Here is a 115343-nt window from a genome sequence, read left to right as displayed (position 1 = left end):
AGCGGCAGACCTTGGGCCGCCCATTCGCCCATGCCCCCGTTCAGGATCGACAGATGACTGACCCCCGAGGATTTGAGCGTCCAATAGACCCGCGCCGCCGATCCGAAATCGCTGTTGTCTTCGCCCTGATGGACGATGACGACCGGACGCTCAAGCGTTACGCCCAGTTCGCGCAGGGTGGCTTCCAGCTTGTCTTCGGGGACCAGAGCGCCGGGGTTTTCCGCGGGACCGCGGAAACTGTCATAAGGGGCGGAAATCGCGCCCGCGATATGGCCTTGGCCATAAGCCTCGCCCCGGATGTCCAGAACCAGCGGGGCATCCGCGCCCGAGGTCAGGGTCTGTAGCTGGGCCGGTTCAACCAGCGGGCCGAAATCGGCGGCCTGAGCCGTGCCGGAAATGCAGATCGCGGCCAAGGCGGAAAGGGCAAGCGTTCTCATACGCGCGTCTCCTGACTGTGTTTGCGCCCGATTTCAGGCGTCACAACACCGTTGGCAAGGGGCCGGGCGATATGCGGCAACGGGATGGCGCGAATGCTGTCCGCACCCCGACCAGACCTGCATATCATGCCATAGCCCCAGCCGGACACATTCAGAAGGATGTTCCGGCACCGCATCGTTTCGCGGAACCGGGGTTTTTTTCGCAATATCTCAGGCGCGGCGGCCCATGCCCAATAACTGATACAGCACCAGCGCCGCAAAGGTGGACGTGCCGATGCCACCCAGCGCGAATCCACCAATGTTCACAGTGAAATCGCCCGCGCCAAAGATCAGCGCCACGCCCACCGTGAACAGGTTGCGCGGGTCCGAGAAGTCAACGCGGTTGTCCACCCAAATCCGCGCCATGGCCGATGCGATCAGGCCAAAGACGCACACCGCCAGGCCCGCCAGAACCGAGGCCGGGATGGTTTGCAAGATCGCCCCGAATTTCGGCGAAAGGCCAAGGCAGATCGCGATGATGGCCGCGATGGGAAAGATCAGGGTCGAATATACGCGGGTCATCGCCATGACGCCGATATTTTCGGCATAGGTGGTGACCCCCGTGCCGCCACCGCTGCCCGCGATCATCGTGGCAATGCCGTCGCCCAGAAAGCCGCGCCCGATATAGCGGTCCATATCGCGCCCGGTGATGGAACCCAGCGCCTTGATATGCCCAAGGTTTTCCGCGACCAGCACGATGGCGACCGGCGCAATCAGCGAAATCGCGGTCCAGTCGAAAACCGGCGCGGTGAAGTTCGGCACTCCGAACCACGGCGCGGCCCCGACGGTTGCAAAGTTGATGCCCGGAACGATGCCCAGCCCATTGCCCAGCACCAGAACCAGCAGATAGCCAAAGCCAAGCGCGATCAGCACCGCGACCCGCCTTGTGGCCTGCCGGCCGTAGACCGACACCAGCGCCATGCAAAGCACCGTGGCCAGCGCAATGCCAAGATGGGCATGTGTGCCCTGCAACTGCTGGACCGCGACCGGGGCAAGATTCAGCCCGATGGCAACCCCGATGGCACCTGTGACTGCGGGTGGCATCAGCCGCTCGACCCAGCCCGAGCCAATGGCCATCACGATCAGCCCGATCAGCGCATAGATCAGACCTGCCGCGATGATGCCGCCAAGCGCCACACCGATATTCGGGTTCGGACCTCCGCCCGCAAAGCCGGTCGCTGCCATGATGACCGCGATGAATGCAAAGGACGAACCCAGATAGCTGGGAACCCGCCCGCCCGTGATGAAAAAGAACAGCAGCGTGCCGATGCCGGAAAAGAACACCGCGACATTCGGATCAAAGCCCATGATCAGCGGCGCAAGGATGGTCGAGCCGGACATGGCCAGCAAATGCTGCACGCTCATCGGCAGGGCAGCGGCCAGTGGCAGCTTTTCGTCTGGAAGCACCGTGGCGCCAGTGGCGCGGCGCCATTCGGGGAAATAGCCCATCGTGTTTTCTCGGATAACGGTCGTGTGACACCCCTCATGCGCGCATCGGCGCAGGATTTCCAGTGCCTGTCCCGCATCCTGGCCGGTATTGCGGCATCGCTGCCGCAATCCTTGTGGGTGTCGCGGGCGCCTACTTCTCGCGCTCGGTTTCCTTCAGCGTCTCTTTCTGGGTGATCAGCCGGGCCGAGTTCTGGCCTGACAGGAACACCCATAGCCAGCTCAGCGACACGAAAAGCCGCGACCGCGCGCCGATCAGGAAATAGATATGCGCGATGCCCCAGACCCACCACGCCAGCCAGCCGCGCATCTTGAAGCGGCCATATTCGATGACGGCCGCATTGCGCCCGATGGTCGCCAGATTGCCCATATGACGATAACGAAATGGCGCGGGCTTGGGCTGGCCGCGCAGCCGCGCGACGATCGTGCGCGCGGCATAGACGCCCTGCTGCTTGGCTGCGGGCGCAACGCCGGGCACGGGCTTGCCGTCGGAAATCACATGCGCGGTATCGCCCAGAACAAAGATATTGGGATCGCCCGGAACCGTCAGGTCGTCACCGACCATGACGCGGCCAGCGCGGTCGCCTTCCGCAGCCAGCCAGTCCTTGGCGCGCGATGCCTGCACGCCCGCCGCCCAGATCGTGGTGCGTGCCGGAATGATCTGTCCCGCGACCGTGATTCCGTCCCACGTGCATTCCGTCACCGGATGCCCGGTCATCACCTCGACCCCGCTTTTTTCCAGAGCCGCCTTGGCATAGCCCGAAAGTTCGTCGCTGAAGGCGGGCAGGATGCGCGGCCCCGCCTCGATCAGCAGGATGCGGGCCTTGCGCGTGTCGATGTGGCGGAATTCGCGCGGCAGGATGCGATGCGCCAATTCGGCAAGAATGCCGACCAGCTCGACCCCCGTCGGACCCGCGCCGATGACGGTGAACGTCAGCAAAGCCTGCCGTTCGGCCTCATCCTCGGTCAGCTCGGCGCGCTCAAAGGCCAGAAGCATCCGGCGACGGATGGTGGTCGCGTCCTCAAGCGTTTTCAGGCCCGGAGCGTCGGCTTCCCACGCATCCTTGCCGAAATAGGCGTGGCGCGCACCCGTGGCGATGACAAGCGTATCGAACGGCACGCGCGTGCCGCTGCGCAGCACGACTTCGCGGGCGGTGCGGTCCACGCCCTCGACCGTGCCCAGAAGCGTCGTCACGTCGTCGCGGTCATGCAGCAGCGCACGGATCGGCCATGCGATGTCCGATGTTGCAAGCAGCGTCGTTGCAACCTGATAAAGCAAAGGCTGGAACAGGTGGTGATTGCGTTGATCGATCAGCGTGATCTGGCAATCCGCCCCCTTCAGCCCAAGAACGGTTTGCAGCCCGGCAAAGCCCGCACCGATGACGACGACCCGATGCTTCATCGGAAATTCCCTTCAGAGTTCACGACCAGAGGAGCCTGCTCCTTTCACTGGCCGAACGCTAAAGCAAGCGGGACTTCCGTGGCAAACAACAACAAGCACGGCGCTGCGTCACTTGGCCGCAATGCCGTTGATGCGAAAATGGGCAGGCGCGCCGCCATCGCGGCACGCCTTGGTTTCCTTAGGCGACCAGCATCCCGTGCGGGTCCAGAACGAACTTCTTGGCCACACCTTGATCAAAGCTTTCATAGCCCGCGACGGCCTGATCCAGCGGAATGATCGTCGCGTTCACGATGTCGGCGATCGGCAGGCGGTCGTGCAGGATCGCCTGCATCAGTTGCCGGTTGTATTTCAGCACCGGGGTCTGGCCGGTATGCAGCGACTGCGCCTTGGCCCAGCCCAGACCGAAGCGCATCGACAGGCTGCCATGCTTGGCGGCGTCATCGACCGCGCCCGGATCTTCGGTCACGTAAAGGCCGGGGATGCCGATATTGCCGGCGGCGCGGGTGATCTGCATCATCTGGTTCAGCACGATCGCGGGCTGCTCGCCGCCCGAATGACCGCGCGCCTCAAAGCCCACGGCGTCGATGGCGGCATCCACCTCGGGGGATCCGGTGATCTCGGCGATCATCTCGGGCAGGTTGTCGCCCTTGGACAGGTCCACCGGTTCGAACCCGACCTTGCGGGCGTGTTCAAGACGTTCCTTGTTGAAATCCCCGATCATCACGACCGCCGCGCCCAGAATCCGGGCCGAGGCCGCAGCCGCCAGACCCACCGGGCCCGCACCCGCAACATAGACGATGGACCCCACGCCCACGCCCGCCTTCCATGCACCGTGAAAACCGGTCGGCAGGATGTCCGACAGCATGGTCAGGTCGCGGATTTTCGACATCGCGCGATCACGGTCAGGGAACTTCAGCAGGTTGAAATCGGCATAAGGCACCATGACATAGCGCGCCTGACCGCCGATCCAGCCGCCCATATCGACATAGCCGTAAGCACCGCCCGCCCGCGCCGGGTTCACCGTCAGGCAGACGCCCGTATCTCCTTCGCGGCAGCAGCGGCAGCGCCCGCAGGCGACGTTGAACGGAACCGAGACGATGTCGCCGATGTCCAGCATCTCGACATCGGCGCCCTTCTCGATCACCTCGCCGGTGATCTCATGGCCCAGCACCAGACCGGCTTCGGCAGTGGTCCGGCCGCGCACCATATGCTGGTCCGAGCCACAGATATTGGTCGAGACGACCTTAAGGATGACGCCATGCTCGATCTTGCGCCCGTCCGGCGCGTGCAGGCCGGGATCGGCAATGTTCTGCACTTCGACCTTGCCCGGCCCGATATAGACCACGCCTCTGTTGCTGCTCATACGATCTTCCCTCCTTGATCGTTGCCTGATGCGCCGCCTCCTGCCGCACGCATCGCGGGGCCGTCGCGACGGCCTTGCGCATGATCGGATGTTATCCAAGCGCGCAGACGCCGATGTGCCGTTTGCGACAGGGGCCGACCTGAATCAGACACGCAGCCCCCGCGCCGCGATCACGAAGCCTTGCGCACGATCTGTTGTGGCTGGCCCTGCCGGTATTCCAGAGGCGTCAGGCCGGTCCAACTGCGAAAGGCGCGTGAAAAGCTCGACTCGCTGCGATACCCCACCATATGGGCGACCCGCTTGATCGGCAGATCGCGGCGCAGCAGCAATTCCTGCGCCAGACGGGCACGCGCGCGGGATTTCAGCGCGATCAGCGATGTGCCCTCATCTTGCAGATGCCGCTGCAGGCTGCGTGGCGAAATTCCCAGTTCAGCGGCCAGCCTGCCCATATCCATTGATGATGCGTCCCGTTCAAACAGGCGCTGAATGCGCTGCGACAACAGCCGGTCCTGTCGGTATTGCCGTGCCATCAGCGGGATTGCCGCCTGCAGGCGCTGGCGCAAGGCCTGATCGTCGCGCAGCACCGGCAGCGCCAGATAGCCCGCGTCAAAAGCGATCTGCGCAAAGCCCGCGCCGAATGTGACCCGCCCGCCGAACATCCGGTCATAGGCGGCATGGTGGTCGGGCCGGGCGAAAGGGAAATCCGCCTGCTCGATGGGAATGCGCGAATCCGCCAGCCAGCAGGATATGCCGTGGACATTGCGCAGAACGCTGACCAGTGCGAATTCCTGCGCCTGCCCCAGATCGGTGGTCTGATGGATGCGGACATATGCCCGCCCCTTGTCCAAGCCGGTTTCGACGCGGATATCCTCGGTCAGCAGATTATGGTGACGACACCAGCGCCGCAGCGCGACCGACAGGTCCGGCGACGGCAATGACGCACGCAGCAGCATTCCGTAACTGCCCCAAGGCAAGCGACGCGAGAACCAGCCCGGCGCCTCGTCATCCAGATCGCGCATGGCGTATTCGGACAAATCCTCGAACGGTTGCAGCCCTACCCAACCGCCAGCCAGATCGGCAGGCTTTATCCCCGCATGATGCAAAGCGGGGCAGCAATCCAAGGCACGCACGGCATAGGCCCGCAGGATCGCATGGACAAAGGCGGCAGGGATTTCACGGCGATGCGGAGGGTGATCCATGAACGCTCCTTGGTGGCGCATTCTGCACAGTCTTTGGCGTGAATTGCAACCGGCCAGCGGCTAGGCTGGGGATCGGCGGAACCCCGGCACGGACCTGGGTCGTTTGGGTGATGCAACGCTGCACAGGGGAGAGAGAGCCATGTTCGACGCCGTGATGAACTTTGGTCTGGGCGAGGATGTCATAGCCATCCGCGATATGGTGCGTCGCTTCGCGTCCGAACGCATCGCACCGCACGCAGCCCGGATCGACCGCGACAACGAATTCCCCGCCGAGCTGTGGCGCGAATTCGGCGAGCTGGGCCTTTTGGGCATCACCGTCCCCGAGGAGGACGGCGGCGCAGGCATGGGCTACCTGGCGCATTGCGTGGCGATGGAGGAAATCTCGCGGGCATCGGCCTCGGTCGCGCTGTCATACGGCGCGCATTCGAACCTGTGCGTGAACCAGATGCGGCGTTGGGGCAATGCGGCGCAAAAGGCGAAATACCTGCCCAAGCTGATCTCGGGCGAGCATGTCGGCGCGCTGGCCATGTCCGAACCGGGGGCGGGATCGGATGTCGTGGGCATGAAACTGCGCGCCCGCCGCGATGGCGACCGATTTGTGCTGAACGGCAACAAGATGTGGATCACCAACGGCCCCGATGCGAATACGCTGATCGTCTATGCGAAGACCGATCCCGATGCCGGGCCGCGCGGCATCACGGCGTTCATCGTCGAACGCGGAATGCCCGGCTTTTCGACCGCGCAAAAGCTGGACAAGCTGGGGATGCGCGGATCAAACACCTGCGAGCTGGTGTTTCAGGATTGCGAAATTCCGGCTGAAAACGTGCTGGGCGAAATCGGCAAGGGCGTGAACGTGCTGATGTCGGGGCTGGATTACGAACGGGTGGTTCTGGCGGGCGGGCCCTTGGGCATCATGGCGGCGGCGATGGATATCGTCGTGCCCTATGTCCACCAGCGCGAACAGTTCGGCCAGCCCATCGGCATGTTCCAGTTGATGCAGGGCAAGCTGGCCGACATGTATACGACGATGAATGCCTGCCGCGCCTATGTCTATGCCGTGGCCTCTGCCTGCGACAGGGGCGAGACAACGCGCAAGGACAGCGCGGGCTGCATTCTTTATTCCGCCGAACGCGCCACGCAACTGGCGCTTGATGCGATCCAGTGCCTGGGCGGCAACGGTTATATCAACGAATTCGACACCGGACGCCTGCTGCGCGACGCGAAACTGTATGAAATCGGCGCGGGCACCTCGGAAATACGGCGGATGCTGATCGGGCGCGAAATCTTTGAGCAGACGAAATAGGTGCGGGGATGAGCAGGCTGACCAGCGGGCTTGCCCCGCAATCGCCGGAATTTACCGCCAACGCGCAGCGGATGGATGGGTTGATCCGGGAATTCGCCGAGCTGGCCGAAAAGACCATGCAGGGCGGTGATGAAAAATCCCGCGCCCGCCACGTCTCACGCGGGAAGCTTTTGCCGCGTGACCGGGTGGCGGCGCTGCTGGACCCCGGCAGTGCGTTTCTTGAACTGGGGCTGTTTGCAGCGCATGGCGTTTATGACAGCGACATTCCGGCGGCAGGCGTCATCGGGGGCATCGGGCGCGTGTCGGGCCGCGACTGCATGATCCTGTGCAACGACGCGACGGTCAAAGGCGGCACTTATTACCCCCTGACCGTCAAAAAGCACCTGCGCGCGCAGGAAATCGCCGAGGAAAACCGCCTGCCCTGCATCTATCTGGTCGATAGCGGCGGCGCGAACCTGCCCAATCAGGACGAGGTGTTTCCCGACCGCGACCATTTCGGGCGTATCTTTTACAATCAGGCAAGGATGAGCGCGAAGGGCATCACCCAGATCGCGGTCGTCATGGGGTCGTGCACCGCCGGCGGCGCCTATGTCCCGGCGATGAGCGATCAGACCATCATCGTCAAGGAACAGGGCACGATCTTTCTGGCCGGCCCGCCGCTGGTCAAGGCTGCCACGGGCGAGGTGGTGGACGCCGAAACCCTTGGTGGCGGCGATACGCATACGCGGCTGTCCGGCGTGGCCGACTATCTGGCGGAAAACGATGCCCATGCGCTGGCGCTGGCGCGGCAGATCGTGGCCAATCTGGGCCATGCCCCAGCCCCCGCGATCCCCCTGCGCGATGCCGTGCCCCCGCGACTGGACCCGGCGGAACTGCCCGGCATCATCCCGTCGGACGCCAAGAACCCCTTTGACATCCGCGAAATCATCGGCCGCATCGTCGATGGCTCGGATTTCGAGGAGTTCAAGGAACGCTTCGGCACGACGCTGGTCTGCGGCTTTGCGCATATCGACGGCATTCCCGTGGGCATCATCGGCAATAACGGCGTGCTGTTTTCCGAAAGCTCGCAAAAGGGGGCGCATTTCATCGAACTTTGCTGCCAGCGCAAGACGCCGCTGCTGTTTTTGCAAAACATCACGGGTTTCATGGTCGGCTCGAAATACGAGGCGGGCGGGATCGCGCGGGATGGAGCGAAGCTGGTCGCCGCCGTCTCGACCGCCGCGGTGCCCAAGGTCACGGTGATCGTCGGCGGATCGTTCGGGGCGGGGAATTACGGCATGTGCGGACGCGCCTTTGGCCCGCGCTTCCTGTGGATGTGGCCCAATGCCCGCATCTCGGTCATGGGCGGCGAGCAGGCGGCGAACGTGCTGGCCACCGTGCGCCGCAGCGCGATCGAGGGGCGCGGCGGCACGTGGGACAACGCTGAGGAAGCGGCCTTCAAGCAACCCGTTCTGGACCAGTTCGAGGCGCAGTCGCATCCGCTTTATTCCTCGGCCCGGCTATGGGACGACGGGATCATCGACCCGCGCAGCACCCGCGACGTGGTGGCGCTGTCGCTGCGGGCGGCACTGAATGCCCCGATCGAGGACACGCGCTTTGGCGTGTTCCGGATGTAAGGGGTGGCGCTGATGTTCACAAAAATCCTGATTGCCAATCGCGGCGAAATCGCCTGCCGCGTCATCGACACCGCCCGCCGCATGGGGATTGCCACGGTCGCTGTCTATTCCGACGCGGATGCCTGTGCCCGCCACCGCAACCTTGCCGATCAGGCTGTCCATATCGGTCCCGCCCCCGCCGCCGAAAGCTATCTGCAAGACGCGCGGATCATTGAGGCCGCATTGGCAACGGGCGCGCAGGCAATCCATCCGGGCTATGGTTTTCTGTCCGAGAACCCCGATTTCGTGCAGGCGGTCGAAGCGGCGGGACTGGTCTTCATCGGCCCCTCGGTCGCGTCGATCCGGGCCATGGGGCTGAAGGACGCGGCAAAGGCGCTGATGGCCGATGCTGGCGTTCCCGTGGTTCCCGGCTATCACGGCCCCCGGCAAGAGGCTGATTTTCTGGCCGCTGAGGCTGCGAAGATCGGCTATCCCGTGCTGATCAAGGCCCGCGCGGGCGGCGGCGGCAAGGGGATGCGGCTTGTCGAAGACCCCGCAGATTTCCTTGCCGCGCTGGAAGGGGCGCAGCGCGAAGGCCGCGCCAGCTTTGGCGACGGGGCCGTGCTGATCGAGAAATACATCACAACCCCCCGCCATATCGAGGTGCAGGTCTTTGGCGACCGGCATGGCAACGTCGTGCATCTTTACGAACGCGACTGTTCGCTGCAACGCCGTCATCAAAAGGTGATCGAGGAAGCGCCCGCCCCCGACATGCCCCCCGCCGTTCGCGCCGCGATGACCGATGCCGCGCTGAAGGCCGCGCGCGCGGTCGGTTATTACAATGCCGGGACGATTGAGTTCATCGCCGACGGCTCGGGCCCGCTGCGCCCGGACGGTTTCTGGTTCATGGAAATGAACACCCGGCTTCAGGTCGAACACCCCGTGACCGAGGCAGTGACGGGCCTTGATCTGGTCGAATGGCAATTGCGCGTCGCCGCAGGTCAGGCACTGCCGCTGACGCAGGATCAGATCGCGCTGAACGGTCATGCGTTCGAGGCGCGCATCTATGCCGAAGACCCGGCCAAGGGCTTCCTGCCTGCGCCCGGTCCGCTGCTGCACGTGGCCTTTGCCGCGTCGGCACGTGTGGATACGGGCGTACGCAGCGGCGACCAGATCAGCCCGCATTACGACCCGATGATCGCCAAGCTGACCAGCCACGCCGCGACCCGCGATCAGGCGCTGTCGCAGCTGCACAGGGCGCTTGGCCAGACCCATATCGCAGGCACGGCGACCAACCTGCGTTTCCTGCAGGCCCTGTGCATTGATGCCGATTTCGCCGCTGGCCGCATGGATACCGGACTGATCGCACGCAAACAGGACACGCTGACCCGATCCACCCCACCGGACGCAGCCGCGATCCTGTTCGCGGCACTGACGGCGCTGAACGTCGATCCTGCACAGCCGCGTCTGGGCTTTCGTCTTTGGGGCGCGGCGCGGCAGACGGTCGAGCTGATACATGCCGGTCAGACCATGACCCGCGGCCTTGAGCTCGTCCCCGGTCTTTTGACGCTGACAGATGGCACGTCCCGCGCGGAATTCGAGGCGGTCGCGCGGGCTGGCGATCGGATGCAGGCCCGTCATCAGGGCCGCAACCTGAATGCGCAGGTCGTGCGGGTGGGCGACACGATCTCGGTTCTGCTGGATGGGCGCAGCGATGATTTCACGCTGGTCGATCATCTGGAAATCGAACGCGCGGGCGCGGCGGCCGAAAACCGGATCACCGCACCGATGACGGGTCTGGTGCGTGCCGTGGCCGTGCAGCCGGGGGCGAAGGTCGGCAAGGGCGACCTGATCGTCGTGCTTGAGGCGATGAAGATGGAACACAGCCTGCGCGCCGCAGCAGATGGCATGATCGAGGCGGTGCATTGCGCTGCGGGCGACAACGTATCGGACGGCGCGCTGCTGGTCGAATTCACGCCGGACAACGCCGATGGCTGAACACGTGACCATCTACGAGGTCGGCCCCCGCGACGGCTTGCAGAACGAACCGGGCTTCGTCCCCACCCCGGTCAAGATCGAACTGATCGAGCTGCTGTCGCAAACCGGGCTGACCCGGATCGAGGCGGCAAGCTTTGTCTCGCCCAAATGGGTGCCGCAGATGGCGGATGCGGCGGATGTCATGGCAGGCATCCACCGGCACCCCGGCATCCGCTATGCCGCGCTGACACCCAACATGCAGGGCTTTGCCGCCGCCCAGACAGCCAAGGCCGATGAGGTGGCAATCTTTGCCTCTGCCTCGGAAGGATTCAGCCGCAAGAACATCAACTGCTCGATTGCCGAAAGTCTGGAACGCTTTGCCCTGGTCGCCATGGCCGCACGACAGGCGGGGATACATCTGCGCGGCTATGTCTCTTGCGTGGTCGAATGTCCCTATGACGGGCCGGTCGCGCCCGAGGCGGTGGCCCGGGTCGCCCAGGCCCTGCTGGATGCGGGCTGCTATGAGGTGTCGCTGGGCGACACCATCGGTCGCGCCAGACCCGAGGCCGTGGACCGCCTGCTGCGCCACCTGACCGCCAGCATCGCGCCTGCGCGTCTGGCCGGGCATTTCCATGACACCAACGGTCAGGCATTGGAAAACGTCGCCGTAGCCCTGACCCATGGACTGCGCAGCTTTGACAGCGCCATCGGCGGCTTGGGCGGCTGCCCCTATGCCCCCGGCGCGCGGGGCAATGTCTCGACATTGCCGCTGGTGCGGATGCTGATGGGCGCGGGCTGGGAAACCGGCCTTGATCTGGCCGCGTTGGAGCAGGCCGAGGCGTTCATGGCAACCCGCATCGCCCCCGCCCCCAAATCGGCAGGAGGGCCGAGATGACCGAAACCATCCTGATCCAGACCGATAACGACGGCATCGCCACGCTGACGCTGAACCGCCCTGACAAGCATCACGCCATGAACGCGCGCATGATCGCCGAACTGACCGAGGCGGCGGCGCAGCTGGGCGAGGATGGGAATGTTCGCGCAGTGATCCTGGCCTCGACCGGGCCAAGTTTCTGTGCTGGGGGGGATCTTGAATGGATGCGCGCCCAGCAGGCCGCCGACCGCGCCGGGAAAATGGCCGAAGCGGGGCGCCTGTCGGCCATGCTTGCGGCGTTGAACGCACTGCCAAAGCCCCTGATCGCCAAGGTGCAGGGCAACGCCTATGGCGGTGGGATCGGGCTGATCGCCGTCAGCGACATCGCCATCGCCGCCGAAGGGGTCAAGCTGGCGCTGACCGAAACGCGGCTGGGCCTGATCCCCGCCACCATCGGCCCGTTTGTCGTGGCCCGCATGGGACAGGGCATGGCGCGGCAGATCTTTTTCGCGGGCAACCCGATCACGCAGGATTTCGCCCTGCGCGCGGGCCTGCTGCATCAGGTCTGCGCGGCCGATCAGCTTGAGGGCGCGGTGCGCAGACAAGCCGATGCGGTGCTGAAAACTGCCCCCGCCGCCGTAGCTGCGGCCAAGGCATTGTGCCAGCGGTTGGGACAGGATCAGGCGGGCGACATCGCGGCATCCATCACCGCGCTTGCCGATTGCTGGGAAGGGGCCGAGGCGCAGGAACGCATCCGCGAATTTCTGTCCGGTGGTCGCTAAACCACCGGGTTGCCAGAAAAACAAAATTTATCAGGAATGAATTGCCGATTGTTTCTGTGGGTTATATGCTGCGCTCCAAACAAAGGTAAGGCCCGGCATGTTTCCCATCCGCTCGCATCGCAGCACCGGCACGCTTTCCAGCGCATCGGGGGCCGCATCCGCCATCCTGCGCGCCCGTGCCGCGGAATGGGAGGTCGAGCTGGCCGAAACGCCCGAAAGCCTGACCATGCATGTCTGGGGCAGCGAGCTATGCCTGATCCCCGAAGACGGCGCGGTGCGGATCGAATTGCGCGCGCCCGAACAGCGTATCATCGGCCTGCTGCAGGACAACGCGACCGAGCTGTTCGAAAGCCACGGCATGAGCATCAAATGGGACAACGTGAACGAAGGCGCGCTGACCTCGGGGCTGGCACTGATGCAGGTTGTCAGCGTCACGCAGCGCACATCCGGCTTTATCCGTATCCGCGTTCAGGGCGAAGAAGCTGCCCGGTTCGGTCAGGGTAGCCTGCATTTCCGCCTGCTGATCCCGCCGCAAGGGCGCGAAGCGAAATGGCCGCGCATTGCCGCGAATGGCCGCACCATCTGGCCCGAAGGCGAAGATGCGCTGCACCGCCCCGTCTATACGGTCGCGGATCAGGCGGGCGATTGGGTCGATTTCGACATCTATCGCCACACGGGCAGCCCGACCTGCGACTGGGCCGACCGCGTTCAACCCGGCGAGATCGTGGGCCTGCTTGGCCCCGGCGGCGGCTGGTGTTCCGAGGCGGCGACACTGCGCCTGTTCGGCGATGAAACCGCCCTGCCCGCCATTGCGCGGATGCTGGCCCTGACCAAGGGCGAAGCGCGGGTCTGGCTGCGCTGCGGCGCGCAGGATCTGGGGCATCTGGCCGATGATCCCCGCGTGACCCGCTGCGACGACCTGATGGCGGCCCTGCACACCGCCGATCTGGGCGAGGGCGAGGATCGCCACGTCTTTTTCGCCGGTCCCGCGCAGGCTGCACGGGACGCAAGGCGTCATCTGGTGGATCGCGGCCTGAACAAGCGGCAGTTCATCACCGCCGCCTATTGGGGTCAGCCCGACAGCCGGGCATAGACCCCGCCCTGCGCGACCAGCGCGCCATGTTCGCCCATTTCGACGATACGACCGTCCTGCATCACCGCGATGCGGTCTGCATGACGGATCGTGCCCAGCCGGTGCGCAATGACCAGCGTGGTGCGCCCGACCGACAGCGCGTCTAATGCGGTCTGGATCTCACGCTCGGTCTGGCTGTCCAATGCGCTGGTGGCTTCGTCCAGAATCAGGATCGGCGGGTTCTTCAGGAAGGCGCGGGCAATCGCCACGCGCTGCTTTTGCCCACCTGACAGCATCACGCCGCGTTCGCCCACGATGGTGTCCAGCCCCTCGGGCAGGTTCTCCAGTAGCGGACCAAGCTGCGCCTGACGCGCCGCCTGAACGATTTCGGCATCCGAGGCACCCAGCCGGCCATAGGCGATGTTTTCGCGCAAAGTGCCACCGAACAGAAACACGTCCTGACTGACCAGACCGATCTGGCGGCGCAGGCTGTGCAACTGCATCTGGTCCAGCGCAATGCCGTCCACCGTGATCCGCCCCGCGCTGGGTTCGTAAAAACGCGGCAGCAGAGCCAGCAGCGTCGTCTTGCCCGCCCCCGAGGGGCCGACGAAAGCCACCGTCTCACCTGCCTTGATCGTCAGATCGATGCCACGCAGAATCGGGCGGTCGTCATAGCCGAAGCTGACATTTTCGAACCGGATGTCACCGCGCAGCACAGGCGCAGGAATGGCATCCGGTGCATCGGCGATCTCGGGCTCGGTGGCCAGCAGTTCCTGGTAGCGGCGAAAACCCGCGATGCCGCGCGGATAGGTCTCGATCACGGCGGCGATCTTTTCCAGCGGGCGATAGAACACGCCGACCAGCAGCAGGAAACCCACGAAACCGCCGGTCGTCAGATCACCGGACAGCACAAAGCTGGCACCCACGACCATCACGACGACCTGCACCAGCCGCAGACCCATATATTGCAGCGCCGAGGATGCGGCCATCACCTTATAGGCTTCCAGCTTGGTCTTGCGGTAGTTCTGGTTGTCAGCGGCGAAAAGCTCACTCTCATGGGCCTCGTTGCCAAAGGCCTGGACCACGCGCACGCCGCCAAGCGCTTCTTCAAGGCGGACGTTGAAATCGCCGACGCGGGAATAGATCGCACGCCATGTCCGGGTCATGCGGCCACCGTAAAAGATGACCAGCACCAGCATGGCGGGCACGATCAGCGCCACGATCAGCGCAAGGCTGGGGTTGATCGTGAACATCAGGATGAATGCACCGATAAAGGTCATGATCGCGATGAACGCATCTTCGGGGCCGTGATGGGCGACCTCGCCTATCTCCTCAAGGTCGCGGGTCACGCGGGCGACCAGCTTGCCGGTACGCGAACGGTCATACCAGCGCCACGACAGCCGCGTCAGGTGATCAAAGGCGCGAGCCCGCATCTCGGTTTCGATATTGATGCCCAGCTTGTGGCCCCAATAGATCACGATGACCATCAGGCCCGAATTGATGGCGTAAAGCACCAAAAGGCCGATGGCTGCGGCGACCGTCAGGCTCCAATTGCCCTGTGGCAGCAGGTGGTCGATAAAGGCCGTTATCGCCAAAGGAAAGGCCAGCTCAAACAGGCCCGACAGCACCGCACAGCCGAAATCCAGCCAGAATAGCCCAAGCCACGGGCGGTAATAGCCGAAGAAATCGCGCAGCATTCCAAGTCCTTGTTTATTAAGCGGGAACGGCGACCTTGCCGCCATCCTCGCGCCGTAAGACCTGCATGGGCAGGCCGTAGACATGTTCCAGCGCCTCGGGGCGCATCAATTCGTCAGAGCTGCCCTGCATGGCAAGCCGCCCCGCCTTCATCGCCACCACGTGATCGCAGAATCGCGCGGCCATATTCACCTCGTGCAGCACGACGATGGCGGTGCGCCCCTGATCGTGACACATCCGGCGGACCAGCGACAGCACCTCGACCTGATGCGCGATGTCCAGCGCCGAGATCGGCTCATCCAGCAGCAGCGTTCCCGCCTGCTGCGCGACCATCATCGCAAGCCAGCAGCGCTGGCGTTCGCCGCCCGACAAGGTATCGACCAGCTGGTCGGCAAATTCCGTCACACCGCATTCGGACATCGCGCTGTCCACCGCCACATGATCGTCGGGCCCGAACCGTCCCAGCGCCCCGTGCCACGGGTAGCGGCCAAGGGCCACCAGTTCGCGCACCGTCATCCCTTCGGCGGGGGGTGTGGTTTGCGGCATGAATGCCAGCCCGCGCGCATAATCCTGCGGGCTGTAATCGGTGATCGGGCGACCGGCAAAACTGACGCCGCCGCTGGAATGCACGATCTGCCGCGCCAGCACCTTCAGCAGCGTCGATTTAGACGAGCCGTTATGCCCGATCAGCGCGATCACCTGCCCGCCGGGCAGTTCCAGATCCAGATCATGGATCAGCCTGCGCCCCGGCACATCGACGCAAAGGCCTTTGATCGTGAACAGCGGGTCGGTCATCGCCTCATCCTCATCATCAGCCATATGAGCCAAGGCGCGCCCAGAAGCGAGGCGAAAAGCCCCAGCGGCAGCTCATAGGGGAAACCGGCCATGCGTGCGCCGAAATCGGCGGCGATCATCAGGATCGCCCCGATCAGCGCCGCGCCCAGCACATGATCCTGCGCCCGCGCAAGGCCAATGCGCCGCGCCACATGCGGCGCCATCAATCCGACAAAGCTGACCGGCCCGACCAGAACGGTCGCGGCCCCGGTCGCAAGACCCGCCAGCCCGATCAGCGCCAGCCGCGCCCGGATCAGCGGCAAGCCGACGCCTGCCGCCACCTCGGGTCCCAAAGGCAGAACCTGCAACCAGCGCCGCGCATACCATGCCGTCGCCAGCACGACCGCCGCCAGCAGCGCCATGATCGTCGCCTGCACCGGCCCGACCGTGCTGGAGGATCCCGAAAGCCATGCCAGCACCTGCCAGCTTTGCTTGCTGCCCGTCGCCATGACCGCCGACAGCACCGCCGCCGCCATGGCCGAAACCGCGATCCCGGCCAGCAGCACACGTTCCGCAGGCATATCGCGCCGCCGGGCGTAATTCGCGACCAGCATCAACGCCAAGGCGCCGCCCAGCATGGTGCCCACGGTCAGCGGCCCCTGCCCCGGCGCTGTGAACATAAACAGCGTTGCGACGTAGCCGATGGACGCGCCACCCGACACGCCCAGCACCTCGGGCGAGGCCAATGGGTTCGCCGTCAGCCGTTGCAGCACCGCGCCCGCCAGCGCCAGCAGCGCACCCGCCGCACCCGCAGCGATCAGGCGCGGCAGCCGCAGCGGCAGGAATGCCCGGAAACTATCCCAATCCAGCACGGCCCAACCGCCCGGCACCCGACCGATCCAGACCAACACCAGGGCCAGCATCACCGCAGCGCAGGCCATGCCGCCAAGCACGCGCGTGGGTCGCGCAAGCCTTGTGCCCGGCCCCTCGCCCGCCTCGGTCCCCGGCGGGGTCGAGCCGCGCAGCCGGGGCAGCAGCCAGATCAGCAGCGGCCCGCCGATCAGCCCGGTCAGCGCGCCGGTGGGATACATCTCTCCGGTCGCGCCGGCCAGCGTCAGCACCACGCCGTCACAGACCGACAGGATCAGCGCCCCGATCAGCGGCGCGATGGCCAGCACCTGCCCCATGGTCCGCGCGCCCATGCTGCGGGCCAGTGCGGGCGCGGCCAGCCCGACAAAGCCTATCAGCCCCAGCTCGGCGGAAACCGCGGCCGCCAGCACCACCGCGACCACGACCACCGCAAAGCGCACAGCGGCGACATTCATGCCCAGCCCCTGCGCACCCGCCGCCCCCAGCGACAGAACGCGCAACGGCCGCGCCAGCAGCGCAGCAGCCACAGCGCCGAAACCCAGCACCAGCGCAAGGATACGCACCCCGCTCCAGTCCTGCTGGACCAGCGATCCGCCGTTCCAGATAACCAGAGACAGCAGGTATTCGCCCCGCGCCAGCGTCACCGCCGTCGCGATCGCGCTGGCGGTCATCGCGACCAGCATCCCGGCAATCACCATCGTCACCGGGGCGAATGCCCGCCGCGCACCGATGGACATGACCAGTGCCGCTGCCAGACCCGCGCCGATCACGGCGACAGGCCAGCGGCCATATTCCAGCAGCCCCGGCGCAAGGATCGTGGCCATGACCAGCGCAAGCTGCGCGCCGCCCGAAATCCCCAGCGTGGTCGGGTCGGCCACCGGGTTGCGCAGCACTGCCTGCAACAGTGCGCCCGACAGCCCCAGCGCCGCACCGGCGACCAGCGCGATCACGCCGCGCGGCATCAGCCCAAAGGTCAGCAGGATCTGGTCGAGGGTCATGCCCTGCGGATCGAACGGGAATGCAGGCCAGCCGCCCGGCAGCAAACGCATCGCCGCCATCACCCACAGCACAAGGCCAAGGCCCGCCGCAGCGAGCAGCCATATCATCGCTTTCACGTTCATATGGTGATCGGCCCCGTCTCGAATGCTTCGGCCAGCAGATTGGCAAACCGCAGCGCCGAAGGTATGCCGCCAAAAGCGTTGACGTTCGGCAGAACATAGATCCGTCCGTCGCGCACTGCGGGCAACGCTTGCCACAGGATGCTGCGCCGCAACCCGTCCAGCGCCTCGACCGGGATTTCGCCTGCGATGACGATACGCGCCTCGGGCGTCTCGGCCAGCCGTTCGATCGGCAGAGGCGCGCGGAAGCTGAACTGGGTGCGGTCGGTCCAGGCGTTCTGCAGGCCCAGCCGCCCCAGCACGTCCCCGAACATGCTGTCAAAGCCAAAGGCGCGCAGATGCCGCGCATCGCCGATGTCGATCAGGCTTACGGGCCGGTCGGCAAAGGGTGCAAGCCGCGCGGCCAGACCGTCCAATTGCACCATGGTTTCTGCTTGCGCCCGCGCGCCCGCATCCGGGTCGCCCGTCGCAGCAGCCAGATCGGCCATGGCCTGCATCGCCTTGGCAAAGGGCGGTGCGCCCGGAACATAAAACTCAAGCGACAGCACCGGCGCAACCGAGCGCAACCGCGCTTCGTGCTGGACATAGAACGGCGAGGTCAGAATCAGATCGGGCCGGATCAGTTGCAGCAATTCGTAATTCGGCGCACCGCGCAGGCCCAGATCGACCATGCCCGGCACCTCGGGGACCGAGGCTTCGCCGTGATAGCTGATCAGCTCGCAGGCTGCGACAGGGGCGTGACCGATGGCCGTGGCGGTCTCCAGCATGGCCCAGTCTATGGCGGCCAGCCGCATCGAACCGCTGCCCTGCGCAAAAACTGGCCCCGCCGCAGCCAAAGCCGCGGCGGAGATCAGGAAGCCTCGCCGACCCAACAAAGGGGCCGGTCCGCTTACCACTTGTAGGTCATCTTGGCTTGGATGGTGCGGCCTTCGCCATAGCTGCAATACGAGAATCCGCAGGCACCGACATAGACCTCATCGGTGAGGTTAGTGATATTCACCGAAGTCTCGATATTGTTGAAGGTATAGCTGCCGCCCAGATCGACCAGAGTGACGCTGTCCAGCTTGGCGGTGTTGGATGCGTTGATGAAACGCGAACCAAGATAGCGGACACCACCACCGACGCGCAGGCCATTGCCAAAATCGCGGTCAATCCACAGGCTTGCCAAATGGCGCGGCGCATCCGCGAGTTCCTTGCCGTCCAGCACATCGCCCGCCGGAGCCTTCTGTTCGGTCTTGTTATAGGCGTAGCCCCCGCGCACCTTCCAGCCTTCGGCCAGTTGGGCAGTCGCTTCCAGTTCGATGCCGCGCGACCGGACCTCGCCGATCTGGCGGATGCCGCTGCCCGGTTCGCCGTTGGGACGGTCCACTGTGCGGTTCACGTTGGTCTGCCGCAAGTCATAAAGAGCAACGCTGATCAGGCCATCAAAGGATTGCGGCTGATACTTGACGCCCAGTTCCCACTGCTCACCCTCGGTCGGACGCAAAACGTTGTCGTCGATGTCCAGCCCGGCCTGCGGATCGAACGAAGTCGAATAGCTGGCATAAGGCATTGCGCCATTTGCAAACAGGTAGCCCAGACCGACGCGGCCCGTGACCTTGTTGTCTTTGTACTCCGAGACCGAGCCGTAACGCTCACCCGTCTGCTCCACCCAGTCATAGCGCAGGCCTACCGAACCGCGCCAATTGCCGTATTCGATCTCGTCCTGCGCATAAATGCCGGCCTGACGCAGCGTGGAGGGCCCTGCATTCGCGGGTCCATATGGCGTGCGGCCACCTGCGTAGTAATCGGGATCTTCCCAGTTCAGATCCGACGCCGTAAAGAACTGGCTGCTTTCGGTTGCGTCATATTTGCGCACATCCGCGCCGAACAACAGCTTGTGGGTGATGCCGCCCGTAACGACTTCGCCGTTCAGACGGGTGTCAAGGCTGACGGTATCGCTGTCTTCCAGCTGCTCGCTGGAGCCACGGCTGAACGAGGTCGGACCGTTGACCGCCGATGCGTAGGTGGTGCGATAGTTCCAATCCAGCTTTTCGTAGCGGAAACCTTGGCTCAACTTCCAGCCATTGTCGAATTCATGGCTGAATTCGACGCCAAAGCTGATGGATTTGCGGTCACTGTCGTCCCAGTCCTTCTGGCCGGTATAAAGTTCGCGCAGATAATCGTCATGTCCCGTCCCGGTCAGCGCGAAGGGCACACCGGTCGGCGGCATCGGCTTGTCCTTGGTATAGGTCAGCAGAAAGTCGATCGTGGTCGCATCGGTGGGCGTCCAGCGAACCGCTCCGGCCAGATAACCGCCCTTGTTGGTCAGGTCCTCGATCTGGGTGCTGTCATCACGACCAATGCCGGTCACGCGCCACGACAGTTCCTCGCTGGGAGCGCGGTTGACATCAAAGAAGAACTGCTTGCTTTGGTTGCTGTCATACCCAATGCCCGCTTCACCGAAATCATAGTTCTGCGCGCGTTTCTGCACCATGTTGATGACGCCCAGCGGAGAGCCCGCACCATATAGCGTCGATGACGGACCACGCAGCACCTCGATCTGCTGCATACCGTAGATTTCCTGTTTGATCGCGCCAAAATAGCGGCCCTGACGCAAACCGTTCACGTATTGCGCGTTTTCAGCCTTGAAGCCCCGGACATAGGGTGTGTCAAAGCGCGGGTCTTTGCCAAAGGGTTCGGCCAGCACGCCAGCGGTGTAACCCAGCGCCTGACCAAGGTTTTCGGCGCCCTGATCACGGATTTGCTGATTGGTCACAACCGAAACCGACTGTTGCGTTTCCGCCAGAGGAACGTCCGATTTGGTCGCGATCTGGCTGTAACTCGCGACGTATCCGTCGGCGGCAGCCGTGGTGTCGGTTGTCGCGGTCAACACCACCTCGTCCAGCACGACGGACTGAGCCGTCGTTTCGGTCTGCGCCAATGCGGGCAGCGCCAACGTCAGAAGGCTGGTTCCCGCCAGCAGCAATACACGGGACGAGAGGGTCATGTCAGGCAACCTTTCACCTAGTGGATGCGCGACCGGAGTGAGTTAAGGCCGCGAACCTCGATTCGCTTTTCCTGAGAGTTTTAATACACAATTAACCGCGCCCCCAGATACCGTTGCACCGATACCGCCGCAGCGTGCTTTTCCTGCCGCAGTCGCGTGTCGCGTGTGCCGCAGTCTGGGCGATGATCATTGCGTATGCATTGCGGATCATCGTCGTTGATCAAATTCATCCTGCAATCGCCCTGCATCGTTGACAATGTATACACAATCCCCAATCCTTCATGTCGGAGGGGCCGCAGCGCCCTAGGGAGGAAAATGGATGAAACGCAGATCATTTCTGCCGCTGGTGGCGGCTGCGCTGACGTTGACGGCGGTGACGCCCGCGCTGGCGGAATATCCCGAACGCCCGATCGAAATGATCGTGCCTTGGGGCGCGGGCGGCGGCACGGATGCGGTGGGCCGCATCTTTGCGCAGATGCTTCAGCAGGAACTGGGCAAGCCCGTGAACGTGGTGAACCGCACCGGCGGCTCGGGCGTGGTGGGCCATACGGCGATTTCGCGCGCGCGGCCCGATGGCTACACGATCGGCGTCGTCACGATCGAGATCGACATGATGCATTGGCAGGGCCTGACCCAGCTGACGCATGAGGATTTCGACTTCCTCGCCATGGTCAATGCCGATCCGGGCGGGCTGATGGTGGCCGAGGACGCGCCTTGGAAAACCGCAGCCGAGCTGCGCGATGCGATGAAATCCGAAGCGCCCGGCACGCTCAAGGCATCGGGCACGGGTCAGGGCGGCATCTGGCACCTGAACATGCTGGGCTGGATGCTGTCCGAAGACATCCCGCTGCAAAACGTCGCCTGGGTGCCCAGCCAGGGCGCATCCGCCGGTCTGACCGATATGGTGGCGGGCGGCGTGCAGCTTGTGCCCTCGTCTTTGGCCGAGGGGCGGGCACTGATCGACGCAGGCCGCGTGCGCGCGCTGGCCAGCATGTCGGATGAACCGCAGGCAATGTTCCCCGACGCACCGCCGTTGAAAGAGGCCACCGGCTCGGACTGGAAATTGTCGGTCTGGCGCACCATCGCCGCCCCCAAGGGGATGCCCGATGACGTGCGCGCCAAGCTGACCGCCGCGATCCAGAAGGCCTATGAAAGCAAGGAATATCAGGACTTCATGACCGAACGCGGCTTCGGCCTGCGTTGGGCCGGCCCCGAAGATACCACCCGCATCGTTGCCGAAGACGACGCGACGCTGGGCGCGATCATGAAGGAAGCCGGTCTGGCGAAGTAACGAAAAAGGGCCGCGCCCGTCGCGGCCCCGTCCATCCAGAGGGGAGGCTGGCATGAGACTAGGAGACCGAGCATTGGGACTGCTGACACTGCTGGGGGGCGTGGCGCTGTTCCTTGCCTCGATGCAGTTCTCGCCGTTGCCGGGGCAGAAATACGGCGCCGAGACCCTGCCCGAGGTGGTGGCCGTCATGGCCATTGTGCTGGGGCTGGTGATGCTGGTGCAGGGCTTGCGCCACGAAAGCGGTATGGCATTGGTCGAAATCACCGATTGGGCACGCGACGGCGGCACATGGGCCAAGCTTGCTGCGGCGACCGTGCTGATCGCCGTCTATTGCGTCGTGCTGGATCGGGTGGGCTTTACCATCTCCAGCCTTGTTCTGGTGGCGATCATGCTTTGGCTGACGCGCACCCGCCCGATCCTGATCCTGCCCATCGCGGTGGTGACGGTGCTGGTGGTGCAATTCGCCTTTGGTCGAATGTTGCTGGTGCCGTTGCCACGCGGCGAACTTTTGTCCCTGCCGTGGTGATCCGCATATGAGCACGCTTTCCCAATCCTTTGCGCTGGTCTTTGACTGGCAGATCCTGATGGTCATGCTTCTGTCGGGGGCCTTCGGACTGTTCGTGGGCGCCATCCCCGGCCTGACCGCGACCATGGCGACCGCGCTTCTGGTCCCGATCACCTTTTTCATGGAGCCGATCGCGGCCATCGCGGCCATCGTCACGGCATCCGCCATGGCGATCTTTTCGGGCGACATTCCGGGCGCGCTGCTGCGCATTCCCGGCACGCCCGCCAGCGCCGCATATGTCGATGACAGCTATCAAATGACCCGCAGCGGGCGCGGACCCGAGGCGCTTGGCGCATTGCTGGTCTTCTCGGTCATCGGCGGCATCTTCGGCACCATCGTGCTGATCGTCGCCTCGCCCCTGCTGGCCGAGGTGGCGCTGAAATTCTCGTCCTTCGAATATTTCTGGCTGGTGCTGCTGGGCCTGTCGGCCGCAATCTTCGTGTCGCCCGGTTCGGTCACACGGGGACTGGTCGCGCTGGTGATCGGTCTGGTCGCGGCCTGCGTCGGCATGGACAACCCCACCGCCGAACCGCGTTTCACCTTCGGCAATGTCGATCTGCTGGGCGGGATTTCCTTTATCCCCGCGATGATCGGCCTGTTCGCCTTGGCCGAGGTCTTTCGCTACATGGTCCACGGCCACAAGCTGCCGCCGCCCCTGAAGCCGGAAACCAAAGGCATGATCCGCAGCCAGTGGGCGGTGCTGAAACGCTATCCCAAGCAGACCATGCGAGGAAACATCACCGGCACGCTGATCGGGGCGCTGCCCGGTGCCGGTGCCGATATCGCCGCGTGGATTTCCTATGCCATGTCCAAGCGCTTCTCGCGCGAGCCGGAAAAATTCGGCAAGGGCCATGTCGAAGGTCTGGTCGAGGCGGGCGCGTCCAACAACTCGGCCGTCAGCGGCGCGTGGATCCCGGCGCTGGTCTTCGGAATTCCGGGCGATTCCATCACCGCAATCGTCATCGGCGTGCTGTATATCAAGGGCATGAACCCCGGCCCCACGATCTTCATCGAGCAGGCGACGATGATCAACGCGCTGTTCATCGTCTTCCTGTTGGCAAACCTGCTGATGATCCCGCTGGGCTGGATCGCGATCCGCGCCTCGACCACGATCCTGGCCGTGCCGCAGCGCATCCTGATGCCGATCATTCTGCTGTTCTGCATCGTCGGCGCATTCGCGATCACCAACTCGGTCTTCGGCGTGATCCTGATGCTGTGCTTCGGCGTTCTGGGCTTCATCATGGAGGAAAACGACATCCCCATCGCTCCCGCAATTCTGGGACTTGTGCTGGGGCCCATGCTGGAACAGCATTTCATCACCTCGATGATCAAGTCGAACGGAAACCTGCTGGAGTTCTTCGGCAGACCCATCGCCGCCGGGCTGGGCATCATGACCATCGTGATATGGTGTCTGCCTTTGATCCTGCGTTTGTTCAGGGGGCGCAAACAGGCCATGGCCTGACTGGGAACATCGCCCCCCGTCACCGTGTTGATCCGCGGACAAGCCTTTGAAAACAGATCATCATGGATAAAGACGACTTCACGCTGGGCATCGAAGAAGAATATCTGCTTGTCGATGCCCAGACCGGAGCGCTGGCCGAGGCCCCCGATGCGCTGATGGCTGCCTGCAAGGCCGAGCTTGAGGATCAGGTCAGCCCCGAATTCCTGCGCTGCCAGATCGAGGTCGGAACCCCCGTCAGCCGCGACATCTCCGAGGCGCGCGACCATCTTGCGCGGCTGCGCCGGTCCATCGCGCGCCATGCGGGCGAATTCGGGCTGGCGCCCATCTCGGTCGCGTGCCATCCCTTTGCCGATTGGCGCGACCAGAACCGCACCGACAAAGACCGCTACATCCAACTTTCACGAGAGATGGGGGCAGTGTCGCGGCGGATGCTGATCTGCGGCATGCATGTCCATGTGGGCATCGCATCGGACGCGATGCGCATCGATCTGATGAACCAGCTGCCCTATTTCCTGCCGCATCTGCTGGCGGTGTCGGCCTCCAGCCCGTTCTGGCAGGCGGCGGATACCGGGCTTGCCTCATACCGCACGACGGTTTTTGGCAATTACCCCCGCACCGGCCTGCCCCCGCAATTCGCCAGTTGGGAAGAGTATCAGCGTGCCATTGCCACCCTGACCGATCTGGAGATCATCGAGGACAGTTCCAAGATCTGGTGGGATCTGCGCCCCTCGTCGCGGTTTCCGACGGTCGAAACCCGCATCTGCGATGCCTGCCCCCGCATCCGCGATACGCTGACCATGGCCGCGCTGATACAGGCGACCGCCCGGATGCTGGTGCGGCTGCACCGCAAGAACCTGCGCTGGCGGCAATACGACAATTTCCTGCTGGGCGAAAACCGCTGGCGGGCGCTGCGCTATGGCGTGTCCCAGGGGCTGATCGACTTTGGCACCCGCAGCATCCGCCCCCTGGACGAACTGGCCGAGGATTGGTTAGCAGTGATCGGCGAAGACGCCGATGCGCTGAACAGCCAGCCCGCAACGGCGCGGCTGCGCGATATGGCGCGCGAAACCTCGGCCGACCGTCAGCGTGCGGTGTTCACCGCATCGCTGGCCGCCGGGGCCGATCATGATGAGGCGATGCGCGCCGTGGTCATGCACCTGATCGAGGAGTTCCGGCTGGACCTTTAATCCTCCTCGTCGGCGCGAACCTCAAGATGGGCCACCAGCGCGAAAATCGCCGTGCCGCCGACGATATTGCCCAGCGTCACCGGGATCAGGAACGTGCCGATCGCTGCGCCCGGCGTCGTCTGGCCCAGCAGCAGCAGATAGACCACCTCGATCGCGCCGACGACGACATGCGGAAAATCCCCGATGGCGATCAGATATGTCGCCAGAAAGATCAGGGTCAGCTTGGACGCCTCAAGCCCATAGATCGCCCAGACCATGATCGCGATCAGCCAGCCCGAGACGATTCCGCCGGTGAACATCGCCGTGGGCGTCTTCTCCATCAGGTGCAGGCTGATCTCCAGAAGCTTTTCATCGACTTCGGGGGTGAAGATCGGCATCCAGACGAAGACCGCCGCCGCGATGGCGCAGCCGATGATATTGCCGACCAGCACCGTGCCCCACAGCCGCAGAAGCTGCCAGATATGCGCGCGGGACGGTTCGCGCAGGACCGGCACCACGGGCGTCACGGTGTTTTCGGTGAAAAGCTGCTGGCCCGCCGCAATGGCGAAGATGAAGCCGAAGGTATAGCCCGCCGCCTCGATCAGGTGGCCCAGCTCGATCTCGGGCAGGTTGGCGCTGATGATGCCGCGTGCGACCAGCGACAGGCTCATGGTGATGCCGCCCGCAAGGGCCGACCAGAACAGCGCAAAGACCTCGCGCGACAGTTCCCGCTCGCCCTCTCGGCGCAGCAGCTCATGGACGGTCGCGGCCTTGGAGGGCATGCGTTCGTCCAGATCGTCGGCGGGGATCGCCTTGGCCTCGTCCGGCGTCGCCTCGGTCTGGGGCAGTTTCCTGGTCGTCTCGTCACTCATGCCAGCCATCCCGCAATCATCTGGGGCATAAGCGTGGCGCGGCACCGGTCGTTCCCGGTGCCGCGAAATATTTTGCGCAGCGAATGGCTTAGGCCGTCTCGGCGGACAGGCGGGCAAAGATGCGCCCGATGCGCGGATCGCTTTCTTCGGGTGGCATTACCTCGACCGGGCGACCGGCGCGGGTTTCGCGCTTGACCCATTCGCAGATCGTCTCGGCGCTGGTGTGGTCCATGTAGCGCAGGCCTTGCCCGTCCAGCCGGACCTTGCGGCCTTCGGGCAGGTTTTCCAGCGTCGCCAGCATCGCGGGAACGCTGCGGCAGGTTGCGGCCCCGTCCAGACCCAGATGGATTTCGTCGCCCCGTTCGGTGCGCTGGATCGAAAAACGGCGCACCAGCCAGGGCAGCACCTCGACCAGCGACAAGGCCAAACCGATGCCAACACCGATCAGCAGGTCATGCGTCACCACCATCACCACCGTCGCGGCCCAGATGCCCACGGGGAAGAAGCCGTGATGGGTCAAAAGCTCGCGCACGTGATGGATGCCGATCAGGCGCCAGCCGGTGACCAGCAGCACCGCCGCCAAGGCCGTCAGCGGCACCAGCCCCAAAACACCCGGCAGCAGCGCGATCAGCGCCAGAATCCAGACCCCGTGCAGGATGGTCGAGGCGCGGGTCTTTGCCCCCGCCTGCACATTGGCCGAAGAACGCACGATCACCCCGGTGATCGGCAACCCGCCCAGCAGACCGCAAAGCCCGTTACCGACACCCTGCGCGAACAGCTCCTTGTTCAGTCTGGTGCGTTCGCCATCATGCATCCGGTCCACGGCCGCCGCCGACAACAGCGTTTCAGCACTGGCGATGATCGCGATGACAGCGGCGGCGATGATCAGCCCCGGCTCGGCCAGTCGCGCGAAACTGTCCGCCGTCGGCAGCGCGATATCGGCAAACAGCGATGCCGGAACCTCGACCCTCGGGATGGGCAGGTTCATCAGCGCGGTCAGCGTGGTGCCCGCACCCACGCCGATCAGCGCACCCGGCACCAGCGCCAGCGATTTCGGGCGCATCTTTTCCCAACCCAGCATCGCCAGCAGCGAGATCAGGCCGATCAGCAGCGCCAGCGCCTCGGTCGAAACCGTGTCGCCCAGCACGCGCGAGACGGTCTCATCCATCGCGGCGATATTGTCGGTCGCATGGGCCGCAGGGGCGCTGCCCATCAGCACATGGATCTGGCCCAGAATGATCAGGATCCCGATCCCCGTCAGCATCCCATGCACCACGGCCGGAGAGATCGAGCGGAACCACGACCCCATGCGCAGAAAACCGGCGGCGATCTGGATGATACCCGCCAGCACCAGCACCGGCCCCAGCATGGCGACGCCGTATTCCTGCACAAACCCAAAGACGATGACCGCAAGCCCCGCCGCCGGACCCGTCACCTGCAAGGGCGACCCGGCCAGAAAACCCACGACGATCCCGCCGATGACGCCCGAGATCAGCCCCATGGCCACCGGCACGCCCGAAGCAATGGCGATGCCAAGGCACAGCGGCATGGCCACAAGAAACACCACCAGCGAGGCAGCAAAGTCACGCGAGAATGAGGAGGCATATTTCTGCATGACGTTCACTCCGCCGCGATGGGGGTCTGCGCGGCAAGCTGCGGCTGAAGACGGCCCTTGATCGCGACGGGCAGATCATCGCCGTCGCGGGGCAGCACGAAGCCGCGCTTTTCGCCGTCATAGACCAGCACGCCGCCCGTCTCGATGTCGAAGAACCAGCCGTGCAGCGTGATTTCCCCCTGCGCCAGCTTGGCCGCGACGGATGGGTGCGTGCGCAGGTGATCCAGTTGCACCAGCACGTTTTCCAGCGCGACGGCACGGATCAGCTCGGGCTCGGTCAGGCCTTGGGGATAGGCTTGCGTGACGACCGAATGGGCCGCGTGGCTGTGGCGCAGCCACGCCGCGACATTGGGCATCGGCTCCAGCAGATGCGGGCAGCACAGCCCCTTCATCGCGCCGCATTCCGAATGGCCGCAAACGATGATGTCGCGGACCCCCAACGCCAGAACGGCATATTCGATGGCCGAGGACACGCCCCCGTTCATCGTCGAAAACGGTGGCACGATATTGCCGGCGTTGCGGCAGACGAACAGCTCGCCCGGACCGGATTGCGTGATCGCCTCGGGCATGACCCGGCTGTCGGCGCATGAGATCATCAGCGCCTGCGGGTTCTGTCCCTCATGCGCCAATTGGCGGTAAAGTGCGGCCTGTTGCGGGAAAACGTCCCCACGGAAACTGGTAATCCCCTTCATCAGATCAGGCATCGGGATCTTCCTTTTGCTGGTCGGAGCGCGTCTACCTTGCGCCCGAAGATGGGTCTTTGCCGCAGTCGCAAACCATTGCGCGACCTTTGGCAGCTCCATGATTGCCAAGTGCTTTCTGACGCTTCACTGACAACACCCGTCAGAATAACGTGAGCATTCCGCCGATCCGCCCGCGATTGCCGCAGCGCAGCAATCGCGCGTGCAGGTTCCTGCCAATGACCAGAAAAATATGTATAACCATATTGCGCGGTCTGGCGTCAGATGGCTGGGCGATGGCACTTGCAGGATACGACCCGACCTTGCGCTACGCTGGATTCCCGCTGATCGCGAATGCAATTTTGGCAAGAATCCGCGCATTTTTCACAACTATAGATATATACAGGCAATGCCTGCCTGCCGGGCAACCCGCGCACCCGAATCCGTGCGGGTAACGCGGATTGGACCGGATGGCGCCATATGTCGCATATGGCCGATTCTTCTGGTCGCAAAACCGTGATCCGGGCATCTGCGGCGATGCTGGCGCGTCGTTCCTGCGCCATTCGGAAAACACAACGCCAAACCATATCAATAGGTTAAAAAATCCACAGCGAAGGTTTGCGACGGCATATTGGGATAAATGCGCCACATGTCGGACACGACCCCTGCCGATTTCGATGTCGCGGCTAATCAGGATCACTGCCCGGAAAAACAGGGCCAAGATCAACAGGAGGTCGCAAATGCAGACAAAGGAAAGGCTGGGTCTGGACCCCGGCGTGTTCTGGCCCGCGCTGATTATCGCGGTGGGTTTCGTGGGCTGGGGCGTCTTTGCCCCCGCCAGCCTGACCGCCACGGCAGGCGCAGTGCTGGGCTGGATCATCCGCGTCTTCGGATGGAGCTTCATTATCTCGACCGCGTGCTTTCTGATGTTCTCGGTCTTTCTGGCGGTCAGCCGGTTCGGGCGCATCCGCTTGGGCCGCGATGACGAACGGCCGGAATTCTCGGACCGCTCATGGGTCTGCATGATGTTCAGCGTGGGCATGGGCATCGGCCTGATGTTCTGGGGCGTGGCCGAACCCATCAGCCATTTCTCGGCCCCGCCGCATGGGCTGGCCGAACCCGGCACGCGCGAAGCCGCGCTGCTGGCCATGCAATATTCGTTCTTTCACTGGGCGCTGCATCCTTGGGCGATCTATGCCGTCGTCGGTCTGGCGCTGGCCTATTTCAGCTATCGCCGCGACCTGCCTGTGCTGGTTTCCAGCGCGTTCCACCCGCTGCTGGGCGACCGCATCCACGGACCGATCGGGCGTCTGATCGACATTCTGGCAATCATCGCGACGCTGTTTGGCACCGCGACATCGCTGGGCCTTGGCGCACAGCAGATCGCCAGCGGCATGAACTTCCTGTGGCATACCGGTGAGACGAACACGCTGGAGCTGGTCATCATCGGCGTGCTGACGGTGCTTTTCATCGTCTCGGCGGTGTCGGGCGTGGGCAAGGGCATCCAGTTCCTTAGCAATATGAACATGGTGATCGCCCTGGTGCTGCTGGCCTTTATCGCGCTGGTCGGTCCCACCGTCTTCATCCTGGATACGCTGGTCGAGGCGCTGGGTTACTACGCAAGCGACCTTGTGATCATGTCCTTCAAGACCTCGGCATTCAACGACCCGGCATGGCTGTCCAGCTGGACGATCTTTTACTGGGCATGGTGGATCTCCTGGGCGCCCTTCGTGGGCGTGTTCATCGCCCGCATTTCGCGCGGGCGCACGATCCGGGAATTCGTGATCGGCGTGCTGCTGATCCCCAGCGCCGTGACCTTCGTGTGGTTCACCATCATGGGCGGCGCGGCGCTGCATTCCGAACTGGCCGGCCCCGGCGGGCTGGTCGAGGCGGTCAAGGAAATGGGCGCACCCGTTTCGCTGTTTGCGCTGCTTGAGCAATTCCCGATGGCTGCCGTGACCTCGTCGGTCGCGATGTTCCTTGTGGCCATCTTCTTCGTGTCGGGGGCCGATGCGGCCTCTGTCGTGATGGGAATGCTGTCATCGCGCGGCACGCCGCATCCGCGTCCGGGCATCGTCGTGCTGTGGGGGCTGCTGGCCGGGGCATCGGCATCGGTGCTGTTGGTCATGGGCGGGCTGGACGGCCTGCAAACCGCAGCGATCATCGCCGCCGCGCCGTTCCTGCTGGTGATGGTGGGCCTGTGCGTATCGCTGTGGAAGGGGCTATTCGACGACATCGAGGTGCATGGCCATTTCGAATTTCTCGACCCCCAGACCGGCAGCGTCAAGGAACGCGACTGACCCGCTGCCCGCGCGCCGCACCGGCTGCTGCGCGCGGGCGATGGAAGTTTCCTTGCGGACATGCGAAGCCTTGCAAGCCGTCTGCGACCGGATGGCCTGCAAGCAAGGGTGACACGGCATGGCTTTGGCGCATGAAATGGATGACCGGGGCATTGTGTCACGCATTCAGGCGCTTGGCGGCCAACTGACCGGCACCGAACAACTGCTGGTGGCCCGGCTTCTGGCCGCGCCGCGCGAAATCTCGCTGGGCACCTCAGCGGATTTCGCACAGCGCGCAGGCGCACATGAAGCGACGACATCGCGTTTCGTGCGCAAGCTGGGCTTTCGCAACTATGCCGCCTTTCGCGACGCGCTGCGGGCCGAGTTCCTGCACGGCGCCGAACCGGCCGAACGCATGTCGGCGACGCTGCAAATCAGTGGCGGCAACCTTCTGGACGGGCTGATCGGTCAGGAGATCGCGGCACTTTCGGCCATTCTGGACCACATCGACCAGACACGCATCGCCCGCGCCGCCGAACTGATCGACCGGCCCCGGCAGTTCATCTTTGCCCATGGCAACGCCACAGCCCTTGCCGTGATGGTCGAACGTCGGCTGCGGCGCATGGGCTTTCTGCCGGTGCTGTTGACAGGCGGGCCGCGCGATCTGGCCGAACAGGCGGTGGGCATCGGCGCGGGTGATGCAGTGATCCTGTTCGCGTTTCGCCGCCAACCCCGCAGCTATGCCACGCTTTTGCACGTCGCCCGCGAACAAGGCGCGGCGACGCTGGCAATCTCGGATGCGATTGGCCCTGCGCTGAGCCCCGCCCCCGATCTTTTGCTGGCCGCGCCGCGCGCAGGCGATGACGACAGCTTTCAGACGCTGAACGTGCCCATGCTGCTGTGCAATGCCCTGATCCTTGCGCTTGGCAACCGCCGCCAGCCCGATGGCCTGTCCGCGCTGACCCGTCTGGGCGAACTGATCCGGCGTTTCGATCTGCGGGACGAATAGCCTGCAATATTTCTTGCACGTCATACTTTTGTTGCAAGTTACCATTACATCGGCGGCATCCACCACGCCCAAAGGATTCGCCATGCGCGCCGCTTTCGCCTCTGCCCTTGCCCTTTTCGCCGCCCTGCCCGCTTTTGCGCAGGACAATCTTGATACGCTGGACAACGCAGCCCTGCTGCCCAAGGCGCAGGCCGAAGGCAAGGTGACGGTCTACGCCTTTACCAGCCGCATCGGCCGGGTCGAAACCGCGTTCGAGGCGGCCTATCCGGGCATCGACATGGTCAGCTTCGATATGTCCTCGACCGAACAGATCGCGCGCATCAAGTCCGAGGCGCAGGCGGGTCTGCCCGGCGCGGATGTGATCTATATCTCGGATGCGCCGGTCGTGATGACCGAATTGCTGGCAGGCGGGCTGATCGCGCCCTATGTGCCGCCCCGCGTTGCAGCCGATCTGCCCGACGCGATGAAATCCCCGCTTCTGGCGCAGCGCCTTTCGACCAAAGTTCTGATGTATAACGAAGAAAGCTATCCCCAAGGTGCGCCGGTCGATAACCTGTGGGATCTGACCACCCCGGAATGGAAGGGCAAGGTGGTCATGGTCGATCCCCTGCAACGCGGCGATTATCTGGACCTGATGACGGAAATCGTGCTGAAATCCGACATGATGGCCGAAGCCTATCAGGCGCAGTTCGGCAAGCCGATCCAGCTTGCTAGCGGCGTCGAGAACGCGGGCCAGCAATTCATCGCGGATCTGTTCGCCAATGACGTGGTGCTGATGGGCTCGACCGATGACGTCAACGCCGCGGTCGGGGCCAAGGGACAGTCTGCCGCGCCCATCGGTTTCACCAGCTATTCCGACCGCCGCGACAATGAGGATGAGGGCTGGGCCCTGCAGGTCGCCAATGACGTGATGCCCGCGAACGGCATCGTCTTTCCGGCGCTGCTGGCGGTGAACCCCAAGGCCGCGAACCCCGCAGCCGCGCGCCTTGCCGTGGATTTCCTGATGGGTGACGACAGCGAAACCGGGGGCGACGGCTTCAAGCCTTTTTATGTCGCGGGCGACTGGCCGACCCGCAGCGACATCGCGCCCCATCCCGATGCGATCCCGCTGGACCAGTTCAACGGCTGGATCATCGACCCGGCCCAGACCGCGCAGATCCGCGCCGAGGTGGCCGACCTGATCCTGACCCTGCAATAAGCCGCGCAAATCCGGGGGCGTGGTCAGCCGCGCCCCCCTGATGGACATGAAGATGATGGATTTCCTGCGCCGCCCCGGCCTTGTGCCGACGCTTGGCGTTCTTGCCGTTCTGGCAGCCCTCGTGCTGGCTCCCTTGCTGACGATCATGGGTCAGACGCTGGGCAGCGCGGCATGGGGCGACGTGCTTGCAAGCCGCCTTGCACCGAACCTGTTCTGGCGACCGCTGGCCAATACCATGCTGGTCGGCAGCGCAGTGGCCCTTGGCTGCGTGCTGATCGGCGGGTTTCTGGCATGGCTTGTCACCATGACCGACCTGCCCCTGCGCCGCGTCATCGGCTTTATGGCGACGCTGCCCTTTATGATCCCCAGCTTTGCGACCGCGCTGGCCTGGGGCACGCTGTTTCGCAACGACCGGACCGGAGGCGGCGCGGGTCTGCTGCAAGGTCTTGGCCTGCACATCCCCGACTGGCTGGCCTGGGGTATCGTGCCGACGGTGATCGTGCTGATCGCGCATTACTATGCGCTGGCATTCACCGTCATCGCCGCCGCGCTGGGTTCGGTCAATGGCGATCTGGTGCAGGCCGCCGCGATGACGGGGGCATCGCGCCGCCGCATCCTGTTCGGCATCGTTCTGCCCGTGGTGACACCCGCACTGCTGGCCGGCGGATCGCTGGCATTTGCGGGCGCGGTGTCGAATTTCGCCACACCCGCACTTCTGGGCCTGCCCGTGCGGATGCAGACACTTTCGACCCGGCTGTTCGGCATGATCGAGATCGGCCAGACCGAGCGGGGCTATGTGCTGGCCATCCTGCTGATCGCCGTCTCGGCGCTGTTTCTGGGCATCGGCAACAGGCTTCTGGCCGGACGGCGCAGTTTTGCGACCATTACGGGCAAAGGCGGGCGCGGCACGCGCATGGCGCTGGGGCGTGCGAAATGGCCACTTTGCGCGGTGGCGCTGGCGCTGTGCCTTGTCACAACGATCCTGCCCATCCTGCTTTTGCTGGCGGCCAGCCTTGCGCCGCAATCCTCGGCTTTGTTCAGCGGCTGGACGCTGCATTTCTGGACTGGGGCCGCCGATCCCGCTTTTGCCCGTGGACAGCCCGGCATCTTCCAGAACCCGCAATTGCTGACCGCAATCTGGGTCACGCTGGGCGTCGGCGCGGCGGTCGCGGTGGCCGCCAACGCGGTTGGTCTTTTGACCGCCATCGCCACCACGCGCTGGCGCATCCCCTTTCTGTCCGAGACGGCCAACCAGCTTGGCTTTCTGCCGATGCTTTTGCCCGGCATCGCCTTCGGAGCGGCCTATATCGCGCTTTACGGCGCCCCCATCGGCCCGTTTCCGGCACTTTACGGCACGCCTTTGCTGCTGGGGCTGGCGCTGACGGCGGCCACGCTGCCCTATGCCGTGCAAACGGGCCGCGCCACCATCGCCCAGATCTCGGGCGAGATCGACGAGGCGGCGCGCATGACCGGCGCGGGCTTTTTCCGCCGCATCGGCGCCATCACCCTGCCGCTGGCCAGCCGCGGGCTGATCGCAGGGCTGCTTTTGACCTTTGTCAGCGTGATCGGCGATCTGGCGATCGTGGTGCTGCTTTACGCACCGCAGACGCCGGTGTTGTCGGTCCTGTCTTACCGCTACGCCTCGGACGGGTTTCACCAGTTCGCCAATGCGGTGACGCTGCTGATCCTTGCCATATCCGTCATCGCGACCCTTGCGGCAAACATGCTGCGCGGTCGCAAGGAAAGTCCCGAATGATCCGCATCGACAATCTGACCAAAACCTATGGCACCGGGCCAGCCGCCGTGGACGGGCTGACCTTCGACGTGCCGCAGGGCGCTTTTCTGGTGCTGCTGGGCCCATCGGGCTGCGGCAAAAGCACGATGCTGCGGATGCTGGCGGGGCTGGAACAGCCAAGCGCGGGCCAGATCCGCTTTGGGGATACGCTGGTGGCCGATGGCGCGCGGGGCTACAGCATGGCCGCTGACAAGCGCGGCGCGGGGCTGGTGTTCCAATCCTATGCGCTATGGCCGCATATGACGGTCGCGGGCAATGTGGACTGGCCGCTGAAGGTCGCGGGGCTGGATGCCCCCACCCGCCGCACCCGCGTGACCAAAGCGCTGGAGACCGTGGGCATCGCCCCGCTTGCCGCGCGCTATCCGGCCGAGATCTCGGGCGGGCAGCAGCAGCGGGTGGCGTTGGCGCGGATGATCGCGCCGCGTCCCCGGATCATGCTGTTCGATGAACCGCTGTCGAACCTTGACGCTACCCTGCGGGTGGAGATGCGCCACGAACTGGCCCGCCTGCACCGCGCGACCGGCGCCACGGCGGTCTACGTCACCCACGATCAGGTCGAGGCGATGACGCTGGCCACCCATGTCGCCGTCATGCGCGCGGGGCGGATCGAGCAATTCGGCCCGCCCGCCGATCTGCTGGAGGCGCCGCAGACCGCTTTTGTTGCGGGCTTCGTGGGCACGCCCCCGGCCAATCTGGTGGCGATCCGCGACGGCGCGTGGTTCGGCCGCCTGCCCGATCCCGCATTGCGGGGTGCCACGGGTCACGCCATGGTCCGGGCGCAGGAATTTGGCCTGACCCAGACCCCCGGACCCCGCACCGTTCCCGCCGAACGGATCGAGGTGGTGCCCATGGCCGGTCGCCTGATCGTCACCGTGCAGGCCGAGGCGCAGCGCCTGACCGTCATCACCGATCCCGAAACGCCAGTGCCCGCCACCGCGCATCTGGAACTGCCTGCGGCCCCTGCCGCCCTTTTCGACCCGCAAGGAAACCTGATCCCGTGAAACGACTACTGATCGTCCGACATGGCGAAACCGAATGGAACGCCGTCCGCCGCCTGCAAGGCCAGACCGATATCGCCCTGAGCGACCGGGGCCGCGAACAGGCCCGCGCGCTGCGCCCGCTGATTGCTGCGCAGCGCCCCGATCTGGTCGTCAGTTCGGACCTGCGCCGCGCTGCGGAAACCGCAGCGCTGCTGGGCCATGCGGATGCGCGCCTGACGCCCGATCTGCGCGAACAGTGCCTTGGGGATTGGAGCGGTCGCGACATCGCCGATCTGCAAGCCGATGCCGCGCAGGACTATGCGGATTGGCGCGCGGGCCGCTTTACCCCGCCCGATGCCGAAGGCTGGGACAGCTTTCGCGACCGCGTGGCGGGGGCCATGCAGGACGCCGCCGCGCAGGCCGGACATACGGCGCTGGTCGTCTGTCATGGCGGCGTGATCCGCGCCGCGTTGCAGGCGCTGGTGGGTCTGCCCCCGTCCCGCGTCGTGCCCGTCGCGCCCGCCAGCCTGACGATCCTGCTGATGGACCCCAACGGCGCGCGGATCGAGGCGATGAACATCGCCCCCGGCGCGCTGCGGCTGGACGCGCCGGACTGACCCTTTAGGCCGCCAGCGCAGGCGGGGCCAGCCGCAACCACAGGCAAGTGGCCTGCGTCCGTTCCAGATATTGCAGCAGGTCGGGCGGGAATTCGTCCTGACCGGGCAGCACGATCAACAGCCCCGCCCCCTGCAAGGCCGCACGCATCACCGAAATCGCGATGCGGTCAGCATCCGACATCAGCCGCCCCCCTTCGGCGATGCGTGCATCCAGCCCGCCCAGCCGCTCCAGCGCATCGCATAGCCCCGCCTCGGACAGGCGCTGGCGCAATTCACCGTCACCGGGGCGGCGAAGGCTGCCCAGCGTCAGGTTGCGCCGAAGGCTGCCGCGCAGGACGGGGGGATCCTTGCGGATCACGGCCACGCTGCGGCGAAGACTGCCGCGCGACAAAAGCCCGATTGGTTGCTGCCCGATCGCGACCTCGCAGGCGTCATCGCGCTGCCGCCCGGCGATGATCAGCGCGGCGCGGCGCGGGTCGCCGACCGGCAGCGTCCCTGTCTGGCCGGGCCCAAGCCGGAACTCGCGTATCGGGCCAAGCGCGCCCGCTTCGTCACGCAGGTCGATTGCCAGTGGACGCCGCGCGACCCGCCGCGTGCCGCCGCCAAGATCGGCCACCGGACGGCCAAGGGCGCGGCGCAATTTGACATAGGCCGTGCGACAGGCGACCAGCCGGTCCGCCGCCTGCATCAGATCGCGCAGGGGCAGCATCAGCAGCCCCAGCGCCGCCAGCGCCGCCGCCAGATCGGCCGCCGTCAGCCCGCGCCGCGCCCCGTCCCAAAGAAAGGCGGCGGCGGCAAGCCCCGACAGTGCCTCGGGCAGGGCGCGCAGCATTTCGCCGCGCCCGATGCGCGACAGCGCACTTTTGCGCAGCATACCCGACAGGCGGTCGATCAACTGCATCTCGGCCCGCCTGCGGCCCATCAGCGCCAGTTCCGGCGCAATCGGCATCCGCTCGGCCAAGGCGGCGGCCACGCGGCCCCGATCGCGGCGCAGCGCATCATCGGCCCGCGCCAGGGGTTGCAGCGACAGCAGCAGCACCGCGACCGAGGCCAGCGCCAGCCCCCCCGCGACCAGACCAAAGCGCGGCGCGATCAGCGTCAGCACCAGCACCGCCGCAGGCACCATCGCGGCGGCCTGCACGATGGCGGGAATGCCCCGTGCCAGCCCCTCGCGCAGCGCAGTCATATCCCCCGAGATGCGCAGCACCAGATAGCCCCGCCTGCGCCCGGCAATCGCCTCGGGGGCGCTTTGCATGGAATGATCCAGCAGTGCGTGGCGCAGGTCGGCCACGTAATCCAGCGACATGCGTTCACCCACCAGCCGCAGCGCGGGACGGCTTAGCGCGATGACAAGCCCCGCCCCCGCGATCAGCCCCAAGGCGGTGGCCGGGACCGCGCCCAGCCGCTCCAGCCCCGCAAAGGCCATCCGCGTGCCGACCGCCCCCGCCGCCATCGCCAGCGCCTGCGCCAGCGCGATGACGACAAGCCCCGCAAGCCGCGCGCGTTGCCGCGACGTGGCAAAGGGCTGCGGCACGGCGATGCCCTGACCCTGTGCCATGCTCATGCCGCGCGAACCCCGCGCGTGGCTTGGCGGACCAGCGCGTCCGCGGCTTGCGGATCAAGCAACTGCGCGCGCGTCACGACACTCAGGCCCGTGGCACCTTCCGCCTCGCGCGACAGCATGGGAGAGCAGGACAAAAGCCCGGTCAGCGCCAGCGGGTGCAGGCCGTTGCGCGCCAGTTCCGCGACACCGCCCAAAGCGGCCACGCCGTCACCACAGGCAAACAGCACGCCGCTGAACCATGACCGCGTTTCCGCATCGGCCAGCAGCGCGGCGGTTTCCTGCTGAAACAGCCCGTCGGCGATTTCCATGACCATGATCTCGGCCCCCGCCTCGCGGGCGGCGGCGGCAAGGCTCAGGATGCCCGACTTGATGCGGGACAGCGGCTCAAGATAGGTCGTGACCATGCCCGCATCGGTGAAATCACCGACATAGCGCGCGCCGGTATCCAGATATTCGTTGAAATCGCCGAACGATCCCGTGCCCGTGGCCTTGACCGCTGCGACCTGCCAGCCCGCCAGCGTCAGCCCCTTGGTCAGCGCGACCGCCGCCGTGGTCTTGCCGGAATTCATCGCCGTGCCGACCACGGCGATCACCGGCAAAAGCGGTGCGTTTGCGCCCGCAGGCAGCGCGAAATCCGCAGTTGAAAGCACCCGGTCACCTGCACCCAGCAGACGACCCAAAGGCTGCACCCGCGTCGGTGTCTTCATCTTCTCGTGGCTGGCGATGGCGCGGCCCAGACAGCCGCCCCCGGCCAGCATGTCGCAGCTTTCCGGCCCGATTTCGGCCAGACCCTCGAACTGGTCGGGGGCATAGCGCGCACCGCAGGGCATGACGATCAGATCGCCGGGATAAAGCGTGGCGTGGCGACCGCTGGCAAGCTGGATGCGGCGATGCTGCCCCACCGATTGCACACGCCCCAGCACAAGCTGGCCTGCCACGGCGCGATGGGGCTGTTCGTCGATCCCCATGACCGCGCGCAGCGGGATGCGCCGCGCGGCGAATGACCATTTCGCGTGACGCTGCAGGTCGTTGATCAGATGTTTCATAGCGGTTTCCTCCGGGGGATGTCAGGACGCACAGACCAGCCGTGCCAGCCCGCCTTCGCGGGCGCATTCGGTGAAATCATGGCCGCAGCCGGGCAGCAGCGTCAGCGAAATATCGGGACGGATGCCCCGCTGACGCGCCGCATTCGCAAAGGCCAGCAGATAGTTCTGTGCCCGCTCGATCCGGGTGCGGCCCTGTATGGCGTCCAGCCTGCGGCCTTGGCGCAGGGCGGGTTCGCGGGCGTCGTCACGGGTGCCGACGTAAAGCCGGACCGGCAGGCGCAGGAATGCGTCAAGCTGCGCCAGCTTAAGATTGGCGATCGGCGCAACCGGGCCTTTGGCGCGGCCCAGCCCAGCGGGCCAGGCGACGGTCGGATCGGGCAGGCAATACCAGCCCGCCGCCGCGACATGCAGCGCAGCCACGCGGCCGGGATACAGCATCGCAAAACGATGGACGAACTGCGCGCCACCGGAATAGCCGAAAAGCGCGAATTTTCCGGTGTCAAAATCCCCGTGGCGACCTGCCTGCGCCAGCAATTCAAGCACGGCAAGATCGGGCCTTGCGCGGCCGATGCGCTGGAAATGCGGCCAGTGCTTGCGGCCAAAGCGCGGCGTGACCAGCACGCGGCCGCTGCCCAGCGTTTCCGCCAGAAACCCGCGCCGGATCGCATTCGCGTCACGCGAAATGCCATGCAGCGCCAGCAACGGTGCGCGCCGGGGCCGACCGTGCGGCAGATCGATACGCGCGGCCAGTCTTTCATGGGACAGCCGCAGAGCCAGCGGCTCGGCCTGTGCGTGCAGGACCAGCGGCAAATCGGTCTGTCTGTTCATCACCAGCATGGCAGTCGGAGCTCCTCCTGTTGTGCCTTTCACAGAGAAGACGGATACGCTCGGACTTTATTTCACGAAGATTTGGTGAATGTTTTCTGACAGATAGATGTGCCCGTGAAATCTCAATGCGATATGGCCCCCGGCCTGTTGAACCGGGGGCCATATCGGCAGGATTTTTTCCGCAAATGGGCCTAAGGCGTGCCGATTGTCGCGCAGGGATCGGCGGGAACGACAAGCCCGTGGCCAAAAATATCGTCCGGTCCCGACTCACCCAGATCACGGGCGGCGGCCTCCAGTCGGGCACGCACCTCGGCGGGGGGCAGGCCCGGTTGCTGCTGCATCAGCAGGGCGGCAGATGCGGTGACAAAGGGCGCGGCGAATGACGTGCCCGTCTTGGTCCGCGCCCCGCTGATCGAGGCGGCAGTCCAGATATCCACCCCCGGCGCGGCCAGATCGATATGCTGCCCCCGCCCGGCGCGGCGATAGACCTGTTCGCGCCGATCCACGGCGGTCACCGCGATCACCGGCTCATACGCCGCCGGATATGCGGGCTTGGCGCCGGGGCCGCCATTCCCCGCAGCCGCGACGATGACAATATCCTGCCGATGCATCGCATTGATCTGGCGCGCCAGCGTCGCGTTATGCGGCCCGGCCAGCGACAGGTTCACAATATCGACCTGCTGCGTGACCAGATAATCCAGCGCCTCGACCAGATCGAAGACATCGGCCCGTTCGTCGTCGCGCGCCTTGTAGAACGCATCCACCGCGATCAGCTCGGCCTGCGGCACCAGACCGGGCGAGCGGCTGTCCACCTTGCCCACCAGAAGCGCCGCGACCGAGGTGCCGTGCAGCTTGTCCGAAGGCGTCACCTTGCGATCCGCGCCGACGCGATGGACGGTCAGGCGGGCATCGCGGAAAACCTCGTGATCGGCATTCAGGCCGGTATCAACCATGCCGATGCGCGGCGGCGTGCCGCATCCGCCGGTATTGGCGGGCCATGCGATCATGTCGCGCGCCGGACATTCCGCCCCCTCGCAGGCGCTGGATTGTTCGGGGCGATAGAAGTGGTTGAAATCCGCGCCGCCCTCGGGGTTCAGCGCCCGCACCGCATCGCGCGCCTGCGGCATGGTCAGCCGATCGGGCTTGCGCAGCCTGATCAGCGTCTGACCGCTGGCAAGTTCGGTGCGGCGCAGCAGGCGAAAGCCGTCTGCGGTCAGACTGTCCAGATCATCCTGCGACAAGCCACGGGCGACGACTTCGTTCGGGGCAAAGACGGGCGGCGGCGCGACGCGCGCGCGCGGTGCCTGCTGGGGCACGGGACGGCGGCGGCGCGGGGCCGCATCGTCATCGTCGTCATCATCATCGTCGTCGTCGTCGTCATCCATTTCGAACAGGTCGTCGTCATCCGCCATCGCTGCGGAAATCTGCAACCCGTTGACGCTTGGGTTCAGGTCCACCGCCAGCATGGCGGACAGGGTGGCGATCATCAGCAGGATTCGCGTCATGGGCCGTCTCCTTTGGCGGGGCTTCTGGACATTCTACGCCCGTCACCATCTATTATTCCCCCAGATCGTCAATTTTCGAAGCCCGGAGGTTCCATGGATGCGGCTTTCAGCCAGACCCTGATCGCCCTTCTGCCGAACCTTCGCCGTTTCGCCCTGTCACTGGCGCGGCGCAAGGACGTGGCGGATGATCTGGTCCAGACCACGGTGGAACGCGCCATCGCCAATGCCGCCAGCTTCGATGCGGCGTCGCGGATGGAGCCGTGGCTGTTTCGCATCATGCGAAACGCATGGATCGACCAGACCCGGCGGCAGCGGACGCAGGGCACGCAGGTCGATGTCCACGACATCCCCGAGGCGCTTCCGACCGATCCCCGCCCCGGATTGGAAGCGCGCATCATGTTGAAATCCGTGCAGGAAACCATGCTGACCCTGCCCGAAGAACAGCGCGAAATCCTGCATCTCGTCTGTATCGAGGAGATGAGCTACGCCGAAACCGCCCAGACGCTGGGCATCCCCATCGGGACCGTCATGAGCCGCCTTTCGCGTGCCCGGCTCGCGCTTTCGGAAAAAATGGGATTAAAATGACCGGTGGTGCGTATGCCTTTCGCAACCCCCGCGCTTGACAGGACAGAGCCATGCAGATCGACGACGAAACCTTGATGGCGCTGGCCGATGGCGAACTTGATGCCGAACGCGCCGATGCGGTGCGCCGCGCTGTCGATGCGGACCCCGAATTGCAGGCCCGTCTGTTCCGCTTTACCGAAACGCGGCGCTTGCTGGGCGGCTTGCGCGAGGATCCGGGGCAAGATGCAGGCGAAGATCCGCTGGCGGCAATGATCCGCGCAGCGGCGGCCCCGGCCTCGGCCCCGGCCTCGGCCTCGGCAATGCCCCCCATGCCCGAACCTGCCAATACCAACCGCCGCCCTTGGCTGGCCGCTGCGGCATCCGTCGCAATTGCGGCCTTTGCCTTTGGCTGGTGGCAGAACGACAAGCCCGGCCCGCAGGCATTCGGGCAGCCCGAAATCGCGGCGCTGGACGAACTCCGCACGGGGCAGGTGCGCGGGCTGGACGATGGCACGCAGCTTAGCATGATCGCATCCTTCCGCGGGTCCGAGGGTCAGCTTTGCCGCGAATATGAGGCGGTGAACGCAGGCACGGTCCGCACCGTTCTGGCCTGCCGTGGCAGCGAAGGCTGGGTGCAGCGTTTCGCCGCCCTCGCCGCGACCGAAGAAGGCACCTTCCAGCCCGCATCCGGCGAAAGCTCGATCGACGCGGCGTTGCAGGCGGTGGGCGCAGGCGCGCCCCTAACCCCCGAGGAAGAGGCCGCAGCCCTTGGCGACAGCGCCGAAGGTCTGCCCCCCAGCTAGGGAATAGATCGGGCGCTGCGTCGTAATCCTGTCACATGACAGACAGGAGAGCACAATGACCGCCCAGAGTTTCGTGACCATTCCCCCGATCCCGCTGCCGTCGCGGCGCGGGCTTGTCGTGACCTTGCTGGCAGGCGCGATCCTTGGTTTCGGCTTCGGCCTGCCGGGCGCGCTGACTGCGGACGGGCGCTTTGCGCTGGTGGTTTCGGCGCTTGCGATCCTTGGCTGGGTCGGCACGCGCCTGCCGGAATCGCTGGTGGCGCTGGGGGCCGTTCTGGCGCTGGTGCTTGGCGGCGTGCTGACCGAGGCGCAGCTTTTCGCCGCTTTGGGCGCGGAACTGATCTGGCTGCTGCTGGCTGCCTTTGTCATCGCCGCCGTCGCAAAGGACGCGGGGCTGACCGAACGGCTGGTCGCCCCGCTTTTGCGGCGCGGGATGCGGCTGGCCCCGCTGGTTCTGGCGCTGACCCTGGCGATTGCGGCGACGGCCTTTGTGCTGCCTTCGACCTCGGGGCGGGCGGCGCTGCTGCTGCCGTTGTTCTCCGCCATCGCGACTGCCCTGCCCGATCCGCGACTGAAACGCCCGCTGGCGTTGCTGTTCCCAACCGTGATCCTGCTATCGGCCGGGGCATCGCTGATCGGGGCGGGGGCGCATCTGTTGGCGGCGCAGGCCATCCGCAACGCGACGGGGCTGCAACTGGGCTATCTGGACTGGGCCATGCTGGGGCTGCCGTTTTCGCTGCTGGCCAGCCTGATCGGGGCGGGCCTGATCCTGCTTCTGTTCGTGCCGCGCGACCTGCTGCTGACACCGATCGCGCCCATGCAGCCTGCCGCGCACAGTCCCGAACAACGCCGCCGTCAGCACCGCATCGGGCTGGTGCTGGCGGCGGTGGTCGGGTTGTGGCTGACCGCCGAATGGCACGGCATCGGCATGGCGCTGACCGCGCTTGGCGGGGCGCTGGTGCTGCTGACCCCGCCCTTTGGCACCCGCAAACCCAAAGAGACGTTCCGCGCCGTCGATGTCGAGCTGCTGCTTTACATGACGGCGACCGTCCTGATCGCGCAGTCGATGACGCAGACCGGCACGGACCGCTGGTTGGCGGCACATGCGCTGTCCGCCCTGCCCGCACATCTGGCCGGTCACGGGCTGGCGGTTGCGGTGTTTTTGTCGGTCATCGCCGTCATGGCGCATCTGGCCATCACCTCGCGTTCCGCACGCGCGGCGGTGCTGATCCCCGCTTTGGCGCTGCCCGTGGCGGGGCTTGGTCATGATCCGGCGCTGATGGTGCTGATCGCGGTCATGGGCACGGGGTTTTGCCAAAGCATGATGGCCTCGGCCAAGCCGGTCGCGATCTTTGGCAATGCCGAGGATGCAGGCTTTACCCAAAACGATCTGGCCCGGCTGGCCCTGCCGCTTGCGCCCGCCGTGACGGCGCTGCTGATCGGGTTCGCGCTGCTGGTCTGGCCCGCGCAACTGGCCGCGATGCGCGGTGACGCGCCGCAACCCCATGCGCTTGCGCCCGCGTCCCTGCCCGCGCAGGCCGTCGCACTGACCCCGCCCGCAGCAGCAGCCCCGCATATCGCCGCCGCCCGTCCTCAACCCCGGCCCAAGGGTCTGACCACGCCGGTCGCCCCGAGCCGCAGCACATATGTGCCCGCGCGCGATCTGCGCCGCATCGAACAACGCATCAACCGGGCGTTGCGACCGGCGGGATTGCATGTGGTGATCCGATAAGCCTCTGTAAGGTTTGTCAAAAGGCGGCCACGCGGCCGCCTTTTTCATGCCCGGCAGAAAAAATTCGCCACCGCCACGGAATAAGCCCGCAGGCCGCCCCGTAATCATATCAGACAACAGGAAGGATAAAGAAAATGTCGCTGACCGTTCTGATTGCGCCTTCGGGCTTCAAGGAATCCCTCTCGGTCAAGGATGTGACTTTGGCCATTTCCCGTGGCGTCCGCCGTGCCATGCCCGACGCAAAGATCCTGTCGGCGCCGATGGTCGATGGCGGCGAAGGCACGACCGAGGCGTTGATCGCCGCCACCAACGGCAAAATGCGCCGCGCCCGCGTCACCGGCCCCGTGGGCCAGCCCGTCGACAGCTTCTGGGGCGTGATGGGCGGCAAGGGCCCCCGCACCGCCGTGATCGAGATGGCGGCGGCAGCGGGTCTGTCGCTGGTCCCCCGCGACCGCCGCGACCCGACGCTGACCACCAGCCGCGGCGTGGGCGAACTGATCCTGCAGGCGCTGGATCACGGGGCCGAACGCATCCTGATCGGTTGCGGCGACAGCGGCGTCAACGACGGCGGCGCGGGCATGGCACGCGCGCTTGGCGCAAGGCTGCTGGATGCCCAGGGCCATGAGCTGCCCGAAGGCGGCGGCGCGTTGGAGCGTCTGGCCCATATCGACATCACCGGGCTTGACCCGCGTCTGCGCAAGACCCGCATCGACGCCGCCGTGAACTGGCACAACATGCTTTTGGGCGAAAAGGGCGTGGCCCGCGTCTTCGGCCCGCAAAAGGGCGCGACGCCCGAACAGGTCGAACAACTGGACCGTGGGATGCAGACCTATGCCGCCTGCATCCTTCGGGCGACCGACCGCGACGTGGCGCCCATGCAGGGTGCGGGCGCCTCGGGCGGGCTGGGGGCGGGGCTGATCGCCTTTGCCGGGGCGACGCTGCATCCGCGCTTTGAAATCATGCTGGACTATCTGGATTTCGACCGCCTGCTGGGCCGCGCCGATCTGGTCATCACCGCCGAAGGCGCACTGGACGGTCAAAGCCCCTACGGCAAAGTCCCCTGCGAGGTATCGCGCCGCGCCCGCGAACTGGGCATCCCCACCGTGGCGCTTGCTGGCACCATCGGCAAGGGCGCGCGCCAGACCTATGGCCACGGCATCGCGGCCTATGTCTCGATCGTCAAGCGGCCCTGTTCGCTGGACGAAGCCATCGGCAAGGGCGCGAAGCTGCTGCGCCGCGCCGCCGAGAATGCCATGCGCATGATGCTGGTCGGCCAACAACTGGCCGAACGACAGCACCGCGCCTGACATCCCCATCCGCGCCCGGCCAACCCGGCAGCCGGGGCGCGCGAACGGTCAGTCCCGTTCTCCACCACGCCGGAACATTCAACTGACGGAGAAACTCCATGGCTATCATCCGTGGCAATGACGACTCGAACCGGATCAACGGCACCAACGGGGCAGACAGCCTTTATGGCATGTCGGGCGACGACACGATCAACGGCAATGGCGGCAACGACTTCATCGACGGTGGTGAAGGCAATGACCGCATCAATGCCGGTCAGGGCAACAACCGCGTCAATGGCGGCGAAGGCAATGACGTGATCGACGCAGGCGCCGGCAATGACGTGATCAACGCAGGCGAAGGCAACGATGTGGTCCGCGCCGGAGACGGTCGCAACAACATCACGCTAGGCGAAGGCAACGACTCGGCCATTACCGGCTCGGGCTTTGACTTCATCAACGCAGGCGAAGGCAATGACACCGTGATCGCCGGTGCGGGCAACGACACCATCTGGGGCGGCGAAGGCGATGACCGGATGCTGGGTCAGGCGGGCAACGACCGCATCGTCGCACATGAAGGCAACGACACGCTGGATGGCGGGCTTGGTCACGACACCATGACCGGCGGCGAAGGCGCGGATACCTTTGTCTGGAACGGTGGGCGCGACGTCATCACCGATTTCGAAACCGATGACGACCGCATCAACCTGTCGCATTACGGCCGCTTTGACAGCTGGGCAGATGTGCGCGGCGCGGCCCGTCAGGTCGGCAGCGACGTCATCATCACCCACGGCGCCGACCGTCTGGTAATCGAAGACACCCGCCTGAACCAGTTGGGCGGCGACGACTTCATCTGGTAACCGCCGCGCAAGACGGGGGGCGCCGGGGCAGGTGCACACCATGACAGGCAGGAAACGCCGCCGCGCCGGGAAACTGGCGCGGCGGACCCTTTTCGGCCCCGCACATGGGCGAAAACCGGCAGGGTTTCGCGCTTTGCAGGTCAATTTCCGCAATTTGCTTGCCACAGCGGGCGCACACAAATAGCGATGGGAAAGACCCTCGGCATCGGGCTTTTCCGGTGTCGTTTCAATGCTGACCCGCTGACCGAACGGAGTTCCGATCTTGCGCTTCCGCAGACCCGCCGCCCTTTGCGCCGCAGCCCTTGCCCTGACGCTTGGCCAGCCGCTTCTGCCCGCCAGCTTTTTCGCCGCCATGGCGCAGGACGCGGCGGCACAGGCCGATGCCTTCCAGCCCGCATTCGGCCAGTCGCAGGAATTTACCTTCGACACGCTGGCCGCCAGCGCTAGGGAACTGGCCGCCAAACCCTTTGTCGCCCCTGTGGTCGAACAGCCCGAAGTGCTGGAAAAGATCGACTATGACGCGCATTGGAAGATCATGTTCCGGCCCGAGACGACCGTGAAGGTCGGCGATGTGCCGCTGCAGTTCTTCCATCTGGGCACTTATTTCCGCAACCCGGTCAAGATCAGCGTCGTGGAAAACGGCAAGGCGCGCGAGATCACCTATGATCCCCGCTTCTTTGACATGCCCGACGACAGCCCGGCCAAGCAATTGACCAAGGGCACGGGCTTTGCCGGTTTCCGCCTGATGGACGAAGACCTCAAGACCGACTGGATCAGCTTCCTTGGCGCGTCCTATTTCCGCACCTCGGGACCGCAGGGCCAATACGGCATGTCGGCGCGCGGCCTTGCGCTGAATTCCGGCATGTCCGAGCCCGAGGAATTCCCGCTGTTCAAGGAATTCTACATCGAAAAGCCCAAGGACGGCAGCGCGGACGTGACCATCTATGCGCTGATGGACAGCCCCTCGGTGTCCGGCGCCTATCGCATGGACATCACCAAGGGCACGCCCGGTCAGGGTCAGAAGATGGCGATTTCGTCAAAGCTGTTCTTCCGCAATTCGGTCGAACGGCTGGGCGTCGGGCCGCTGACCTCGATGTATTGGTATTCCGAAACCAACCGCGTGCTGGCCTTTGACTGGCGCCCGGAAGTGCATGATGCCGATGGGCTGATGATGGTCATGGGCAATGGCGAACAGATCTGGCGCCCGCTGATGAATCCGCCGCGCGTCGTCACCTCCAGCTTCGGGACCGAGAATCCGCAGGGCTTCGGCCTGATCCAGCGCGACCGCCGCTTTGAAAACTACGAAGACGATGGCGTGTTCTATGACAAGCGCGCCTCGGTCTGGATCGCGCCCAAGGACGGCTGGGGCAAGGGTCAGGTGCAGCTGGTCGAGATCCCGACCGATGACGAAATCTATGACAATATCGTCGCCTTCTGGAACCCCGAGCAAAAGCCGCAGGCGGGCCAGGAAATGGATTTCAACTATGATCTGACATGGATGAACGACGCGCCCGTTCCGCAACCGCTGGCCAAGACCGTCGCGACCCGCATCGGCGCGGGCGGCGTTCCCGGCCAGCCGCGACCCTTTGGCCATCTGAAAGTCGCCATCGACTTTGACGGCGGCGAGATCGGCAAGCTGGGCCAGCAGGACGGCGTGACGCCCATGGTCACGGTGCCAGAGGGCGTGGAAATCGTGCAGTCCTATGCGCTGCCGGTCGTCGGCACCTCGCGTTGGCGGCTGATCTTCGACATCGCCGCCGAAGGGGTCGAGACCGCAGACATCCGCGCCTACCTGTCGGGCAAGGACGGCGCGCCCCTGACCGAAACATGGCTGGGTCAGGTCCACCCGACCCAGTTCGACCGCATCCGTCCGGGCTATGACCCCGACAAGCCCGCGACTGAACAGGAAGCGGCGACCACCACGCCCTAAAAGATGAACCGCCGCTCAGGCTTCCTGAGCGGCGGCTTTCTGTGTCGCCCGCCGCGACCGCAGCAGCGTATAGACGCCGCTGCCCACGATGACCGCGCTGCCCAGCAGCGTCATCAGATCAGGCCGTTCGCCGAATATCAGCGCCGCAAGGATCAACGCGAAAACCAGCCGCGTATAGCGGAAGGGCGTGACCACCGCGACCTCGCCCAGCCGCATCGCCGCCGTCAGCGCGTAATAGGCCGCGGTGCCCACGACCGAGGCGACCGCGATCAGACCCAGCGCCGATCCGGGAGGCACCCCTGCCCCGCCGGTGAATGCCAGCAAAATCGCCCCGGTCGGCACCAGCGCCAGAAATCCGTAAACCCCCAGCACCATGTTCGACAGGCTTTTCGGTGCGCCCCGCGTCGCCAGATCGCGCAGCGCAAAGCCCAACATCCCCGCCAGCGCCGCCAAAGCACCCCAGCTGACATCAACACCCGGCCGCAGGACGATCAGCACACCGACAAAGCCCACGGCAATCGCGCTCCACCGTCGCCAGCCGACACGCTCGCCAAAGAACAGCGCCGCGCCCGCGACCACGACAAGCGGTGATGCCTGAAGCAGCGCGGACACCGTGGATAAAGGCGCCAGCGCCAGGGACAGCGTGAAAAACAGTCGCCCGCAGATTTCGGCGACAGCCTTGGCCCCCACGACCGGATGCAGCAGGTCGCGGCTGAACAGGCGGTCACCGCGCGACTTGGCAAGGATCGCGAACCAAACGGTCCCCAACCCGCCAAAGATGATCAGGATCAGCCCCACGGGGACCGTCTTCGAGGCGGTCTTCAGCAGCATGTCCTCGACCGCGAAACCGGCCATCGCAGCGACCATCAGCGCCGCGCCCTTTAGATTGGCACTCATCTGGCACCTCCTGCTCTTGCCCGTAACCCGCGGAAAATGGATTGCCAATCCCCGCCACGCATGACAAAAGGCGCGCGGCGGCGGTGACATCATCCTTGGCGCGATTCTCGCGTCGCATTCCCGTATCCACTTCCCAATTCTTCAAAATCGCAGGCATCCCGATGCGTGACCCCTTGTTCCGCATGGCCCTTGTGTTGGGCCTATTATCCGCCGTTGGTCCATTCGCGATCGACATGTATCTGCCCGCGCTGCCGCAAGTGGCCAGCGACCTTGGCACCACCGAATCCGGCGCGGCGCTGACGCTGACCGCTTATTTCATCGTCTTCGGCATCTCGCAGATGATCTATGGCCCCATGGCCGACGCCATCGGACGCAAGCGCCCGCTGATGATCGGCGTGGGCATTTTCACGCTGGCGACCGTCGCGGCCAGCCTTGCGCCCACCATCGGCTGGCTGATCACCGCCCGCGCCGTGCAGGGGCTGGGGGCCGCCGCGCTGATGGCAGTGCCCCGCGCGGTGATCCGCGACGTGGCGACCGGCCCGGCCGCCGCCCGCGTCATGGCGACGATCATGATCGTCATCTCGATCTCGCCCATGCTGGCGCCGCTGACCGGCTCGATCGTCATGGCATGGGGTGGCTGGCGCGAGATCTTCGCGATCCTTGCCGGGGCCGCGCTGATCAGCCTTGCGCTGATCGTCTTTGTCCTGCCCGAGACGCTGGCCCCCGAAAACCGCAAGCCGGTCCGCGCCGCCGCCATGGCGCAGGGCGCGCGACGGCTGCTGTCGGACCGCCGCTTTGTCGGTCTGACGATGATCGGCGGCTTTGGCATGGCCAGCTTTTTCGTCTTCATCGCCTCGGCCAGCTTCGTCTATACGCGGCAATACGGCCTTAGCCCGACCGGCTTTTCGCTGGCCTTCGCGGCCAATGCCATCGGCTTCTTCTCGGCCTCGCAGCTGGCTGCGAAATTCGCCGAGAAGTTCGGGATGGAGCGCGTGATCTCGCTTGCCATAACCGGCTTTGCGGGCATGGCCGTGCTGCTCAGCCTGATCGTCTGGGCGGGCATCGACGCGCTACCCGTGGTGATGATCGGGCTGTTTCTGGCCAATGCCTGCCTTGGGCTTGTCATGCCCACGGCCATGGTCATGTCGCTGGACCCGCATCCCGACATCGCGGGCCTTGCATCATCGCTGGGCGGCACGCTGCAAATGCTGACGGGCGGGCTGATGATCGCGCTGACCAGCCTGTTCATGAACAACACCGCCCAGACGATGGTGGCGGGGATCGCGCTTTGCGCCGCGCTGGCCTGGTCGGCGGCGGCGCTATCCCTGCCGCGTCTGCGACTGCGCTGATATAAGTTAAGGCCGCGGCGGAACCCCGACCGCCGCGGCCCCGTTTCTGTCCCGCCCTCCCCTTACGCGGTGACACATGCAAGATTTCCAGTTCCGCCCCGGCAAGAATTGCTGGCGCGTTGAAAAAGCCAGCTGCTACTCCTTCATCGTCGATGGTCAGGCCTATTTCCGCGCGCTGCGGGAATCGCTGCTGAAAGCTGAACGGCTGGCCCTGATGGTCGGCTGGGACTTCGATTTCGAAATCGAGATGCTGCCCGGCAAAAGCGACGACGAGGGCTTCGCCCCTGACGGCTTTCCGAACAAGGTCGGCCCCTTTCTGGATGCGCTGGCCGAGCGCCGCCCCGGCCTTGACATCTACCTGCTGAAATGGAGCGGCGGCGCCCTGATTGCGCCCGGCGGCATCCTGCCCGCCGCCCGCGTCAAGTTCATGTCGCCCGAACAGGTGCATCTGGCATTCGACGGCCGCCACCCCATCGGCGCCTGTCATCACCAAAAGATCGTCGTCATCGACGATTCGCTGGCCTTCTGCGGCGGCATCGACGTGACGGACGGGCGCTGGGACAGCCCCGACCATGCCCCGGATGACGACCTGCGCCGCCTGAAATCGGGCGAGATCGCGCAGCCTTGGCACGACGCCTCGGCGGTGATTTCGGGGCCCGCCGCCGCCGCGCTGAGCGAGCTGGCCCGCGACCGCTGGGAACGCGCCAACGACGCGCCCGTGGACGAAGATTTCCGCCCCGGTGCCGACCTGTGGCCCGACAGCATCCGGCCGATGCTGAACGATGTCGATCTTGCCATCGCCCGGACCGAGCCGCCGACCACCGACCACCCCACCGTCGCGGAAATCGAACAGCTTTATCTGGACAGCATCAATTCCGCCCGCGATGTGATCTATCTTGAATCGCAGTATTTCTGCTGCGACAGCATCACCCGCGCCATCAAAAGCCGCCTGATGCAGCCCGACGGACCCGAGGTCGTCATCATCCAGCCGCAGGCCGCGCAAAAGATGATCGAGGATCAGGCCATGCACGTCACCCGCTCGCGCATGGTGCGCGAACTCCGGGCACATGACTGGCATGGCCGTTTCCGCATCCTGTATCCCGTCAATGCGGCCCAAGAGCCGATCTATGTTCACGCCAAGATCAGCATTATCGACGACACGATGCTGCGCGTGGGATCGTCGAACATCGACCGCCGCTCGATGGGGTTCGACACCGAATGCGATGTGGCGCTGGCCGGGACCAAAGGCTCCAGCCGCCGCATGATCGCTGCCATGCGCGACCGCCTGCTGGCCGAACATCTGGACACCACGCCCGAAGCCGTAGCCGCCGCCGTGGTCGAACATGGCAGCCTGATCGCCGCGATCGAATCGCTGAACGATCACACCGGACGGGGTCTGCGCGAATTGCCCCTGCGCCGCGAAACGCCCTTGGGCTGCTTTCTGGCCGATACGCGGTTCTTTGATCCGCGTTACCGCGCCAGCGCTCGGGCGCGCATCGGCATCACCTCGCGGCATGTGATGATCGGGGCCGGGCTTTTCGCCGCTGGTGCCCTGTTTCTGCATCAGGTGCGACGCCCAAAGAACCGCAGGCCTGACTAGGGCGAAGTTATTTTAATCCGCAGAATCGACCCGTTTATGCGGCGCACTGCGGTGGCCACCCGTTCGGCCAGATGCGTCTGCACGTAGCTTGCATGAAAACGGGTGGGTGCCAGCAGCGTCATGCACCCCTCGTCGATGCCGGCCTCGGTCATTGCGGCGAACCAGCCGTCATATAATGCGCGGTCCTCTTGGGCCAATCTTCGCAGTGCGTCGGCCCAGACCCCCTGCCCCTCCGGCTGGGGGGCAATCGGCGTGCGATGCAGCGGCACGACATTGGTGATGGGCGTCTGGGTCAGACCGCCAAGCCGCTCAACGAAATCCGGGCCGATATTGGGCCATTCAGGTTTCGTATCCAGCAGGATACGTTCGATATTGACGCCCAGCACCGACACACGCCCCCTTGCGCCGGGCTGCTTGACCTCCAGCCAGCCAAGCGCGCGCAGCTTTGCCATGTCGCGTTTCACCGTCCGCTCATCGACACACCAAAGCCGTCCGATCTCGCGCTGACCCATCGTCAATTCGTCGCGCTGCCAGTTATAGCGGGTGGTGATCAATGCCATCAGACGCAGCACCAGCTTTTGCCGATGCTTGTCGCCCGCCATGGCATGGGCCATCATGGCGGATAGAATATCGTATTTCTTGGCCGCGGCATCACGCCCGACGGCTCGGATCACCTGCATGACTGCCCCTGCCCCGGCTTTGCCGGATGCTGCTTCGAATATCCCGGCTGCTACCCCGGATGCCTCTGGTAATGGCTTGGCGATCTACGCCGCCCAACGCTTTTCATCACCTTGCAGCTATTTGCGTCCTGAATTGCGATTCTGTCAAGCACTTAGCCCGAACCGCAGCAGAAGCGCCCCAAAACCATTTGAAAAATCGGTATATATGGTTATGGGGGACGTGTAGGATGTCACCAAATAGCGCCCGGATGTCCCCTATTAGGCCCCCGACGCCCTTTGTCCTGTCCCCCTATTTAGCGCGCCACTTCGCCCTAGATTGATTCGGACCCGACGACCGCTCCTTGCTGAATTCCCTATGGAAACGCTGGTTTGTGCGGAAATCTTCATTGATTGAAATCGGCTTTTGCCAAAAAGGCAAATCCGGCGTAAAAGCGGAACATATAATAATTAGCGTCCTTACATACAGGCAAAGATATGTTCACGCATGACGACCTCGCGAAGCTGCAGGCGCAGTCCCTGAAGATGCAGGGCTGGATCCGCCGCCAGACCTTCAGCCCGGCCAATGAAAAGACCCTGCGCCGCTTCTCCTCGTGGGAGGTGGCCGAGCTGATCTTCCGCATGAACCAGTCCACGTTCCGCGGCAAGCTGGCAGCCGACCCGAACCTTCCCCTCGGGGAAGTTGAGGAGGATGGCCGCCAGCGCTGGTTCTCGCTTGAAGAGGTGAACGAACTGCGCCGCCGCATCAAGGTCAACCGCAAGACCCTGATGCCGCCCCGCCCCGAAGGCAAGCGGGCCTTCCGCGCGGCTGTTGCCAACTTCAAAGGCGGCGCGGGCAAGTCGACCGTGGCGCTGCACTTTGCCCATGCGGCGGCGCTGGACGGTTATCGCATCCTGGTGGTGGATTTCGACCCGCAGGCCACGCTGTCCCATTCGATGGGCCTGACCGATGTGGGCGAGGATCACACCGTCTGGGGCATCATGGCACGCGATCTTGAGCGTGAGACCGACCGGATGAACGCCGCCACTTCGGGCGCGGAATCTGGCACTGCCCTGCCCCGGCGCAAGCTGCCCGCCTCGATCCGCGACATGGGACTTGGCACGCTGCGGCCTGCCGACTTTATCAAGCCGACCGCATGGCCGACGATCGACATCATCCCAAGCTGCGCCAACGCGGCCTTTGTCGAGTTCGCCAGCGCCCAGTATCGGCACCTGAACCCGGAATGGACCTTTTTCGGGGCAGTGTCGCGCTTTCTGGATAGCCTGGCTGATGACGCCTATGACCTTATCCTGTTCGATTGTCCGCCCGCCATCGGCTACCAGTCGATGAACGCGGTCTTTGCGGCCGACATGCTGTATATCCCCTCGGGGCCGGGCTATTGGGAATACGATTCCACCACCAGCTTTATCGGCCAGCTGTCCGAGGCGCTGGAGGATCTGTCGCATGGCTTTGAAAACTTCCCCACGGGGAAGATCAAGCTGCCAAAGGCATTCACCGACATCCGGTTCCTGATGACCCGATATGAGCCGTCGAACGAATTGCATCAGGCGATGATGGGCGCGTTCAAGCAGGTCTTTGGCGACCGCATGGCCGAACATCCGATCGAGCTGACCCGCGCGGTCGAACAGTCCGGGCGCTTCCTGTCATCAATCTACGAAATCGATTATCGTGAGATGACGCGCGGGACATGGCGCCGGGCGCGTGCGACATTCGACCAAGCCTATGAGGAGTTCCGCACCCATGCCATCGCCGCATGGATGAAGCTGGAGGATGAGGCATGAGCCGCAAGCGACGGATGTTCGATATAGATATGCCAGACGAGCAGCCCGTAACCTTCCCCGCGGGGAAGCCCGAGCCGCCCGAGCCAGAGCCTGCGCGCGAACAACGCCGCGGACCTATGGCGACCGCGATCAGCGAAGCCGCCGAGTCCAGCCGCGAGCGCGCCAAGCTTGAGGCGCAGATCCGGGCCGAGAATGACGCGCTGGCGCAGGAACACGTGCGACTGAAGCGCGCCGGGCTGATCACAGACCTGATCCCGCTGGACGCGATCGACACCCAAAAGCTGATCCGCGACCGCAAGCCCGGACCGGATTACGAGCTTGCCGAACTGGTCGAGTCGATCCGCGAGATCGGGCTGTCGAACCCGATCCGGGTCGAACCTGCGGGCGAGGGACGCTATGAGTTGATCCAGGGCTGGCGCAGGCTTTCCGCCTATCGCGCACTGCTGGAGGAGACGGGCGACACCGAGGCGTGGGGACGCATCCCGGCTGGCATTGCGGCACGAGGCGATGAGCTTGAGCGCCTGTATCGGCGCATGGTGGATGAGAATCTGGTCCGTAAGGACATCTCATTCGCCGAGATGGCGCAACTTGCGCTGCATTACGCCATGGACCCGCTGACCGAGGAGAACGACCCCGAGAAGGCGGTCGCGATCCTGTTCAAATCGGCGGGCTATCAGAAGCGCAGCTACATCCGCAGCTTCATCCGGCTGGTCGAGGCTTTGGGCGAGACGCTGCTTTATGCCGCCGAAGTGCCGCGCGCCCTTGGGCTGGCCTTGTCCCAGAAGCTGGATGAGGTTCCGGGTCTGGCGGCAGCGATCCGGGCCGAGTTCAAAGACTGGGACACCCGCAGCATCAAGGATGAACTGGATGTGCTGCGCCGCTTTGCGGGGCAGGGCGAAGAAGCGGCGAGCAACGCGGCGCCTGCAGTCAAGACAGCGCCGCCGCCGTCAGGCAAGGCACGTACGACGTTCCAGATCCAGCGCCCGCAAGGCAGTGCGAAATGCACTGCTGCGAATGGACGGCTGGAGATCAGGCTGCCGCGCGATTTTTCCGCCATCGACCGCCGTAAGCTGGAAGCCGCGGTCCGGGCAATGCTGGAGAACCTTGAGTAATCTTCCCCACGGGGAAGGTCGGGCCGCGCTATCGGGCGCGGCCTTTTCTTGTCCGCATAATCGTGTGTTATTACGGATAAAATGTGGCGGCTTAACGGATTAGGCTATCGCATTCTGTAAAAGGCGAATCGCCAAACCGATCGGTTCGGTTTAATCCTACCGTCAAGCTTCGAGATTAAGTAATCGCCCGGAAGTTTTTTGCATTCCGATCATGTGGTTAAGCGGCAACGCAGATCGTTCACGTAAGAACAATACCAGAACAAAAATCCTGCTGTGGTTGTGGATGCATGGGTCTGAAAACTAACGATATTTCCTCACGAAATTGTTAATGCTTGCCTATAACCCACGCAGAATGCGGACGAATTAGCTGCGACTGCTGGTGCAACTTTCATGGGCCGCGAACCAAAATCGAAGTTGACCGGGCAAAATTTCATTAACTATCCTTAACACAACTACAAGAAGAACGGGCCGCGAGCGGTCGCGACCTGGACCAATCAGCGCGTATTGTTAAGGGAATTGCGAAATGACCATTTCAAAGCTTATGCGTCCGGCCGCCACGACCTTGCTGGCCATCCTGCCGCTTGTGGCCTCGGCCCAGACGGCGACGGACACTTTTGACGTGCAGATCACCATCGCGGCGGAATGCGAGATTGTTTCGACCGAAACGCTGGATTTCGGCAGTGCCGGTGTGCTTAGCGGCGATGTCGATGCCTCGGCCGATCTTGAGGTGGCCTGCACGGAATCGACGCCTTTCGATATTGGGCTGAACGAAGGGACCGGGGCAGGGGGCACGACCGCGACGCGCCAGATGACCGGACCGGGGGCGACCACGATCGCCTATCAGATGTTCCAGAATGCCGGGCGCACCACGAACTGGGGCGATGCGGTGGGCACGGATACCGTCACCTCGACCGGGACGGGGACGACGCAAAGCTTTACCGTCTATGGCCGCGTCATTGCCCAGACCACGCCTGCGCCGGGCACCTATACCGATACGGTGACGGTCACGGTGACATACTGAAAACACGCGGGGAGGGATGGACATGCGCGATATGCTGCGACGCGGGGTTCTGGCGCTTGCGCTGGCGATAGCCTTGCCGGGGGTGGGCATGGCACAGGGCTTGCGGGTATCGCCCGTCACGCTGGAAGTGCCCGCACCGGGGGCCGCGACCACGCTGACGATCCGCAACGAAGGACGCGAGCCCGTGACCGTGCAGTCCCGCGCCTTTCGCTGGACGCAGTATGGCGGGCGCGAGGCGTTGCAGCGCACCAATGCCGTCGTCGTCAGCCCGCCCGCCGTGCGTCTGCCGCCGGGGGCAACGCAGATCATCCGCGTCGTGCGCACGTCGAAATCCGCCGTGCGCGGCGAGGAGGCGTATCGCGTCATCGTCAACGAGGTGCCGGATCAAAGCCGCAGGCGCAGCGGCTCGGTCGCATTTGCGTCCGAGCTGCGCATCCCGGTGTTCTTTGTCGGGCGGGGCGCGCGCAATCCCGATGTGTCCTTTGCGGTGCGCAATTCCGGCGGCGCAGCGTGGCTGGTTGCACAGAACCGGGGCGACACGCGGCTGCGGCTGGCCGATGTGCAATTGGGTCCGGTGCGCCAGCCCGGTCTGGTGGGCTATGTGCTGGGCGGATCGACGATGCAATGGCCGGTGGCCCCTGCGGGTCGGGTCGGCAATGGTGCGCGGCTGCGGGCGGCGACGAATTTCGGGGCGCTTGATGCGCGGGTCGGTCGATAGGCCGGGGCGCCGACGACGCCGCGCCGCTTGCGTGCTGTTAGCCGGGGCGCTGCTTGCCCCGTCCGTTCCCGCCATGGCGCAGGACATTCCGCCGCCGCCCGCGCTTGGTCCGGCGGAACTGGCCGCGATCCCGGTGGCCGGGGGGACGGCTTCCGCGGGACCAGAGGGCGGGCGCGACCTTTACCTTGAGGTATTCGTCAACGGTCGCCCGATGAACCTGATCACCCGCTTTACCGATCTGGGCGACGGTGTGCTGTCCGCCGACGCTCAGGAATTGCGCAATAGCGGCGTGCTGCCCGATGGGGCCGCGACCAGCGGCGAGGTGCGGCTGGATCAGATCCCCGGCCTTGGCTGGCGCCTGATCGAGCCCGAGCAGACCATCCGCTTCATCGTCCCCGATGAATTGCTGGCGCCGCATATGCTGGACGGGGCAGGGGGCGCGGATGGGATGCTGGACGAAGACGGCCAGCCCGTCGCGCCGCAAGTCGATCACGGCTACGGGCTGGTGCTGAACTACGGCCTTAGCTTTGAGGGGTATCGCGCCAGCGGCGGCGAGATCGAGCGGACCAATTCCGGCAGTTTCGATGCGCGTATCTTCATGCCATTGGGGGCGCTGACGCATGGGTTTCTGGTCTATCAGGATCAGGGGCGGGATTACCGATACCGGCGGCTGGACACCTATTGGCGCAGCGCGTTTCCGGGGCGGCGGATGCAGGTGCAGCTTGGCGACATCGCCACGCGCGGGCCGGGCTGGTCGCGTCCCGTCCGGCTGGGCGGCGTGATGGTCGAACGCAATTTCGGCCTGCGCCCCGATCTGGTCACGCTGCCCCTGCCGGGGTTCGAGGGGAGCGCCGCGCTGCCCTCAAGCGTCGAGGTCTATTCCAATTCCATCCGCACCTATGCCGGCGAGGTGCCCGAGGGGCCGTTTGCGATCAACGACCTGCCGTTTTCCACCGGCTCGGGTGTGGCGCGGGTGGTCGTGCGCGACGTGACCGGACGTGAGACGGTGATGAACCTGCCGTTTCTGGTGTCGGACGAACTGCTGCGGCCCGGCACGGTCGATTTCGCGCTGTCCGCCGGGCGGCCGCGGCTGGGGATCGGGTCCGACAGCGACCGCTATGCCCCGGATGTTTATGGTGTGGGCACGCTGCGCGTGGGCGTCACCAACCGCTTGACGCTGATGGCCCATGCCGAGGGGGGCAAGGATCTGACCATGGGCGGGCTGGGCGCGACATTCGGCGTGGGCCATTGGGGCACGGCCAGCCTGAGCTTTGCGCAAAGCCGGTCGGACCGGCATGGCGACGGGCGTCTGGTCGATGCCTCGACCCAGCTTAGCCTTGGGCGGACGCAATTCTCGGCGCGGGTGACGCAAAGCAGTGGGCGATTTGCCGATGTCGCCTCGGTCACGGCGGATGCGGAACTGGTCGAGGACGAACTGGACGAATTTCCCAAGCATATCGCGCAGATGTCATTTTCCATGCCGCTGGGACCGGGCTGGGGCAACAGCGCCAGCGTCTTCTGGTCCGATGCCAGCTATCGCGGCGCGCCGGATGAAACCAGTTTCGGCGCAGCCTATAGTCAGCAGATCTGGGGCGACAGCAGCCTGACGGTCACGGCCATGTCGCTGCGCGGCGAATATAGCGATACGGTGGTGGGTGCGCAGGTCTATGTCCCCTTGGGGCGGCGGCGCGATGTCAGCGTGCTGGCCGAACGGCGCGACGGGCGGTTGCGGCAATACGTCTCGGCCAGCGGGCGGTCCGAGGATCGTATCCCCGGCTGGGAATGGCGCGTGCAGGCCGATCATGGCGAGGGTGCGAACCTGCAGGGCAGCATCGCGCGCGACGGCACGCTGGGCCGGGTCGAGGTGGGCGCGCGTCTGTCGGATAAAAGCAGCAGCGCGGGGCTGCGGCTGGACGGCTCGGTCGTGGCAGCGGGGGGCGGGGTGTTCCTGTCGCGCCGGATCGACGATGCCTTCGCCGTGGTCGATGCCGGTGCGCCGGGGGTCGAGGTCATGGCTGAGAACCGCCCCATCGGCAAGACGGGCCGTTCGGGCAAGATGCTGGTGCCGGACCTGCGGGCCTATGACGCGAACACGATCGCGATCGACCCGATGAACCTGCCGCTGGATGCCGCCGTCGGCACGACCGAGGAAATCGTGCGCCCCGCCCATCACGCGGGCGCCAAGGTCGATTTCGGGGTCGAAGGCAGCGCGCAGGAAGGCGTCATCGAATTGCTGAACCCCGACGGCACGCCGCTGGAGGTGGGCGGGCGCGTGCTGGTTAACGGGGTGGACGAAAACACGCTGGTCGGGTTCGATGGCGAGGTCTTTGCGCTTGGTCTGCAACCCCGCAATCAGGTTGCGGTCAGCTATCCCGACGGGCGGGCCTGCACGGCGAATTTCGACTATGCCGACGAGCCGGGAACCATCACCGAAATTCGCGGAGTGATCTGCCAATGATCCTGAAATCCATGATGCGCCTTATCCTGACGCTGGGCTTGTTCGTCATGTTCTGGGGCGGCGAGGCGCGGGCGCAAAGCTGCACCTTCAGCGCGACGGGGGTGAACTTCGGCGCGGTCGATGTGCTGGGAAGCTCGCCCAAGGATGCGGCGGGCAATATCGCCATCAGTTGCACGGCGTTTCTGGACCTTTTGTCCAGCATCGACATGCGCATCCATCTGGGCGACGGATCTGGCGGGGTCAGCGGCAGTCTGCGGCGGATGACGGGCACTGCAACCGGGTTGAATTACGATCTGTATCAGAATGCCGGTCGCACCACGGTCTTTGGCGGCACTTACGGGACGCATGGCGGCAGTTCGCTGCAACTGACGGGCAGCGGCGTGCTGAGCCTTTTGACCACGACCGGGGTCAATGTGCCGATCTATGGCCGCGTGCCTGCCGGGCAGAACACGGCGCTGCCGGGGAATTATCTGTCAAGCTTTACGCGCAATCCGCTGGATGTGCGGGTCGATTACCGCACATGCAGCCTGCTGCTGATCTGCACCAACCGCACTGCAAGTTTCAGCTTCAACGTGCAGGCGTTGGTCTCGGCCAATTGCCGGGTCGTTGCGGACGATCTGAATTTCGGAACGACCGGCTTTCTGGATCAGGCGGTCAATGGCGCAAGCGCGATGCGCGTCACCTGCACCAGCGGGTCCAGCTATCAGGTCGGCATCGGATATGGCCTGCATGGGACCAATGTGAACGATCGCCATATGCAAAGCCTGACGGGCCGGCGCATCGCATATCAGCTTTACCGCAACTCGGGGCGCAGTCAGACATGGGGTCTGCTGGCGGATGGGTTGACGGCGGCGGGCACCGGGACAGGGGCCACGCAGAACTATACGATCTTTGGGCGCGTGCCTGCGCAGACCACGCCGCCGCCCGGAACCTATGCAGATACGGTGGTGGTCACCGTGACCTATTGAGCGGGCGAAGTATTTCCGCGTCTCCGGGATGCAAGGAGCGAGCATCGGCGCTAGGATCGCGCAATGAGCCAGACGATTCCCCCCGCCGATGCCTTTCGCCCGCTGGACGACGACGAAGGTTTTGCCCCGCCGATGCTGGGGCCGCAGGATTGGCTGGCCGCACAGCGCGACGCGGCGGGGCCGTTGGCGCGCGCGGCCGCCGCTGTGGGGCGGCTGGACGCAACGATCGCGGCGCTGGCCCCGGATGCGCGGGACGGCGCGACCCGGCGGCTGGCGCTGATCGAACTGGAGGCGATGCTTTGGGCCCAGGGCACGCCCCTGCGCCGCGAGGAGATCGGTCGAGACGTGATGGAGGGTCGCGCGGGCACCGATCTTGAGGCGATGCGGCTGGCACGCTGGGGCCTGCGGCGGCTGGAGGGGCAGGGGACGCTGTCGGATCTGCGCGGCTTTCTGGGGCTTTACCGCAGCGATGGTATCGGGCTGGCCGAGCCGCTGGCCGCGCGTCCTGTGGGCGAGGCTTTCGATGCCGGGGCTGCGGAATTTCACGCGGCGGCTGGCGCGCTTGCGGGCATCGAGCCCGCTGCGCGCGCCCCCGCGCTGCGCGCGGCCTGGCGCCTGTGCGATTTGTCGGCCCCCGAATGTCTGGTCGAGCCTGCCTGCTGGACCGCGCGCGATATGGCCGAGGGCTGCGAGGTGCTGCGCTTCGTGCCGCTGGGACGCCACGGGCGGTCGGTCTGGATCGACGGAGGGGCCGCGCTGCCTCGGGTTCAGCGGCAGTTGCAGGCGGTGGAGCAAGGCGCGACGGATGCGCGGCGCGAATTGCGCCGCATTGCCGATTGGGCGATCCGCGCGCGGGATGCAGTGGCCGGGATCAAGGGCGACAACCCCGCCCGCGTGATCGCGGCCCTGGCCGCCCATCCCCTGATGACCACCGCCATGGTAGAGGAGGCGACCGCCACCAGCCGCGACACCGCCGAACGTCTGCTGGCCCGGATGCAGTCGATGGGTCTGATCCGTGAAATCACCGGCGCAAGGCGTTTCCGCCTTTGGACGGCGGGCGGCTAGCGGCGGGCGGTGATCCGGCCTATGTCTGCGGGCAAAGTTAAGGGGCAAGCGATGCGGCAGGACGGAATGGCGGGAACGCTGTGCGGGGCAATCGATCTGGGCGGCACCAAGATCGAGGCGCGGCTGTTCGACGCTGCGATGGCGCCGCTGGACCTGCACCGTGTCGCGACCCCGCGCGAGGATTTCGCGGCTTTCATGGTGGCGCTGGTCGGGCAGGTGCGCTGGCTTGAGGCGCAGGCGGGTGCGGCAAACCTGCCGGTCGCCATCTCGATCGCCGGGCTGATCGATCCGGTGACGGGGATCGCCACCGCGTCGAATATCCCGGTCACCGGCCGCAATCTGGGGGCCGAGCTGACCGCCGCGCTGGGGCGCCCGTTGCCGATGGTCAATGATTGCACGGCCTTTGCCTGGTCCGAGGCGCATGGCGGCGCAGGTGACGGGGCGCGGTCCGTCATGGGTCTGGTCATGGGCACGGGGGTCGGCGCGGGCCTTGTGCTGGACGGGCGCGTTCCACCGCGTCATGCCGGCATCTCGGTCGAGATCGGGCATCTGGGGATGCCGGGCCGGGCGCTGGCGCGACATGGGCTGCCCTTGTGGCGCTGTGGCTGCGGGCGGGACGGATGCCATGAAAACTACGTCTCGGGGACGGGGCTGCGGCGGATCGCGGAATGGGCGGGCTTGTCCGACCCCGATCCGGGCCGGGTCGCCGCGCGCGCGGGCGAAGACGCCGGGGCCGCGCGGGTCATGGAGATCTGGGCCGATCTGGCCGGAGAGATGCTTTACGCGGCGCAGTTGATGCTGGACCCCGAGGTGATCGTGCTGGGCGGCGGGCTCTCCAACATCGCCTGTCTGCCCGAGCGGCTGTCGGCATCGCTGCAACGGCTGCGGCTGGGCGATGCGCGGCTGCCCGCCATTCGCCGCGCGGTGCATGGCGACAGTTCCGGTGCGCGCGGGGCCGCGCTGATGGCGCGGATGGGGCTGGCATGCTGATTGCGGCAGAGCGGGTCTGGACCGGCGGGCGGTTGGTTCAGGGGCTGGCGGTCGAGGTGACGGACCGCGTGGCCGCACTGCGTCCGCTGGGCGGCGACACGCCCGATCTGCGCGTGGCGCTGCTGATGCCGGGCTGCACGGATTTGCAGGTGAATGGCGGCGGGGGCGTCCTGTTCAACGCCGATCCGACGCCGGAGGGGATCGCTGCGATTGCGGCGGCGCATCTGGGCCTTGGGACGGCGGCCATCCTGCCCACCGTCATCACCGACGCCCCCGAGGTGATAGAGGCTGCCGCGGATGCCGTCATCGCCTGTCATGGCGTGCCGGGCATCGCGGGCATCCATATCGAAGGCCCGCATATCGCCGTTGAGCGGCGGGGCACGCATGAGGCGCGTCACATCCGCCCCCTTGACGCGCGGACCATGGCGGTGCTGGCGCGGCTGCGCGGCGCGGGCGTGCCGGTGCTGCTGACGCTGGCGCCCGAGCTGGCGGACCCCGCATTGCTGCGGCAGGCGGCGGGGCTGGGGGTGGTGATCTCGGCCGGGCACAGCATGGCGGATGCGGCGCAGACGCGGGCGGGGCTGGCGGATGGGGTCGGCATGTTCACGCATCTTTACAACGCGATGCCGCAGATGAATTCGCGCGCGCCGGGGATCGTCGCGGCGGCGATCCTGTCGGATGCGTGGTGCGGGCTGATCGCCGACGGCATCCATGTCGCGCCCGAGATGCTGGCAATCGCCATGGCCGCGCGCCCGGTGGCGGATCGGTGCTTTCTGGTGTCCGATGCCATGCCAACGGTGGGTGGGCCGGATCGGTTTTCGCTATATGGCATGGAGATTGCCGTAAAGGACGGCGCATTGGTCAATCCGCAGGGCGCGCTGGCCGGGGCGCATGTCGATCTGCTGGAGAGTATGCGGCGGCTGATCGCGATGACCGGCGTGCCGCTGGAACGCGCGATTGCCATGGTGACAGACCTGCCGCGTCAGGCGATGCGGTTGCCTCCGTTGCAGATCGCGCCGGGGATGGCCGCCCGCGACCTGCTGGCATTGGACGACGCGCTGGGGATCGTGCGGTGGTGACGCCGGTATTCCTGCTGACCGGGTTTCTGGGCGCGGGCAAGACGACGCTGCTGAACCGGATGCTGACGCCCGACACGGCGCTGGTCATCAACGAATTCGGGCTGGTCGCGGTGGACCACGATCTGGTGCTGAAGGGTCGGGAACAGGCGGTCGTCACCTCGACCGGGTGCATCTGCTGCGCGGTGGGGGCGGATCTGCGCGGGTCTTTGGATGGGCTGCTTCATCTGCGGGCGCAGGGCGCGCAGTTCAGCCGCGTCATCGTGGAGACGACCGGGTTGGCCGATCCCGCCCCGATCATCAACAGCCTGATCCCCGGCGGGATGCCCGCCATGGGCCTGCGCGACCACACCGTTGCGCGGGCGTTCCGGCTGGCGGGGGTCATCACGGTTGTCGATCTGGACGGGTTGCAGGCGGCGCTGGCCCGCCCCGAGGTGCTGCGCCAGATTGCCATGGCCGATCATCTGGTGCTGCGGGGTGCCTTGGGCAATTGGCCGCAGCGGTTGCGGGCGATCAATCCGGGGGTGCAGATCCATGATGCCGGGACAGTCGATCCGGCGCGGCTGCTGCAGCCCGCCAGCTATCAGGCATTCGGCAAGGGCGCGGATGTCGGCGACTGGCTTCGGGCGGAAACGCATCTGCACGATCTGTCGGCGCTGAACCGGCATGGCGACGTGGTAGCCGTGCCGCTGGTGGGGGGTGTGCTGCCGGATGCGGCGTTTCAGGCGTTTCTGGACGGGGTGGCGGCGCTGCCGGGGATGCTGCGGATCAAGGGGCTGATCGCGACAGATGGCGATCCGCGCCCTTTGGTCGTGCATGGGGTGGGGCACAAGCTTTACCCCGGCATCCGCGCGGATCACTGGCCGGACGGGCAGGCCGGGACGCGGCTGGTCGTCATCGGTGCGGGTCTGGATGAGGACGCGCTGCGCAGGCGTTTTGCTGCGCTGACCGGGCCGCTGCCAGGCCTTGGTGGTTAAGCCCTTGGTCGCAGAAGCCGCGTTTGGGCTTTGGAGATCGCGGCAACTCGGGTGACCTTCCCCGGTAGGGAGAAGGAAAATGTCACATCTGGAACAAGTTGATGCGCAGGCGGTGGCGCGTCTGGCGGCTGGCGTGGCGCAGGGCCTTGTCGGGCATGAACGACTGGCCGAACGGCTGGTGATCGCGTTGCTGGCCGGGGGGCATGTCCTGTTGGAAGGGCCGCCGGGCATCGCCAAGACCCGCGCCGTCAAGCGCCTTGCGGCCAGCCTGTCGGGCAGTCACGCGCGCATTCAGTCGACGCCGGATCTGCTGCCTTCGGACCTGACGGGGACGCAGGTGTTCCGCGCCGACAGCGGCGGGTTCGATTTCGTGCCGGGGCCGATCTTTCATTCGCTGGTGCTGGTCGATGAAATCAACCGCGCGCCGCCCAAGGTGCAATCCGCCCTGCTGGAGGCGATGGCCGAAAATCAGGTGACGACCGGCGGCACGACGCGCCCGCTGCCCGATCCCTTCATGGTCGTGGCCACCCAGAACCCCATCGAACACGAAGGCACCTTTCCGCTGCCCGAGGCGCAGATGGACCGCTTCCTGCTGCATCTGTCGCTGGACCTGCCCGATGCGACGGCGGAACGCGGCATCCTTGATTTGGTCGAGGCCGAGGCGCTTGCCCCGGTCGCAGCACCCATGGGGCTGGTCACGGATGCACAGATCCATGAGGCCAAGCGGCAGGTGGCAGGGGTGCATCTTGCGCCTGCGTTGAAGGATTTCATCGTGCGGCTGGTCATGGCCACGCGGGCGGGCGGCGCGGTGCATGAATGGGTGGAGCATCCGGTATCTCCGCGCGGGACGCTGGCCTTGGCGGCGGCGGTCCGGGCGCGGGCATGGATGGCGGGGCGCGACCACGGCCTGCCCGAAGATGCCGAGGAACTGGCCGAGGATGCACTGGCCCATCGTCTGATCCCAAGCTGGCAGGCGCAGGGCGAAGGCCGCACGGGTCGCAGCCTGATTGCCTACGCGCTGCGCGAGGTGCGGCCTTGGTGATCCTGCAGGCGTTGGATCAACCCGGCCTGCGCCTGACGGTGGCAGAGTTGATGGCGCTGCGCCCGCCCGCCCGGATGCAGCGCCAGCGGCCCGCCAGCCGTCGCCCCGGCGCTATTCCGGCGCGGGTGGCGGGGCAGGGGATGGACCTGCGCGAAATCCGGGCCTTTACCGAAGGCGATGACCTGCGCCGCATCGACCCTGCCGCCACCGCGCGGACCGGACAGTTGCATGTGCGCAGCTTCCACGAGGATCGTGACGACAGCACGCTGCTGATCGCCGATTTCCGCCACGCGATGCTGTGGGGCACGGGCGCGGCGCTGCGATCCGTTCGCGCCGCACGGCATCTGGCGATGCTGGGGTGGCGGGCGGTGGGCCGCGGCGGCTCGGTCGGGGTGCTGGTGGTGGGGGATGACGCGCCGCTTGCGCTGAATGCGGCGTCGGGCGCGGCGCAGATGCAGGCGATTGCGGTCGCCATGGCGCGCGGCCATGACGCGGCGCTGATGCGGCGTCGCGCGGTGGCGACGCTGGTCCCGGCATTGGCGCAGGCGGTACGGATGGTCCCGCCCGGCGGGCGCGTGCATCTGGCGACCGGACCCGAGGGGCTGACGGGTGCCGATGCCGCCCTGACGCGGCTGGCCCAGGGTCGAAGGCTTGAGGTGCATGTGCTGCTGGACCCCGCCGAGATCGCGCCGCCCGCCGCCGCATTGGCGGTCAGCGACGGCACGCATAGCCGTCATGGGCGGTTGTCGGCATTCGATCCGCAGCCCTTGCTGAGCCATCTGCGCATATTGGGCGCGCATCCCGATCTGGTGTCTGGCGATGACGCCGGATGAGCTGATGGCCGGGTTGGCCCCCAGTCGATTGCCGCCGACGATGCTGGCGCCCGGCTGGCCGGAATATCTGGCGCTGCTGGGACTGGGCCTGCTGGCCGGGGTGGTGCTGGTGGCGCTGATGCGGCCATTCCTGCGCCGCCGCCTGTCGCGGGCCGAACGGATCCGCCAGACGCGCGGCCTGCCTGCGCAGGAACGGATATTGGCCATCGCCCGCATCCTTGGCCGCCTGCCTGAATCCTTGCGCCCTGCCGCCTACGGCGCAGTCCCGCCACCGCCCGACGCCGAGATCGAGCGCATCGCAAGGCGGGGGCGCTGATGGGCTTCGCATTCCCGCTGGCCCTCCTGCTGCTGCCTTTGCCGCTGCTGATGCGGCTGCTGCCTCCGGCTGCGGCCAAGGGGGGGCTGGTCGTGCCGCCTCAGGTCTTTGGCGGGACGGTGGGCAGTGCGGGGCGCGGGGGCTGGGTGATCCCGGCTTTGGCTTGGGGGCTGTTGGTGCTGGCGCTTGCGGGGCCGCAGGTGGATCGGCAATCCGCGCTGCTGCCCGCATCGGGGCGCGACATCGTGCTGGCGATCGACCTGTCGGGCAGTATGGAGAAGCAGGATTTCAGTCTGGACGGTCAGCCCATCTCGCGGCTTGATGCGGTCAAGCGGGTGGCGGGCGCGTTCGTCGCGGCGCGCAAGGGCGACCGGATCGGGTTGGTGGTGTTTGGCGACCGCGCCTATTTCGCGCAGCCGGTGACGTTTGACGTGGCCGCCGTGGCGCGTGCCATTGATGAGGCGCAGATCGGCATCTCTGGCCGTGCCACCGCGATTTCCGACGGGCTGGGGCTGGCGATGCGGCGGTTGGTGAACAGCGATGCGCCGACGCGCGTGGTGGTGTTGCTGTCGGACGGCGTGCCGACATCTGGAAAGGTCGGCGCGGTTGATGCGGCGCGGTTGGCTGCGACGCATGGCATCCGGGTGCATACCATCGCGCTGGGTCCGGCGGATCTGGAGAACCAGCCGAAGACCCGCGATGCCGTGGATGCCAAGATGCTGCGCGAGGTGGCCGAGGCCTCGGGTGGGACCAGTTTCCGCGTGCGGGGCATGGCGGATTTGCAAGGGATGGCCGCGACGTTGGACGCGCTGGAGCCGAACCCCGGCGACCGTCCGCCTTTGCGGTTCTGGCAATCGCTTTGGGTCTGGCCCGCCGTGCTGGCGCTGGCCCTGCTGGCGTTGATGGGTTGGAGGCGCGGATGATCCTGCTGCGTCCATGGTGGCTTTTGGCGCTGCCCGTGCTGGCCCTTGCGGCTTGGGCGCTGTGGCGGCGGGGGCCGGATGCGGGCGGCTGGCAGGGGGTTCTATCACCCGCGATGCTGGCGGGGCTGGCCGCTTTGGGACAGGTCCGCGCCGCGCCGGGCTGGCTGCGGCTGCTGCCACTGGGCGGGGCTTTGGCGCTGGTCCTGGGCCTGTCGGGACCGGCATTGCCGCGTGGCGATGCGCCGGTTTTCGCGCAGAACGATGCGGTGGTGATCGCGCTGGACATGTCGGGATCGGTGGTGCGTGGCGGTCTGGCCGATGCGCAGGCGGGGGCCGCGCAGATCATGGCCGGATTGCCGGGGCGTCCGGTGGGCCTGATCCTTTATGCGGGCGAAGCCTATAGCGCGGCTGCCCCCACCGCCGATCCGCGCGTGCTGGAAAGCCTGCTGTCGGTTCTGGATGCCGAGACGATGCCGGACCGTTCCAGCAGTCCCTCGGCCGCGCTGGCGCTTGCGGGGCAGATGCTGACGGGGTTGCAGCGGGCTGATCTGGTCGTGATCTCGGACGGGGGCGGGGTCGATGCGGCGACCGTGGCCGAGGCGCAGCGGCTGCGTGATGCTGGCGTGCGCGTGCAGGCGCTAAGCGTGACGGGCGATCCGCCGGGGGACGCCGCGGCGCTGTCGCGCATTGCTGACCGCGTGGCCCCTGCGACCGCGCCGGGGCCGGTGGTGGCGGCGCTGTCGCGTTCGGCGGTGGACCGCGATCCGGCGATGGTAGCGTTGCAACATCGCGACCTCGGGCCTTGGATCGCGGCTTTTGCGCTGATCCCGCTGCTGTGGCAATTTCGGAGGCAGGCATGAAATGGCTGCTGGTCCTTGCCGCCCTGCTGCTGGCCTTGGCCGGGCCGCAGGCATGGGGGCGGGTGGCGCTTTGGGCGGGCTTGCCGGGGGTTGCGGGGCATCTGCTTTCGGACCCGGCAGAGCGCGGCGTGGCGCTGTATCGGACGGGCGATTATGCCGGGGCGGATGCGGAATTTGCAGCGGCGGGGCGGACGCAAACCTATAACCGCGGTCTGTCGTTGGCGGGGATGGGGCAATATCCGCTGTCGCGCGCCTATTTCGATGCGGTGCTGTTTGCCAACCCGACCGACGCGCAGGCGCGGGCGAACCGCGATGCGGTGAACGCGCTGATACCGCCCGACACGGGCGACAGCATCGTGCCGGGGCGCATCGCGGGCGCAGGTGGGCTTGGGCCTGCGGGTCCAACGCCGATGACCACATCGGGCGTTTTGATGATAAACTGGAAACGCGACGTCGAGGCGCGCGGCATTGCCGCCAGCGACGACTGGCTGGCCACCTTGTCCGACGATCCCGGCGAATTTCTGAAACTGCGACTGAAGGCCGAATATGACCGTCGGGCGGCGCTTGGGCTGATCCGGCCTGCGGAGGGCGAACCATGGTAAGGTTGCTGCTTTTGCTGATCTTTCTGGCCACGCCCGCTGCGGCGCAGGACAGTCTGCGGATCGTTCTGCCCGAAGGTGCCCGGCCCGTGGTGGGCGAGATGATCCGCATCAAAATACGCGGCGAATATACCGGCTTCGTCGCGCTGGAGGAGATGAAGTTTCCCGACTCACCCGCCTATGACTGGATGCAGCTTTTGCCCGACGACTGGCGACAGGAGCGCGTGAACGGCCTGTCGCGCCAGATCTTTGAGCGTGAGATCGCGGTCTTTCCGCGCCAGCCCGGCAATCTGGTGATCGGCCCGGTGACGCATCATCTGACCAAGGCCGACGGGGCCAAACGCAGCGAGGTGGCGGTGGCCGCCCCTTCGGTCGCGATACCGATCACGCCTTATCCAGCACCGGGACTGCCCTTGGCCGCGCGCAATCTGAAGGTCACGGATGAACTGTCTGGCGACCCCGCAAGGATCCGCGACAATGAAACGATCCAGCGCCGCATCACCATCACCGCCGAAAACACCATGGCCCATTTCCTGCCGCCGCGCCCCGATCTGCGGGAAAAATGGCTGATCAGCTTCACCTCGCCCGAGATTCGGGAAACGCGGCTGACGGAAAAGGGGCCGCTGGCCTATGTGCAATGGGAATGGAGCCTGCGGCCCATCACCGGCGAACAGGGCACGCTGCCTCCGATGCGGTTTGCGTGGTTCGATCTGGCCAAGCGCGAATTGCGCGGCGCGATCACGCCGCCCATCGTTTTCGGCTATGGGCATGTCGGCGCGAATGTGGGCGGTGCCGCGAAACTTCCGGGCAGCTGGCTGGGCATCGCAGCGGTGCTGATCGGGCTGGTCTTTGCCGTTGTGCTGGCGCTGCGCGGACAGGGCTTTGCAGGGCCGGACTGGCGGCGCTGGTTGCCCAATCCCCACGGCGCGGCGCTGCGCAGGGCGGCAGCCGGGACGGACCTGATGGCGCTGCGGCGCGCGGCGCAGGACTATGCCGGACATGCGCGGCGGGTGGGGCGGACCGTCGATCCGGTGGCCCTGCAGCGGCTGGACCGGGCGATCTTTTCGACCGAAGGCGGCGATCTGGACCGCCGCCTTTTCCTGCGCGATATGATGCGGGGCTAGGCCTTTGGCCTAATGCGCCGCATCCACCGCGATATGTTCGCCGTCGCGGTCGGCATAGCTGTAACCCTTGGGTGCCAGCAGATAGTAGAAGACCGCCCCAAGTCCCGCCGCAATGAACCACGAGAACTGCGACAGCGCGTGCAGTCCCGGCACAAAGGCGAATGCCAGCGAGATCAGCGCAGAGGGCACCAGCGCCTTGATCGCGACCGGGTTGATGCCGTTGACATAGTGATAGGGCCCCTTGGGGTCGTCGCTGTAAAGCGCGGGCACATCGACCTGCGCACGGCGGATCAGCCAGTAATCAGCCATGACGATGCCGAACAGCGGGCCAAGAAACGCACCCAGACCACCCAGGAAATAGACGATGACGATGGGCGAGTTGTAAAGGTTCCACGGCAGGATCACGAAGCCGATCACGGCGCTGACCACGGCGGCGCGACGAAAGTTCAGTCGCTGCGGCATCAGGTTCGCCAGTGCGAATGCGGGTGCCACGAAATTCGCCATCAGGTTCACGGCGATGGTCAGGATCAGCAGCGACAGGCTTGCCAGCACCAAAAGGAAGGTATTGGGGATTTTCTGGACCACATCGGTCGGCGAATGGATCAGCGTGCCGTCGATGGAAAGCTGCCCGCCGCATAAAACGACCGCGATGATGCCGAACAGCAGCATATTGATCGGGATGCCCCAGAAATTGCCGCGCACCACCGCCGCGCGGCAGGTCGCGCCGCGGGTAAAGTCGCAGAAGTTCAGAACGAACGTGCCATAGATCGCGACCCAAAGCGACGCGGCGCCCAGAATCTGCGCCCACATCGCCCCTCCGGTCAACGGCTCGGGCGCGGTCCATGTGATGCGCCCGCCAGCCGAGAACCAGACCCATGACGCGATGGCGATGAAGCTGACAAGGATCACCGGGCCGGCAAACACCTCGTATTTGCGGATGCTTTCCATGCCGTAGCAGGCGATGACGACCTGCACGATCCACAGGATGGAAAAGCTGATCCAGCCCAGATGCGACAGACCCAGCAGCTGGGTGTCCGCCAAAGGCGCAAAGCCCGGATGCAGCGCGATCAGCAGCACGTCCAGCACCATAGACGCCAGATAGGTCTGGATGCCGAACCATACGATGGCGACGCCGCCCCGGATCAGGGCGGGGATCTGTGCGCCGCGCGTGCCAAAGCTGATGCGGCTCATGACCGGGAAGGGGACGCCCGTCTTGATGCCCATAAAGCCCGAAAGCGTCAGCAGCACGAACAGGAACACCGCGCCGAACATCAGCGCCAGCAGGATCTGCCACGCGCCAAGCCCAAGCGCGAACAGCCCGATCACAAAGGAATAGTTGCCAAGGCTGTGCACGTCATTGGCCCACAGCGCGAAGATGGAATAGGCGTTCCACGTCCGGCCCTTTTGCCGCGTGGGCGCAAGGTCGCGGTTGTAAAGGCCGGGCGCGCAGTCATGCGGCAGCCGCTCCTCCAACGCGATGGAACCCGTCTGGGCGTCGGTCATCATTGGCCGCCCCCTTGTCTGTCGAAAGTCATGGTGAACCCTCCCGTTTCCATGCTTGCGACCGGCGGACCCTCCATCCGGCGGCCTTGGCCCTTGCCTGGGCTTGTGCGTAAAATGTTAGATGACATATTTTCTACGGGTCTATCTATTATCTCAGATATGAGCCTTCGGGATTTCTTGAAAATCACCCGCGCAAGCTGTGACACTGTGCCCAAGGCACGAAAGGGGGGCGCATGATCGAGGAAGGCACGCTGAACCGGCGGGCGCTTGCAGCGCTGGCCCATGCGCTGCGGCAAGGCGAATTGCGGGCGGGGCAGTTTTTGTCCATGCCGCAACTGGTCGATCTGCTGAAGCTGCCGCTGGCCCCTGTGCGGGACGCGGCGCGGCACGCTGCGGCCTCGGGGTGGCTGGAGATCATCCCCAAACGCGGCGTGCAGGTGATGGAGGCGACGCCCGACATTATCCGCGACAGTCTGGACCTGCGCATGGTGCTGGATCAGGAAGGCGCGCGGCGGCGCATCGCGGGCGGGCTGGAGGGGCTGGCCGCATTGCGACAGACGCATCAGGCGATGCTGGACGAAGCCTTGGGTGTGGGTGTTCCGGGCCTTTCGCTGCGCGCGATGGGCGTCGATGGCAGCCTGCACCAGTATCTGGCGGATGGGCTGGGTAATGCTCTTCTGCGCGAGACATATGCCGCAAACCGCATCCGCATCGACATCATCCAGCGCGTTCGCCCCTTTGTGCAGGAACGTGTGCGGTCCGCGATGGAGGAGCATCTGGCGATCATCGCGGCGCTTGAGGCACGCGACGCCGATGCCGCAGTCGCCGCGTTGTCGCTGCATTGTGCAAGAACGCGGCACTGGTGGGGCCTGCCCGACTGATCCACCCTTTGATGGAATATTCCAGAAAGAACTTGCATGATTTGACAGAATGCTTTCACGTCAGGGGCGGGAGGTATCAGCGGTATGGCAGGTCGCTCGACGATAGATGACGTGGCTCGCGCGGCGGGCGTCAGTGTGGCGACCGTGGATCGGGTGCTGAACGGGCGTGCCAAGGTGCGCGAGGAAACGGCGCGCAAAGTCTCGGAAGCGGCCGAGGCGGTGGGTTATCATGCAGCCACCGCAATTCGCGCCCGCGCGCTGGCACATATCCCGGAATTGCATCTGGGCATCGTGCTGCAAAAGGAACGTCACGCCTTTTATCAGGACTTTGCCGCCCGGCTTGAGGAAGCGGCGCGACACGATCCCCTGCATCGCTGGCGGCTGACGATCCGCTTTTCCCCCGGCCAAAGTCATCAGGATTTCGCCGACACCATCGCGGGCCTTGCGGGCAAGGTGCAGGCCGTGGCCGCGACCGGCGTGGATCACCATGATGTCACGGCGGTAGTATCCATGCTGCGCAGCCGCGGGACGCCGGTTTTTGCGTTACTGTCCGACTTTGCCGCCGGAATTCGCGAGAATTATCTGGGCACTAACAATCTTAAAACCGGCAGAACCGCCGCCTGGCTGATGCACAGGATCATGACGCATCAGGGCAAGATCGCATTGTTCATCGGCGGCCACCGCTTTCATGGGCATGATCTGCGCGAGGCAGGCTTTCGCGCTTATTTCCGCGAATACGCTCCGGGCTACACATTTCTGGACACGATGCCGAACCTTGAAACCCGGCAACTGACCTATGAAACCACGCTGGCGATATTGGCACGCAATCCCGACCTTAGCGGCATCTATTGCGCGGGCGGCGGTATGGAGGGCGCGATCTCGGCTTTGCAGGAGGCGCGGCTTGGCGACCGCGTGGCGCTGATCGTGCATGAGCTGACACCGGAATCACGGCAGGGGTTATTGCAGGGCAATGTCTCGGTCGTGCTGGCGACGCCGCTGCAACCCTTGGCGCAAGAATTGCTGAGTTCGGTCGCGCATGTGCTGGAACATGGCATGGCCGAAAACCCCCGACAGCGTTTCATCGCGCCTTTGGTTGTCACGCCTGAGAGTATCTGACCTCATTTGATGGTTTTCCATCATGTGCATGAAAGTATCTTTCATTCATGATGGAAAGCAGCATCTCATTTCAATTGACCGGAATCGGTTTCTGCTGAAATTCTCTCATTAGGTTCGCCATGAGGAGAGGCTGACCACCCGCAGGACAATGACACGGACAACGCCCGAAAATGGCTTCGGAGCGATTGGTGGCGGCTGTCTTGTCGCGGGTTATGGCCTGGATGTGCCTGACATCCATAGGGGAGGGAACGAATGAAGAAATTCCTGCTGACGGGCGCCTGCGCCGTCACGATTGCCGCAAGCGCCGGTTCGGCCATGGCCGAAAACATCGGTGTCAGCATGGCGCTGTTCGACGACAACTTCCTGACCGTCCTGCGTAACGGGATGCAGGAACACGCAGCCACGCTGGAGGGCGTGACGCTGCAGGTCGATGACGCGCAAAACGACGTGGGCAAGCAGCTGAACCAGATCGAGAACTTCGTTGCGGCTGGCGTCGATGCAATCATCGTGAACCCGGTCGATACCGATGCCACGGCGGCAATGACGGCTGCGGCGCAGAATGCGGGCATCCCGCTGGTCTTCGTGAACCGCCAGCCTGCGAACCTTGACAGCCTGCCGCCGAACCAGGCCTTTGTCGCATCCGACGAAAAGGAATCCGGCACGCTTGAGACGCAAGAGGTCTGCCGCCTGCTGAAAGAACAGGGCAAGACCGAGGCGAAGGCGGTCGTTCTGATGGGCGAATTGTCGAACCAGGCGGCGCGGATGCGCACGCAGGACATCAAGGACGTCATCGCCACGCCCGATTGCAGCTTCATCACCATCGCTCAGGAACAGACCGCCAACTGGTCGCGCACCCAAGGCGCCGACCTGATGAGCAACTGGCTTTCGGCGGGCACGGAATTCGATGCCGTCATCTCGAACAACGACGAAATGGCGATCGGGGCCATTCAGGCGCTGAAGGCGTCGGGCCGTGACATGGGCTCGGTCATCGTGGGCGGGATCGACGCGACGCAGGATGCGCTGGCCGCGATGAAGGCGGGCGATCTGGACGTGACGGTGTTCCAGGACGCCGCAGGGCAGGGCAAGGGCGCGGTCGATACCGCGCTGAAACTGGCGCGTGGCGAGACGGCCGAGCAAAGGGTCTTCGTGCCCTTCCAGCTGGTGACGCCTGCGAACGTGGACGAATTCCTGTCCAAGAACTGATCGGCAGTGGCGGGGTTACGGCCCCGCCCCACCCAGACAAAGGGGAAGACGAATGCTTGACCAGACCCGCGCCTATCAGGGCGAATACATTCTTGAAGTCGATAGCATCACCAAGGAGTTTCCGGGCGTCAAGGCGCTGGACGGCGTGCAGCTTAAGATACGGCCCGGCACGGTCCATGCGCTGATGGGTGAAAACGGTGCGGGCAAGTCCACGCTGATGAAGATCATCGCGGGCGTCTATACCCCCGATGGCGGCGAAGTGCGTTTCGCGGGTGTGCCGCTGAACATCAAGACGCCGCTGGACGCGCTGAATTCGGGCATCGCCATGATCCATCAGGAACTGAACCTGATGAACTGGATGACCGTCGCTGAAAATATCTGGATCCGCCGCGAGCCGCTGAACCGGCTGGGCTTTGTCGATCATGCCCGTATGCGCCAGATGACCGCCGATCTGCTGGGGCGGCTGAACATCAAGCTGAACCCCGGCCAGCAGGTCAGCGAACTGACCGTCGCGCAAAAGCAGATGGTCGAAATCGCCAAGGCCGTCAGCTACAATTCCGACGTGCTGATCATGGACGAGCCGACCAGCGCGATCACCGAATCCGAGGTCGAACACCTGTTCGCCATCATCCGCGACCTGAAGGCGCGCGGTATCGGCATCGTCTATATCACCCATAAGATGAACGAGCTTTTCGAGATCGCGGACGAATTCACCGTGTTCCGCGACGGGAAATATGTTGGCACCCATCCCAGCAGCAGCGTGACCCGCGACGACATCATCCGCATGATGGTGGGCCGCGAAATCACCAACATGTTCCCCAAAGTGGACTGCCCCATCGGCGACACCGTGCTGGAGGTGCGCAACCTGACCCTGCCCGGCGTGTTCGAGGACATCAGCTTCAACGTCCGCGCCGGTGAGATTCTGGGCATTGCTGGGCTGGTGGGCTCCAAGCGCTCGAACGTGGCCGAAGCGATTTTTGGGGTCCATCCCGCGCCCATCGGGGACATCCTGATCGACAACCGCAACGTCAACATCACCTGCCCGTCGGATGCGATGGCGCATGGCATGGCGTTTCTGACCGAGGATCGCAAGGAAACCGGCTGTTTCCTGATCCTGAACTGTCTGGAAAACATCCAGTCCGCGCTGATCACGCGCGGGCATGTGAAAAACGGCTTCATCGAGCAAAAGGCGCTGGTCGCCAAAGCCGAGGAAATGGCCCAGATGCTGCGCGTCAAGACGCCCAGCCTTTACGAGACGGTCGAAAACCTGTCGGGCGGCAACCAGCAAAAGCTGCTGATCGCGCGCTGGCTTTTGACCCAGCCCCGTATCCTGATCCTGGACGAACCCACGCGCGGCATCGATGTCGGCGCCAAGTCCGAGATCCACCGTCTGATCACCAATCTGGCTGCGCAGGGCGTGGCCGTCATCATGATTTCCTCGGAAATGCCCGAGGTTCTGGGAATGAGCGACCGCATCATGGTCATGCACGAAGGTCACGTATCGGGCTTTCTGGACCGGGCCGAGGCCGATCAGGTCAAGATCATGTCGCTGGCTGCCAAGTAAGGAATGAAATCCATGTCCGAGACTAGCATGGCGGCGCCTGTCCGCCGCCACCGCCCGATGATGGCAGAACTGAACATCCTGCTGGTGCTGTTCGGGATCTGCGCCGTCTTTGAAATTCTGGGTTGGATCGTGCAGGGCCAGTCCTTTCTGGGCAATACCCAACGCCTGTCCATCATGATCCTGCAGGTCTCGGTCATCGGGATCATCGCCATCGGGGTGACGCAGGTCATCATCTCTGGCGGGATCGACCTGTCTTCCGGCTCGATCGTGGGCGCAACAGCGATGATTTCGATGAGCCTTGCGCAGGCGGCGGGATATGAACGCGCGGTCTATCCCGATCTGACGGGGCTGCCGTTCATCATCCCTGTCGCGGTCGGTCTGATCTTCGGCCTGCTTTGCGGGGTCGTGAACGGGGCGCTGATCGCCTATACCAAAATCCCGCCTTTCATCGCCACGCTGGGCATGATGGTGACGGCACGCGGCTTTGCGAAATGGTATACCAAGGGCCAACCGATCAGTTTCCCCTCGGATGGTTTCGCGGCCATCGGCAAGGGCATGATGCCGGTCTTTATCTTTCTGGTCGTCGCGCTGATCTTCCACGTCGCCCTGCGTTATACCCGCTATGGCAAGTTCACCTATGCCATCGGGGCGAACCCGCAGGCGGCACGCGTGTCCGGCATCAATGTAGAACGCCAGTTGGTCAGGATCTATGCGATTGCCGGGCTGCTTTCGGCGCTGGCCGGGATCGTGGTCGCGGCGCGCGGTCTGACGGCGCAGGCGGGCATGGGCACGATGTATGAACTGGACGCCATCGCCATGGCCGTGATCGGGGGCGTGTCGCTGACCGGGGGCCGGGGTTCGATCTTCGGGACGATGATCGGGATGGTCATTTTTGGCGTCATCATCTCGGGTTTCACGTTCCTGCGGCTGGATGCCTATTACCAGGAAATGATCAAGGGCGTGATCATCGTCGCCGCCGTCGTGGCCGATGTCTATCGCCAGAAGAAACGCAAGAAAGCCTAGAGGTCTGTCATGAAAGCATTGACTGCACTGGCCCTGATCATGGGGCTTGCCAGCCCCGCCATGGCCGAAGGAACCCGTATCGGGGTTGCGATGACCAGCTTTGACAACCCGTTCCTGACAATCTTGCTGAACGGCATCAAGTCCGAGGCCGCCAAGGATGGCAGCGAGCTGATCCTTGAGGATGCGCAGCTTGACGTGGCGCGTCAGCAAAATCAGGTCCAGAACTTTATCGCCAACGGCGTGGACGCGATCATCGTCAATGCCGTCGATGGGGCCGCAACGCCTGCGATGACGCAGATGGCCGTGCAGGCGGGTGTGCCGCTGGTCTATGTGAACCACCCGCCGATCAATCACGAAGAACTGCCCGACGGGACCAGCTTCATCGGCTCGGACGAGGTGGAAAGCGGCACGATGCAGACCAAGGAGGTCTGCAAGATGTTGGGCGGCAAGGGCAATGTGCTGGTCCTGATGGGGCCGCTGGAAAATGAGGCCTCGGCCGTGCGGACCAAGGACATCGAGGACGTGATCGCGACCCCCGAATGTTCCGGCATGAAGATCGTCGATCGTCAGGTCGGCAACTGGAACCGCACCCAAGGGGCGGACATCACGACGAACTGGCTTAGCTCGGGCGTGGCGTTCGATGCCATCATCTCGAACAACGACGAAATGGCGATCGGCGCGATCCAGTCTTTGAAGGGCGCGGGGCATGACATGGCCAAGGTCGTCGTCGCGGGCATCGATGCGACGCCGGACGGTCTGGCCGCGATGAAGGCGGGTGAACTGGACGTGACCGTCTATCAGAACGCCACCAAGCAAGGCGAGGTCGCGGTCCAGACCGCCATCGCATTGGCAAAGGGCGAAAAGCCCGAGCACAATATCTGGGTGCCGTTCGAGCCGGTTACCCCGGAAAACCTGTCCCAATACGAGTGAAGCAATGAGCAATGCTGAAAAAGCCCTCGGAGTCGCACTGATCGGCACCGGGTTCATGGGAAAGTGCCACGCGATGGCCTGGCGCAACGTCGCAACCGCATTCGGCGGGCTGCCCCCCCGGCTTGAGGTTCTGGCCGACATGCCTGCGGACAAGGCGCACAGCCTCGCCTCATCTTTCGGGTTTGCGCGTGGCACGGCGGATTGGCGCGAGGCGGTGAATGATCCGGCCGTGGATGTGGTGTCCATCACCACGCCGAACGGTCTGCACCGGGAAATGGCCGAAGCGGCGCTGGCGGCGGGCAAGCATGTCTGGCTGGAAAAGCCCATGGCGCTGAGCGTCGAGGATGCCCAGGCAATGGAGGCCGCGGCGCGCGCCTCGGATCGTCGCACGATCATCGGCTACAACTATACCCGTTCGCCCGCCTTCCGGGCTGCGGTCGATCTGATCGCCGAAGGCGCGATTGGCCGCCCGATCCATTTCCGCGGCATGTATGACGAAGATTACATGGCCGACCCCGACCTGCCATGGAGCTGGCGGCTGACCCGCAAGGATGGTGGACTGGGCGCGCTGGGGGATCTGGGCTGCCATCTGGTCAGCGTGATGGTGTCGCTGATGGGTCCGGTCGCGCGGGTCTATGCGCAGGCGGACACCGTGATCACGGATCGCCCGCACCAAGGCGGAACCGCGCGGGTCGAGAATGAGGATCAGGCGCAGGCGCTGATCCGCTTTGCCAGCGGCACCTCGGGCGAGTTTTCCTGTTCGCGGGTGGCGCGGGGTTATCGCTGCCGCCTGGCATGGGAAGTGCAGGGGACCGAAGGCACGCTGCGTTTCGATCAGGAACGCATGAACGAGCTTTGGCTTTACCAGCCGGGCCGCCCGGAAATCGATGGTTTCCGCCGTATCCTGACTGGCCCCGCACAACCCGGCTTTGCGGCGTTCTGCCCCGGTGGCGGCCATAATTTCGGCTTCAACGAACAAAAGGTCGTCGAGGCCGAGATGCTGCGACAGGCCATCGCCGGACGCGGCAAGGCATGGCCCGACTTTACCGACGGCCTGACGATCGAGCGTGTGATCCACGGCATGGCCACATCCGCCCAGACCGGCCAGCCCGTCAATTTCTGAGGAATGATATGAAGATCGCAATCGACCCCTTCATGCACCGTCATCTGCCGCTGGAGCAGATCCCGGCCAAGGTCAAGGAGCTTGGCTATGACTGGATCGAGCTTTCTCCGCGCGGGGATTTTCTGGAATGGTTCAAGGCGCCCCGCGTCTTTCCCGACCGCATCAAGTCGCTGAAAAAGGCGCTGAAGGCCGCGGATGTGGGCATTGCCAGCCTGCTGCCGATGTATCGCTGGGCCAGCAATGACGAAATCGAGCGTCAGGCCGCCGTAAAGCACTGGAAACGCGCCATCGAAATCGCGGTGGAACTGGGCGTTGACACCATGAACAGCGAATTCGGTCGCGGGCCACATCCCGACAAGGGCAGCTGCTATTGCTGCCACACCGGCAGCATGATCGAAGCCTGCGAGGATGCGTGGTGGCGCAGCATGGACGAACTGGTCCCGATCCTTGAACGCGAAGGCATCCAGCTGAACGTCGAGCCCCACCCCGAGGATTGGTGCGAAACGCTGCAACCCGCGCTGGACATCATCCGCACGGTGAACAGCAAATCCGTCAAGTTCCTGTATTGCGCGCCGCACACCTTCTATTTCGGCGATGATACCAAGGCGATGCTGCGCGAATCCGCCGACGTGCTGGCGCATGTGCATGTGGGCGATACCTTCAACCACAAGGCCAGTTCCGGCCTGCGCTATATCCTGAACCCGCCGGGCACGCAGGCGCGTGTCCACCAGCATCTGAACATCGGCCAGGGCGAGGTGCCTTGGGACGATTTCTTCGGCACGCTGGCCGAGATCGGTTTTGACGGCATCATGACAACCTGCGTCTTCGCCTGGGAAGACCGCGCCGATCATTCCGGAAAATTCATGCGCAACGAAATACAGCGCTACATCGACACCTACTGGAGCAAATGAAGATGACCTTGAAAATCGGAGTGATCGGCACCGGCGCGATCGGGCAGGACCATACCCGCCGCATCAATCAGGTGCTGGCAGGCGCCAAGGTCACCGCGCTGAACGACGTGAACCGCGCCAATGCTGAGAGCTGTCAGCGCGATTACGCCCCCGATGCGCAGATCTTCGACGACGCCCATGCCCTGATCGCCAGCGATGTCGATGCGGTGCTGGTCTGTTCCTGGGGGCAGACGCACGAAGAATACGTGCTGGCGGCCATCGCGGCGGGCAAGCCGTGCTTTTGCGAAAAGCCCTTGGCCACCACGGCGGAAGGCGCGCGGCGCATCATTGCCGCCGAACAGGCGGTGGGCAAACGGCTGGTGCAGGTGGGCTTCATGCGCCGCTATGATCCCGGCTATGTCGCGCTGAAAAAGGCGGTCAAGGATGTGACCGGCGCGCCGCTGATGATCCATGCCGCGCACAGGAACCCGCGCGTGGGTGAAAACTATGTCACGCCCATGGCGATCCACGACACGCTGATCCATGAAATCGACGTGCTGCGCTGGCTGCTGGATGATGACTATGTCAGCGCGCAGGTCTTCTTTCCCCGCAAGTCGCCCCGCGCGCATGAAAAGCTGCGCGATCCGCAGATCGTGGTTCTGGAGACCGCCAAGGGCGTCGTCATCGATGTCGAGGTCTTCGTGAACTGCCATTACGGCTATGACATCCAGTGCGAGATCGTGGGCGAAGACGGCATCGCGAAACTGCCCGAACCCATGGCGATCCAGACCCGTTCCGGCGCGGTTCTGGGCCAGCAGATCCTGACCGACTGGAAGGATCGCTTCATCGACAGCTACGATTACGAGCTGGCCGATTTCCTGAAAGCCGCCGCGCGTGGCACGGCTGCCGGACCGACGGCATGGGACGGCTATGTCGCTGCCGTTACCGCCGATGCCTGCGTCGCGGCGCAAGAATCCGAAGGCACGCCGGTCAAGATCGACCTGCCCGCCCGTCCCGCCCTTTACGACTGAGGTCAGCCCATGCGTTTCGCTTTGAACCATATCTGCGCGCCGCAACTTTCCGTGCCGGATTTCTTTGCCCTTGCGCAGCGGCTTGGCTGCTATGAGGTCGAGATCCGCAACGATCTGCCCGATGTGACCGGGCAGGACGCGGCCCAGATTGCGCGGCAGGCCAGCGATGCGGGCCTGACCATCATCTCGGTCAACGCGCTTTATCCCTTTAACCTGTGGTCCGACGATCTGGCGGGCCGGGCCGAGCGTCTGGCAGATTTCGCCGCCCGCGCGGGCGCGCAATCGCTGGTGATGTGCCCGCTGAACGACGGCCACAAGGTCGAACATTCCCGCGTCGTGGCTGCGCTGGAAAACATGCGCGCCATCCTGAAACCGCGCGGCCTTAAGGGTTTGGTCGAGCCGCTGGGCTTTCCCCAAAGCTCGCTGCGCCGCAAGGACGAGGCGGTGGCCGCGATCACCGAAGCCGGTGGCTTTGACGATTTCGCGCTGCTGCATGACACGTTCCACCACCATCTGGCGGGCGACACGCAGTTCTTCCCGCATCGGACGGCGCTGGTCCATGTCTCGGGCGTGACCGATCCGGCGCTGGGGATCGATGCGATGCTGGACGCCCATCGCGTTCTGGTCGATGGCGACGACCGGCTGGAGAATGCCGGCCAACTGCGCAGACTGCTGGCCGAGGGCTATGATGGTCCGATCAGCTTTGAGCCCTTTGCCCCCGAGGTCCACGCGCTGCCCGACATCGAAGCCGCGCTGCGTGACAGTATGGATCACCTGCGCGCGGCGGTGGAGGAACCCGCATGAAGACGCTTGACCTGATCACCATCGGGCGCTCCTCGGTCGATCTGTATGGCGCGCAGGTCGGCGGTCGGCTTGAGGACATGCGCAGCTTCAACAAATATGTCGGCGGCTCGCCCACCAATATGGCGACGGGGACGGCGCGGCTTGGGCTGCGCTCGGCCCTGATCACGCGGGTGGGCGACGAACATATGGGCCGCTTCCTGCGCGAGGAACTGGCCCGCGAAGGCGTCGATACGCGCGGCGTGGCGACAGACCCGGAACGGCTGACGGCGCTGGTTCTGCTGGGCATCCGCGACGAGGACAGCTTTCCGCTGATCTTCTACCGCGAAAACTGCGCCGATATGGCGCTGTGCGAAGCCGACATCGACCCGGATTTCATCGCCGAGGCGCGGGCGGTGGTGGCCACCGGCACCCATCTGTCGAACCCCCGGACCGAAGCGGCGGTGCTGAAAGCCCTGCATCTGGCCCGTGCCAGCGGCGCGCAGACCGCGCTGGATATCGACTATCGCCCGAACCTGTGGGGGTTGTCGGGGCATGGCGACGGCGAAAACCGCTTCATCGCCAGCGATGCCGTCACCGCGAAACTGCAGGCACATCTGCCGCTTTTCGATCTGATCGTGGGCACCGAGGAGGAGTTTCACATCGCAGGCGGCACGACCGACACGCTGGCGGCGCTGCGTGCGGTGCGTGCCATCAGCGGCGCCACGCTGGTCTGTAAACGTGGTGCAGCCGGCGCGGTGGCCTTTACCGGACAAATCGAGGGTTGGGACAGCGGCCAGACCGGGCCCGGCTTTCCGATCGAGGTGTTCAACGTCCTTGGCGCGGGCGACGGCTTCATGTCTGGGCTTCTGAAAGGCTGGCTGGATGGCGAGCCTTGGCCCGTCGCACTGAAATACGCCAATGCCTGCGGCGCCTTTGCCGTCAGCCGCCATGGCTGCACGCCCGCCTATCCCAGCTGGGCCGAACTGCAATTTTTCCTGCAACGCGGCATCCGCGACAAGGCGTTGCGCAAGGATGCCGAGCTGGAGCGTATCCACCGCGCGACCAACCTGCACCCGCTGACGGGTGATCTGCGCGCCTTCGCATTCGATCACCGTGTCCAGCTTGAGGATATGCCCGGCGCATCGCCCGCCAAAATCGGCGCGTTCAAGAAGCTGTGCCTTTCTGCCGCGTTGCAGGTGCAGGACGGGCGTCCGGGCTATGGCATCCTGTGCGACGACCGGCTGGGCCGTGCCGCGCTGCACGCCTCGGCCGGGACGGGGCTGTGGGTGGGGCGTCCGACGGAATGGCCCGGCTCGCGTCCTTTGCGGCTTGAGCCGGAGTTGGGCGCCGCGAACCAGGGCTTGCATGAATGGCCTGCGGGCCAGACCGTCAAGGTCCTGTGCTTCTGTCATCCGTCCGACGATGAGGCGATGCGCACGGATCACGAGGCGACCGTGACCCGGCTTTATCAAGCCGCGCGGGCCAACGATCTGGAATTCCTGCTTGAGATCATTCCCTCAAAGGTCGGGCCGGTCGATGACGAAACGACCGCAAGCCTGATCCGCCGCTGGTATGACATCGGCGTCTATCCCGATTGGTGGAAGCTGGAGCCGCTGAAAACCGACGCCGCATGGCAAAAGGCCGTCGATGAGATCGTGGCCCATGACCCCTATCTGCGCGGCATCGTCGTGCTGGGTCTGGACGCACCCGAGGCCGAGCTGGCCGCCAGTTTCGCCAAGGCGGCGCGGCACGATCTGGTGCGCGGCTTTGCCGTGGGGCGCACGATCTTTGGCGATGTCGCGCGGGATTGGCTGGCAGGCCAGACCGATGACGCAAGTGCCGTGGCCGAAATGGCGCGGCGATACCGCAGCCTTTGCGCGCTGTGGGACAAGGCCCGCCAGGACGCGCGGCAGGAGGAACACGCATGATCACGATCCGTCTGACGGCGGCGCAGGCGATGATGCGCTGGCTCTCGGTCCAGATGACCGATGAGGGCGAGCGGTTCATCGAAGCCTGCTGGGCGATATTCGGCCACGGCAATGTCGCGGGCATCGGCGAGGCGCTGCACGGCATCGGTGACGCGCTGCCCACCCTGCGCGGCCAGAACGAACAGACGATGGCCCATGCCGCCATCGCCTATGCCAAGACCAAGAAGCGGCGCCGGGCCATGGCCGTCACCAGCTCGATCGGGCCGGGGGCCACGAACATGGTGACGGCGGCGGCGCTGGCCCATGTGAACCGCTTGCCGGTCCTTTTGATCCCCGGCGACGTGTTCGCCAACCGCCGCCCCGACCCGGTGCTGCAACAGATCGAGGATATGGGCGACGGCACGGTATCGGCCAATGACTGCTTCCGCCCGGTCAGCCGCTATTACGACCGCATCTCGCGGCCCGAACATCTGCTGACCGCGCTGCCGCGTGCGATGCAGGTGATGACGGACCCGGCGAATTGCGGTCCGGTGACGCTGGCATTCTGTCAGGACGTGCAGGCCGAAGCCTATGACTATCCGCAGGCGTTCTTTGCGCCCAAGGTCTGGCATATCCGCCGCCCCGAACCCGATGCGCAGGAGTTGGAGCAGGCGCTGCACCTGATCCGCGCAGCGAAGCGCCCGGTGATCGTGGCGGGCGGCGGCGTGATCTATTCGCAGGCGGAAACCACGCTGCTGGAATTCGCCACACGCCACCGCATTGCGGTCGTGGAAACGCAGGCGGGCAAGGGGGCGCTGGACTGGGCCGAGCCGCTTAACCTTGGCTCTCCGGGTGTGACGGGGACCGATGCGGGAAACGCGGCCTGTGCGCTGGCCGATCTGATCATCGGGGTGGGCACGCGGTTTCAGGACTTTACCACCGGATCGTGGACGGCTTTTGCCAACCCGGATCGCAGGCTGATCTCGATCAACCTTGCGGGCTATGACGCGCAAAAGCACGGGGCGCAGCCCTTGGTCGCGGATGCCCGTATCGCGCTGGAACGGATCGGCGCGGCACTTGGGGACCACCGCTTTGCCGAGCCGGACCCGGCCCCCCGTGCCGAATGGTTCGCGCTGGCCGACAAGGCGACGGCGGCCCCGAACCATGACGGCCTGCCATCGGACGCGCAGCTGATCGGCGCGGTGCAGCGGGTCGCGGGCCCCGACACCGTGGTCATGTGCGCGGCAGGCACGATGCCCGGCGCGTTGCAGGTGCTGTGGCGTGCGGCGCCGGGCGGCTATCACATGGAATACGGCTATAGCTGCATGGGGTACGAAGTCGCGGGCGCAATGGGTATCGCGATGGCCCGCCCGCAGGCGCAGGTCATCTGCATGGTCGGCGATGGCAGCTACATGATGGCCAATAGCGAGCTTGCAACGGCGGTGATGCTGAAAGTGCCGTTCACCATCGTTCTGGCGGACAATCGCGGCTATGGCTGCATCAACCGCCTGCAGCAGGGCTGCGGTGGGGCCGAGTTCAACAATATGTATGCGACCTCTAATCTGGTGCAGCAGCCGCAGATCGACTTTGTGGCCCATGCGGCGTCCATGGGCGCATATGCCGAAAAGGCCGCGACCATCGCGGATGTCGAGGCGGCCGTGATCGCCGCGCGCGACCGCGACATCCCCAGCGTCATCGTCATCGACACCGAAGCCCTGACCGGCGCGGGCATCGGCGGCGGCTGGTGGGACGTGGCCGTGCCCGAGGTGGGCGATACCGACAAGCTGCGCCAAGCGCGCGCGGACTATGAAACCTGGCTTTCCCGCCAGCAACTTGTGAATTGAGGGCGGACATGATCCAATTCGGAACCAACCCCATCGCCTGGGCCAATGACGACGACCAGTCCATCGGCGCGCATATCCCGACCGAACAGATCCTGCACGAAGCGGGCGAGGTCATCGGCTTTGACGGTATCGAAAACGGCCATCGCTGGCCCGACGACCCGCAGGAGCTTAAGGCGACACTGGGCAGATACGGCCTGAAATTCATCTCGGGCTGGTATTCGACGGAACTGCTGACCCGCTCTGTTGTGGATGAGATCGCGGCGTTCCAGCCGCATCTGGCCAAGCTGCGCGCGAATGACTGCAAGGTCTGCGTGACCTGCGAATGTTCGAACACCGTCCATGGCCGCCCGGATGTACCGCTAAGCGCGCGGCCGGTGCTGACGCCGGACGAAATGGCCGCGTTCGGCGCCAGGATCGAGGAATTCGCGCAATACATGGCCTCGCAGGGGATCACGCTGGCCTATCACCACCATATGGGCACGGTGGTGCAGACACCTGATGAGATCGACGCCTTCATGGCCGCGACCGGGCCTGCCACGCATCTGCTGTTCGACAGCGGTCATTGCACATTCGGCGGCGGCGACCCCGAGGCGGTGCTGACCCGCCATATCGACCGCGTGGCGCATTTCCATGCCAAGAACATCCGTCGCCCGGTGACGGAACGGGTCTGGGCTGACGGTATGTCCTTTATCCAGGGGGTGATGGCGGGCGCATTCACTGTGCCGGGCGATCCCGAAGGTGCGATCGACTTTCTGCCGCTGCTGAAGATACTGGCCCGCGCGGGTTATGACGGCTGGCTGGTGATCGAGGCCGAGCAGGACCCCGAGAAGCGCAATCCGCTGGAATATCAGACCCTTGGATTGAAGGCGTTGAAGGCTGCCGCGCGGGACGCGGGGCTGGTCGCGGCGGTGCAGGCATGAAGCTGTTGCGCAAGCCGCAGGCGGATCACGGGCTGGTCCACCAGATCACACCCAAGGATGCGGGCTGGGGCTATGTCGGTTTCGACCTGTGGCGTCTGAACCCCGGCGAAGTCGCCGAGGGTCGGACGGCTGACCGCGAGGTGATCCTTGTAATCGTCGAAGGCAAGGCCCGCGTCACAGGCGCGGGTCAGGACTGGGGCGAGATGGGCGACCGGATGGACGTCTTTGAAAAGACCCCGCCGCATTGCCTTTATCTGCCCGATGGCAGCGATTGGCGGGCCGAGGCGCTGACGCCCCTGACGCTGGCCGTCTGTTCCGCCCCCGGCCACGGCGGCCACGCGCCCCGCAGGATCGGCCCGGATGGCATCACGCTGACCCCGCGCGGGCAGGGGGCAAACACCCGTCACATTAACAACGTCGCCATGGAGAACGAGGACTATTGCGACAGCCTGCTGGTGACCGAGGTATTCACCCCCTCGGGCAACTGGTCCAGCTATCCGCCGCACCGCCATGACGAAGACGACTATCCCCGCATGACGTATCTTGAGGAAACCTACTATCACCGCCTGAACCCGGCACAGGGATACGGCATCCAGCGGGTATTCACGGACGATAGCAGTCTGGACGAAACCATGGCCGTGCAGAACCATGATGTCGTGCTGGTGCCCAAGGGGCACCACCCCTGCGGCGTGCCCTATGGATACGAGATGTATTACCTGAACGTCATGGCCGGACCGATCCGCAAATGGCGTTACGAAAACCATCCCGATCACGATTGGATCTGGCAGCGGGACAACGCCAAGACGTGATTTCCGGGGTTACGGCAGCAGCCCACTCGCGCTAGGCTTGCACCAAAACGTGAGGGGGCAGTGATGCGTATTACATTCCGTAACTCGGTCGGCATGGCCGCGGTGGCCTTGATGCTGGGTTCCTGCGGGGTGGGCAGCTATGCGCCCCGCGGCGGTGGCGTGGCCCAGACGCAGCAGGAAATCAAATGGGGTCGCAACCAGAACCCGCCCGCCGACAAGGTGGCCGGTCTGAACGCATGGATCGAAAGCTACAAGGGCAGGGCGCGGGCGCAGGGCATCAGCGACCAGACCCTGAATTTCGCATTCCGTGACGTGGTTTATAACCCCGAAGCGATCCGGCGTAGCCAGAACCAGGCGGAGTTCAAGAAATCCCTTTGGGAATATCTGGAAAACGCCGTGTCGGAAAAGCGCCAGACCAATGGTCGCGCTGCGCTGGCACAATATGGCGGCATCCTGAGCAGCGTCGAAGCGACCTATGGCGTTGACAAGGAAGTCGTCACCGCCGTCTGGGGCATGGAATCCACCTATGGCGAACGGCGCGGCGACCTGCCTTTGATCGAGGCCTTGGCCACGCTGGGTTACGAAGGCTATCGCGGCGACTTCTTCCGCAGCCAGCTTTTCGCGGCGCTGAAAATCCTGCAGGCAGGCGACATCGATCCGGGCCACATGACCGGCAGCTGGGCGGGCGCGATGGGGCATACCCAGTTCATCCCGACGACATATCTGGCCTATGCGGTTGATTTCACGGGCGACGGGCGGCGCGACATCTGGTCGAACGATCCCAGCGATTCACTGGCCTCGACCGCGAACTATCTGGCGAAATCGGGCTGGCAGCGCGGCCTGCCTGCGGCAGTCGAGGTGACGCTGCCGCCGGGCTTCAACACCGGGCTGGGCGGCAAGGGCAAGCGGCGCACGGTATCGGAATGGCAATCGCTTGGCATTCGTCAGGCGAACCAGCGTCCGCTGCCACCCGCGGGCACCTCGACCGAGCTTCTGATTCCCGGAGGCGCGAATGGCGCGGCTTTCCTGATCACCCGCAATTTCCACGCGATCCTGCGCTATAACAACGCCGACAGCTATGCGCTGGCAGTGTCGCATCTGGCAGATCGGCTTAAGGGGTATCCGGGGCTTTCGAACCCTTGGCCCTCGGACCATCCGGGCCTGCGGATCGAGCAGCGCAAGGAAATGCAGCAGCTTCTGACCATGCGCGGTTTCGACACGCAAGGCGTCGATGGCAATGTGGGATCGAACACCACAAATGCCATCCGCGCCTATCAACAGTCGCGCGGGCTGCCCGTCACCGGCCAGCCCGACGCAGTGCTGTTGCAGCAATTGCGGCGCGGCTGATCACAGCAGAAAGGCGTTGGCCGAAAGCGTGATGGGATCATCCAGCAGGATGGCGAAATCCGCGAGGCCATCGCCGTTCACATCGCCCGAAATCAGCGTGCCCGCCGCAACGCTTTGCGCGCGCAGTTGCCCGGCATGGCCGCTGAACGCGGCAGTGCCGATAAAGCCGAAAGCCTGATCGCCCGCCAATGCGCTGTTGGCATCGACGCCGCGCAGGTCGATCCGGTCGCCTTGGGCAAAGTTGAAATCGGATATGGTGTCACGCGCCGCCAATGTGGTGTCCGCTGCGAAGTTGAACACAAAGCGATCCGCTCCGCTGCCGCCATACAGCCGGTCCGCACCTGCCCCGCCGACCAGCGTATCGGCGCCGTCACCCCCGACCAGCAGATCATTGCCCGCGCCGCCGTTCAGGTTATCGGCACCGTTTCCGCCGTTCAGCGTGTCGTTTCCGGCCATCCCCGCCAGAACGTTATTACCCACATTTCCAAGGATATTGTTCGCGCCCGCATTCCCGATGCCCCGGATCGCCGTGCCGGTCAGCGCCAGATTTTCCTGATAGTTCCCCAGCGTCCAGTTCAGGGACGAACGCACCTGATCCACGCCGCTGTCCAGATAGTCCCAGATCAGCAGGTCGCCCGGATTGTCGATGACATAGATGTCGTTGCCCGAGCCGCAGTAATAGCTGTCGGCACCAAGGCCGCCATCATACAGGTCCGCGCCCTCGTTCCCCTCAAGCTGATCATTGCCGGTGCCGCCCCAAAGGCTGTCATTGCCGCCGTCACCCATCAGGGTGTCGTTGCCCGCCTCTCCATACAGGCGGTCGCCCAGATCGGCGGCGGTGGCGTAATAGCCGCCGCCTTCAAGCCGGTCGTTTCCGTCGCCGCCATAAAGGACATCGGCGCCATTGCCGCCTTCGATGTCATCATCGCCGCCCTGACCGTTCAGCATGTCGGCGCCCGCATCGCCATAAAGTTCGTCCACGCCAAGGCTGCCATAGATGCGGTCATTGCCGTCGCCACCCCATGCGGCATTGCGGATGGCAACCGTGCCGGGCTGACCTTGCAGGTCGGTCCAGATCAGATCGTCGCCCGCATCGCCGCGCAGGTTGTCGCTGCCGATCCCGCCGATCAGCGTGTCGTTGCCCGTCCCGCCATACAGGTTGTCATTACCCGCCTGACCATAGATCAGGTCGTTTCCGGCATCGCCCCAAAGCTGGTCCGAGGAGCCGTTTTCGCTGGTCTGCCAGCCGGGCTCATCCCAGCCGCAATCGCCAAAGATCGTGTCATTGCCATCGCCGCCATAGACCTGATCGCCTTCGGTCGCGTCCTGTCCGTCGTAATACAGGTCGCCAAAGATCAGGTCGTTGCCCGCATAGCCGCGCAGCGCGTCCCGCGCGTTGGCGCTGTCCGTGTCGGACGAATTGTCATAGCTGCCATCGCCCAGCACAAGCGCCTGACCCCAAAGCGTGTCATTGGCATCCGTGCCGGCGTTGTTTCCGTTCGGGTCTCTGGGCATCGCGGGCTCCATGTCGGGATGGCGTCAGCCTGACATGAGCCGCAGATTCCCGCAACTGTGACGCGAGTTATTCGGGCCGCACCAGGCGGGCCGCACCCTGTGCATCCAGCGCGACAAAGGTGAAGGTGGCTTCGGTCACCTGCTGGCTGTCGTCACGGTCGCGTTCGCGTCGCCATGCCTCGACGTGGATCCGCATCGAGGTGCGACCGACATGCACGATCTCGGCGTAAAGCGACACCTCATCACCCACCTTGACGGGGCGGTGGAACTTCATCCCCTCAACCGCGACGGTGGCGCTGCGACCGCGCGCGGTCAGCGCAGCTACGGTTCCGGCTGCAAGGTCCATCTGGCTCATCAGCCAGCCACCGAAGATGTCGCCGGCCGGGTTGGTGTCGGCGGGCATGGCGATGGTGCGGATCGTGGGATTGCCGGGGGGCTGGCTGTCGGGCATTGGCTGGGCATTCCTTGCTGTTGCCCGGCCCTGTTAGCCTATTGCCGCGCTTGCGGAAATGCCGAAAAAATGGCCCCCGCCACGGATGGCGGGGGCGGGTGGCGCTTAGGCGTTCTGCAGCTCGGCGGTTTCGGTGCTGTTCAGCACAGCCCGGTCGGTCTGGCCCAGGATCTGCGAGGTGACGGTCCCCGCCGTCATCGACCCCGACACGTTCAGCGCGGTGCGGCCCATGTCGATCAGCGGCTCGATCGAGATCAGCAGCGCGACCAGCGTGACCGGCAGGCCCATGGCGGGCAGCACGATCAGCGCGGCCATCGTGGCCCCGCCGCCGACACCGGCCACGCCAGCCGACGACAGCGTGACGATGGCGATCAGCGTCGCGATCCATGTCGGATCAAGCGGGTTGATGCCCACGGTCGGCGCAACCATCACGGCCAGCATCGCCGGGTAAAGCCCCGCGCAACCGTTCTGCCCGATCGTGGCGCCGAAGGATGCCGAGAAAGAGGCGATGGTTTGCGGGATGCCCAGACGACGGGTCTGCACCTCGACGTTCAGCGGGATCGACGCGGCACTGGAGCGGCTGGAGAACGCAAAGCTCAGCACCGGCAGCGCCTTGCGGAAGAAGCTGAGCGGGTTCACCCCGGTCAGCGTCAGCAGGATTGCATGGACGCCGAACATGATCGCCAGACCGATATAGGACGCAATGACGAATTTCCCGAGGTTCAGGATGTCGGCCGCGTTCGAGGTTGCGGCCATCTTGGTCATCAGCGCCATGACGCCAAACGGCGTCAGCGTCATGATCAGGCGGACAAGCTGCGCGATCCAGCCCTGCAGCAGGTCGATCAGCGCCAGCAGGCTGCGGCCCTTTTCCGCGTCACGCTTGACCAGCCGGATTGCCGCGACGCCCAGAAACGCCGCAAAGATCACGACCGAGATGATCGAGGTCGGGTTGGCCCCGGTCAGGTCCGCAAACGGGTTCTTCGGGATGAAAGACAGGATCAGCTGCGGCACGGTCAGGTCCGCGACCTTGGGGGCATAGTTCGATTCCAGCGCCGACAGACGCGCGGTTTCCGCCGCACCCTGCGCCAGCCCCTCAGCGGTCAGGCCGAATGCCAGCGACATGACGACGCCGACAAAGGCTGCGATGGCCGTGGTCAGCAGCAGCGTGCCCAGTGTCAGCGTGGAAATCTTGCCCAGCGATGACGCATCATGCAGTTTCGATACCGCATTCAGAATGGCGACAAAGACCAAAGGCATCACGATCATCTGCAGCAACTGGACATAGCCATTACCGACGATGTTGATCCAGTTGATCGTGCTTTGCAGAGCCGGGGCGTCGTGACCATAGATCAGCTGCAACAGAACGCCGAACAGCGTCCCAAGGATCAGGCCGGTGAAAACCCGGACGGACAGGGAAAGGTCGCTGCCTTGCAGGCGGAACAGCCCATAAAGCAGCGCGAGGAATATGACGAGGTTCAGAAGCACTGGCGCCATGACGCATCTCCAGTAAATGTTAGGAGCATATGTTTAGTCATGTCTGCGGGCGGAATTAAGGGGCAGGCCGAAAATAAGCATAGGCTCATCGCTTTAGCGCGGGGCTGGGTGAAAAAGTTCCGGTTTTTCATCGCATCGCGGGACAGATTCGGGCGCATCGGGGCCGATTCCGGTCCAGCTTACGCAAACGGGTCCAGCAATTTGCACCCCGAGGGCCGGAAATCCGCGATATTTCCCGTCACGACCGTTGCGTCCTGTGCAAGGGCGGTTGCCGCTATCAGCAAATCGGCCCCTGAATGGCCGATCTGGGCGGAAATGCGGCCCCAGATCTGTGCCTCGGCAGCCCCGAAAGGCAGCAGCCTGTCCGCAAATAGCGTCGTCGTGCGGCTGATCCAGTCGCGCAGATCGCGGGCAAAGGGTGGGTTGGTGCGTTCCTGCTGTGCGATGCCACGTTCGATTTCGCCCAAGGTGATGACCGACAGGAAAAGCTGCGACTCATCCTGACGCGCCAGCCATGCGGCGACATTCGGGCTGCGTTCGGGCCTGCGCAGCGCGGACAGGACGTTCGTGTCCAGAATCAGCATCAGAAATTGACGTCGCGCGGCGTGACCGTGTTGCGGGGTGCGTCAGGCTCGCCCGGAAAGTTCAGCAGGTGACTGATGAAAGAACCGCGGTTTTCAGCGGCCGCATCGCGCATCCGGGCGTATTCCGCCGCCGAAAGCACGACGACCGCAGGCTTGCCGCGGCGCGTCACCTCTTGCGGCTGTCCTGCAAGGGCCGCATCGACGACGGCGGAAAAGCGGTTTTTGGCGTCTTGAAGTGTCCACATGGCAAACCTGCTATCTAGCTATCTGGCTAGATAGTAACCCAAGTGACCCGTTTCAAGCAAGACGCCCGGCAAGCATAGGCTGGCCGGGCGTCGGTATCATGTCAGTAATGGCTGCAATCAGCTTGCGCGGGCCATGACCTTACGGGCGTAGCGCAGGGCAAGGATCGTGCAGATCGCGCCGGAAAGCAGGTAAAGACCCGCAGCCCACAGACCCAGCCAGGCCGACAGTGCCAAAGCGGCCAGCGGTGCAAAGCCCGCGCCGAACAGCCATGCCAGATCCGACACCACAGCCGAGCCGGTGTAACGACGGCTTGCCTGGAACAGCGAGGCGACCGCACCCGAGGATTGACCGAAGCTGAGGCCAAGGATGATTGCGCCGATCGTCATGTAGATGGCTTCACCGAACTTGCTGCCCAGCAGCAGCAGCGGTGCGACAAGGCTGAAGACCGCGATGGCGATGGCACCCCGATACAGCAGCTTGCGGTGGCCGATGCGGTCCGCGATCACGCCCGAGGCGATGATGGCAAGGAAACCCCATGCGGCTGCAATCGCCTCGATCACCAGGAAGCCGGCGGGGCTGTCATTGGTATAAAGATAGACCCAGGACAGCGGAAACACCGTGACCATGTGGAACAGCGCAAAGCTGGCCAGCGGAACGAATGCGCCGATCAGGATGGTGCGGCCGTCCTGCGCGAACGCAGCGCGGAAGCTGGAGGGCTTCAGCTCATTCGAATCGAAGGCTTCGGTATATTCCGGCGTCACGACGATTCGCAGACGGGCGAACAGGGCCACGACGTTGATCGCGAAAGCCACGAAGAACGGGTAGCGCCAGCCCCAGTCGAGGAAGTCTGCCTGCGACATATTGTTCAGCAGATAGGCGAACAGCAGGCTGGCAACGATCAGGCCGATCGGTGCGCCAAGCTGCGGCACCATCACGTAAAGCCCGCGTTTTCCGTGCGGCGCGTTCATGTTCAGCAGCGAAGGCAGGCCGTCCCACGCACCGCCAAGGGCGAAACCCTGACCGATTCGCAGCAGGCAAAGCAGGAAGATCGACGCTGCGCCGATGTTTTCATAGGACGGGATCAGGCCCATGCCGACCGTCGAGGTGCCCAGGATCATCAGGGCCAGCGTCAGCTTGACGCTTTTGCCGTAACGACGGTCGATGACGGTAAAGAAGGCGGTGCCCAGCGGTCGCGCCAGAAAGGCAAGCGCGAAGACGGCAAAGGACCAAAGCGTCGCAGTCAGCGGATCTGCAAAGGAAAAATACCGATGCGGGAAGATGATGACCGACGCGATCGCGAAGACGAAGAAGTCGAAGAATTCCGACGACCGACCGATGATCACACCGACCGCAATATCGGACGGAGAGACGTGATGATCGGAATTCGCCTCGCGGGGCAAGGTGGAATGAGAATTGGCTGCGCTCATGTCTGGCTGACCTCTGTAGGACCCGACGAGGGAGGCGAGGGGACGTTTGGGGGCAATAGAGGCCGCGAAACTCTAATGGTCAACCGTCATGTTCAAGGTGTAAGGGGTGTGGCAAATTGTCCTATGTCTGCGACACGCCCCATCCCTTAGGGGGTGGTGCCCACCGAACTCCTCCTTTTCTCCCCTCTGAGGTGAGGTACGGCTTTCATGCGTAAACTTCCCCGCTTGGCGCGCCTCGCCGCGTTTGCACCCGCTATCATGGCCTTGGCCGCCTGTAAGATGGAGGTCCTGAAACCGTCCGGCGATATCGCCGAGCGGCAAAAGGATCTGCTGCTTACCTCGACCTGGCTGATGCTGATCATCATCATTCCGGTGATGGCTTTGACCATCTGGTTCGCCTGGCGCTATCGCGCGTCGAACCGCAATGCGACCTATAAACCCGACTGGGACCACTCGACCAAGTTCGAGCTGGTGATCTGGGCCGCACCGCTTCTTATCATCATTTGCCTTGGCGCGCTGACCTGGGTCGGCACGCACCTGTTGGACCCCTATCGCCCGCTTGACCGCATCGCGGAAGGCCAGCCGGTGCCCGATCAGGAACCGGTGCGCGTCGAAGTGGTCGCGCTGGATTGGAAATGGCTGTTCATCTATCCCGAACAGGGCATCGCCATGGTCAACGAAATGGCCGTGCCGACCGACCGCGAAGTCGAATTCAGCCTGACCTCGACCTCGGTGATGAACGCGTTCTACATCCCCGCGATGGCTGGCATGATCTATGCCATGCCGGGCATGGAAACCAAGCTGCACGGCGTTTTCAATAACCCCGGCGAATATCAGGGTCTGGCCTCGCATTATTCGGGTGCAGGCTTTTCGGGGATGCGCTTCAAGGCACATGCCGTCGATCAGGCAGGCTTCGACGCCTGGGTCGATGAGGCGCGTGCCAGCGGCGCGAACCTTGACCGCGCCAAGTTCCTTGAACTGGAAGCCCCGAGCGAGAACGTGAAGCCCACGCCCTTTGCCGAAGTGGATCCCGAACTTTTCGACCGCGTGGTGAACATGTGCGTCGAAGAGGGCAAGATCTGCATGGCCGAGATGATGGCGCTGGACGCACAGGGCGGCACGGGTCTGGCAGGCACCATCAACATGGCGCAGCTGACCCATGACAAGGAAACCCGTCGCGGCGTCGCACGTCCGGTCTTCGGCTCCGAGCCGTTCATGGTCACCGGCTTCTGCACCCCGGCGGATTCGCTGAAGATGTTTGCAGACCTGCGTGAAAACGCGCCGACCGTCCGCAAGGACCAGACGCCGATGCGCGGTATCGCGCTTCCCCGCCCCGAAAACCGCCTTGGCATCGAAATGCCGCGGATCATCCAGGACGCTCGGCGCGACAACGCCGCCGAGCCGAAACTCTGAACCGGAGTCCCAGATGGCCATTCCTGCCAATGTAGAGACTACCTTTCTTTTGGGGCGCCTGAACTTTCAGGCGATCCCGAAGGATCCTATCGTATGGGTCACCTTCGTCGGCGTCGTCATCGGCGGCCTGGCGATGCTGTATCTGCTGAACAAATACAAGCTCTGGGGCTATCTCTGGAACGAGTGGTTCACCTCGATCGACCACAAGAAAATCGGGATCATGTATATGGTCCTTGGTCTGATCATGTTCGTGCGCGGCTTTGCCGACGCGGTTATGATGCGCGCCCAGCAGGCCATCGCCTTCAACGGCTCGGAAGGCTATCTGAACGCGCACCACTATGACCAGATCTTCACGGCGCATGGCGTCATCATGATCTTCTTCGTGGCGATGCCGTTCGTCACGGGTCTGATGAACTATCTGGTGCCGCTGCAGATCGGCGCGCGCGACGTGTCCTTCCCCTTCCTGAACAACTTTTCGTTCTGGATGACGGTGGGCGGCGCGATCATCGTCATGGCCTCGCTGTTCGTGGGCGAATTCGCGCAGACAGGCTGGCTGGCCTTCCCGCCGCTGTCGGGCATCGCATACAGCCCCTATGTCGGCGTGGATTATTACATCTGGGGCCTGCAGGTCGCCGGTGTCGGCACCACGCTGTCGGGGATCAACCTGATGGTCACGATCCTGAAGATGCGTGCCCCCGGCATGACCATGATGAAGATGCCCGTCTTCACCTGGACCGCCTTCTGCACCAACATTCTGATCGTTGCCTCGTTCCCGATCCTGACGATGACGCTGATCCTGCTGACGCTGGATCGTTATATCGGCACGAACTTCTTCACCAATGACCTTGGTGGCAACCCGATGATGTATATCAACCTCATCTGGATCTGGGGCCACCCCGAGGTTTACATCCTTATCCTGCCGCTGTTCGGCGTCTTCTCGGAAATCACCTCGACCTTCTCGGGCAAGCGTCTGTTCGGCTATACCTCGATGGTCTATGCGACCATCTGCATCACGGTCCTGTCCTATCTGGTCTGGCTGCACCACTTCTTTACCATGGGCTCGGGCGCGTCGGTGAACTCGTTCTTCGGGATCACCACGATGATCATCTCGATCCCGACGGGCGCGAAGATCTTCAACTGGCTGTTCACCATGTATCATGGCCGGGTCCGTTACGACCTGCCGATGATGTGGGTGATCGCCTTCATGCTGACCTTTGTCATCGGCGGCATGACCGGCGTTCTGCTGGCCGTTCCCCCGGCGGACTTCGTGCTGCACAACTCGCTGTTCCTGATCGCGCACTTCCACAACGTCATCATCGGCGGCGTGCTGTTCGGTCTGTTTGCCGCCATCAACTTCTGGTGGCCCAAGGCCTTCGGCTTCAAGCTGAACGTCTTCTGGGGCAAAGTCAGCTTCTGGTGCTGGGTCATCGGCTTCTGGGTTGCCTTCATGCCGCTGTATATCCTTGGCCTGATGGGCGTGACCCGCCGGATGCGCGTCTTTGATGACCCGAGCCTGCAAATCTGGTTCATCATCGCAGCCTTTGGCGCATTCCTGATCGCCTGCGGTATCGGCGCCATGTTCGTGCAGTTCGGTATCTCGATCTGGAAACGGAACGAGCCGGAATACCGCGACGAAACCGGCGATCCGTGGAACGCCCGCACGCTGGAATGGGCGACCTCGTCGCCGCCGCCCAGCTATAACTTCGCCTTCACGCCGGTCATCCATGGGCTTGACGCCTGGACCGACATGAAAGCGGCGGGCGCGCAGCGGCCCAAGGCAGACTACATCCCGATCCACATGCCGCGTTATACCGGCTCGGGGGTGATCATTGCCGCGCTTTGCACCGTCTTTGGCATGGCTATGATCTGGTATATCTGGTGGCTTGCTATCGTGTCGTTCATCGCGATCGTGGCCTACTCGATCTATCACACCTTCAACTATGACCGCGATTACTACGTCACCGCCGAAGAGGTCCGGGCCGTGGAAGACGCGCGCGACCGTCAGCTGGCACAGGGGGCCTGAGGCGATGAGCACCGCAACCCAACTGCAAGCCCCGGCCGATTACTGGGAAACCGAGCCGCATCATCATCCTGAAGGCGCCTCGACCAATATCGGCTTCTGGGTCTACCTGATGAGCGACTGCCTGATGTTCGCGGTTCTTTTCGCGACCTATGGCGTGCTGCATGGCAACTTTGCGGCCGGTCCCGGCCCCAAGGACTTGTTCGATCTGGAACTGATCGCGCTGAACACGGCGATGCTGCTGTTCTCGTCGATCACCTATGGCTTCGCGATGATCGCGGCCTACAAGGGCAGGAAGCAGGCGACCCTGCGCTGGCTGGGCGTCACGCTGTTCTTCGGTCTGTGCTTCCTTGCGATCGAGCTTTACGAGTTCCACCACCTGATCCATGTGGGTGCGGGACCGCAGCGCTCGGCCTTCCTGTCGGCGTTCTTCACGCTGGTCGGCACGCACGGTCTGCACGTCACCTTCGGGTCGATCTGGCTGGTGACGCTGATGGTGCAGGTGTCGAAATACGGCCTGCATCAGGCCAACATGCGCCGCCTGATGTGCCTTAGCCTGTTCTGGCACTTCCTTGACCTGATCTGGATCGGCGTCTTCACCTTTGTCTATCTGATGGGGATGATCTGATGGCACATTCGCATAACCATCACGACGCGCATCACGGCCATGGCGACCATGCCGAGCACACGACGTATCGTGGCTATGTGACCGGCTTCATTCTGGCGGTGATCCTGACCGTGATCCCCTTTGGGGTCGTCATGGGCGGGGGCTTCGACAGCCGGTTCTGGACGATCACGCTGGTCGTGCTTTGCGCCGTGGCGCAGGTGCTGGTCCACATGATCTATTTCCTGCACATGGACAGCAATGCCGAGGAGGGTTGGACACTGCTGTCCACCATCTTCACCATCGTGGTCGTGGTCATCATGATCGCGGGTTCGCTATGGGTCATGTTCCACCTGAACACCAACATGATGCCGCAGATGAACCACGAATTGCAGGTCATGCCGTGACGAACGGCGCGACCCCAGCCGGGTCGCGCGGGCCCAGGTCGACACTGGCCTGGGCATTGGTGGCGCTCGCCTCGGTGGCGGGCGTCGTCGTGCTTCTGGGGTTGGGCATCTGGCAGGTCCAGCGCCTTGCATGGAAGACCGACCTGATCGCGCGGGTCGAGGCGCGGGTGTCCGCGCCCGTCATGCCCGCACCCGGCCCGGATGGCTGGGCCGCGATCAACGCGCAATCCGACGAATATCGCCATGTCGCGGTGTCAGGCAGTTTCGACTATACCGATGAGGTGCTGGTGCAGGCCGTCACGACCCAGGGCTCGGGCTTTTGGGTGATGACGCCGCTGACCACGCCTGATGGCTGGTCGGTCTGGATCAATCGCGGTTTCGTTCCCTCGGACCGTCGGGAGGCTGCGGACCGCGCCCGCCCCGATGGCGCCCAGCAGATCACCGGCCTTTTGCGCATCACTCAGCCGGATGGCGCGTTTCTGCGTGCCAACGATCCTGCGGGTGGGCGCTGGTTCTCGCGGGATGTCGCGGCACTGTCGCAGAACTTCGCAGTCAGCGATCCCGCGCCCTATTTTATCGACGCCGATGCAAGGCAGGCGGGGCAACTTCCCGTGGGAGGGCTGACCGTGGTCAGTTTCCGCAACAGCCATCTTAGCTATGCTCTGACATGGTTTGCCATGGCGGCAGGCTTGGCGGCAGGCGCGTTCTACGTGCTGCGCCGCGACCGTTCGCAGGACTAGGGCGGGTCGCCGGTCAGGTCGCGCAGAAACGTCTCGGACCAGACCGAGACAGGATGCGCCTCCAGACGGGCCATCATGCGGGCGTGACGTTCGCGCCGTTCGTCCAGCGGCATGTCCAGCGCACGGGCCAGCGCGTTGGCGACATCCTCGACATCATGCGGGTTGACGATCAGCGCCCGGTCCAGTTCCGCCGCAGCGCCCGCAAATTGCGACAGCACCAGAACGCCGGGATCCTCGGGGTCTTGTGCGGCCACGTATTCCTTGGCGACAAGGTTCATGCCGTCACGCAGGGGCGTCACCAACCCGACCTTTGACAGGCGGTAAAGCCCTGCCAGCAGGCTTTGGCTGAATGCGCGGTTGATATAGCGCACCGGCACCCAGTCCAGCGTGCCGTAGCTGGCGTTCAGACGGCCCGCACGTTCGGCCACCTCTTGCTGGATACGGTCGTAACCCTCGATCCCACTGCGCGAGGCGGGCGTGATCTGCAGGAAACTGACCCGGTTGTGCATCGAGGGGTGGTTTTCCAGCAGCGTCTCGATCGCGCGCAGGCGTTCGGGCAGGCCCTTTGAATAATCCAGCCTGTCCACGCCGATCACCATGTCGCGCGGGCCGAAACGCTGGTGCAGCTCGCGGATACGCGGCAATTCCTGCGCACGGCGCGCGCGATGCGCAAAGCCCTTGGTGTCGATCGAAATGGGATAGGCCCCGATCCGCGTTCCGCGCGGATGGGTGATCGCCTCAAGATCCGGGCGGGCGGCATCCAGCGAGGCACGCAGATTGCGCGCATCCGCCGCCGTCTGCAGCCCAACCACGTCATAGGCCAGCATCGAGCGCAGCAGCTTTGCCGATTTCGGCATGGCGCGGAACAGATCCTGCGCGGGCCACGGAATATGGTGGAAATAGCCGATGCGGTTTTCCGCACCGCGTTTGCGCAGGGCTTCGGCCAGCGGGATCAGGTGATAATCATGGACCCAGACCACGTCGTCAGGCTCCAGCATTTCGGTCAGGGCGCTGGCGAACTTGGCATTGACCGACAGGTAGCGGTCCATGTCCGCGCGGGTATATTTCAGCAGATCCGAGCGGTAATGGCACAACGGCCAAAGCACGCTGTTGGAGATGCCTTCGTAATAGCCCGCGACATCCTCGGCGCTCAGATCCATCGCGGCATAGGTGACGTTGCCCAGCTTTTGCAGCGTGACGCCAGGCTGCGGATCATCCGGCGTCCGCCCCGACCAGCCCAGCCACAACCCGCCGCGATCTTTCAGTGCCGCCTCAAGCGCGACGGCCAGACCGCCCGCCGCGACGCCTTTGCCCAAAGCGGGCAGGCGGTTCGAGACGATGATCAGCCTGCTCAAACCACGTCCTCCCATTTGCGGGAAAGTTTCCATGCGGCATTGATCAGCCCGACCATGGAATAGGTCTGCGGGAAATTACCCCAAAGCGTCCGGGTCGAGACGTGGATACCTTCGGACAACAGGCCAAGCGGTGTGCGCTGCGCCAACACTTCGGTGAAGATTTCACGCGCTTCGTCATGGCGACCAAGGCGACTCAGCGCCTCGATCAGCCAGAATGTACAGACGGTAAAGGCGGTTTCGGGCGTGCCGAAATCGTCGGGCGCCTTGTAGCGGAACAGATGATGACCCTGCCGCAACTGCGCCTCGATCGCGGCCACGGTCGAGCGGTAGCGCGGATCGTCGCCGGTCGTGAAACCCGTTTCGGTCATCAGCAAAAGGCTGGCATCCAGATCGTCGCCGCCAAAGGCCATGACATAACTTTGCAGCTTTTCGTTCCAGCCATAAGCCTCGACCGCCTCGCGGATCTTGGCGGCTTCGGCGGCCCAGTATATGGCGCGGTCGGACAGGTCCAAATGCTTGGCGATGCGGGCCAGCCGGTCGCAGGCCCCCCAGCACATCATCGCGGAATGGGTGTGGATGCTTTCGCGCGAACGGAATTCCCACAATCCCGCATCGGGGGTGTTCCATCGCGCCACGGCCTGATGGCCCAGCATTTCCAGCCGTTGGAACAGATCGACGCCGCCAAGGCGCGGCAGGCGCTGGTCAAAGAAACATTGGCTGACCGCCAGAATGACCGACCCGTAGCCGTCATTCTGCACCTGCGTATAGGCGGCATTCCCGCGCCGGACGGGGCCATTGCCGCGATAGCCCGCCAGTTCCAGACAGGTTTCTTCGGTGATGATGCGTTCGTGGCCCAAGCCGAACAAGGGCTGCATATAGCCGTCGGGCGCGCCCGTGGCGATGTTCAGGACATATTCAAGATAGTCCTCCATCGTCTTGGTCACGCCCAGCCCGTTCAGTGCCTTGACGGTGAAAAAGCTGTCGCGCAGCCAGCAGAAGCGGTAATCCCAATTCCGCCCCGTGCCCTGATATTCGGGGATCGAGGTGGTCAGTGCCGCGACGATGCCGCCGGTTTCTTCGTATTCGCATAGCTTCAGCGTGATCGCCGCGCGGATGACGGCATCCTGATAATCAGGCGGGATGGTCAATGACCGCACCCAGTCGGTCCAGTAATCCTGCGTCCTTTCCAGAAAGCGGGTGGCGATGGCATGGGGCGCGTCCGACAGCGGCTCATCGGGGCCAAGCAGAAACACTTGCGGACGGTCCAACAGGAACGGCGTTTCATGCAGCACGAACTCAACCGGGGCCGAGGTGGTCAGCCGCATCTCCTCGGGGCCGAGTTCATAGCGCAGGTGGTTGCTGCCGCGATGGATGCGCGCGGCATGGGCGCCATAGTCAAAGCGGGGGCGCAGGCGGACGGTGATGCGCGGCATTCCGTCTAGCGGTTCGACGATGCGCACGATCGTGCGGCCGCGGAATGTGCGGCCCCGGTCGCGGAAACGCGGCATGAAATCGGTGATGCGCAGCCGGTTGCCATTCGCATCGGTCTGCACCGTTTCCAGAATGGCCGTGTTGCGACGATAGGTCTGGCTGACTTCGGTCATGTCGTCGCAACGGATCGACCAGATGCCGCTTTCCGCGCCGGCTTTCGGTTCAAGTAGTCCGCAAAAGACCGGATCGCCGTCAAAGCGCGGCAGGCACATCCACGTCACATCGCCGAAGCGGTTCAAAAGCGCCGCCGTTGTCGAATTGCCGATCAGCCCCAGATCCAGCGTTTCCGTCTGATCCAGCGCCATCACGCGGCCAGCCTTTCCGCCAGCCATGCAGCCAGCGTTGAAGGCCCCGGCAATCGCAGATCCGCAGGCAGGTTGCGTTCGCCAAGCGCGATGGCCAGCCCACCCGAGTCGCGTGCCGCCTGCAGCATCGGCAGGTCGTTCAGGTCGTCGCCGAACGCCACGGGACGGCGCCCCGCAAAGGCCGGAAGCGCCATGAAGCGGTGCAGCGCCACGCCCTTGTCATCGCCCACCGGGCGCAGTTCGGCCACGCATTTGCCCGGCTGCATCCGCCAGCGCGGGCCAAGTGTGGCCAAGGCTTGCTCAGCGGCATGGGTCATCAGTTCCCCCTTGTCGGGGGCGGCGCGCCAGTGCAGTGCCAGCCCTTGGCCCTTGTCTTCAAGGATCGTGCCGGGATTTGCCTCGACCAGCGTGGTCAGCTGTTCGATCAGCGGGCGGACGGCAGAGACCCGTTCTGCCAGCCCCGGATCATTTGCGACATCGCCGGGAAAATCGGTGCCATGTAGCCCCGCAATCGGGATGATGTCACCCAGAAGCGGCGTTATTTCCGCCCGGTGCCTGCCCGTAATGATCGCCACCGCGCCGTTCGTTCGCGCGCTCAGCGCCAGCAGGTCGCGGCGCAGTTCGTCTGCCAGCCTGACATCGGCGGGGTCGTCCACCAATTCGGCAAGCGTGCCGTCGAAATCAAAGAAAAAGGCGTGTCGATCCAGATCCAGCGATCCGAATTGCAGGGCGGTATCTTTCAAAACTCTCTCCGTCCATTCCGGTCGTGACGGCATTTCATGCGTCCAGCGGTCGGTTTTTCTGTCGGGCGGCACAGCGCCATCGCAAGCTAAAGCCCTGAACGCACGACCGGGTTCCGCACTGCGGCGAAACATCCACGCCGCGTCGGATTTGCGAGCAACCTGCAAGAGGCAGTGCCTGCCAAATCGTCGTAGACAGGTATCCGTCACCAGAGGAAGGGGCTATATCATGTTCATGGCTCAGGATCAAAACATCGCCTTTGACCCGCGTTGGCAGGCGGTTCTGGACCGCGACCCGGCGGCGGATGGGCGGTTTTTCTATGCCGTGCGGACGACGGGGGTCTATTGCCGCCCGTCCTGTCCGTCGCGGCAGGCCAAACGCGCGAATGTCGAATTCTTTCCGACCGCGCAAGGGGCCGAGGCTGCGGGCTATCGCCCTTGCCTGCGCTGCCATCCGAATGCGGCGACCCCGGCGCAAGCCAACGCTGCGCTGATCGCCGAGGCATGCCGGATCATCGAGGCCGCCGATACGCCCCTTGACGGCGCGGCGCTGGCGGCGCGGATCGGGCTAAGCCGCTTTCATTTTCAGCGCCAGTTCAAGGCCGTGACCGGCATGACGCCCCGCACCTATGCAGCCGCGCACCGCGCCGGGCGAATGCGGCGCGAGCTTTCGGGCAATGCCAGCGTGACGGGCGCGATCTATGATGCGGGGTTCAACTCCAGCAGCCGGTTCTATGCGCAATCCGACGCGATCCTTGGCATGTCTCCCAGCGAATATCGCAAAGGCGGTGCGGATGTCGAAATCCGCTTTGCGCTGGCGCAATGCGCGTTGGGGGCGATCCTTGTTGCCGCCAGCGACAAGGGGGTCTGCGCAATTTCGCTGGGCGACCGCCCCGAACCCTTGCTGACCGAATTGCAGGACATGTTCCCCAACGCCCGCCTGATCGGCGGCGACACCCCGTTCGAGGCAATGGTGGCCCGCGTCATCGGCTTTGTCGAGGCACCGCAGACCGGGCTGGACCTGCCCTTGGACATTCGCGGCACGGCATTTCAACAGCGCGTCTGGCAGGCATTGCGCGACATTGCACCGGGGGAAACGGCAAGCTATGCCCAGATCGCGGCGCGGATCGGCGCGCCCAGTGCGACCCGTGCCGTGGCCGGGGCTTGTGCGGCCAACAAGCTGGCGGTGGTCATCCCCTGCCACCGCGTCGTCAGGACCGACGGCGCGCTGTCCGGTTATCGCTGGGGGATTGAACGCAAGCGCGAACTGCTGCAGCGCGAAGCGGGTTAGCGACCGCGCTGGATGAACAGCGCATAGGCCAGATACAGCCCCGCCGCCCCAAAGATGATGGCCCAGAAGATCGCGCCGTTCGAAAGCTCGACCCCTGCCCATGCAAGCGGCGCGATGACGCAAAGCAGGCGGACCCACAGGCGGTTGAAAAAGGGGTTGTTCGGATCGACAAGCATGGCCAATCATTAGCTTGGAACACATCGCGCCGGAACCCCGATAATGGGGTCCGGCGTTTTGCCTTGGCACATTGGCCGGGGGCGCATCATGTTGCAGGAATTGCACCGTATTTTCCTTGGCGATCAAAGCCTCGGCTTCATGGCCGAGGTGCTGTTTCGCACCTGCATCATCTATTTCTACACGCTGGCGCTGATGCGCTGGATCGGCGGGCGCAGCGTGGCGCAACTGTCCATCGTTGAGTTTCTGCTCGTCATCGCCATCGGCTCGGCTGTCGGGGATTCGCTGTTCTATCCCGATGTGCCGCTATTGCCCGCGATGGCCGCGATTTTTCTGGTCGTCGTCTTCAACAAGCTGGTCGATCAACTGATCCTGCGTTCCGACCGGCTGACGCGCATTCTGGAGGGTGCGCCACAGATCGTCGTCACGGATGGCGAGATGCATGACCAAAAACTGAAGAAACAAGGCATCAGCCGATCCGAACTGTTCATGAAGCTGCGCGACAAGGGCGTCACCGACATCTCGGACGTGCGTTTTGCCGTGCTGGAGCCGAATGGCGTCCTGTCTGTGCTGACCCATACGCGCAAGGAACAGGCCGCAGGTCTGGGCCTGTTCCATCCGCCCGCGATCCCCCATGCCGAACTGCCAGAGGATGTCCGAAAGTCGCTTGATCTATGATAACTGGCCTGCGTTGCAGTTGCTGGTGGCGGCCGGAACATTTATAGAACATGCATGAAGAAAAGCCTCCAGCAACGGTTGGCGATCCTGGCCGACGCCGCCAAATACGATGCCTCCTGCGCGTCAAGCGGGACGGTTCGGCGCGACGCGCGGGCCGGTGGTATCGGCTCGACCGAGGGGATGGGGATTTGCCACGCCTATGCGCCTGACGGGCGATGCATATCTTTGCTGAAGATCCTGCTGACGAATTTCTGCATTTACGACTGCGCCTATTGCATCAATCGCAGCTCCAGCAATGTCGAACGCGCCCGCTTCACCCCCGAGGAGGTGGTCTGGCTGGTGCTGGAATTCTATCGCCGGAATTACATCGAGGGGCTGTTTCTGTCATCGGGCATTGCGCGATCGTCAGATCATACGATGGAACAGATGGTCCGCATCGCCCGCGACTTGCGGCAGGTCCACGGTTTCAAAGGTTATATCCACCTGAAAACAATCCCTGAAGCCTCGGCCAAGCTGATCGAGGAGGCGGGCCTGTACGCCGACCGGCTGTCGATCAATATCGAACTGCCCACCGATCACGGCATCGCGCAGCTTGCGCCGGAAAAGCAGCCCCGCCAGATCCGTCGCGCAATGGCCGACCTCCGGCTGAAGATCGAGGATGCGGCTGAACCGACCCTGACCGGGCGACGCAAAAGGTTCGCGCCAGCGGGGCAATCGACCCAGATGATCGTGGGCGCGGATGGGGCGGATGATGCGACGATCCTGGGCTCCAGCGCGCGGCTTTATGGCAGCTATGGCTTGAAGCGGGTCTATTATTCGGCCTTCAGCCCGATCCCGGATGCCTCGGCGAAATTGCCGCCTGCCAAGCCGCCGTTGATGCGCGAACACCGGCTGTATCAGGCGGACTGGCTGTATCGGTTCTATGGCTTTTCGGTTGCCGAAATCACCTCGGCCCGCCCGGACGGGATGCTGGATCTGGACCTTGATCCCAAGCTGGCATGGGCCTTGGCGCATCGGGCCGACTTTCCGGTCGATGTGAACCGCGCTCCGCGCGAGATGTTGCTGCGTGTTCCCGGCTTTGGGACCAAGACTGTCGATGCAATCATCAAGGCGCGGCGGCATCGCAGCCTGACACTGGATGATCTGGACCGGATGCGGGTGTCGCTGCGCAAGGTCCGGCCCTTTGTCACGGCGGCGGGCTGGACGCCGCTGCGCCTGATCGACCGCGCCGATCTGCGGCAGGTTTTTGCGCCCGAGCCGAAGCAATTGGCGCTGTTCTGATGCATATTCGGATGTCCGCACAGGCCGATCCGCTGGAATGGCGCAAAGCCGCGCGGGCCTTGGCGATGGCGGGGATCGCACCCGACGCGGTGCGGTGGTCGGTGGGCAGCGATTTGTTTGCAGCCGATCCCGTGCCCATGTCCGAGCGTGCGCCGCCCCGCGTGCCGCGTGCTTTTCCGGGTCTGCTGGAAACCGCGATCTGCCATTCCGACCCCGAGCGTTTTGCACTGCTTTACCAGTTGCTATGGCGCTTGCAAAACCAGCCGAAATTGCTGGAGATTGCGCCCGATCCTGACGTGCAGCGCCTGCACCGCATGGTCAAATCGGTGCGCCGCGACAGCCACAAGATGCACGCCTTCGTCCGTTTTCGCGAAGTGCCGGGGCAGGGGCCGCGTCGTTTTATCGCGTGGTTTGAACCCGACCATCACATCATCGCCCATGCAACGCCGTTCTTTGCCCGACGCTTTGCGGATATGGACTGGCTGATCCTGACGCCAAAGGGCAGCGCGCGGTTTCATGCGGGGCAGTTGCACACCGACGAAACGCCCGCCGAAAAACCCGATCTGGAGGATGCGACCGAGGCATTATGGCGCACCTATTTCAGTTCGATCTTTAACCCCGCGCGGCTGAAGGTAAGGGCGATGCAATCCGAGATGCCCCGCAAATACTGGAAAAACCTGCCCGAGGCGGAACTGATCCCCGGCCTGATCGCCAGTGCAAAGGATCGTGTGGCGCAAATGGCGGCCGCAGCCCCCAAGGCTCCGCCTGCGTTTCACGCCGCGATCCAGTCGCGCCGCGTGATGCCCGAGGCGCCGACCGGGACATGGGATATGATGCGCGCCGATGCCATGGCCTGCACCCGCTGCGATCTGCACGCGCAGGCAACGCAGGCTGTGTTGGGCGAGGGGCCCGAGGATGCGCCGCTGATGATCGTCGGTGAACAGCCCGGCGATCACGAGGATCTGACGGGCCGACCCTTTATTGGTCCTGCGGGTCAGGTGCTGGATCGGGCCTTGGCGCAGGCTGGGTTGGATCGCGGGCGCATCTACCTGACCAACGCGGTTAAACATTTCAAATTCGTGCCACGCGGCAAGCGCCGCATCCACCAGCGTCCCAATACGGCCGAGGTTTCGCATTGCCGCTGGTGGCTGAAGCAAGAGATCGAATTGGTGCAGCCCCGCCTGATCGTCGCAATGGGCGCATCCGCCGTGCTGGGGTTGACGGGCCAGCCGGTCAAAATGACTGACGTGCGGGGCCATGTCGTGGCGGGCGTGCCGCCCATCCTGCCGACATGGCATCCGTCTTATCTGCTACGCCTGCCCGATGCCACGGCAGCCAAGGCCGAGACCGCGAATTTCACCCGCGATCTGGCCCTTGCGGCGGAATTCATTGCTTCCGCAGGAAATCCAGCAGGGCTGCGTTGAATTCGTCGGGATTGCTGGTGTTCAGCCCGTGCGGCGCATTTTCGATCACCGCAAGTTCACTGCCGGGGATCGCGTCATGGGTGCGCTGACCCGACCCCTCCAGCGGCACGATCGCGTCGGCATCGCCATGCAAGACCAGCACCGGCACGGTGATCTGGGGCAGGTCTTGCCGGAAATCGGTGGTTCCAAAAGACTGCATACAGGCCAGCGCGGCGGTGTCGTCCGATTGCTGGCAAAGCTCGATGGCCTTCTGGCGATCCGCCTCGGTCACGCGCAATTCGCCATGGGCAGAGAAGAACGCAAGGATGAAATCCTTGAAAAAGGCATCGCGGTCGGCGCGAAAGCCGGTCTGCATCCCTTGTGCGGCATCGGGGGTCAGCGGTCCTTCGGGATTGTCGTCGCCCTGCATCATGTAAGGCGGAATTGCGGCAGCAAAAACGATGGATGCGATGCGGTCCGCGCCGTGGTTCGGAATATATCGCGCAGCCTCGCCTCCGCCCATGGAAAAGCCGACCAGCGTCACATCTCGCAGGTCTTTTTCCGTCAGGATGTCATGCAGATCAGCGGTCAGGCTGTCATAGTCATAGCCGTCCGCAGGCTTGTCCGACCTGCCAAAACCCCGCCTGTCATAGGTGATGACACGGAAACCGGCATCTGCCAGCACGGGAACCTGTTTTTCCCACGCCTCGCCGGAAAGCGGCCAGCCGTGGATCAGGACGACGGGGCGGCCTGTGCCGCCGGTATCTTCGACATGCAGTTTCACGGGCGTGGTCATGGCGCTCCTCCAGATGCTTGAAGGCCGAACGCCGCCATGACGGCGCGCAGTTCCGTGAATATTTTATAACGCTTTTTTGACGATCAGCCGCGACCGCGATAGGGGGGCACGCCCTGATCGGGGATCCAGACGCCATCGGGCATCGCGCCGGTCTGCCAGAACACGTCGATGGGGATACCGCCGCGCGGATACCAGTAACCTCCGATCCGCAGCCAGCGCGGTGCCAGAAAATCGTTCAGGCGGCGGGCGATGCTGACGGTGCAATCTTCGTGAAAAGCGCCGTGATTTCGGAATGATCCAAGAAATAGCTTCAGCGATTTAGATTCCACCAACCAATCGCCCGGCACGTAGTCGATGACCAGATGCGCGAAATCAGGCTGTCCGGTCATCGGGCAGAGCGAGGTGAATTCCGGCGCGGTGAAACGCACATTGTAGCTGACATCGGCCTGCGGGTTGGTCACACGCTCCAGCACGGCTTTTTCGGGGCTTTCGGGCATGACGGTCGCGCCGCCAAGTTGGGTCAGGTTCTGATAGATGCTCTTGGTCATGGGACTTCCTTTCAGACGCCGCGGCGGTTGCCCCAGATCAGGACATGCAGTTGCGGCAGGATATGCGGGGTCAGCCAGCCACGGCCCACGGTGCTGTCCACCAGCCACAGCAGGCGGTCGGCCAGCGCCTGAGGCGCGACGGGCGTGTCAGGATCGGTCACGGGATTGCCGGGCTGCAGGTAAAGCGGCAGCTCTGGGTGGCGGGCATGGGTGTCGCGCGCCCATTCCAGATCGGTTTCGTCAAAGATGACGATCTTCATCACCGTGCGGGCCAGCCGCCCTGCCTGAACGCAGCTTGCAAAGGCGTCCCAGTCCACCGTCTCGCCGCTGGATGGCGGCTTTGGCGACAGAACCAGCGTCGAAAGCTCACCGAACCAGTCGCGCGGGATCGAGCCTTGGGTTTCGCAGGCAAAGCGGTAACCCTGCGCACGACCCAGCGCGATGACGGGGCCAAAGTCCTGAATCGCCGGGTTCCCGCCCGAGATCGAGACGGTCAGCGGCTGTCCACCCGACAAGTCGCGGACGCGGGCCCAAACCTCGGCATCGCTTAGCGCAGCCCAATCATGGCGATAACGGCTTTCGACCGCGTGCAGGCTGTCGCACCACGAACAACGGTAATCGCAGCCGCCCGCACGGATAAAGACCGTCGGCTCACCGATCAGCACGCCTTCGCCCTGAATAGTCGGACCAAAGATTTCGGCGATGCGTAGCGTCATGGCCGATACTCTGCCCAGGTTTTCGGTGTTTCCGAAACGCGGACGGCCACGGTTTCGGGCCAGCGTGCCTTGCTCCAGTCGTAGAAATGGCGGGCCATATTTTCGGCGGTTGATGGCAGGTCCAGCACATCGTTCAGGTGGCGATGGTCCAATTCGCTGTCGATATAATGCTTCAGCGCCGACAGTTCGTGATAATCGCGCACGAAGCCGTCGGCGTTCAGCGTGGTCGATGCCAGCTCGACCGACACGATATAGTTATGGCCATGCAGCCGCGCGCATTGATGATCGGCGGGCAGGTGCCCCAGCTGATGCGAGGCGGAAAAGTGGAATTCCTTGGAAATACGATACATCAGGCCGCGCCCTTTGCGGCGATTGCGTGACGCCAGAAATCTGCATCGGCATATGTCGTCGGGTCTGAAACCCCTGCCAGATCAAATGCCTCGCGCCGCTCGACGCAGGTGCCGCAGCGCCCGCAATGCAGATCGCCGCCTTTGTAGCAGGACCACGTGCGGGCAAAAGGCGTGGCGTGGCGCGCACCTGCGGTCACAATGGCAGCCTTGTCGCGGTCCACGAAGGGCGTGAACAGGTGCACATCCGCATAGCCGTCAAGGGCCGCCGCCTGCATCGCATTGAAAGCGTTGGTGAAAGCCGGGCGGCAATCGGGATAGATGAAATGGTCGCCGCCATGCACCGCTGTCGCCACCGCCTGATCGCCATTCGCTGCCGCGATGCCAAAGGCGATGGCCAGCATGATCGCATTACGGTTCGGCACGACCGTGACGCGCATGGTTTCTTCGGCGTAATGCCCGTCCGGCACATCCAGATCGTCGGTCAGTGCCGATCCGGTCAGCGCCGCGCCGATCCCCCGCATGTCGATCAGATGATGCGGCACGCCCAGACGCCCGGCGGCTTCGGCTGCAAAAGCAAGCTCTTTGCGGTGGCGCTGGCCATAGTCGAACGACACCAGCCGGGTCAGTTCGTGTTCCGCGGCGACCATATGCGCCAGCGAAACGGAATCGAGTCCGCCAGAGCAGACGACGAGAGTTTTCATTTTTTGATCCCTTGTTTTGATGACCGGGTGGGCTGCGACCGGTTGCGGGGGGATTAGCGCGGTCGGATGTTGGGCGCAATAGCCGCGCGTTCACGGTTACGCGGTCGTTTCCGGGGCCATGATTGTACGACGATGATGCATGTTGCGCATTTTTCTGGCGACAACAGCCCCGCGATGCGGCATCACTCGGCGCGAAATGTGACGGGGAGAAGACCATGAGCGCCACGCCCGAGCGGCAGGTCCGCCAGACGCCCAGCGACATCCGCGCCCGCAAAGGCGGTGTGCCGGTGGCCTGCCTGACCGCCTATACCACGCCCATGGCGAAGCTGGTGGATCGGGCCTGTGATCTGGTGCTGGTCGGCGACAGCGTTGGCATGGTGCTGCACGGCCTGCCTTCGACCCTTGGCGTCACGATGGAGATGATGATCCTGCATGGTCGCGCCGTGGCGCGTGGCGTTGAACGCGCCTGTCTGGTCGTTGACATGCCCTTTGGCAGCTACGAGGAAAGCCCACAGCAGGCCATGCGCAATGCTGCGCGTTTGCTGGCCGAAACGGGCTGTCAGGCGGTCAAGCTTGAGGGTGGGCGGCACATGGCCGAGACCGTGGCGTTTCTGGTTGCGCGCGGGATTCCAGTCATGGGTCATGTCGGTCTGACCCCGCAGGCGGTGAATGCGCTTGGTGGCTATAAGGTGCAGGGGCGCGGCGCGGATGCCGAACGTATCGCCGATGACGCGGCGGCGCTGGCGGATGCGGGCGCATTCGCGGTCGTGCTGGAAAAGCTGCCGGAAAGCCTGGGGACGCGGATCACGCAGACGATTTTGGTCCCGACCATCGGCATCGGGGCCGGGGCGGGTTGCGATGGGCAGGTGTTGGTCGTAGATGATATGCTGGGACTTTTCAGTGACTTCCGGCCTAAATTTGTCAAGCGGTATGAGGAGATGGGCGAGGCCGCCGGGCACGCCATCTCCGCTTATGCTGACGATGTGCGGGCAGGTCGTTTTCCCGCGCCGGAACATGGGTTTTCCGATTAAACATGACTGAAATCATCCGCTCTCTGACCGCGCTGCGGGCGCGTATCCGTGACTGGCGCCGGACGGGTGCCGTGATCGGCGTCGTGCCCACCATGGGCGCCCTGCACGAAGGCCATCTTAGCCTTGTGCGGGCCGCGCAGGCCGAATGCGACCGCGTGATCGTGACACTGTTCGTCAACCCGCGCCAGTTCAACAGCCCCGAGGATTTCGCGAAATACCCCCGGACCGAGGAGGCGGATGCCGCGATCCTTGCGCCCTTGGCCGCTGACGTACTGTTCGTCCCCGATGCCACCGAGGTCTATCCTCCCGATCATGCGACGGTCATCAGCGTTTCCGGCGTCAGCGAGCCGCTGGAGGGCGCGCATCGCCCCGGCCATTTCGACGGCGTTGCGACGGTCGTGACGCTTCTTTTCAACATGACACAGGCAGACCGCGCCTATTTTGGGGAAAAGGACTGGCAGCAGTTGCAGGTCGTGCGCCGATTGGTCGCGGATCTGAAGCTGCCCATCCAGATCGTGCCTTGTCCGGTCATGCGCGCACCGGACGGGCTGGCGCTGTCATCGCGCAATCAGCGTTTGTCGGATGCCGCGCGTGCGCAGGCGGCGGTGATCCCAAAGGTTCTGTTCGATGCGGTGGAACAGATCGGCGGCGGTGCCGATCGGGCCTTGGTTCTGGATGCGGCACGGCGGCGGCTGACGGATGCGGGCCTTGGGCCGGTCGAATATCTGGCGCTTTGCGATGCGCAGACCTTGGGCAATGCACAGCCCGGACGCCCGGCCCGCCTGCTGGTCGCGGTCTGGCTGGACGGCGTGCGGCTGATCGACAACGTGGCGGTCTAACGCTCGCCCCGCAACAGGGCTTCGCGTGATCGCATGGCCCCCTCAAGGATGACTGCACGCATGCATTCGGCCGCCGTTTCGGGATCGCGTGAGGCGATGGCGCTGGCGATCCGCAGATGCTGCGATGCGCAGCGCGAGATCATCTCGGGGCTAAGCGCGGGCGATGAAATCTGAAAGGACACGGCCAGAGCCGCCTCGATCAGGGTCGAAACCGAACGCATGAACGGATTGCGCGACATCTCGGCCACGGCAAGGTGGAAGTTCAGATCCTCTTGCGCGATGGATTCGCGGCTGTGGTCGGGATTGTCGATGCGCGCGGCGATGCCGTAAAGCGTGACGATTTCGTCGCTGGTGGCATTCTTCGCGGCCAGCCCTGCGGCGGCGGGTTCGAAGGCCAGCCGCATTTCGCATAGGTGATCGACGAATTCGGGGTCCATTCCCCCCTGCATCTTCCATGTGATCACGTCGCTATCGACAAAGTTCCACAGATCGCGAGGGGTGACGCGCGTGCCCACGCGCGATTTGGCCCGGATCAGGCCCTTTGCGGCCAGCGTCTTCATCGCTTCGCGCAGGACGCTGCGCGAAACGCCGAAACGCTCCAGCAATTGCTGGTCGCCGGGCAGGGTGGAAAGTTCGGGAAATTCCCCGGTGACGATGGCGCTGCCCAATGCCTCGACCACGCGGGCATGGCTGGATCGCGGCTTGGTCCCGAACATGCGCTGGCGCAATACGCCCATGTCAGCCCCCATGCGCCGCCCGCATCGCGGCGCGGCGTTCCGATGCCAGCAGGATCAGGCGCTGCAACACGATGAACGCAAACAGCAAAAGGCCGACGACGATCTTGGTCCACCATGACGACAGCGTGCCGTCAAAGACGATATACATCTGGATCAGCCCCTGGAT

Annotated in this window: 104 protein-coding genes (2 of these 104 running past the window's edge); 67 read left to right on the top strand and 37 right to left on the bottom strand. The window is 64.5% G+C overall.

Annotated elements, in window-relative coordinates:
• The 5 genes from FN835_RS03165 to FN835_RS03145 form a co-directional block, all read right to left on the bottom strand.
• Window positions 1-437, bottom strand: the beginning of a protein-coding gene (locus FN835_RS03165; RefSeq protein ID WP_142661747.1) for a sulfurtransferase. 493 nt of this gene lie to the left of the window's left edge; only the first 437 of its 930 coding nucleotides appear in the window; it begins with the start codon at window positions 435-437; the stop codon falls past the left edge of the window.
• A gap of 210 nt (window positions 438-647) precedes the next feature.
• Window positions 648-1925, bottom strand: a complete 1278-nt coding sequence (locus tag FN835_RS03160; RefSeq protein ID WP_142661746.1) for a solute carrier family 23 protein — start codon at window positions 1923-1925, stop codon at window positions 648-650.
• 130 nt (window positions 1926-2055) lie between these two features.
• Window positions 2056-3324, bottom strand: coding sequence for an NAD(P)/FAD-dependent oxidoreductase (locus FN835_RS03155; protein WP_142661745.1), 1269 nt, complete (start codon window positions 3322-3324; stop codon window positions 2056-2058).
• Between the two features lie 178 nt (window positions 3325-3502).
• On the bottom strand, window positions 3503-4687 hold the full coding sequence (fdhA, locus tag FN835_RS03150) for a formaldehyde dehydrogenase, glutathione-independent (protein WP_142661744.1): 1185 nt from the start codon (window positions 4685-4687) through the stop codon (window positions 3503-3505).
• Window positions 4688-4857: 170 nt separating this feature from the next.
• A complete protein-coding gene (locus FN835_RS03145; protein WP_221930388.1) occupies window positions 4858-5886 on the bottom strand; it encodes an AraC family transcriptional regulator in 1029 nt (342 codons plus the stop codon).
• Between the two features lie 139 nt (window positions 5887-6025).
• Here FN835_RS03145 and FN835_RS03140 point away from each other — a divergent pair, with 139 nt between their 5' ends.
• The 6 genes from FN835_RS03140 (at window position 6026) to FN835_RS03115 (ending at window position 13510) form a co-directional block, all read left to right on the top strand.
• Entirely contained in the window at window positions 6026-7189 is a 1164-nt protein-coding gene (locus FN835_RS03140) for an isovaleryl-CoA dehydrogenase (protein ID WP_142661742.1), read from the top strand.
• An 8-nt stretch (window positions 7190-7197) separates the two neighbouring features.
• Window positions 7198-8805, top strand: a complete 1608-nt coding sequence (locus FN835_RS03135; RefSeq protein ID WP_142661741.1) for a carboxyl transferase domain-containing protein — start codon at window positions 7198-7200, stop codon at window positions 8803-8805.
• A gap of 12 nt (window positions 8806-8817) precedes the next feature.
• Window positions 8818-10782: an acetyl/propionyl/methylcrotonyl-CoA carboxylase subunit alpha gene (locus tag FN835_RS03130; RefSeq protein ID WP_142661740.1), complete on the top strand. Its 1965-nt coding sequence runs from the start codon at window positions 8818-8820 to the stop codon at window positions 10780-10782.
• Window positions 10775-11656, top strand: a complete 882-nt coding sequence (locus FN835_RS03125) for a hydroxymethylglutaryl-CoA lyase (protein ID WP_142661739.1) — start codon at window positions 10775-10777, stop codon at window positions 11654-11656. The genes FN835_RS03130 and FN835_RS03125 overlap by 8 nt, the downstream gene beginning before the upstream one ends.
• Window positions 11653-12417, top strand: coding sequence for an enoyl-CoA hydratase-related protein (locus tag FN835_RS03120; RefSeq protein WP_142661738.1), 765 nt, complete (start codon window positions 11653-11655; stop codon window positions 12415-12417). The genes FN835_RS03125 and FN835_RS03120 overlap by 4 nt, the downstream gene beginning before the upstream one ends.
• 97 nt (window positions 12418-12514) lie before the next feature.
• Window positions 12515-13510: a siderophore-interacting protein gene (locus FN835_RS03115; protein ID WP_142661737.1), complete on the top strand. Its 996-nt coding sequence runs from the start codon at window positions 12515-12517 to the stop codon at window positions 13508-13510.
• Here FN835_RS03115 and FN835_RS03110 read toward each other — a convergent pair.
• Genes FN835_RS03110 through FN835_RS03090 form a run of 5 tightly spaced genes read right to left on the bottom strand, consistent with a single transcriptional unit; the run spans window position 13489 to window position 20935 of the window.
• Entirely contained in the window at window positions 13489-15186 is a 1698-nt protein-coding gene (locus tag FN835_RS03110) for an ABC transporter ATP-binding protein (protein ID WP_142661736.1), read from the bottom strand. The genes FN835_RS03115 and FN835_RS03110 overlap by 22 nt on opposite strands.
• 16 nt (window positions 15187-15202) lie before the next feature.
• Entirely contained in the window at window positions 15203-15979 is a 777-nt protein-coding gene (locus tag FN835_RS03105; RefSeq protein WP_142661735.1) for an ABC transporter ATP-binding protein, read from the bottom strand.
• Window positions 15976-17934, bottom strand: a complete 1959-nt coding sequence (gene fhuB, locus FN835_RS03100) for a Fe(3+)-hydroxamate ABC transporter permease FhuB (RefSeq protein WP_246098640.1) — start codon at window positions 17932-17934, stop codon at window positions 15976-15978. The genes FN835_RS03105 and fhuB overlap by 4 nt, the downstream gene beginning before the upstream one ends.
• 11 nt (window positions 17935-17945) lie before the next feature.
• Window positions 17946-18842: an iron-siderophore ABC transporter substrate-binding protein gene (locus tag FN835_RS03095; RefSeq protein WP_185958563.1), complete on the bottom strand. Its 897-nt coding sequence runs from the start codon at window positions 18840-18842 to the stop codon at window positions 17946-17948.
• A complete protein-coding gene (locus FN835_RS03090; protein ID WP_142661733.1) occupies window positions 18836-20935 on the bottom strand; it encodes a TonB-dependent siderophore receptor in 2100 nt (699 codons plus the stop codon). The genes FN835_RS03095 and FN835_RS03090 overlap by 7 nt, the downstream gene beginning before the upstream one ends.
• A gap of 319 nt (window positions 20936-21254) precedes the next feature.
• Between FN835_RS03090 and FN835_RS03085 the strand changes: the two genes are divergently transcribed.
• The 4 genes from FN835_RS03085 (at window position 21255) to FN835_RS03070 (ending at window position 25440) form a co-directional block, all read left to right on the top strand.
• The gene (locus FN835_RS03085; RefSeq protein WP_142661732.1) at window positions 21255-22226 is read left to right on the top strand and encodes a Bug family tripartite tricarboxylate transporter substrate binding protein; all 972 of its coding nucleotides are present in this window, start codon (window positions 21255-21257) and stop codon (window positions 22224-22226) included.
• A 73-nt stretch (window positions 22227-22299) separates the two neighbouring features.
• Window positions 22300-22752: a tripartite tricarboxylate transporter TctB family protein gene (locus FN835_RS03080; protein ID WP_185958562.1), complete on the top strand. Its 453-nt coding sequence runs from the start codon at window positions 22300-22302 to the stop codon at window positions 22750-22752.
• A 7-nt stretch (window positions 22753-22759) separates the two neighbouring features.
• Window positions 22760-24253, top strand: a complete 1494-nt coding sequence (locus tag FN835_RS03075) for a tripartite tricarboxylate transporter permease (RefSeq protein WP_142661730.1) — start codon at window positions 22760-22762, stop codon at window positions 24251-24253.
• 62 nt (window positions 24254-24315) lie between these two features.
• Complete coding sequence (locus FN835_RS03070) at window positions 24316-25440, top strand: carboxylate-amine ligase (protein ID WP_142661729.1); 1125 nt, start codon at window positions 24316-24318, stop codon at window positions 25438-25440.
• Here FN835_RS03070 and FN835_RS03065 read toward each other — a convergent pair.
• From FN835_RS03065 to FN835_RS03055, 3 genes are all read right to left on the bottom strand, one after another.
• The gene (locus tag FN835_RS03065; protein ID WP_142661728.1) at window positions 25437-26291 is read right to left on the bottom strand and encodes a formate/nitrite transporter family protein; all 855 of its coding nucleotides are present in this window, start codon (window positions 26289-26291) and stop codon (window positions 25437-25439) included. The genes FN835_RS03070 and FN835_RS03065 overlap by 4 nt on opposite strands.
• Before the next feature lie 88 nt (window positions 26292-26379).
• Window positions 26380-27906, bottom strand: a complete 1527-nt coding sequence (locus FN835_RS03060) for a SulP family inorganic anion transporter (protein ID WP_142661727.1) — start codon at window positions 27904-27906, stop codon at window positions 26380-26382.
• Window positions 27907-27911: 5 nt separating this feature from the next.
• On the bottom strand, window positions 27912-28610 hold the full coding sequence (locus tag FN835_RS03055) for a carbonic anhydrase (RefSeq protein ID WP_142661726.1): 699 nt from the start codon (window positions 28608-28610) through the stop codon (window positions 27912-27914).
• Between the two features lie 716 nt (window positions 28611-29326).
• Here FN835_RS03055 and FN835_RS03050 point away from each other — a divergent pair.
• From FN835_RS03050 to FN835_RS03025, 6 genes are all read left to right on the top strand, one after another.
• Complete coding sequence (locus FN835_RS03050) at window positions 29327-30886, top strand: BCCT family transporter (RefSeq protein ID WP_142661725.1); 1560 nt, start codon at window positions 29327-29329, stop codon at window positions 30884-30886.
• 118 nt (window positions 30887-31004) lie between these two features.
• Window positions 31005-31874, top strand: a complete 870-nt coding sequence (locus tag FN835_RS03045) for a MurR/RpiR family transcriptional regulator (protein WP_221930387.1) — start codon at window positions 31005-31007, stop codon at window positions 31872-31874.
• Window positions 31875-31956: 82 nt separating this feature from the next.
• Window positions 31957-33072, top strand: a complete 1116-nt coding sequence (locus FN835_RS03040; protein ID WP_142661724.1) for an ABC transporter substrate-binding protein — start codon at window positions 31957-31959, stop codon at window positions 33070-33072.
• 52 nt (window positions 33073-33124) lie between these two features.
• Window positions 33125-34828, top strand: coding sequence for an ABC transporter permease (locus FN835_RS03035; protein ID WP_221930386.1), 1704 nt, complete (start codon window positions 33125-33127; stop codon window positions 34826-34828).
• Window positions 34825-35868, top strand: a complete 1044-nt coding sequence (locus tag FN835_RS03030; RefSeq protein ID WP_142661722.1) for an ABC transporter ATP-binding protein — start codon at window positions 34825-34827, stop codon at window positions 35866-35868. Before FN835_RS03035 ends, FN835_RS03030 begins: the two co-directional genes overlap by 4 nt.
• Window positions 35865-36464, top strand: coding sequence for a histidine phosphatase family protein (locus tag FN835_RS03025; RefSeq protein WP_142661721.1), 600 nt, complete (start codon window positions 35865-35867; stop codon window positions 36462-36464). The genes FN835_RS03030 and FN835_RS03025 overlap by 4 nt, the downstream gene beginning before the upstream one ends.
• A gap of 4 nt (window positions 36465-36468) precedes the next feature.
• Here FN835_RS03025 and FN835_RS03020 read toward each other — a convergent pair whose 3' ends face one another.
• From FN835_RS03020 to FN835_RS03005, 4 genes are all read right to left on the bottom strand, one after another.
• The gene (locus tag FN835_RS03020) at window positions 36469-38028 is read right to left on the bottom strand and encodes an ABC transporter ATP-binding protein (protein WP_142661720.1); all 1560 of its coding nucleotides are present in this window, start codon (window positions 38026-38028) and stop codon (window positions 36469-36471) included.
• Window positions 38025-39074, bottom strand: coding sequence for a P-loop NTPase family protein (locus FN835_RS03015; protein ID WP_142661719.1), 1050 nt, complete (start codon window positions 39072-39074; stop codon window positions 38025-38027). Before FN835_RS03015 ends, FN835_RS03020 begins: the two co-directional genes overlap by 4 nt.
• A gap of 21 nt (window positions 39075-39095) precedes the next feature.
• Window positions 39096-39911 carry an alpha/beta fold hydrolase gene (locus tag FN835_RS03010; protein ID WP_142661718.1) on the bottom strand — a complete coding sequence of 272 codons (816 nt, stop codon included), beginning with the start codon at window positions 39909-39911 and terminating at the stop codon, window positions 39096-39098.
• Between the two features lie 182 nt (window positions 39912-40093).
• On the bottom strand, window positions 40094-41407 hold the full coding sequence (locus tag FN835_RS03005; protein ID WP_142661717.1) for a S8 family serine peptidase: 1314 nt from the start codon (window positions 41405-41407) through the stop codon (window positions 40094-40096).
• A 93-nt stretch (window positions 41408-41500) separates the two neighbouring features.
• On the opposite strand from FN835_RS03005, the gene FN835_RS03000 reads away from it, so the two are divergent.
• From FN835_RS03000 to FN835_RS02975, 6 genes are all read left to right on the top strand, one after another.
• On the top strand, window positions 41501-41992 hold the full coding sequence (locus tag FN835_RS03000; RefSeq protein WP_142661716.1) for an RNA polymerase sigma factor: 492 nt from the start codon (window positions 41501-41503) through the stop codon (window positions 41990-41992).
• Window positions 41993-42042: 50 nt separating this feature from the next.
• Window positions 42043-42774: an anti-sigma factor family protein gene (locus tag FN835_RS02995; protein WP_142661715.1), complete on the top strand. Its 732-nt coding sequence runs from the start codon at window positions 42043-42045 to the stop codon at window positions 42772-42774.
• A gap of 55 nt (window positions 42775-42829) precedes the next feature.
• The gene (locus FN835_RS02990; protein ID WP_142661714.1) at window positions 42830-44506 is read left to right on the top strand and encodes an SLC13 family permease; all 1677 of its coding nucleotides are present in this window, start codon (window positions 42830-42832) and stop codon (window positions 44504-44506) included.
• A 134-nt stretch (window positions 44507-44640) separates the two neighbouring features.
• Window positions 44641-45813: a glycerate kinase family protein gene (locus tag FN835_RS02985; RefSeq protein WP_142661713.1), complete on the top strand. Its 1173-nt coding sequence runs from the start codon at window positions 44641-44643 to the stop codon at window positions 45811-45813.
• A 98-nt stretch (window positions 45814-45911) separates the two neighbouring features.
• On the top strand, window positions 45912-46649 hold the full coding sequence (locus FN835_RS02980) for a calcium-binding protein (protein ID WP_142661712.1): 738 nt from the start codon (window positions 45912-45914) through the stop codon (window positions 46647-46649).
• A 262-nt stretch (window positions 46650-46911) separates the two neighbouring features.
• Window positions 46912-48579, top strand: coding sequence for an OpgD/OpgG family glucan biosynthesis protein (locus FN835_RS02975; protein ID WP_246098638.1), 1668 nt, complete (start codon window positions 46912-46914; stop codon window positions 48577-48579).
• Between the two features lie 15 nt (window positions 48580-48594).
• On the opposite strand, the gene FN835_RS02970 is transcribed toward FN835_RS02975, so the two are convergent.
• Entirely contained in the window at window positions 48595-49476 is an 882-nt protein-coding gene (locus FN835_RS02970; protein WP_142661711.1) for a DMT family transporter, read from the bottom strand.
• Window positions 49477-49637: 161 nt separating this feature from the next.
• Here FN835_RS02970 and FN835_RS02965 point away from each other — a divergent pair, with 161 nt between their 5' ends.
• Complete coding sequence (locus tag FN835_RS02965; RefSeq protein ID WP_142661710.1) at window positions 49638-50825, top strand: multidrug effflux MFS transporter; 1188 nt, start codon at window positions 49638-49640, stop codon at window positions 50823-50825.
• Between the two features lie 76 nt (window positions 50826-50901).
• Window positions 50902-52425, top strand: coding sequence for a phospholipase D-like domain-containing protein (locus FN835_RS02960; RefSeq protein WP_142661709.1), 1524 nt, complete (start codon window positions 50902-50904; stop codon window positions 52423-52425).
• Here the strand turns inward: FN835_RS02960 and FN835_RS02955 are convergent.
• Window positions 52422-53105: a DnaA N-terminal domain-containing protein gene (locus tag FN835_RS02955; protein ID WP_142661708.1), complete on the bottom strand. Its 684-nt coding sequence runs from the start codon at window positions 53103-53105 to the stop codon at window positions 52422-52424. The genes FN835_RS02960 and FN835_RS02955 overlap by 4 nt on opposite strands.
• Before the next feature lie 474 nt (window positions 53106-53579).
• Between FN835_RS02955 and FN835_RS02950 the strand changes: the two genes are divergently transcribed.
• The 17 genes from FN835_RS02950 to FN835_RS02870 all read left to right on the top strand — a co-directional run bounded on the left by FN835_RS02950 (window position 53580) and on the right by FN835_RS02870 (window position 70966).
• On the top strand, window positions 53580-54884 hold the full coding sequence (locus FN835_RS02950) for an AAA family ATPase (protein WP_142661707.1): 1305 nt from the start codon (window positions 53580-53582) through the stop codon (window positions 54882-54884).
• Window positions 54881-55996 carry a ParB/RepB/Spo0J family partition protein gene (locus FN835_RS02945; RefSeq protein WP_142661706.1) on the top strand — a complete coding sequence of 372 codons (1116 nt, stop codon included), beginning with the start codon at window positions 54881-54883 and terminating at the stop codon, window positions 55994-55996. Before FN835_RS02950 ends, FN835_RS02945 begins: the two co-directional genes overlap by 4 nt.
• A gap of 523 nt (window positions 55997-56519) precedes the next feature.
• Window positions 56520-57017 carry a Csu type fimbrial protein gene (locus FN835_RS02940; RefSeq protein ID WP_142661705.1) on the top strand — a complete coding sequence of 166 codons (498 nt, stop codon included), beginning with the start codon at window positions 56520-56522 and terminating at the stop codon, window positions 57015-57017.
• 22 nt (window positions 57018-57039) lie between these two features.
• On the top strand, window positions 57040-57735 hold the full coding sequence (locus tag FN835_RS02935; RefSeq protein ID WP_185958561.1) for a fimbrial biogenesis chaperone: 696 nt from the start codon (window positions 57040-57042) through the stop codon (window positions 57733-57735).
• A 73-nt stretch (window positions 57736-57808) separates the two neighbouring features.
• On the top strand, window positions 57809-60193 hold the full coding sequence (locus tag FN835_RS02930) for a fimbria/pilus outer membrane usher protein (protein ID WP_185958560.1): 2385 nt from the start codon (window positions 57809-57811) through the stop codon (window positions 60191-60193).
• Window positions 60190-61161 carry a Csu type fimbrial protein gene (locus FN835_RS02925; protein WP_142661702.1) on the top strand — a complete coding sequence of 324 codons (972 nt, stop codon included), beginning with the start codon at window positions 60190-60192 and terminating at the stop codon, window positions 61159-61161. The genes FN835_RS02930 and FN835_RS02925 overlap by 4 nt, the downstream gene beginning before the upstream one ends.
• Window positions 61162-61224: 63 nt before the next feature.
• Window positions 61225-62226 (top strand): MarR family transcriptional regulator, encoded by a 1002-nt coding sequence (locus FN835_RS02920; protein WP_221930385.1) that lies wholly within the window; start codon window positions 61225-61227, stop codon window positions 62224-62226.
• Between the two features lie 51 nt (window positions 62227-62277).
• Window positions 62278-63216 (top strand): ROK family protein, encoded by a 939-nt coding sequence (locus tag FN835_RS02915; protein WP_246098637.1) that lies wholly within the window; start codon window positions 62278-62280, stop codon window positions 63214-63216.
• Window positions 63210-64295 carry an N-acetylglucosamine-6-phosphate deacetylase gene (locus FN835_RS02910; RefSeq protein WP_142661701.1) on the top strand — a complete coding sequence of 362 codons (1086 nt, stop codon included), beginning with the start codon at window positions 63210-63212 and terminating at the stop codon, window positions 64293-64295. Before FN835_RS02915 ends, FN835_RS02910 begins: the two co-directional genes overlap by 7 nt.
• Window positions 64292-65269, top strand: coding sequence for a CobW family GTP-binding protein (locus FN835_RS02905; protein WP_185958559.1), 978 nt, complete (start codon window positions 64292-64294; stop codon window positions 65267-65269). Before FN835_RS02910 ends, FN835_RS02905 begins: the two co-directional genes overlap by 4 nt.
• A gap of 79 nt (window positions 65270-65348) precedes the next feature.
• On the top strand, window positions 65349-66311 hold the full coding sequence (locus tag FN835_RS02900) for an AAA family ATPase (RefSeq protein WP_142661699.1): 963 nt from the start codon (window positions 65349-65351) through the stop codon (window positions 66309-66311).
• Window positions 66308-67144: a DUF58 domain-containing protein gene (locus FN835_RS02895; RefSeq protein ID WP_246098645.1), complete on the top strand. Its 837-nt coding sequence runs from the start codon at window positions 66308-66310 to the stop codon at window positions 67142-67144. Before FN835_RS02900 ends, FN835_RS02895 begins: the two co-directional genes overlap by 4 nt.
• Window positions 67131-67460, top strand: a complete 330-nt coding sequence (locus FN835_RS02890; protein WP_142661698.1) for a hypothetical protein — start codon at window positions 67131-67133, stop codon at window positions 67458-67460. The genes FN835_RS02895 and FN835_RS02890 overlap by 14 nt, the downstream gene beginning before the upstream one ends.
• Window positions 67460-68383, top strand: coding sequence for a VWA domain-containing protein (locus FN835_RS02885; protein WP_142661697.1), 924 nt, complete (start codon window positions 67460-67462; stop codon window positions 68381-68383). Before FN835_RS02890 ends, FN835_RS02885 begins: the two co-directional genes overlap by 1 nt.
• Entirely contained in the window at window positions 68380-69243 is an 864-nt protein-coding gene (locus tag FN835_RS02880) for a VWA domain-containing protein (RefSeq protein ID WP_142661696.1), read from the top strand. The genes FN835_RS02885 and FN835_RS02880 overlap by 4 nt, the downstream gene beginning before the upstream one ends.
• Window positions 69240-69845, top strand: coding sequence for a hypothetical protein (locus FN835_RS02875; protein ID WP_142661695.1), 606 nt, complete (start codon window positions 69240-69242; stop codon window positions 69843-69845). Before FN835_RS02880 ends, FN835_RS02875 begins: the two co-directional genes overlap by 4 nt.
• Window positions 69839-70966 carry a BatD family protein gene (locus tag FN835_RS02870; RefSeq protein ID WP_142661694.1) on the top strand — a complete coding sequence of 376 codons (1128 nt, stop codon included), beginning with the start codon at window positions 69839-69841 and terminating at the stop codon, window positions 70964-70966. Before FN835_RS02875 ends, FN835_RS02870 begins: the two co-directional genes overlap by 7 nt.
• Before the next feature lie 9 nt (window positions 70967-70975).
• On the opposite strand, the gene FN835_RS02865 is transcribed toward FN835_RS02870, so the two are convergent.
• Window positions 70976-72472: an NCS1 family nucleobase:cation symporter-1 gene (locus tag FN835_RS02865; protein WP_142661693.1), complete on the bottom strand. Its 1497-nt coding sequence runs from the start codon at window positions 72470-72472 to the stop codon at window positions 70976-70978.
• Between the two features lie 230 nt (window positions 72473-72702).
• Here FN835_RS02865 and FN835_RS02860 point away from each other — a divergent pair, with 230 nt between their 5' ends.
• The 15 genes from FN835_RS02860 to FN835_RS02790 all read left to right on the top strand — a co-directional run bounded on the left by FN835_RS02860 (window position 72703) and on the right by FN835_RS02790 (window position 89840).
• Window positions 72703-73350, top strand: coding sequence for a GntR family transcriptional regulator (locus FN835_RS02860; protein WP_142661692.1), 648 nt, complete (start codon window positions 72703-72705; stop codon window positions 73348-73350).
• An 84-nt stretch (window positions 73351-73434) separates the two neighbouring features.
• Complete coding sequence (locus FN835_RS02855; RefSeq protein WP_142661691.1) at window positions 73435-74466, top strand: LacI family DNA-binding transcriptional regulator; 1032 nt, start codon at window positions 73435-73437, stop codon at window positions 74464-74466.
• Window positions 74467-74718: 252 nt separating this feature from the next.
• Complete coding sequence (locus tag FN835_RS02850; protein WP_142661690.1) at window positions 74719-75669, top strand: sugar ABC transporter substrate-binding protein; 951 nt, start codon at window positions 74719-74721, stop codon at window positions 75667-75669.
• Between the two features lie 52 nt (window positions 75670-75721).
• Complete coding sequence (locus FN835_RS02845; protein WP_142661689.1) at window positions 75722-77233, top strand: sugar ABC transporter ATP-binding protein; 1512 nt, start codon at window positions 75722-75724, stop codon at window positions 77231-77233.
• 12 nt (window positions 77234-77245) lie between these two features.
• Complete coding sequence (locus tag FN835_RS02840) at window positions 77246-78256, top strand: ABC transporter permease (protein ID WP_142661688.1); 1011 nt, start codon at window positions 77246-77248, stop codon at window positions 78254-78256.
• A 9-nt stretch (window positions 78257-78265) separates the two neighbouring features.
• The gene (locus FN835_RS02835; protein WP_142661687.1) at window positions 78266-79186 is read left to right on the top strand and encodes a sugar ABC transporter substrate-binding protein; all 921 of its coding nucleotides are present in this window, start codon (window positions 78266-78268) and stop codon (window positions 79184-79186) included.
• Window positions 79187-79190: 4 nt separating this feature from the next.
• Window positions 79191-80309, top strand: coding sequence for a Gfo/Idh/MocA family protein (locus FN835_RS02830; protein WP_142661686.1), 1119 nt, complete (start codon window positions 79191-79193; stop codon window positions 80307-80309).
• Window positions 80310-80317: 8 nt separating this feature from the next.
• Entirely contained in the window at window positions 80318-81220 is a 903-nt protein-coding gene (locus FN835_RS02825; protein WP_142661685.1) for a sugar phosphate isomerase/epimerase family protein, read from the top strand.
• Window positions 81221-81222: 2 nt separating this feature from the next.
• Window positions 81223-82230, top strand: coding sequence for a Gfo/Idh/MocA family protein (locus tag FN835_RS02820; RefSeq protein WP_142661684.1), 1008 nt, complete (start codon window positions 81223-81225; stop codon window positions 82228-82230).
• 9 nt (window positions 82231-82239) lie between these two features.
• Window positions 82240-83034 carry a TIM barrel protein gene (locus FN835_RS02815; protein ID WP_142661683.1) on the top strand — a complete coding sequence of 265 codons (795 nt, stop codon included), beginning with the start codon at window positions 82240-82242 and terminating at the stop codon, window positions 83032-83034.
• Window positions 83031-84941, top strand: a complete 1911-nt coding sequence (locus tag FN835_RS02810; RefSeq protein ID WP_142661682.1) for a bifunctional 5-dehydro-2-deoxygluconokinase/5-dehydro-2-deoxyphosphogluconate aldolase — start codon at window positions 83031-83033, stop codon at window positions 84939-84941. Before FN835_RS02815 ends, FN835_RS02810 begins: the two co-directional genes overlap by 4 nt.
• Window positions 84938-86764: a 3D-(3,5/4)-trihydroxycyclohexane-1,2-dione acylhydrolase (decyclizing) gene (iolD, locus tag FN835_RS02805; protein WP_142661681.1), complete on the top strand. Its 1827-nt coding sequence runs from the start codon at window positions 84938-84940 to the stop codon at window positions 86762-86764. The genes FN835_RS02810 and iolD overlap by 4 nt, the downstream gene beginning before the upstream one ends.
• Before the next feature lie 8 nt (window positions 86765-86772).
• The gene (gene iolE, locus FN835_RS02800) at window positions 86773-87684 is read left to right on the top strand and encodes a myo-inosose-2 dehydratase (protein WP_142661680.1); all 912 of its coding nucleotides are present in this window, start codon (window positions 86773-86775) and stop codon (window positions 87682-87684) included.
• A complete protein-coding gene (gene iolB, locus FN835_RS02795) occupies window positions 87681-88493 on the top strand; it encodes a 5-deoxy-glucuronate isomerase (RefSeq protein WP_142661679.1) in 813 nt (270 codons plus the stop codon). The genes iolE and iolB overlap by 4 nt, the downstream gene beginning before the upstream one ends.
• Before the next feature lie 63 nt (window positions 88494-88556).
• Window positions 88557-89840, top strand: coding sequence for a lytic murein transglycosylase (locus FN835_RS02790; protein ID WP_142661678.1), 1284 nt, complete (start codon window positions 88557-88559; stop codon window positions 89838-89840).
• Here the strand turns inward: FN835_RS02790 and FN835_RS02785 are convergent, their stop codons facing one another.
• The 6 genes from FN835_RS02785 to FN835_RS02760 all read right to left on the bottom strand — a co-directional run bounded on the left by FN835_RS02785 (window position 89841) and on the right by FN835_RS02760 (window position 95557).
• Window positions 89841-91355 (bottom strand): calcium-binding protein, encoded by a 1515-nt coding sequence (locus tag FN835_RS02785; protein ID WP_185958557.1) that lies wholly within the window; start codon window positions 91353-91355, stop codon window positions 89841-89843.
• 67 nt (window positions 91356-91422) lie between these two features.
• The gene (locus FN835_RS02780; RefSeq protein WP_142661676.1) at window positions 91423-91806 is read right to left on the bottom strand and encodes an acyl-CoA thioesterase; all 384 of its coding nucleotides are present in this window, start codon (window positions 91804-91806) and stop codon (window positions 91423-91425) included.
• 105 nt (window positions 91807-91911) lie between these two features.
• Window positions 91912-93300, bottom strand: a complete 1389-nt coding sequence (locus tag FN835_RS02775) for an L-cystine transporter (RefSeq protein ID WP_142661675.1) — start codon at window positions 93298-93300, stop codon at window positions 91912-91914.
• A 179-nt stretch (window positions 93301-93479) separates the two neighbouring features.
• Window positions 93480-93884 carry a type II toxin-antitoxin system VapC family toxin gene (locus tag FN835_RS02770; RefSeq protein WP_142661674.1) on the bottom strand — a complete coding sequence of 135 codons (405 nt, stop codon included), beginning with the start codon at window positions 93882-93884 and terminating at the stop codon, window positions 93480-93482.
• The gene (locus FN835_RS02765; RefSeq protein ID WP_142661673.1) at window positions 93884-94129 is read right to left on the bottom strand and encodes a type II toxin-antitoxin system Phd/YefM family antitoxin; all 246 of its coding nucleotides are present in this window, start codon (window positions 94127-94129) and stop codon (window positions 93884-93886) included. Before FN835_RS02765 ends, FN835_RS02770 begins: the two co-directional genes overlap by 1 nt.
• 117 nt (window positions 94130-94246) lie before the next feature.
• A complete protein-coding gene (locus FN835_RS02760; protein WP_142661672.1) occupies window positions 94247-95557 on the bottom strand; it encodes an MFS transporter in 1311 nt (436 codons plus the stop codon).
• A 207-nt stretch (window positions 95558-95764) separates the two neighbouring features.
• Here FN835_RS02760 and cyoA point away from each other — a divergent pair, with 207 nt between their 5' ends.
• Genes cyoA through FN835_RS02735 form a run of 5 tightly spaced genes read left to right on the top strand, consistent with a single transcriptional unit; the run spans window position 95765 to window position 100741 of the window.
• On the top strand, window positions 95765-96970 hold the full coding sequence (gene cyoA / locus FN835_RS02755; protein ID WP_142661671.1) for a ubiquinol oxidase subunit II: 1206 nt from the start codon (window positions 95765-95767) through the stop codon (window positions 96968-96970).
• Between the two features lie 13 nt (window positions 96971-96983).
• Entirely contained in the window at window positions 96984-98993 is a 2010-nt protein-coding gene (gene cyoB / locus FN835_RS02750) for a cytochrome o ubiquinol oxidase subunit I (RefSeq protein WP_142661670.1), read from the top strand.
• A gap of 4 nt (window positions 98994-98997) precedes the next feature.
• Window positions 98998-99618 carry a cytochrome o ubiquinol oxidase subunit III gene (gene cyoC / locus FN835_RS02745; RefSeq protein ID WP_142661669.1) on the top strand — a complete coding sequence of 207 codons (621 nt, stop codon included), beginning with the start codon at window positions 98998-99000 and terminating at the stop codon, window positions 99616-99618.
• Complete coding sequence (gene cyoD / locus FN835_RS02740) at window positions 99618-100001, top strand: cytochrome o ubiquinol oxidase subunit IV (RefSeq protein WP_246098636.1); 384 nt, start codon at window positions 99618-99620, stop codon at window positions 99999-100001. Before cyoC ends, cyoD begins: the two co-directional genes overlap by 1 nt.
• Window positions 100002-100060: 59 nt before the next feature.
• The gene (locus tag FN835_RS02735) at window positions 100061-100741 is read left to right on the top strand and encodes an SURF1 family protein (protein ID WP_246098635.1); all 681 of its coding nucleotides are present in this window, start codon (window positions 100061-100063) and stop codon (window positions 100739-100741) included.
• Here FN835_RS02735 and FN835_RS02730 read toward each other — a convergent pair.
• Genes FN835_RS02730 through otsB form a run of 3 tightly spaced genes read right to left on the bottom strand, consistent with a single transcriptional unit; the run spans window position 100738 to window position 104635 of the window.
• Complete coding sequence (locus tag FN835_RS02730) at window positions 100738-102096, bottom strand: alpha,alpha-trehalose-phosphate synthase (UDP-forming) (protein ID WP_142661666.1); 1359 nt, start codon at window positions 102094-102096, stop codon at window positions 100738-100740. The two genes, FN835_RS02735 and FN835_RS02730, sit on opposite strands and share 4 nt — an antisense overlap.
• Window positions 102093-103919, bottom strand: coding sequence for a glycoside hydrolase family 15 protein (locus FN835_RS02725; protein ID WP_246098634.1), 1827 nt, complete (start codon window positions 103917-103919; stop codon window positions 102093-102095). Before FN835_RS02725 ends, FN835_RS02730 begins: the two co-directional genes overlap by 4 nt.
• On the bottom strand, window positions 103892-104635 hold the full coding sequence (gene otsB, locus FN835_RS02720; RefSeq protein WP_185958556.1) for a trehalose-phosphatase: 744 nt from the start codon (window positions 104633-104635) through the stop codon (window positions 103892-103894). Before otsB ends, FN835_RS02725 begins: the two co-directional genes overlap by 28 nt.
• A 232-nt stretch (window positions 104636-104867) precedes the next feature.
• On the opposite strand from otsB, the gene ada reads away from it, so the two are divergent.
• Window positions 104868-105923: a bifunctional DNA-binding transcriptional regulator/O6-methylguanine-DNA methyltransferase Ada gene (gene ada / locus FN835_RS02715; RefSeq protein ID WP_142661664.1), complete on the top strand. Its 1056-nt coding sequence runs from the start codon at window positions 104868-104870 to the stop codon at window positions 105921-105923.
• Here ada and FN835_RS02710 read toward each other — a convergent pair.
• Entirely contained in the window at window positions 105920-106099 is a 180-nt protein-coding gene (locus tag FN835_RS02710; protein WP_142661663.1) for a hypothetical protein, read from the bottom strand. The two genes, ada and FN835_RS02710, sit on opposite strands and share 4 nt — an antisense overlap.
• 88 nt (window positions 106100-106187) lie before the next feature.
• Between FN835_RS02710 and FN835_RS02705 the strand changes: the two genes are divergently transcribed.
• From FN835_RS02705 to FN835_RS02695, 3 genes are read left to right on the top strand one after another with little or no spacing between them, the layout of a single operon-like run.
• Entirely contained in the window at window positions 106188-106775 is a 588-nt protein-coding gene (locus FN835_RS02705; protein WP_185958555.1) for a DUF421 domain-containing protein, read from the top strand.
• A gap of 54 nt (window positions 106776-106829) precedes the next feature.
• A complete protein-coding gene (locus FN835_RS02700; protein WP_142661661.1) occupies window positions 106830-108056 on the top strand; it encodes a putative DNA modification/repair radical SAM protein in 1227 nt (408 codons plus the stop codon).
• A gap of 11 nt (window positions 108057-108067) precedes the next feature.
• Window positions 108068-109480, top strand: coding sequence for a UdgX family uracil-DNA binding protein (locus FN835_RS02695; protein WP_185958554.1), 1413 nt, complete (start codon window positions 108068-108070; stop codon window positions 109478-109480).
• Here the strand turns inward: FN835_RS02695 and FN835_RS02690 are convergent.
• The 5 genes from FN835_RS02690 to queC all read right to left on the bottom strand — a co-directional run bounded on the left by FN835_RS02690 (window position 109443) and on the right by queC (window position 112570).
• Window positions 109443-110255 carry an alpha/beta fold hydrolase gene (locus FN835_RS02690; protein ID WP_142661659.1) on the bottom strand — a complete coding sequence of 271 codons (813 nt, stop codon included), beginning with the start codon at window positions 110253-110255 and terminating at the stop codon, window positions 109443-109445. The genes FN835_RS02695 and FN835_RS02690 overlap by 38 nt on opposite strands.
• 83 nt (window positions 110256-110338) lie before the next feature.
• Window positions 110339-110803: a preQ(1) synthase gene (queF, locus tag FN835_RS02685; RefSeq protein ID WP_142661658.1), complete on the bottom strand. Its 465-nt coding sequence runs from the start codon at window positions 110801-110803 to the stop codon at window positions 110339-110341.
• An 11-nt stretch (window positions 110804-110814) separates the two neighbouring features.
• Entirely contained in the window at window positions 110815-111519 is a 705-nt protein-coding gene (gene queE, locus FN835_RS02680; protein WP_142661657.1) for a 7-carboxy-7-deazaguanine synthase QueE, read from the bottom strand.
• Window positions 111516-111869, bottom strand: a complete 354-nt coding sequence (gene queD / locus FN835_RS02675; RefSeq protein WP_142661656.1) for a 6-carboxytetrahydropterin synthase QueD — start codon at window positions 111867-111869, stop codon at window positions 111516-111518. The genes queE and queD overlap by 4 nt, the downstream gene beginning before the upstream one ends.
• Entirely contained in the window at window positions 111869-112570 is a 702-nt protein-coding gene (gene queC, locus FN835_RS02670) for a 7-cyano-7-deazaguanine synthase QueC (RefSeq protein WP_142661655.1), read from the bottom strand. Before queC ends, queD begins: the two co-directional genes overlap by 1 nt.
• Before the next feature lie 215 nt (window positions 112571-112785).
• On the opposite strand from queC, the gene panB reads away from it, so the two are divergent.
• Complete coding sequence (gene panB, locus FN835_RS02665; RefSeq protein ID WP_142661654.1) at window positions 112786-113601, top strand: 3-methyl-2-oxobutanoate hydroxymethyltransferase; 816 nt, start codon at window positions 112786-112788, stop codon at window positions 113599-113601.
• A 2-nt stretch (window positions 113602-113603) separates the two neighbouring features.
• Window positions 113604-114440 carry a pantoate--beta-alanine ligase gene (panC, locus tag FN835_RS02660; protein ID WP_142661653.1) on the top strand — a complete coding sequence of 279 codons (837 nt, stop codon included), beginning with the start codon at window positions 113604-113606 and terminating at the stop codon, window positions 114438-114440.
• Here panC and FN835_RS02655 read toward each other — a convergent pair.
• Both FN835_RS02655 and yjfF read right to left on the bottom strand, forming a co-directional pair.
• Window positions 114437-115177, bottom strand: a complete 741-nt coding sequence (locus FN835_RS02655; RefSeq protein ID WP_142661652.1) for a FadR/GntR family transcriptional regulator — start codon at window positions 115175-115177, stop codon at window positions 114437-114439. The genes panC and FN835_RS02655 overlap by 4 nt on opposite strands.
• A 1-nt stretch (window position 115178) precedes the next feature.
• Window positions 115179-115343, bottom strand: the 3' end of a protein-coding gene (yjfF, locus tag FN835_RS02650; protein ID WP_142661651.1) for a galactofuranose ABC transporter, permease protein YjfF. Its footprint extends 819 nt past the window's final position; the window shows 165 of its 984 coding nt (coding positions 820-984); its start codon lies off the right edge, out of view; its stop codon occupies window positions 115179-115181.

The organism is Paracoccus laeviglucosivorans, from assembly GCF_900182695.1.
GTDB lineage: Bacteria > Pseudomonadota > Alphaproteobacteria > Rhodobacterales > Rhodobacteraceae > Paracoccus > Paracoccus laeviglucosivorans.
Note: the sequence above shows the minus strand (reverse complement) of the source record. Positions and strands in the feature narration are given on the sequence as shown.

Bases quoted from the DNA above. Each gene is read 5' to 3' on its own strand.
- FN835_RS03160 (WP_142661746.1), bottom strand. From the start codon at position 1,925: ATGGGCTATTTCCCCGAATGGCGCCGCGCCACTGGCGCCACGGTGCTT.
- FN835_RS03155 (WP_142661745.1), bottom strand. From the start codon at position 3,324: ATGAAGCATCGGGTCGTCGTCATCGGTGCGGGCTTTGCCGGGCTGCAA.
- fdhA (WP_142661744.1), bottom strand. From the start codon at position 4,687: ATGAGCAGCAACAGAGGCGTGGTCTATATCGGGCCGGGCAAGGTCGAA.
- FN835_RS03145 (WP_221930388.1), bottom strand. From the start codon at position 5,886: ATGGATCACCCTCCGCATCGCCGTGAAATCCCTGCCGCCTTTGTCCAT.
- FN835_RS03140 (WP_142661742.1), top strand. From the start codon at position 6,026: ATGTTCGACGCCGTGATGAACTTTGGTCTGGGCGAGGATGTCATAGCC.
- FN835_RS03135 (WP_142661741.1), top strand. From the start codon at position 7,198: ATGAGCAGGCTGACCAGCGGGCTTGCCCCGCAATCGCCGGAATTTACC.
- FN835_RS03130 (WP_142661740.1), top strand. From the start codon at position 8,818: ATGTTCACAAAAATCCTGATTGCCAATCGCGGCGAAATCGCCTGCCGC.
- FN835_RS03125 (WP_142661739.1), top strand. From the start codon at position 10,775: ATGGCTGAACACGTGACCATCTACGAGGTCGGCCCCCGCGACGGCTTG.
- FN835_RS03120 (WP_142661738.1), top strand. From the start codon at position 11,653: ATGACCGAAACCATCCTGATCCAGACCGATAACGACGGCATCGCCACG.
- FN835_RS03115 (WP_142661737.1), top strand. From the start codon at position 12,515: ATGTTTCCCATCCGCTCGCATCGCAGCACCGGCACGCTTTCCAGCGCA.
- FN835_RS03110 (WP_142661736.1), bottom strand. From the start codon at position 15,186: ATGCTGCGCGATTTCTTCGGCTATTACCGCCCGTGGCTTGGGCTATTC.
- FN835_RS03105 (WP_142661735.1), bottom strand. From the start codon at position 15,979: ATGACCGACCCGCTGTTCACGATCAAAGGCCTTTGCGTCGATGTGCCG.
- fhuB (WP_246098640.1), bottom strand. From the start codon at position 17,934: ATGATATGGCTGCTCGCTGCGGCGGGCCTTGGCCTTGTGCTGTGGGTG.
- FN835_RS03090 (WP_142661733.1), bottom strand. From the start codon at position 20,935: ATGACCCTCTCGTCCCGTGTATTGCTGCTGGCGGGAACCAGCCTTCTG.
- FN835_RS03085 (WP_142661732.1), top strand. From the start codon at position 21,255: ATGAAACGCAGATCATTTCTGCCGCTGGTGGCGGCTGCGCTGACGTTG.
- FN835_RS03075 (WP_142661730.1), top strand. From the start codon at position 22,760: ATGAGCACGCTTTCCCAATCCTTTGCGCTGGTCTTTGACTGGCAGATC.
- FN835_RS03070 (WP_142661729.1), top strand. From the start codon at position 24,316: ATGGATAAAGACGACTTCACGCTGGGCATCGAAGAAGAATATCTGCTT.
- FN835_RS03065 (WP_142661728.1), bottom strand. From the start codon at position 26,291: ATGAGTGACGAGACGACCAGGAAACTGCCCCAGACCGAGGCGACGCCG.
- FN835_RS03060 (WP_142661727.1), bottom strand. From the start codon at position 27,906: ATGCAGAAATATGCCTCCTCATTCTCGCGTGACTTTGCTGCCTCGCTG.
- FN835_RS03055 (WP_142661726.1), bottom strand. From the start codon at position 28,610: ATGCCTGATCTGATGAAGGGGATTACCAGTTTCCGTGGGGACGTTTTC.
- FN835_RS03050 (WP_142661725.1), top strand. From the start codon at position 29,327: ATGCAGACAAAGGAAAGGCTGGGTCTGGACCCCGGCGTGTTCTGGCCC.
- FN835_RS03045 (WP_221930387.1), top strand. From the start codon at position 31,005: ATGGCTTTGGCGCATGAAATGGATGACCGGGGCATTGTGTCACGCATT.
- FN835_RS03040 (WP_142661724.1), top strand. From the start codon at position 31,957: ATGCGCGCCGCTTTCGCCTCTGCCCTTGCCCTTTTCGCCGCCCTGCCC.
- FN835_RS03035 (WP_221930386.1), top strand. From the start codon at position 33,125: ATGATGGATTTCCTGCGCCGCCCCGGCCTTGTGCCGACGCTTGGCGTT.
- FN835_RS03030 (WP_142661722.1), top strand. From the start codon at position 34,825: ATGATCCGCATCGACAATCTGACCAAAACCTATGGCACCGGGCCAGCC.
- FN835_RS03020 (WP_142661720.1), bottom strand. From the start codon at position 38,028: ATGAGCATGGCACAGGGTCAGGGCATCGCCGTGCCGCAGCCCTTTGCC.
- FN835_RS03015 (WP_142661719.1), bottom strand. From the start codon at position 39,074: ATGAAACATCTGATCAACGACCTGCAGCGTCACGCGAAATGGTCATTC.
- FN835_RS03010 (WP_142661718.1), bottom strand. From the start codon at position 39,911: ATGCTGGTGATGAACAGACAGACCGATTTGCCGCTGGTCCTGCACGCA.
- FN835_RS03005 (WP_142661717.1), bottom strand. From the start codon at position 41,407: ATGACGCGAATCCTGCTGATGATCGCCACCCTGTCCGCCATGCTGGCG.
- FN835_RS03000 (WP_142661716.1), top strand. From the start codon at position 41,501: ATGGATGCGGCTTTCAGCCAGACCCTGATCGCCCTTCTGCCGAACCTT.
- FN835_RS02995 (WP_142661715.1), top strand. From the start codon at position 42,043: ATGCAGATCGACGACGAAACCTTGATGGCGCTGGCCGATGGCGAACTT.
- FN835_RS02990 (WP_142661714.1), top strand. From the start codon at position 42,830: ATGACCGCCCAGAGTTTCGTGACCATTCCCCCGATCCCGCTGCCGTCG.
- FN835_RS02985 (WP_142661713.1), top strand. From the start codon at position 44,641: ATGTCGCTGACCGTTCTGATTGCGCCTTCGGGCTTCAAGGAATCCCTC.
- FN835_RS02980 (WP_142661712.1), top strand. From the start codon at position 45,912: ATGGCTATCATCCGTGGCAATGACGACTCGAACCGGATCAACGGCACC.
- FN835_RS02970 (WP_142661711.1), bottom strand. From the start codon at position 49,476: ATGAGTGCCAATCTAAAGGGCGCGGCGCTGATGGTCGCTGCGATGGCC.
- FN835_RS02965 (WP_142661710.1), top strand. From the start codon at position 49,638: ATGCGTGACCCCTTGTTCCGCATGGCCCTTGTGTTGGGCCTATTATCC.
- FN835_RS02960 (WP_142661709.1), top strand. From the start codon at position 50,902: ATGCAAGATTTCCAGTTCCGCCCCGGCAAGAATTGCTGGCGCGTTGAA.
- FN835_RS02955 (WP_142661708.1), bottom strand. From the start codon at position 53,105: ATGCAGGTGATCCGAGCCGTCGGGCGTGATGCCGCGGCCAAGAAATAC.
- FN835_RS02950 (WP_142661707.1), top strand. From the start codon at position 53,580: ATGTTCACGCATGACGACCTCGCGAAGCTGCAGGCGCAGTCCCTGAAG.
- FN835_RS02945 (WP_142661706.1), top strand. From the start codon at position 54,881: ATGAGCCGCAAGCGACGGATGTTCGATATAGATATGCCAGACGAGCAG.
- FN835_RS02940 (WP_142661705.1), top strand. From the start codon at position 56,520: ATGACCATTTCAAAGCTTATGCGTCCGGCCGCCACGACCTTGCTGGCC.
- FN835_RS02935 (WP_185958561.1), top strand. From the start codon at position 57,040: ATGCGCGATATGCTGCGACGCGGGGTTCTGGCGCTTGCGCTGGCGATA.
- FN835_RS02930 (WP_185958560.1), top strand. From the start codon at position 57,809: ATGGCGCAGGACATTCCGCCGCCGCCCGCGCTTGGTCCGGCGGAACTG.
- FN835_RS02925 (WP_142661702.1), top strand. From the start codon at position 60,190: ATGATCCTGAAATCCATGATGCGCCTTATCCTGACGCTGGGCTTGTTC.
- FN835_RS02920 (WP_221930385.1), top strand. From the start codon at position 61,225: ATGAGCCAGACGATTCCCCCCGCCGATGCCTTTCGCCCGCTGGACGAC.
- FN835_RS02915 (WP_246098637.1), top strand. From the start codon at position 62,278: ATGCGGCAGGACGGAATGGCGGGAACGCTGTGCGGGGCAATCGATCTG.
- FN835_RS02910 (WP_142661701.1), top strand. From the start codon at position 63,210: ATGCTGATTGCGGCAGAGCGGGTCTGGACCGGCGGGCGGTTGGTTCAG.
- FN835_RS02900 (WP_142661699.1), top strand. From the start codon at position 65,349: ATGTCACATCTGGAACAAGTTGATGCGCAGGCGGTGGCGCGTCTGGCG.
- FN835_RS02890 (WP_142661698.1), top strand. From the start codon at position 67,131: ATGACGCCGGATGAGCTGATGGCCGGGTTGGCCCCCAGTCGATTGCCG.
- FN835_RS02885 (WP_142661697.1), top strand. From the start codon at position 67,460: ATGGGCTTCGCATTCCCGCTGGCCCTCCTGCTGCTGCCTTTGCCGCTG.
- FN835_RS02880 (WP_142661696.1), top strand. From the start codon at position 68,380: ATGATCCTGCTGCGTCCATGGTGGCTTTTGGCGCTGCCCGTGCTGGCC.
- FN835_RS02875 (WP_142661695.1), top strand. From the start codon at position 69,240: ATGAAATGGCTGCTGGTCCTTGCCGCCCTGCTGCTGGCCTTGGCCGGG.
- FN835_RS02870 (WP_142661694.1), top strand. From the start codon at position 69,839: ATGGTAAGGTTGCTGCTTTTGCTGATCTTTCTGGCCACGCCCGCTGCG.
- FN835_RS02865 (WP_142661693.1), bottom strand. From the start codon at position 72,472: ATGATGACCGACGCCCAGACGGGTTCCATCGCGTTGGAGGAGCGGCTG.
- FN835_RS02860 (WP_142661692.1), top strand. From the start codon at position 72,703: ATGATCGAGGAAGGCACGCTGAACCGGCGGGCGCTTGCAGCGCTGGCC.
- FN835_RS02855 (WP_142661691.1), top strand. From the start codon at position 73,435: ATGGCAGGTCGCTCGACGATAGATGACGTGGCTCGCGCGGCGGGCGTC.
- FN835_RS02850 (WP_142661690.1), top strand. From the start codon at position 74,719: ATGAAGAAATTCCTGCTGACGGGCGCCTGCGCCGTCACGATTGCCGCA.
- FN835_RS02845 (WP_142661689.1), top strand. From the start codon at position 75,722: ATGCTTGACCAGACCCGCGCCTATCAGGGCGAATACATTCTTGAAGTC.
- FN835_RS02840 (WP_142661688.1), top strand. From the start codon at position 77,246: ATGTCCGAGACTAGCATGGCGGCGCCTGTCCGCCGCCACCGCCCGATG.
- FN835_RS02835 (WP_142661687.1), top strand. From the start codon at position 78,266: ATGAAAGCATTGACTGCACTGGCCCTGATCATGGGGCTTGCCAGCCCC.
- FN835_RS02830 (WP_142661686.1), top strand. From the start codon at position 79,191: ATGAGCAATGCTGAAAAAGCCCTCGGAGTCGCACTGATCGGCACCGGG.
- FN835_RS02825 (WP_142661685.1), top strand. From the start codon at position 80,318: ATGAAGATCGCAATCGACCCCTTCATGCACCGTCATCTGCCGCTGGAG.
- FN835_RS02820 (WP_142661684.1), top strand. From the start codon at position 81,223: ATGACCTTGAAAATCGGAGTGATCGGCACCGGCGCGATCGGGCAGGAC.
- FN835_RS02815 (WP_142661683.1), top strand. From the start codon at position 82,240: ATGCGTTTCGCTTTGAACCATATCTGCGCGCCGCAACTTTCCGTGCCG.
- FN835_RS02810 (WP_142661682.1), top strand. From the start codon at position 83,031: ATGAAGACGCTTGACCTGATCACCATCGGGCGCTCCTCGGTCGATCTG.
- iolD (WP_142661681.1), top strand. From the start codon at position 84,938: ATGATCACGATCCGTCTGACGGCGGCGCAGGCGATGATGCGCTGGCTC.
- iolE (WP_142661680.1), top strand. From the start codon at position 86,773: ATGATCCAATTCGGAACCAACCCCATCGCCTGGGCCAATGACGACGAC.
- iolB (WP_142661679.1), top strand. From the start codon at position 87,681: ATGAAGCTGTTGCGCAAGCCGCAGGCGGATCACGGGCTGGTCCACCAG.
- FN835_RS02790 (WP_142661678.1), top strand. From the start codon at position 88,557: ATGCGTATTACATTCCGTAACTCGGTCGGCATGGCCGCGGTGGCCTTG.
- FN835_RS02785 (WP_185958557.1), bottom strand. From the start codon at position 91,355: ATGCCCAGAGACCCGAACGGAAACAACGCCGGCACGGATGCCAATGAC.
- FN835_RS02780 (WP_142661676.1), bottom strand. From the start codon at position 91,806: ATGCCCGACAGCCAGCCCCCCGGCAATCCCACGATCCGCACCATCGCC.
- FN835_RS02775 (WP_142661675.1), bottom strand. From the start codon at position 93,300: ATGGCGCCAGTGCTTCTGAACCTCGTCATATTCCTCGCGCTGCTTTAT.
- FN835_RS02770 (WP_142661674.1), bottom strand. From the start codon at position 93,884: ATGCTGATTCTGGACACGAACGTCCTGTCCGCGCTGCGCAGGCCCGAA.
- FN835_RS02765 (WP_142661673.1), bottom strand. From the start codon at position 94,129: ATGTGGACACTTCAAGACGCCAAAAACCGCTTTTCCGCCGTCGTCGAT.
- FN835_RS02760 (WP_142661672.1), bottom strand. From the start codon at position 95,557: ATGAGCGCAGCCAATTCTCATTCCACCTTGCCCCGCGAGGCGAATTCC.
- cyoA (WP_142661671.1), top strand. From the start codon at position 95,765: ATGCGTAAACTTCCCCGCTTGGCGCGCCTCGCCGCGTTTGCACCCGCT.
- cyoB (WP_142661670.1), top strand. From the start codon at position 96,984: ATGGCCATTCCTGCCAATGTAGAGACTACCTTTCTTTTGGGGCGCCTG.
- cyoC (WP_142661669.1), top strand. From the start codon at position 98,998: ATGAGCACCGCAACCCAACTGCAAGCCCCGGCCGATTACTGGGAAACC.
- cyoD (WP_246098636.1), top strand. From the start codon at position 99,618: ATGGCACATTCGCATAACCATCACGACGCGCATCACGGCCATGGCGAC.
- FN835_RS02725 (WP_246098634.1), bottom strand. From the start codon at position 103,919: ATGGCTGGCGGAAAGGCTGGCCGCGTGATGGCGCTGGATCAGACGGAA.
- ada (WP_142661664.1), top strand. From the start codon at position 104,868: ATGGCTCAGGATCAAAACATCGCCTTTGACCCGCGTTGGCAGGCGGTT.
- FN835_RS02710 (WP_142661663.1), bottom strand. From the start codon at position 106,099: ATGCTTGTCGATCCGAACAACCCCTTTTTCAACCGCCTGTGGGTCCGC.
- FN835_RS02705 (WP_185958555.1), top strand. From the start codon at position 106,188: ATGTTGCAGGAATTGCACCGTATTTTCCTTGGCGATCAAAGCCTCGGC.
- FN835_RS02700 (WP_142661661.1), top strand. From the start codon at position 106,830: ATGAAGAAAAGCCTCCAGCAACGGTTGGCGATCCTGGCCGACGCCGCC.
- FN835_RS02695 (WP_185958554.1), top strand. From the start codon at position 108,068: ATGTCCGCACAGGCCGATCCGCTGGAATGGCGCAAAGCCGCGCGGGCC.
- FN835_RS02690 (WP_142661659.1), bottom strand. From the start codon at position 110,255: ATGACCACGCCCGTGAAACTGCATGTCGAAGATACCGGCGGCACAGGC.
- queF (WP_142661658.1), bottom strand. From the start codon at position 110,803: ATGACCAAGAGCATCTATCAGAACCTGACCCAACTTGGCGGCGCGACC.
- queE (WP_142661657.1), bottom strand. From the start codon at position 111,519: ATGACGCTACGCATCGCCGAAATCTTTGGTCCGACTATTCAGGGCGAA.
- queD (WP_142661656.1), bottom strand. From the start codon at position 111,869: ATGTATCGTATTTCCAAGGAATTCCACTTTTCCGCCTCGCATCAGCTG.
- queC (WP_142661655.1), bottom strand. From the start codon at position 112,570: ATGAAAACTCTCGTCGTCTGCTCTGGCGGACTCGATTCCGTTTCGCTG.
- panB (WP_142661654.1), top strand. From the start codon at position 112,786: ATGAGCGCCACGCCCGAGCGGCAGGTCCGCCAGACGCCCAGCGACATC.
- panC (WP_142661653.1), top strand. From the start codon at position 113,604: ATGACTGAAATCATCCGCTCTCTGACCGCGCTGCGGGCGCGTATCCGT.
- FN835_RS02655 (WP_142661652.1), bottom strand. From the start codon at position 115,177: ATGGGCGTATTGCGCCAGCGCATGTTCGGGACCAAGCCGCGATCCAGC.